Consider the following 109,577-nt stretch of genomic DNA (forward strand, 5'->3'; position numbering starts at 1 on the left):
AGCGCCACCCAGGCGGAACGGAGATGCATCAACGCGAGGCCCGGCGGCTGGACGTGGCGCTCCGCGCGGGGGCGGGGCTGGAGGCGCTGGGAACGCAGCTGCCGAGCGAGGCCGGCAGCAGGTCCTTGGAGGCGGCGTAGGGGCCGAGCTCGGCGGCGCCGGGCAGGCTCATCACCTCCTCGAAGAGGCGCGCGTTGCGGCTGCAGAAGTCGGCGCCGACACGATTGGCCTCCTGCGCCCGGGCATTGGCGAGGTTGGTGATGAAGACGTCGTTCTCACGCTGGCCGGCGCGGCGGTCGCGCGCGGTGAAATGGCCGATCACCGCCATGTCGTTGCTGCTCAGCACCGGCTTGTAGCGGGTGATGAAGGCGTTGTAGGGCGCCTCGGTGTTGCAGGTCGTGGCGATGACCATCAGCTCGGTCTTCAGCGCGGCGATCTCGAACATCGCCTGCTGCTCCGGCGTGGCGCAGCGGAAGCTGGTCGCCATGGCGCCGGTGCCGGCCAGCAGCGTGGCGGCCGTCAGGAGACCCGTCAGGCCATGGAGGGCCAGGCGCCGGAACGGGCCGCGGGCGTCGCGTCTCCGCCCGGAGGCCGCCAGGCCGGTGTCTGGGCGCAATTCTGGAAGCGGGCGGCGCTGGTCCATACCCCTCATCCTCTCCGTTCTTCGTACTGGCGCGGTGCTGCCGCGGACTGGCTGCGGGAAATCCGAGATTCCATCGGGCCCGGCGCCCTTCCCCGTCCCGTCCCGCCCGGCGCCGCGGCAGGGCGGCGGAGCGGATCCATCGGTCCATACGGAAGACAGCGAACCCATGGGTGCAATACCGTGCGGCTGGCTTGCCGTGCAAGGCGTCAAAGCACGGAGGCGTGCGATTCGTTCCGCCAGAAATCAAGTTGTTACACAGCATTGCTGCACCGCCATCTTCGCTTGTCCCGGGATGCCGGCCAAGCCTCAGCCTGCCCTGGGGCTGGGCCGGCGGCCATTCATCCCCATCTCCTGGCCCATCTCCTGGCCCATCCCCTGGCCCATCCCCTGGCGGCCACCCCCTGGCCGAAGGGCCCGGCCTGTGATTGACGCTCGCGGCGAGGCAGGGACAGCGGAGGATGCATGGGCGGAGCTCTGGTGATCGGCGCGCCGCGCTCGGGCAGCGGCAAGAGCACGCTGACCCTGGCGCTGCTGGCGGCGTTCCGGCGGCGCGGGCTCGCGGTCGCGGCCGCCAAGTCCGGCCCGGACTATATCGACCCCGCCTTCCACGCCGCGGCCTGCGGCCATCCGAGCCCCAACCTCGACAGCTGGGCCATGCCCCCCGCCCTGCTGGACGCCGTGGCGGCGGAGGCGCGGCGCGCCCGGCCCCTGCTGCTGATCGAATCCGCCATGGGGCTGTTCGACGGCGCCGGCCCCGAGCCCGGGCGCCAGGGCAGCGCCGCCGATCTCGCCGCGCGCTTCGGCCTGCCGGTGCTGCTGCTGCTCGATGTCTCCGGGCAGTCGCAGAGCGCCGCCGCCATCGCCCGCGGCTTCGCCACGCACCGCGCCGGGGTGCGCGTCGGCGGCGTGGTGCTGAACCGGGTGGCCAGCGAGCGGCACCGCCGGGGCGCGGCGGAGGCCATCGCCGAGGCTGGCCTGCCGGTGCTCGGGGCGCTGCCGCGGGAGGCGGCCGTCACCCTGCCCGAGCGGCATCTCGGCCTGGTGCAGGCGCGCGAGCTGGGTGAGCTTCCGGCGCTGCTGGAGCGGCTGGCCGATCTGGCCGAGGCGCGACTCGACCTCGGCGCCATCCTGGCCCTGGCCGCGACGGCGGCGCCCCCGCCCGCCTCCGCCGCGCCGCACCCGCCGCTGCCGCCCCCCGGGCAGCGCATCGCCCTGGCCGAGGACGATGCCTTCAGCTTCCTCTATCCGCATGTCCTGGCCGGCTGGCGGCGGGCAGGGGCGGAGATCGAGTGCTTCTCCCCCCTGGCCGACCAGCCGCCGCCCGAGGCCTGCGACGCCTGCTGGCTGCCCGGCGGCTATCCCGAACTGCATGCGGGCCGGCTGGCGGCGGCCGGGCGCTTCCTGGAGGGGCTGCGACGCTTCTCCCGGACCCGCCCGGTGCATGGCGAATGCGGCGGCTACATGGTGCTCGGGCAGGGGCTGGAGGATGCGGCGGGCCGGCGCCACGCCATGGCCGGGCTGCTCGGCCACGCCACCAGCTTCGCCGCGCGGAGGATGAACCTCGGCTACCGGGAGGCGCGCCTGCTGGCCGACGGTCCGCTGGGCGCCGCCGGCACCCGCCTGCGCGGCCATGAGTTCCATTACGCCCGGCTGACCGAGCCGGGCGGGGACGCCCCCCTGGCCGAGCTGGCCGACGCCGCCGGCGCCCCGCTCGGCCATGGCGGCGGGCGGCGCGGCCCGGTCAGTGGCAGCTTCTTCCACGCCATCGCCACGCAGGAGCCGTGATGACCGGAACCGAACGCCTCGCCGCCCTGCGCGCCCGCTGCGCCGCGCCGCCGGCGGGCGACGAGGCCGCCGCCGCCGCCGTGACCGCCCGCCAGGCGCGGCTGACCAAGCCGCCCGGCAGCCTCGGCCGGCTGGAGGCGCTGGCGGCCTGGATGGCCCGTTGGCAGGGCCGCGCCCTGCCCCGGCTGGAGCGCGTGCAGGTGCTGGTCTTCGCCGGCAACCACGGCGTGGCGGCGCGCGGCGTCTCGCCCTATCCGGCGGCGGTGACGGCGCAGATGGTGGCGAACTTCGCCGCCGGCGGCGCCGCCATCAACCAGCTCGCCGCCTGCGCCGGCGCGCGGCTGCGCGTGGTGCCGCTCGCGCTCGAGACGCCCACCGCCGACATGACGGAGGCGCCGGCCCTGGCCCCCGAGGAGTTCCTCGACGCGGTGGACAGCGGCGCGGCCGCCATGGATGAGGAGGTGGACCTGCTCTGCCTGGGCGAGATGGGCATCGGCAACACCACCGCCGGCGCCGCCCTGGCGGCCGCGCTGTTCGGTGGCGGCGGCGACTGGGCCGGGCGCGGCACCGGGCTCGACGAGGCCGGCCTGGCCCGCAAGCGCGCCGTGGTCGAGGCCGCCCTGGCCCGCCACCCGGAGGCCCGGACCGATCCGCTGGAGGCGGCGCGCCGCCTGGGCGGGCGGGAGCTGGCCGCCATCCTGGGCGCCGCGCTGGAGGCGCGCCGGCGCGGTGTCCCGGTGCTGCTGGACGGTTTCGTCTGCACCGCCGCCGCCGCCCCCCTCGCCCGGCTGGCGCCGGGCGGGCTGGACCACGCCCTGGTGGCGCATTGCTCGGCCGAGGCCGGCCACCGCCGGCTGGTGGAGGCGCTCGGCCAGAGGCCGCTGCTCGACCTCGGGATGCGGCTGGGTGAGGCCTCCGGCGCGGCGCTCGCCGTGCCGCTGCTGCGCGCCGCCCTGGCCTGCCATGCCGGGATGGCGACCTTCGCCGAGGCCGGCGTGGCCGAAGGCGCCCCATGAGGGGCTGGGCCACCGCCCGCCTGGCCGAGCTGGCTGCGGCGCTGGGGCTGCTGACCCGCCTGCCGGTGCATCGCTGGCCGATGCCGCCCGATGCCGCCGGCTTCGCCCGCGCCGTCTGGGCCTATCCGCTCGCCGGCGCCGTGGCCGGGGGGCTCGGCGGGCTGGGCTTCTGGGCCGCCGGCGCCCTCGGCCTGCCGCCGCCGCTCGCCGCCCTCTGGAGCCTCGCGCTGCTGCTGCTGCTGACCGGCGCCTTCCATGAGGACGGGCTGGCCGACACCGCCGATGGCTTCGGCGGCGGGCGCGACCGGGCGGCGCGGCTGGCCATCATGCGGGACAGCCGCATCGGCAGCTATGGCGCCGCCGCGCTGCTGCTCGCCCTCGGCCTGCGCGCCGCCGCCCTGGCGGAGATCGCCGAGCCGGCGCGGGTCCTGGTGGCGATGGCGGCGGCCGGCGCCCTGTCGCGCGGCGCCCTTCTGCTGCCATTGCGCCTGCTGCCGCCCGCCCGCGCCGATGGCCTCGCCGCCGGGCTGGGCCGGCCCGGCGCCACGCCGCTGCTGGCCGCGCTCGTCCTGGCGGCGGCGGCGGCGCTGCTCACCCCGGCGCCGGCGGCGGCGGTGCTGGCCGCCGGCCTGGCGGGCCTTGGCATGACGGCGCTGGCGCGGCGGCAGATCGGCGGCCAGACCGGCGATGTGCTGGGGGCGACGGCGGTGGTCGCGGAATGCGCCGTCCTCTCGGCGCTGGCGGCGGGATGAGGGGCGGCGGCGGCCGGGGGCCTTCCCGCCCCGCGGTCAGCCCTGCTCCCGGCCGTCCTCGAACCAGCGCAGGCTGCCCATCGGCTGCGCCGGGGCCAGCAGATCGACCGGCCGCCCGCGCAGCAGATCGGCCAGCACCTTCAGCGGCCCGCCATGCGCGACAACGAGGCAGGTCCCGGGCCGCTTCCCGCGCAGCTCCGCATGGAAGTCCGTGACCCGCGCCACCAGCGCCGCGCCGCTTTCGCCGCCGGGCGGGGCGAAGCCCCAGGGGTCGGCGGCCCACCGGTCCAGGGCCGCGCGCGGCACGCCGTCCCAGGGCCGGCCCTCCCAGGCGCCGAAATCCAGCTCCAGCAGGCGGGCGTCCACCGTGGCGGAGCCGAGGCGCCGCGCCAGCGCCAGGCACCGCCGGGCCGGGCTGCTGACCAGCACGGCCGGGCGGAACCCGCGCAGCGCCCGCAGCAGCGGCGCCGGATCGGCCGGGCCGGGCGGCACATCGAGCCGGCCGTAGCAGAGCCCCGCCGGCAGCGCCGTGGGCAGATGGCGGAGCAGTGCCACGCGCATGCATGGGCTGTAGCGGAAGCCGCCGGGCCGGGCCAGAATCAGCGCATGCAGCCTGACACCTCCGCCGACGCCTTCGACCTCGACGCCGCCCGCCTCGCGCTGGAGGAGGCGCTGCGGCCGCTCGCCGCCCGCGCCAGGCGGCACGAGACCGCCTGCGGGGCAGGCCGCATGGTGTGGCACGAATGGGGCGCGGGGCCGCCTCTGGTGCTGCTGCATGGCGGCAGCGGCTCGTGGCGGCACTGGGCGCGCACCATCCCCGCCCTGGCGGAGCGCTGGCGGGTGATCGCTGCCGACCTGCCGGGCCTCGGCGAGTCGGAGGCGCCGCCGCGGCCGGAGGCGCCGGAGGAGATCGCCGCCATCCTCTCGGGCGGGCTCGACAGCCTCCTGGGCGGGGCGTGCTACCGGCTGGCCGGCTTCTCCTTCGGCGGGCTGATGGCGGGGCTGCTGGCGCGGCGGGACGTGGCACGGCTGGACGGGCTGGTGCTGGTGGGCGCCGTCGGGCTCGGGCAGCCCTATGAGCCGCCCGCCCTGCGGGGCGTGCTGGGCCAGCCGCGCGCGCGGCAGATGGCGATCCACCGCGACAACCTGGCGACGCTGATGATCGCCGATCCGGCCCGCATCGACCCGGCGGCGCTGGCGATGCAGGACTGGCACACCTGGCGCACCCGCTTCCGCAGCGGCGCCTTCGCCGGCACCACCCTGCTGCGCGACGCCATCCTGGACCTTCCGGTGCCGCTGGGCGGCATCTGGGGCGCGCGCGACACCACGGCGAGGCCCGATGTGCCGGCGCGGCTGGCGCAGATCCGCGCCTGGCGTCCGGATGCGCGGCTGCAGACCATTCCAGGGGCCGGGCACTGGGTGATGTGGGAGGCACCGCAGGCCTTCAACGCCGCTCTGGCCGGCCTGCTGGAGCCGGGTTTCCCGTGAAACGGTTCAGCCCGGCAGGGTGGCGGCGAGGTCCATGCTGTGCTCCAGCCGCCGCGCCACCTCGATCAGCCGCGGCCGCGCCTCCTGCAACAGGTGCTCCGGGCTGACGACGAAGGAGGGGGCGCCGCAGTTGATCACCATGGGCGGCAGCCCGCCGCCGGGGTGGAAGCCCAGCGCGATGGCGTTCACATCCTCCTGCCAGTCCCCGAAGGAGCAGCAGCAGCCGTAGTCGCGCTGCTCGACCAGGGCCTGCGCGATCACGCCAGCAACGCGGTCGCGCTCGGCCGCGGGAAACTGCCGCAGCAGGGCGGCGCGCTCCGCCGGGGTGGCGACGGCCAGCCAGGCCCGGCCCATGGCGCTGTTGACCAGGGAGATGCGCGAGCCGGCCTCCAGATTGACGGAGATGGCGGCATCGCCCCGCGCCAGCTCCAGATAGACCACGCCCAGCCGGTCCCGCATGCCGAGGGCGGTGACGCTGCCGGTCTCCACCGCCAGGCGCTGCAGCAGCGGCCGGGCCAGCCGGCGGATGTCGAGCCCGCCCAGCATGGCGGCGCCGAGCGAGAGCACCGCCGAGCCCAGCCGGTAGCGGCCGAGCTCCGGGACGTGATGCAGGTAGCCCAGCTCGGTCAGGGTATGGGTCAGGCGGGAGACCGTGGATTTCGGCAGGCCACAGCGCGCCGCGATCTCCTGGTTGCCCAGCATCGCCTCGCCCCGGCGGAAGCAGCCCAGCACCTCCAGCCCGCGGGCCAGGGCGGTGACGAAGTGGCGGTCGGTCCCGTCTTCCTGCGGGGCGGTGCGGCGGCGAGCCATGTCGGACCTCCCTGGCGCAACGGCCGTGCTTGACGTGGCGGCCTACCCTCCTTCTAATGCGCCTCAATAATGGAATTCAATTCCGCATTGCAGAATTAGGGGCCGAAATGTCCGAAGTCGTCAGCTACAGCCTGCGGGATGGCGTCGCCATCGCCACCATCGACAATCCGCCGGTGAACGCCCTCTCGGCCGCCGTGCGCGCCGGGCTGCTGGCCGCGGTGCGCCGCGCGGCGGAGGATGCGGAGGTCGCCGGCCTCGTCATCACCGGTGCCGGGGCGGCCTTCATCGCCGGCGCGGACATCACCGAGTTCGGCAAGCCGCCCGCACCGCCCGCACTGGGCGATGTCATCGCCGCGATGGAAGCCAGCCCGAAGCCGGTAGTCGCCGCCATCCAGGGCGTGGCGCTGGGCGGCGGCCTGGAGGTGGCGCTGGGCTGCGACGCGCGGCTGGCGGGACCGAAGGCCAGGCTCGGCCTGCCGGAGGTGAAGCTCGGCATCCTGCCCGGCGCCGGCGGCACGCAGCGCGCCCCGCGCCTGATCGGCGCCGCCGTGGCCCTGCCGCTGATCGCCTCGGGCGAGCATCTGCCGGCGGCCCGCGCCGTCGAGCTGGGCCTCGCCGATGCGCTGGTCGAGGGCGACCTGCTCGCGGCCGCCATCGCCAAGGTCAAGGACCTGGCCGCCGCGCCGCCCCGGCCGCGCCTGAACGCGCGGAACGAGGGCCTCGGCAGCCGCGAGGCCTTCGAGGCGGCCGCCAAGGCCCTGGCGAAGCGCGCCGCCGAGGAGCCCCAGGTCGCCGCCATCATCCAGTCCGTCCGCAATGCCTACGACCTGCCCTTCGAGGCGGCGCTGCAGGCGGAGCGCGACTTCTTCATCCAGCTCCGCGACGATCCCCGCAGCAAGGCGCTGCGCCATGTCTTCTTCGCCGAGCGCGAGGCGGCGCGGATTCCCGGCCTGCCGAAGGGCACCGCGTCGCGCCCGGTGCGGCGGGTCGCCGTGCTCGGCGCCGGCACGATGGGCGGCGGCATCTCGATGGCCTTCGCCAATGCCGGCATCCCGGTGACGATGATCGAGACCGATGCCGGCGCCCTGGAGCGCGGGCTGCAGCGGATCGACGGCATCTACGCCACCTCGGTCAAGCGCGGCAGCCTGACCCCCGAGGCGCATGCGGGCCGCATGGCGCTGATCGAGGGCAAGGTCGGGCTGGAGGCCGCCGCCGGGGCCGATCTGGTGGTCGAGGCGGTGTTCGAGGATCTGGAGCTCAAGAAGGAGATCTTCGCCAAGCTCGACAGGATCACCGATCCCGGCACCGTGCTGGCCAGCAACACCTCCTATCTCGACATCGACCAGATGGCCGCCGCCACCTCGCGCCCGGGCGACGTGCTGGGAATGCACTTCTTCTCGCCCGCCAATGTCATGAAGCTGCTGGAGGTGGTGCGGGCCGCGAGGACCGCGCCCGAGGCGCTGGCCACCGCCGTCGAGGTTGGCCGCAGGCTGGCCAAGGTGCCGGTCGTGGTCGGCGTCTGCCACGGCTTCGTCGGCAACCGCATGCTCTCCCGCCGCACCCAGCAGGCCGAGCGCCTGCTGCAGGAGGGCGCCCTGCCCGAGCAGGTGGACAAGGCGCTGACCGATTTCGGCTTCCGCATGGGTCCCTTCGCCATGGGCGACCTCGCCGGGCTCGATATCGGCTGGCGCATCCGCAAGGCCACGGGCGGCAGCGCGCCGGTGGCCGATGCGCTCTGCGAGGCCGGGCGCCTCGGCCAGAAGACCGGCCGCGGCTACTACGCCTATCCCGAGGGTGCCCGCGCCGGCGTGCCGGACCCGGAGGTGGCGGCGCTGATCGAGGGTGTCTCCGCGCGGCTCGGCATCGCCCGCCGCGCCATCGGCCAGGAGGAGATCACCGAGCGTCTGATCTATCCGATGATCAACGAAGGCGCGCGCATCCTGGAGGAAGGCATCGCGGCCCGCCCCGGCGACATCGATGTGGTCTGGCTCTATGGCTACAACTGGCCGGCCTGGCGTGGCGGGCCGATGCATTACGCCGACGCGACCGGGCTGGCGCATATCGCGCAGCGCCTCTCGCACTACGCCGAGGCGACGGGCGACGAGAGCCTGCGGCCGGCCCCGCTGCTGGCGCGCCTGGCGGCGGAGGGCGGCAGCTTCTCCGGGCTGAAGGCGGCCTAGATGTCGCCCCCGCGCGAGGCGCATCCCTGGGAGGCCTCCTACCCGCCCGGCGCGCGCTGGGACGCGCCGATCGCCACCGGCACCCTGCCGGCGCTGCTCGATGCCGCGGCGGCGGAATGGGATGGCAAGGTGGCGCTGCACTACCGCGGCCGCGACATCGGCTTCGCCGGGTTGCGCGCCACGGCCGACCGCGTCGCCGCCGGGCTGATGGCCGAGGGGCTGCGGCCGGGCGACGCGGTGGCCTTCTACCTGCCCAACACCCCCTGGCATCCGGCTTGCTTCTTCGGCGTGCTGCGCGCCGGGGGGCGGGTGGTGCATCTCTCGCCGCTCGACGCGCCGCGCGAGCTGCTGCACAAGATCGCCGACAGCGGCGCGCGCTGGCTGATCACCACCGACTTCCCGACCCTGCTGCCGAACGCGCTGCGGCTGCTGCGCGAGGGCGTGGTGGAGCGCGCCTTCCTGGCGCCGGACGCGGCCTGGGGCGGCACCTCCGCCCCGGCCCAGCCGGATTTCGAGCCCCTGCCGCTGCGCGACGGCCCGCCGGCGCCCTGGCCGGCGCTCGACGAGACCGATGTCGTGCTGCTGCAGTACACCGGCGGCACCACGGGCCGGCCCAAGGGCGCGATGCTGACGCACCGCAACCTGACCGCCGCCGTCTCCATCTACCAGGCCTGGCGCGACGAGGACACGCTGCCGCGCGGCGAGCAGCGCGTGCTCGGCGTGCTGCCGCTGTTCCATATCTACGCGCTGACCGCCGTGCTGCTGCGCCACCTCGCGGACGGCAACACCATCCACCTGCATCCGCGCTTCGACCTGGAGGCGGCGGTGGAGGCGATCGAGCGGCACCGCATCAACGTCTTCCCCGGCGTGCCGACCATGTGGATCGGCCTGCTGAACATGCCCGGCATCGAGCGCCGCGACCTCTCCTCGCTGCGCATCTGCTCCTCCGGCGGCGCGCCCATGCCCTTCGAGGTGCAGGAGCGGCTGGAGGCGCTGATCGGCACCCGCATCGGCGGCGGCTGGGGCATGACCGAGACCAGCCCCGCCGGCAGCCGCCTGCCCTTCCGCGGACCGAAGCGCCCCGGGCTGATCGGCCTGCCGCTGCCGGGGATCGAGATGCGCGTGGTGGACCTGGAGGATGCCGGCCGCGCCCTGCCGCCGGGCGAGCATGGCGAGATCGCCACGCGCGGGCCGAATGTCTTCGCCGGCTACTGGAAGCAGCCGACGGCGACGGAAGCCAGCTTCCGCGACGGCTGGTTCCTCACAGGCGACATCGGCTGGATGGACGAGAAGGGCTATTTCACCCTGGTCGACCGTCGCAAGAACATGATCATCTCCTCCGGCTTCAACGTCTATCCGGCGGCGGTGGAGCAGGCGATCTACGAACACCCCGATGTCGAGGAATGCATCGTCATCGGGGTGCCGGACACGTATCGCGGCCAGGCGGCCAAGGCCTTCGTGAAGCTGCGCGACGGCGCGGCGGTGCTGACGCTCGACGCGCTGAAGGCCTTCCTGGCCGACCGTATCGGGCGGCACGAGATGCCCGCCGCGCTCGAGTTGCGCGCGGCCCTGCCGCGCAGCGCGGCGGGCAAGCTGCTGGCGGCCCGGCTGCGTGAGGAAGAGGAACTGGCGCGCGGCGCCACAACGAAGGAAACGCCCGCATGAGGGAAGCCGTCATCGTCTCCACCGCCCGCACGCCGATCGGGCGCGCGGCGCGGGGCAGCCTGAACATCACCCACGGCGCCGACATGGCGGCGCATGCCATCACCCACGCCCTGTCGCGCGCCGGCATCGGCGGCCAGGAGGTGGAGGAGGTGATCATGGGCTGCGGCTACCCCGAGGGCGCGACCGGCGGCAACATGGGCCGCGCCGGGGCGCTGCGCGCCGGCCTGCCGGTGGCCACCGCCGGCATGACCGTCAGCCGCTTCTGCGCCTCGGGGCTCGACGCCATCGCCGCCGCCGCGCGCCGCATCATGACCGACGATGCCGGCGTGCTGGTCGCGGGCGGCGTGGAGTCGATCAGCCTGACCGTGCCCAAGGTGGACCGCGCCGCGGCGCGCAACCCCTGGCTGATGGAGCACCATCCGCACCTCTACGACAGCATGATCGAGACCGCCGACCTGGTGGCGGCGCGCTATGGCATCTCCCGCGAGGCGCAGGACGCGTTCTCGCTGCTCAGCCAGCAGCGCACCGCCGCGGCGCAGCAGGCCGGGATCTTCGACGACGAGATCGCGCCGATGGAGGTGACCTACGCCGTCACGGACAAGGCGACCGGCGAGACCACGCAGCGCAGCAAGACCTTCGACCGGGACGAGGGCAACCGCCCGGAGACGACGCTGGAGGGCCTGGCCAAGCTCAAGCCGGTGCGCGAGGGGCAGTTCATCACCGCCGGCAATGCCAGCCAGCTTTCCGACGGCGCCAGCGCCTCGGTGCTGATGTCGGCCGAGGAGGCGGCGCGGCGCGGCCTGAAGCCGCTCGGCGTCTTCCGCGGCTTCGCCAGCGCCGGCTGCGAGCCGGAGGAGATGGGCATCGGCCCGGTCTTCGCCGTGCCGCGCCTGCTGCAGCGCCACGGGCTGAAGGTGGAGGACATCGACCTCTGGGAGCTGAACGAGGCCTTCGCCTCGCAGTCGATCTACTGCCGCGACCAGCTCGGCATCCCGGAGGCGCGGCTGAACGTCAATGGCGGTGCCATCTCCATCGGCCATCCCTTCGGCATGAGCGGCGCGCGCCTGGTCGGCCACGCGCTGCTGGAGGGCCGGCGGCGCGGCGCCCGGCGCGTCGTCGTCACGATGTGCGTCGCGGGCGGCCTCGGCGCCGCCGGCCTGTTCGAGATCCTCTGAGGAACGCCGCCATGGAACTCCGCTACACGCCCGAGGAAATCGCCTTCCGCGAGGAGCTGCGCCGCACCTTCCGCGAGAAGATCCCGGCCGAGATCCGCCGCAAGGTCAGCGAGGGCCGGCACCTCGACCGCGAGGACATCGCCACCGCCCACCGAATCCTGCACGCCGAGGGGCTGGCCACGCCGAACTGGCCGGTGGAATGGGGCGGCAAGGACTGGAGCCCGGTGCAGCGCTACATCTACATCGAGGAGGTGCAGGCCAACGCGGTGCCGATGCCGCTCTCCTTCAACGTCGCCATGGTCGGCCCGGTGATCGCCAACTTCGGCAGCGAGGCGCAGAAGCAGCGCTTCCTGCCCCCCACCGCCAGCCTCGACATCTGGTGGGCGCAGGGCTTCTCCGAGCCGGGCGCCGGCTCCGACCTCGCCGGGCTTAAGACCACGGCGAAGCGCGAGGGCGACCATTACATACTGAACGGCCAGAAGACCTGGACCACCCTCGGCCAGTACGCCGACTGGATCTTCGTCCTCGCCCGCACCAACCCGGCGGCGGAGAAGAAGCAGAAGGGCATCTCCTTCATCCTGGTGGACATGAAGTCCCCCGGCGTCACCGTGCGCCCGATCATCACCATCGACGGCGCGCATGAGGTGAACGAGGTCTTCTTCGACGAGGTGAAGGTTCCCGTGGAGAACCTGATCGGCGAGGAGAACAAGGGCTGGGACTACGCCAAGTTCCTGCTCTCCAACGAGCGCAACAACATCGCCCGCGTCGGCTTCTCGAAGGAGAAGCTGGCCCGCGTCAAGGAGCGCGCGAAGGAGACGCCCGCGGGCGAGGGCACGCTCTGGGACGACGCCGATTTCCGCCGCCGCGTCGCCATCGCCGAGATCGAGCTGAAGGCGCTCGAGATCACGCAGATGCGCGCCGTCGCCGCGCAGCGCCACCGCGCCGCCGACAAGCCGGACCCGACCTCCTCGATCCTGAAGATCAAGGGCTCCGAGATCCAGCAGATGGCGACCGAGCTGATGGTCACCGTCGCCGGCCCCTATGCCGTGCCGATGCCCTCCCATTCGCACAACGAGCCGCCGGTCGGCCCCGACTGGGCGGAGGCCGCGGCGCCGCTGTTCTTCAACTACCGCAAGGTCTCGATCTACGGCGGCTCGAACGAGATCCAGCGCAACATCATCGCCAAGGCCTTCCTCGGCCTCTGACCGGCCGCGACGCAGCAACAGAGGACACATCCCGATGGATTTCGACCTGACCGAGGAACAGCGCCTGCTGAAGGAGAGCGTCGACCGGCTGATGGCCGGCGCCTATGGCGATTTCGAGAAGCGCCGCGGCTACCAGGAGGAAGCCAAGGGCTACAGCCCGAAGCTCTGGGCGCAGTATGCCGAGATGGGCCTGCTGGGCCTGCCCTTCCCCGAGGCGCAGGGCGGCTTCGGCGGCGGCCCGCTGGAGACCATGATCGTCATGGAGGCGGTCGGCCGCGGCCTGGCCGTCGAGCCCTATCTCACCAGCGTGGTCATCGGCGGCGGCCTGCTCCGCCTGGCGGGGCGCGACGATCTGATCGGCGAGCTGGTCGGCGGCGAGGCGACCTTCGCCCTGGCCACCACCGAGCGGCAGTCGCGCGACGACCTCTTCGACGTCGCCACCACCGCCCGCCGCTCCGGCGAGGGCTGGGTGCTGGACGGCGCCAAGAGCGTCGTGCTGTACGGCGAATCCGCCGATCACCTCATCGTCTCCGCGCGCACCGCCGGGCAGCGGCGCGACCGGGACGGCATCTCCCTCTTCCTGGTGCCCGGCGATGCCAGGGGTGTCAGCCGGCGCGGCTATCCGACCCAGGACGGGCTGCGCGCCGCCGAGATCCAGCTCGAATCCGTGCAGCTTCCGGCCGGCGCCCTGCTCGGCGCCGAGGGCGGGGGCCTGCCGCTGCTGGAGCAGGTGGTGGACATCGCGCTGGCCGCCCTCTGCGCCGAGGCGGTGGGCGCGATGGAGGCGCTGCACGAGCTGACGCTCGACTACCTGAAGCAGCGCAAGCAGTTCGGCGTCACCATCGGCAGCTTCCAGGCGGTGCAGCACCGCGCGGCGGACATGCTGGTGGCGCTGGAGCAGGCGCGCTCCATGACGATCTACGCGGCGATGATGGCGGAGAACCCCGATCCGGCGGCGCGCCGTCCGGCCATCGCGGCGGCCAAGGCGCTGGTCAACCGCTCGGCCGAGCTGATCGGCAAGGAGGCGATCCAGCTGCATGGCGGCATCGCCATGACCATGGAGTACAAGGCGGGCCACTACTTCAAGCGGCTCTCCATGCTGATCAACCAGTTCGGCGACACCGACCGGCACCTGCGCGTGGTGGCCGAGGCGGGCGGGCTGGAGCCGGCGGCCTGACGCCTCCTCCGGGGAGGACTTCCCCCGGAGCTTTCTATGCCTTCCCGCCGGCCGGCGGGAAGGCATGGACCCGGTAGACCGTCACGCCCCGCATGTCCCGGTCCTCCAGCTCCCGCGTCACCGGCACCGCGAGCTGGGCGACCGGCTCCAGCCCCTCCCGCGGCAGATAGGCACGGCCGGGATCGGCCAGCAGCACCGCGGCGCCCTCCGCCGCCAGCCGGCGCAGCCAGGGCATGATATGCGCGGTCATCGGCGCCTCGTAGCAGACGTCGCCGGCCAGCACCGTGTCCCAGCGCCGCGCCGCGCCGACCACGTCGCCCGTCGCCGCCGCCACCGTCACGCCGTTCCGCGCCGCGTTCAGGCGCGCCGCGGCGATGGCCAGCGGGTCGATCTCCGCCACCTCCACCGCCAGCGCCCCGGCGCGCGCGGCGGCGATGGCGGCCAGCCCGCCCCCGGCCGCGAAGTCCAGCACCCGCCGGCCCCGCACCGGCACGACGCCATCCAGGATCAGCCGGGCCAGGGCCTGGCTGCCCGGCCAGGCAAAGGCCCAGAAGGGCGGCTCGATATCGCGCGCCTCCAGCCAGTCCTCGGTGGCCTGCCAGATGGGCGTGATCTCGGTGGCGAGGTGAAGCTCGATCTCCGGCACCAGCGGCGGCCGCGCCAGGGCCGTGTGGGCGGCGATGAAGGCGGCCGGATCGCCGGTCACAGGCGGCCGGCCAGGAAGGCCAGGGCGATCAGCAGCCCGACCTCCCGGTTGCGCTGGAACAGGCGCAGGCAGAGGACGGGGTCGTGGATGTCGAGGCGGCGGATCTGCCAGGCCAGCACCCCGGCCGGGGCCAGCAGGGCGACATGGAAGAAGGGCCCGAGCCCGGCCAGGATGCCGGCCAGCAGAAGCAGCGCCACGGCCCCGGCATAGCAGGCGAGCAGGAAGGGCGCGGTGCGCTCGCCGAAATGCCGGGCGGTGCTGCGGACGCCGATCAGCGCGTCATCCTCGCGGTCCTGATGGGCATAGATGGTGTCGTAGCCCAGGATCCAGAGGAAGGCGGCGGCGTAGAGGACGAGGCCCGGCCCGTCCAGCCGGCCGGTGGCCGCCGCATAGCCCATCGGCGCCCCCCAGGAGAAGGTCAGGCCGAGCACCGCCTGGGGGAAGTCGGTCACGCGCTTGGCCAGCGGGTAGAGCGCCACCGGCAGCAGCGAGACCACGCCGAGCAGGATGGCGAGGCCGTTGAGTTGCACCAGGATGGCGAGGCCGATGGCCAGCAGCGCGGCCAGGAAGAGCAGCGCCTGCCGCGGCGTCACGGCGCCGGAGGCGATGGGCCGGCCGGCGGTGCGCGTCACCTTGCGGTCCAGGTCGCGGTCCCAGAGGTCGTTCACGACGCAGCCCGCGCCGCGCATGACGACCGAGCCGAGGCCGAAGAGGAGGGCCAGCGCCAGCCCCTGCGCCCAGTCCTGCGCCGCCAGGGCGAAGGCCCAGAGCGCGGGCAGGAAGAGCAGCCAGGAGCCGATCGGCCGGTCCAGCCGCATCAGCAGCGCATAGGGCCGCCAGCCATCGGGGAGTTGCGCGACCCAGCCGCGCGCGCGGATATCGGTATGCGGAATCACCCTGCCAATAAGCGCCGCCGGAGAGCCCGATGTCCATCCCCCGCCTGTATGTCGAAGCCGATCTCGCCGAAGGGGCGGAGGTCCCGGCCCTGCCCGGCCAGGGCCACTACCTCGGCCAGGTGATGCGCCGGCGCGAGGGCGACGCGGTCGACCTGTTCAACGGGCGGGATGGCGAGTGGCGGGCCAGCATCGCCGCGCTGCGCAAGGACAGGGCGACCTTCCGGGCCGGCTCGCGGCGCCGGGCGCAGCAGGCCGGGCCGGACCTCCGCCTGCTGCTCGCGCCGGTCAGGCGCGATGCCCTGGAATGGACGGTGGAGAAGGCGACCGAGCTCGGCGTGCGGCGGATCCAGCCGGTGCTGACCGCCCGCTGCGTCGTCACCCGGGTCAATCTGGAGCGGCTGGCCGGCATCGCCCGCGAGGCGGCGGAGCAGTGCGAGCGGCTGGACCTGCCGGAGATCGCCCCGCCGCTGGACCTCCACGCCGCGCTCGATGCCTGGGACGGCGCGCCCCTGCTGCTGGGCGACGCGCGGGGCAATGCACCATCGGCCAGCGTGGTTCTGGCCGGACGAACACCGCCGATCGGCCTTCTGGTCGGGCCGGAAGGCGGTTTCACGGAGCAGGAGCTTGACGCCGCCCGGCGTCGCCCCTTTGTTCTAGCGGCTGCCTTCGGCCCCCGAATCCTGCGGGCCGAGACGGCGGCGGTCGCAGGGCTCGCGGTGCTGCAGGCACTGGCGGGCGACTGGGCCGTCCCCACCTGAGCGATCCAGCACATGCCACGCCGGGCGCCCGCCCTGGCCCGGGGCGCACGGAAGGTCACGATGTCCAATCCCGGCGAGGCCGATCTCACGCCGATCTCCTCCGTGCGGCAACTGGCCGAATGGTTCGCCGCCGGCAGCAAGCCGCCGGCCGACTGGCGCATCGGCACCGAGCACGAGAAGTTCGGTTTCCGGCGGGAGGGCCTGGCGCCGCCGCCCTATGAGCCGCAGGGCATCCGCGCCATCCTGGAAGGGCTGACGGCGCGCGGCTGGGAGCCGATCCTGGACGATGGCCGGCCGATCGGGCTGAAGCGCGGCGGCGCCTCGGTCAGCCTGGAGCCGGGTGGCCAGTTCGAGCTGTCCGGCGCGCCGCTGGCCAGCCTGCACGAGACGGCGGCGGAGCTGCGGGACCATCTGGACGAGGCGCGGGCGGTCGCCGGGGCGCTCGGCATCGGCTTCGCGCCGCTCGGCTTCCACCCGCTGGCGCGGCGCGAGGACATGCCCTGGATGCCCAAGGGCCGCTACGCGATCATGCGGCAGTACATGCCGCGGGTCGGGCGGATGGGGCTCGACATGATGCTGCGCACCTGCACCGTGCAGGTGAATCTCGATTTCGGCGATGAGGCCGACATGGTCGAGAAGCTGCGCGTCAGCCTGGCGCTGCAGCCGCTGGCCACCGCCCTCTTCGCCAATTCCCCCTTCCTGGAGGGCCGGCCCTCCGGCCTGCGGACCCTGCGCGGCCGGGTCTGGACCGAGACCGACCCGGACCGCACCGGCGTCCCCGCCGTGGCCTTCGAGCCGGGCTTCGGCTTCGAGCGCTTCGCCGAATGGGTGCTCGACGTGCCGATGTACTTCATCATGCGGGAGGGCCGGTGGATCGACGCGACGGGCCTGACCTTCCGCCAGTTCATGGCGCGCGGCCTGCCCGACCAGCCGGGCGTCGAGGCCAATATGGGCGACTGGGCCGACCACGTGACCACGGTCTTCACCGATGTCCGCCTGAAGCGCTTCCTGGAGATGCGCGGCGCCGATGCCGGCAGCCCGGAGATGATGGTGGCCCTCTCCGCCTTCTGGACGGGGCTGCTCTATGACGACGCGGCGCAGAAGGCCGCCGCCGCCCTGGTGCGGGGCTGGACGGTGCTGGAGATCCGCGCCTTTCGCCTGGCGGTGCCGGAAGGCGGCCTCACCACGCCCTTCCGAAGCGGCACGGCGCGCGAGCTGGGCCGCGCCGCCGTCGCCATCGCCGAGGACGGGCTGCGCGCCCGCGGGCTGGGCGAGGAGACGCTGCTCGCGCCGCTGCGGGCCATCCTGGACAGCGGCGAGACCCAGGCCGACCACTGGCTGCGGCGCTGCGCCGAGGCCTGGGGTGGCGATGTGCGGCGCATCTTCGCCGAGGCCGCCATCTGACCGGCCCCTCCCTCCCGCCGGGTGCGGGAGGACGGGCTGCGCCAGAGCATTTCCCGTTCGCGCCGGCTCACCGCGAATGCTCTAGCTATCTGTTTTCGCGAGCATCTTCACCTGGTCAGGTGCTTCCGCCCGATCAGGATCCGCTCTAGATGGCGGGTATGGCGTGCCGGACGCGGCGCGTGGCGGCGCGCCAGGCCATCGAGACGGCGGCCCAGACGCTGCCGGCATGGCCGAGTTCGGCGATCTCGTCGGCGACCACCAGCATGACCCGGATGCCCTCCGGGCCGGGCTGCATGACCACCCCCGCATCCTCGCCGTCCCAGAGGGCGGGGGCGAGATGCAGCGTGGCCTCTCCGTCGGTGCCAAGATGCGGGAAAACCTTCCACTGACCGGGCAGGGTCTGGATGAGGGCGGTGATCTCGGCGATCTCCGCGTCGGACAGGGTCGGCAGGGTCATCAGGCTCACATTCTGCGGCGCAGCACGAAGGCACGGGAGCGAGCAGGCTCGTGTCGCCAGAATTTCTTATAAACGGTGAAGACTTCTTAAAGAAACTCGCCAACATCACGGAAAAGTTAACGCACCGCAGCATTGCCCTGGCGGATTCGCAATGTGTTCTATTTTCGTTCCGTGGATGATTCTGCCACCGCCGCACCCCACATCCCCGCAGCGCTGCCGACTCGATACCCTCGTCCCCCGCACGGACCGTCGCATGAACCTGATCATTCCCGCCGCCACGCCGTTCCTGCCCCCGAAACGCCCCGCCCCGCCCATGACCCGGCGGCTGCAGGTGGTCTCCCCCTACGAGCCGGCGGGGGACCAGCCCGCCGCCATCGCGCAGCTGGTGGAGGGGCTGGGCCAGGAGGAGCGGGACCAGGTGCTGCTCGGCGTCACCGGCTCGGGCAAGACCTTCACCATGGCCAAGGTGATCGAGGCGGTGCAGCGCCCCACCCTGATCCTGGCGCCGAACAAGACGCTGGCGGCCCAGCTTTATGGCGAGATGAAGTCCTTCTTCCCGGAGAACGCCGTCGAGTACTTCGTCAGCTACTACGACTACTATCAACCGGAAGCCTATGTTCCGCGCTCCGACACCTATATCGAGAAGGATGCGCAGATCAACGAGCAGATCGACCGCATGCGGCACAGCGCCACCCAGGCGCTGCTGGAGCGCAACGACGTCATCATCGTCGCCTCGGTCTCCTGCATCTACGGCATCGGTTCGGTCGAGCTGTATTCGAACATGGTGGTCAAGCTGCAGCTCGGCGGCCGCATCGCCCGCGAGCAGCTGCTGAAGGCGCTGGTCGAGCAGCAATACCGCCGCAACGACGCCGCCTTCCAGCGCGGCACCTTCCGCGTGCGCGGCGAGACGGTGGATGTCTGGCCCTCGCATCTGGAGGATCGCGCCTGGCGCATCAGCCTGTTCGGCGACGAGATCGACGGCTTGCGCGAATTCGACCCGCTGACCGGAGAGATCGCCGGCGAGATGGAGAATGTCGCCATCTACGCCAACAGCCACTACGTGACGCCGCGCCCGACCCTGCTGCAGGCGATCCGCGACATCCGTGTCGAGCTGAAGCAGCGGCTGGAGGAGCTGACCGCCGAGGGCAAGCTGCTGGAGGCGCAGCGGCTGGAACAGCGCACCACCTTCGATCTCGAGATGATGGAGACCACCGGCTCCTGCAAGGGAATCGAGAACTACTCGCGCTACCTCTCCGGCCGCGGCCCCGGCAACCCGCCGCCGACGCTGTTCGAGTACCTGCCCGAGAACGCGCTGCTGATCGTCGATGAGAGCCACGTTACCGTGCCGCAGATCGGCGGCATGTACCGGGGCGACTACGCGCGCAAGACCATCCTCTCGGAGTTCGGCTTCCGCCTGCCCTCCTGCATGGACAACCGCCCGCTGAAGTTCGAGGAATGGGACAGCTTCCGCCCCGACAGCCTCTTCGTCAGCGCGACGCCCGGCTCCTGGGAGATGGAACGCACCGGGGGCAGCTTCGCCGAACAGGTCATCCGCCCCACCGGCCTGACCGATCCGCCGGTCGAGATCCGGCCGGTGGAGGGGCAGGTGGACGACCTGCTGGCGCAGTGCCACGACGTGATGGCCAAGGGCGGCCGCGTCCTGGTGACGACGCTGACCAAGCGCATGGCCGAGGACCTCACCGAATACATGACCGAGGCCGGCATCAAGGTCCGCTACCTGCATTCCGACGTGGACACGCTGGAGCGCATCGAGATCATCCGCGACCTGCGCAAGGGCGTGTTCGACGTGCTGGTCGGCATCAACCTGCTGCGCGAGGGGCTGGACATCCCGGAATGCGCCCTGGTCGCCATCCTCGATGCCGACAAGGAAGGCTTCCTGCGCTCCACCACCTCGCTGATCCAGACCATCGGCCGCGCCGCGCGCAACGCCGAGGGCCGCGTCATCCTCTATGCCGACCGCATGACCGACAGCATGCGCCGCGCCCTGGAGGAGACCGACCGTCGCCGCGCCAAGCAGCAGGCCTGGAACGCCGAGCACGGCATCACGCCGCAGACCATCCGCCGGCAGATCAGCGACGTGCTGCAATCGGTCTATGAGCAGGATTACGTCACCATCGCGCCGACGGCGGCGGAGGAGGACGGGCCGGCGGAGTTCGTCGGCAAGGACCTGCGCGCCAGCATCGCCGAGCTGGAGCGCAAGATGCGCGCCGCCGCCGCCGATCTGGAGTTCGAGACCGCCGCCCGGCTGCGCGACGAGATCAAGCGGCTGGAGAATCTCGAGCTGGGTCTAGCGGATGCGCTGCAGCCCAACCTGGCCGGCCGCTCCATGCAGGACGCGCAGCCGCGGCGGGCCGCCGAGGCGGCGCCGAAGCGGGGTGCAGGCCGGAAGGAATGGCGCCCGAAGCCCCTCGGTCCCGGCGGGGGCGGCTATGAGCCGGGCAAGCGTGGCGGGCGGACGAAGCGGGGAGGTTGAGGCATCGCAGCTCCCGGTTGCAAGAATGCCGGTTTAATGTCCAATATGGCTGCGTAACCTTTCGTCTTTCGCCGCCTCAGGAAAGCCGCCGCATGACCGCAACCCCCGAGGTGGCGCCTGCCCCCGACCTGTCGCATTACAGCGACTACGCCGATCTGGCGGCGGAGATCCACCGCCTGAAGGCCGTGCCGCTGGCCTGGGTGCGCAGCTCCCTGAAGGTGCCTTTCGCCAATTTCGGCGACGCCCTGAGTCCCGTGGTCGCCACCGCGCTCAGCCGCCTGCCGGTGGCGCATCGCGCCTTCGACGGCAGGAACCTGCGCCTCGCCGCGGTCGGCACCATCGGCCAGAACCAGCGCAACGGCACGGTGCATGTCTGGGGCACCGGCTTCGACGCGGCACATGGGCGGATGGCGGAATCCGGCCGCTACGTCGCGCCGCCGGACACACAATTCGTCATCCACGCCGTGCGCGGCCCCAACTCCCGCCGCACCCTGCTCCAGGCGGGACTGCACGCGCCGGCGGTCTATGGCGATCCGGGCTGGGTGCTGCCCCGGATCTTCCCCCGCATCCTTCCCCAGGGCGAGGCGACGCCGGGCACCGAGCTCGGCGTCATTCCGCATATCTCCGAGCTGGCCACGCCGCAGCCCGAGCCGCTGATGCGCGTCGGACTGGCCCGCTACGAGGGGGGGACGGAGGAAGGCGTCCGGATCATCCCGACCTATCACGAGCCATCGATGGCCGGCTTCCGCGGCAAGCTGGACGAGATACTCGGCTGCCGCCGCATCGCCAGCACCAGCTTCCACGGCCTGATCCTGGCCGATGCCTATGGCATTCCCTGCGCCCTGCTGAGCGGCAGCCTGCCGCCCGGCCCGCACATCATCCCCCTGCCCGAGAGCGCCGGCCTGCTCGACCACCGCGTCGCCGATTTCTACCTCGGCACCGGCCGCCGCAACCTGCTGGTCTATGGCCAGCCGACCGGCCAGCCGACCGACTGGGCGGCGCTGATCCGCGCCATCGACCGGCACTACCAGCCCTTCGCCCACGACCACACGGGGCTGCTCGAGGCCTTCCCGGTGCGGCCGGCCATCGACCCCACCGCGGCGCGCTGGCCGCTGCCGGCGGATTTCGAGCAGCTGCTGCGCTGGTAGTCCGGTGGCGGGCCGGGCTCAGGGCGCGCTGTCGTCCCCGGTCGCCATCGCCCGGCCGGTGCGGTGCCGGCGCAGCATCCAGACCCCGATCAGGGCCGAGCCCAGGAACAGGATGCCGGCCAGGACGAGCTGCGTGGTCCGCTCCACCGCCACGCCGGAGCCGGCCAGGGCGAAGACCGCCGTCTGCGGCAGGTAGCCCAGCAGGCTGCCGGCCAGGAAGGCCGGGGCCGGGATGGCGGAGAGTCCGGCCAGCAGGTTCACCGCCAGGTTGTTGCCGATGGGCAGCAGGCGCAGCGCCAGGGTAGCGCCGAAGGGGCTGGCGGTCAGGCTGTCATGCAGCGGCCGCAGTCGCCGCCCGAAGCGCCCGGCCAGCCGCCGCTCCGCCCAGCCCCCGCCGACCAGCCGCGCCCAGCCATAGGCCGCGGCGCAGCCCAGCATCTGCGCCAGCAGCCCGAGCAGCCCGCCCAGCCAGGCCCCGAAGGCATAGCCGCCCAGGAATGCCACGGCCTGACGCGGCACGCCGACCGCGCAGGCGATGCCGCCGATGGCCAGGAAGACCGCCTCCCCCCAGAGCGTCTGCTGCAGGCCGAAGCGGCGCACCCAGGCCTCGGCTTGGTCACCGCCCGGCGCCGCGCCCAGTTCGCGCAGCAGCCAGCCGGCCAGGCCCAGCCCCGCCGCCATCAGCAGCAGCCGGGCGAGCGCGGCGAAGGGATTGCGGCGTTGCGGCGGCCCGCCGCTCACCCGGGGTCCCCGGGCAGCACCCCGGGCAGCACCCCAGGCAGCACATGGGGGCGCTTCCAGCGGCGCTGCAGCCACATCACGCCGAAGATGTCGACCACGCCGACCACCAGCCGGTCGAGCGTGCCGTAGTTCGACTGGCCGCGCATGCGGGGGCGATGGTTCACCGGCCGGCTGACCACCCGCCCGCCCTGGCGCAGCACCAGCGCGGGCAGGAAGCGGTGCATGTGGTCGAAGGCCGGCAGGCTCAGGAACAGCGCGCGCGGGAAGAGCTTCAGGCCGCAGCCGGTGTCCGGCGTGGCATCGCCCAGCAGGCGCGCCCGGATGCCGTTGGCCCAGCGGCTGGACAGGCGCTTCACCTGGTTGTCCTGCCGCTTCGTGCGCCAGCCGGCCACCATCAGCGGCGGCGCCTCCGGGCGGCTCTCGGCCCTGGCGAAGTCCCAGAGCGCCGGGATATCGGCCGGGTCGTTCTGCCCGTCACCGTCCAGGGTGGCGATCCAGGCGCCGCGCGCGGCGCGCACACCGGTGACGATGGCGGCGGACTGGCCGCAGGAGGCGGCGTGGCGCAGCACCCGCAGGGCCGGCACCTCCCGCGCCACGGCGCGCAGCGTCTCGGCCGTGGCGTCGGTCGAGCCGTCATCGACATAGACGATCTCGTGCGGCACGGCGGCCAGGGCGGCGCCGATCTCGGCCACCAGCGGGGCGATGTTGGGCGCCTCGTTGCGCACCGGCACGACGACGGAGATGGCGGGCTCGGTCAGGGCATCGGGCGGCGCGCCGGGGCTTTCGGCATCGGCGGGGCGCGGGTCTTCCGGCATGGCCGGGCGGGGTAGCAGGCGGCGCGCGGTGCGACAAGCGCCCGCCATGACGGGAGGCTGCTGATGCGGCGTGGCCACGTCGCGCCCGCGAAAGCGAAAAGCAGCGGCGTGGCGTCCTCCGCCGCCGCGACGGCTGTGCTAGGAAGGGCGACCATGCCTTTCGACACCCCCCGCCCCGCCCCCGACAGCCGCGCCGACCACCGCGCCATCGCCTGGTGGCTGCTCGGCATCGCCGGCCTGATCTGGGTGATGGTCGCGCTCGGCGGCGCCACGCGGCTCACCGGCTCCGGCCTCTCCATCATGGAATGGGCGCCGCTGCGCGGCACCCTGCCGCCGATGAGCCAGGCCGAGTGGCAGCGGCTCTACGATCTCTACCGCGGCATCCCGCAATACGAGCTGATCAACCAGGGCTTCGGCATCGAGGGCTTCAAGCGGATCTTCTGGCTGGAATGGCTGCACCGGCTCTGGGGCCGGCTGATCGGACTGGCCTTCCTGCTGCCGCTGGCCTGGTTCTGGCTGCGGGGCCGCATTCCCGCCGGGCTGAAGCCGCGGCTGGTGCTGCTCTTCCTGCTCGGCGGGCTGCAGGGGGTGGTCGGCTGGTTCATGGTCACCTCCGGCTTCTTCGAGGACAGCACCACCGTCTCCCCCTACCGGCTGGTGCTGCATCTCGGCCTCGCCCTGGTGCTCTACGGCATGGTGCTCTGGACCGCGCTCGGCCTGCTGCGGCCGGAGCGCGACGGCCCGGCGCATCCGGCCGGGCTGCGGCGGCTGGTGCATCTGACGGCGGGGCTGGTGGTGCTGGCCATGCTGGCCGGCGGTTTCGTCGCCGGGCTGCGCGCCGGGCTGACCTACAACACCTTCCCGCTGATGGACGGGCAATGGCTGCCGGATGGCTATGCCATGCTCTCGCCCGCCTGGCGCAACCTCACCGAGAACATCGCCGCCGTGCAATGGAACCACCGCCTGCTGGCGACCCTGGCCGGCCTGGCCGCCCTGGCGGCCGCGGCCTGGGGCCATCATGCCCTGCGGCCGGGCTTTGCCCGCGGCGCGCTGCTCGCCCTGGGCGGGGCGGTGCTGCTGCAATACGCGCTGGGCGTGGCGACCCTGCTGATGGTGGTGCCGGTCTGGCTCGGCACCTTGCACCAGGCCATGGCGGTGGGCGTGCTGACCGCGAGCCTGGTGGCGCTGCACGCGCTGCGGCCCGCCGCGCGGCCAGGCCGGTCGTGACCGGCGCGGCGCCCACCGGACTGGAGGAGCCGGAGGCGCTGCCGCCCGCCATGCTGGTCTATGACGGGGCGTGGCAGGTCCGATTCGCCAGCCCGGAGATCAACCTGCTGTTCGGCCAGCCCGCCGGGGCGTCGCTGGTGGGGCGCAGCCTGGAGGAGATGACGCGCTGGGCCGCCTATGCCGGCATCTGCGGTCCGGGCGACCCCGAGGCGCAGCACCAGGCCCTGATGGCCCTCGATCGCAGCCGCCCCGGGCGCCGGACGTTCCGCGCCACCGACGGACGCTGGATCGAGATCAACTACGCACCGCTGCCCGAGGGCGGCTGCGTGACCATGTTCGTGGACGCGACGCCGCACCGGCTGGGCGAGGCGCGGGCCCTGGGGCGCCTCCGGCTGGCGGAGACCGCCCTGCTCGGCTGCCCCTTCGGCATCGGCCTGTTCGACCAGGACGGCCGGCTGCGCCTCGCCAGCCCCTCCTGCGAGCCGCTCCTCGGCCTGCCCCCGGGCAGCCTGCGGCCCGGCCTCGGCCAGGATGCGATCGCCGGCCTGATCGCGCGCCACCGGGTCCTGCCCGCGGACGAGGCCGCCCGGCTGGAGCGGAGCCTGAGGCTCGACGGCGGCCGCCGGCAGGACAGCATCTTCCGCTGGCAGGACGGGCAGGCGGTCCGCCTCATCAGCCAGCCGCTGCCGGATGGCGGCACCATGAGCGTGATCGACGACATCACGCCGATGCAGCAGGTCGAGGACGAGGCCAGGCGCCGGGCCGCGCTGCTGAACGGCGTGCTGGCGGCGCTGCCGCACGGCGTCTGCGTCTATGGCCCCGACCAGCGGCTGCGCCATGTCAACGCCGCCTACCAGGCCATCATGCGCGGCGCCGAGGTCACGGTCGGCGAGCATCTGTCCGAGATCATCGCCCGCCGCGCCGCGCTCGGCACCTTCCTCGACGACGCGACGCCCGAGGAGGTGTTCCGGCGCCAGACGCATTTCGGCCCGCCCCGCACCCGGCCGCGGCGCGACGGGACGGTGATCAGCGCCATCAGCGCCCCGCTGCCCGATGGCGGGCATATCTCCGTCATCAGCGACGTCACGGCGTTGCATCGCGCCCAGACCGACGCCCGGCACCGGGCCGATCTGCTGCAGGTCATGCTCGACAGCATGCCGCACGGTGTCTGCCTGTTCGACAAGGATGCCCGGCTGACCGCCGCCAACCGGCTGGCCGCGCCGATGATCGGCCTGCCGCCCGAGGCACTGCAGCCCGGCACGCCCCTGCAGGAGCTGAAGCGGCGCCAGCTCGACAGCGGCGAGTTCACCGCCGACGCGCAGTTCCACCACCGCGCCAGCCAGGCGCCCGATGAGATGCAGATCCGGCTGGGCCGCTATCAGCGCACCCGTCCCGATGGCCGGGTGATCGAGGTGAGCAGCGACCCGACCGCCGAAGGCGGCTTCATCCGGACCTACCGCGATGTCACCGAGGAGCACCGCGCCCGGGCCGAGATCGAGCGCGCCCGCATCGCCGCCGAGGAGGCCGATGCTGCCAAGAGCCGCTTCCTGGCCACCATGAGCCACGAGCTCCGCACCCCGCTGCACGCCGTGATCGGCTTCTCCGAGGCGCTGCAGGCCGATCCGAACGGGGCCAATGTCGAGGAGTTCGCCGGCACCATCCTGGAGGCAGGGCGGCATCTCCTCTCGCTGATCGACGAGATCCTGGAGGTCGCGCAGGTCGGCACCGGCCCGCTGCCGGCGCAGATCCGGCCGCTGCACCTGCCGACCGTGCTCGGCAACATGGTGCGGCTGATGGGCACCGCCGCCGAGGAAGCCAGGGTGGCGCTGATCCTCGATCCCCTGCCGGAGCTGCCCCGCGCCCTGGCGGAGGAGCGGCGCTTGCGCCAGGTGCTGCTCAACCTCATCTCCAATGCCTTGAAGTTCACGCCGCAGGGTGGCGAGGTGCATGTCTCCGCCGAGGCGCTGGAAGAGGGGGTCGTCGAGTTGCGCGTCTCCGACAGCGGCATCGGCATCGACCCGGAACAGGTGGAGCGCGCCTTCGAGCCCTTCGTCCAGCTGGAGCCCACGCATTCGCGCCGCTATGCCGGATCGGGGCTTGGCCTCTACCTGGCCCGCGCCCTCTCCCGGGCCATGGGCGCGGAGCTGCGGCTGGACAGCGCCCCCGGCCGGGGAACCGTGGCGCGGCTGCGGCTTCCCGCCCATCAGCATCAGGAGCAGACGGCATGACCGCCCTCGCGACCACCGACCGGCTGTTCTTCCGCGACCTTGACCGCGCCGCGGCCGAGCGCATCCTCTCCGGCGCCCTGTCCGGCACCGAGGATGGCGAGCTGTTCCTCGAATACGTGGAGAGCGAGGCGGTCAGCCTGGATGACGGACGCATCCGCTCGGCGAGCTTCGACGCGACGCGCGGCTTCGGGCTGCGCGCCGTGCAGGGCGAGGCGGCCGGCTACGCGCATGGCGGCGAGATCTCGGAGGCGGCGCTGAAGCGGGCGGCGGCCACGGTGCGCGCCGTGGCCCAGGGCCGGTCCGGCACCCTCGCCGCCGCGCCGCGCGCCACCAATGCGCGGCTCTACGACGGCGCCAACCCGCTCTCGGCCCTCGACTTTCCCGCCAAGACCGCGCTGCTGGCCGAGATCGACGCCTATGCCCGCGCCCGCGACAGCCGCGTGACCCAGGTCATGGCCAGCCTCACCGGGGAATGGCAGGCGGTGCAGATCCTGCGCGCCGATGGCAACCGGGTGGCCGACCTGCGGCCGCTGGTGCGGCTCAGTGTCTCCGTCGTGGTCGAGGCCGGGGGGCGGCGCGAGACCGGCAGCCACGGCATGGGCGGGCGCTTCGCCTATGAGCGCGTCATCGCCCCCGCCGCCTGGCGCGGCGCGGTGGACGAGGCCCTGCGCCAGGCGGTGCTGAACCTGGAGAGCATCCCCGCCCCGGCCGGCGAGATGGAGGTGGTGCTCGGCCCCGGCTGGCCCGGCATCCTGCTGCACGAGGCGATCGGCCACGGGCTGGAGGGCGACTTCAACCGCAAGCGGACCTCCGCCTTCGCCGGCCTGCTCGGCAGCCGCATCGCGGCGCCCGGCGTGACGGTGGTGGATGACGGCACCCTGCCCGACCGGCGCGGCTCGATCACGGTGGATGACGAGGGCACGCCCTCCGGCCGCACCGTGCTGATCGAGGACGGCATCCTGGTGGGCTTCCTGCAGGACCGGCAGAACGCCCGGCTGATGGGCGCCGCCGCCACCGGCAACGGCCGTCGCCAGAGCCACGCCCATGCGCCGATGCCGCGCATGACCAACACGGTGATGGCGGGCGGCGACAGGGAGCCGGCCGAGATCCTGGCCAGCGTGAAGCGCGGGATCTACGGCGTGAACTTCAGCGGCGGGCAGGTCGACATCACCAGCGGCAAGTTCGTTTTCGGCATGTCCGAGGCCTATCTGGTCGAGAACGGCCGGATCGGCGCCCCGGTGAAGGGCGCCATGCTGATCGGCAACGGGCCGGAGGCGTTGACCCGCGTCAGCATGATCGGCAACGACATGGCGCTCGATCCCGGCATCGGTACCTGCGGCAAGCAGGGCCAGGGCGTGCCGGTCGGCGTCGGCCAGCCCACCCTGAAGATGACGGGGCTCACCATCGGCGGCACCGCCGTCTGAGCCCCGCCGCCTGAGCCCCGCTTGGCCTCAGCGGTCGCTGGCGCCCTGGAAGTTCTTGTTCTGCTGCGAGATGCTGCCCACCTTCCGCGGATCGACGCCGGTGGTGACGGCCTCGCTCTCGACCTTGCGCATGCCGTGATGGGCGGTGCGCCCGGCGTTGGGATGATGCCGGGCCCGGTTCGCCCGCTTCATCTCGAGGGCCTGACGGGCGATCTCTCCCTGCTCCGGCCGGCGCGCATCGGCATCGTGCCGCGCGATCTCCTTGTTCACCCGCCGCAGGGCGGAGGCGAAGATCTGCTTCTTGACCGTCAGGCCGGTCTCGTCCCGCGCCGGCGTGGCGCCGCGCAGCTCGGCCTTGCCGCGCCTCTCGCGCTGGCGGCCCCGGGCGACGTCGCGGGCCTTGTCGCGGAACTCCCGCAGCCGCCGGGCGATGTCGATTAACTCCGGCTTCCGGACACCGGAAATGTCGGGGTAGTGGCTGCGCTGCACGGTCTCATATTCGTGGGTGGTCAGAACACGGCGTTCGGTCGCGATGGGGATGCTCATGCGGCGCTCCTTCTCCTCTCCGTCCATCCGGCGATCCCTCGCCGGTCAGGATGGATGACAACGCCGTCATCTTCCGCCCGTTGCACACCCCTGCCGGGAGGTTTCCGGGGCACTTGTGGGCCGTCGTACTGTTGACAGTCGCCAGATGACGGAATGACCATGGCCGTCACGGATCATGACTGGCCGAGGGCAACGCAACCCGGCCGGCGCCGGGGAGGAAGACCACATCATGCTGCAGCGCCGGACCCTGCTTGGCACCGCGCTCGCCCTGCCGGCCCTGGCCGGCGCGGGCGCGCGCGCGCAGACGCGCTATCCGGACTACCCGGTCCGCATCGTCGTCGGTTTCGCGGCGGGCGGCGCGACCGACATCACCACGCGCCTGCTGGCGCCCCGGCTGCAGGCGGCGCTCGGCGGCAGCGAGCCGGTGGTGGTCGAGAACCGGCCGGGCGGCAGCGGCAATGTCGCCACCCAGACCGTGGTCAACGCCGCGCCCGATGGCCATACCCTGCTGATGGGCACCATCTCCGCCCTGGCGATCAACCCCAGCCTGTTCGACGACCTCGCCTTCAACCCGCAGACCGACCTGACGCCGATCGGCCTCTTCGCGGATGTGCTGAACATCCTCGTCGTCCCCGCCGACCGGCCGTGGCGCGACCTGGGCGCCCTCATCGCCGCGGCGCGCGAGAATCCGGGGAAGCTGAACTACGCCTCCTCCGGCATCGGCGGCGCCGGGCATCTCGGCGGCGCCCTGCTCGACCATCTCGCCGGCATCGAGACGGTGCACGTGCCCTATCGCGGCGGCGGCCCCGCCATGAGCGACCTGATCAGCGGCAAGGTGGACTATTCCTTCGCCACCGCGCCCACCGCCCTGCCGCAGGTGCAGGCGGGCCGGCTGCGCGCCCTGGGCGTGCCGACCGCGCGGCGCAGCCGCCTGATGCCCGAGCTGCCCGCCGTCTCGGAGACGGTGCCAGGCTTCGAGGTGGCCAACTGGTATGCCCTGCTCGGGCCCAGGGGGCTGCCGCAACCGATCGTGGCACGGCTTTCCGCCGCGCTGCGGGACTGCCTGGCGCAGCCGCAGCTGGTGACGGATCTGGCACATCACGGCGCCGAGGCGCGGCCTTCCGAGCCTGCCGCCCTGGCGGCCTTCCTCAAGGCGGAGACCGAGAAGTGGCGGCCCCTGCTGAAGGCGTCCAACACCAGGCCGGAATGAGCGGCGAGACAGGGAGAGCCACGGGACCATGGATCTGCAACTGACAGGATGCGAGGCGCTGGTCATCGGCGGTTCCTCAGGCATCGGGCTCGCCACCGCGGCCCTGCTGCTGCGGGAGGGCGCGCGCGTGACCATCGCGGCGCGCGACACTGGCCGGCTCGAGGCCGCCGCCGGCCGTCTCGCGGCCGAGACCGGCACCCGGCCGGAGACCGTCGCCTGCGACCAGTCCGATCCGGCGCAGCTCGCCGCGCTCGCCGCGCGGTACGAGGGGCGGAGATTGCAGGCCCTGGTCTGCGCCGCCGGAGGCAGCCACCGCTCCGCCTTCGAGGCGCTGACCGACGCGCAATGGCTGGCGAACTACGAGTTCAACATCCTGGGCCCGGTGCGCGCCGTGCGGGCCATGCTGCCGGCGCTGCGCCGCGCCGCGGGCGCCCGCGTGGTGCTGCTCGGCGCCGTCTCGGCCCGGCAGCCCACGGCGCACCAAGTGGTCTCCAACACCCACAAGGCGGGGCTGCTCGCGCTGTCCAAGACGCTGTCGCTGGAGCTGGCCCCGGACGGCATCGGGGTGAACACCGTCTCGCCCGGCCGTGCCCTGACGCCGCTCTGGCAGGGCCGCGCCGCCGCCATGGCGCGGGACGAGGGCCTGACGGAGGAGGCGGTGCTGGCCCGCGTCGCCGCCGACATTCCCATGGGCCGCCTCGCCACGCCGGAGGAGGTGGCCGCCATGGTCGCCTTCCTGGCCGCGCCGGTCTCGGCCTATGTCACCGGGCAGGCGGTCGCGGTGGATGGCGGCCTGCAGCGCGGCGTCTGAGCCGCGCGGCCGGGGCGCCCCCTCAGCCCCGCTGCCGCGCCCGGGCGCGGCGGGAGAGCAGGTTCAGCCCTTCCACCGCCACCGAGAAGGCCATGGCGGCATAGATGTAGCCCTTCGGCACATGCGCCCCGAAGCCCTCGGCGATCAGCGTCATGCCGATCATCATCAGGAAGGCGAGGGCCAGCATCACCACGGTCGGGTTGGCCTCGATGAAGCGGGCCAGGGGATTGGCCGCCAGCAGCATGACGGTGACGGCCGCCAGCACGGCGATGACCATGATGGGCACATGCCCGGTCATGCCCACCGCGGTGATGATGCTGTCGATCGAGAAGACCAGGTCCAGCACCAGGATCTGCGCGATGGCGGCGCCGAAGGTCAGTTGCGCCTTGCCGGAGAACATGTCCCCCTCCGGCGGCGGATCGACGTTGTGGTGGATCTCCTTGGTGGCCTTCCAGACCAGGAACAGGCCGCCGGCGAGCAGGATCAGGTCGCGCCAGGAGAAGCCCTGGCCCAGCACCTCGAAGACCGGCGCGGTCAGCCGCACGATGATGGCGACGGTGCCGAGCAGCGCCAGGCGGAGCACCAGCGCGAGGCCGATGCCGATATAGCGCGCCCGCTCCCTTTGTCCCTCCGGCAGCTTGTTGGTGATGATCGAGATGAAGATCAGGTTGTCGATGCCGAGCACGACCTCCATGGCCACGAGCGCGGCGAGCGCCACCCAGGCGGCGGGATCGGACGCCAGAACGAGGAGCTGGTCCATCACGGGAGAGGTTCTCCGAGGGGAAAGGCGGGTGCGAAGACGCGCACGGCCTTCGGCCGCAGGCGGAAGCGAGCGGGGGTCTTGGCCGTCAGCTCGCCATCGGTGTTGACCTGCATCGGCCGGCGGGTGCGGACCTCGCAGGCCGTGGTCGGGAAGGCCCGCACGTCGCGCCACTGCCCATGCGTGCCGCGCCGCAGGAAGGGCAGCAGCGCCAGGAGCCGCCACCAGTGGTCCAGCTCCAGGCTGTAGACGTCGAGCTTGCCGTCGTCGGGGCGGGCGTTGCTGGCCACCGTCATGCCGCCGCCATAGTGGCGGCCGTTGCCGACGGAGACCTGGATGGTCTTCACCTTCTCCGTCACCCCGTCATGGGTGATCCAGGCGGTGAAGGGGCGGGTGCGGCGCAGCAGGCGGAAGGCGGCCAGTGCATAGCCGAGCTTGCCCCAGCGCTTCTTCTCCTCCCGCCCCAGCCCGCGCGCCAGATGTGCGCTGAAGCCGATGCTGGCGACATTGAAGAACAGGTGCCCGTTCACCTCGCCGAGATCGATCGGCCGCAGCAATCCGGCGGCGATGACCTGCGCGGCCGCCACGGGGTCCGGCTCGATGCCCAGGCTGCGCGCCAGGTCATTGGCGGTGCCGAGCGGCAGGATGCCGAAGGGCAGGCCGGTCTCGACCAGGGCGGGAGCGGCGCCATTCAGCGTGCCGTCGCCACCGCCCAGGATGACGGCGGTGAAAGCCTCCGCGGCGTGTCTGCGGATGACGTCGGCGGGCGTCTCGCCCTCCCGGCAGGTGGCCTCCTGCAGCCCCCAGCCCGCTGCGGTGAGCACCGCCAGCGCCTCGTCCAGCGCGGCGCCGCCGTTGCGGGCCTGCCGGTTGACGATCAGCAGGGCCCGGCGACGCGGATCACGCATGGCGCTGCCCGGCACGGAGCCACGCGATGATGTCAGTCCCCCTCATGCTTCCCCGGCTCTACCTTGGCACTCTCTACCCTGCACTGGGCGGCAAACGCGTGGCGGAGGGGCGGGATGCGCGGAGCAACCGAATCTTCCCGCCCGCGTCTTGGCCCTCAGTAGAGAGGAGAGTGGGGATGGCGCCTGCCTTCGGAAGGGCCGGGAGGCCCGGCGGGATGGAGCGTCCCGCCGGGCCCGCGAGATTCGGCTGGGGACAGTTCGCCACCCTGGCGGCGCTGCTGGTCTGCGCCGGCGGGATGCTCGCCTTCGCCGGCCTGATGGACAGCGCCCTCGACGGCGATACGCGCGACTTCGACGAGGGCCTCCTGCTCGCCCTGCGCCGGCCGGGCGATCCGGCCGACCCGATCGGGCCCTTCTGGCTCGAGGTCATGATGCGCGACTTCACCGCGCTGGGCAGCCACGCGGTGCTGCTGCTGATCGGGCTGGTGGCGCTGGGCTACATCCTGATGCTGCGGAAGTGGTTTTCCGCGCTGCTGCTGGTGCTCTCCTTCGGCGGCGGCATGGCGCTGAACAGCCTGCTCAAGCTCGGCTTCGACCGCCCCCGCCCCGAGTTGGTGGCACACCTGGTGGAGGTGCACACGGCGAGCTTCCCGAGCGGTCACGCCATGCTGTCCGCCACCTGCTATCTGACACTCGGTACCCTTCTCGCCGGCGTGACTGAGGCAGGGCGGCTGAAAGCCTATATCCTCGGCATCGCCATCCTGCTGGCGCTGCTGGTCGGCGCCAGCAGGATCTATCTCGGCGTCCACTGGCCGACCGACGTGCTGGCCGGCTGGTGCCTCGGCGCCGCCTGGTCCATGGCCTGCTGGCTGGTGCTGCGCGGCTGGCTGGCCTGGAGGAGACGCTAGGGCGGGCCCGGCCCGCTCACTTTCTCGTGCAACGAACAACATGTATATAAGTTAATCTTTTGGCGGCTGCGGTATGGAGGGGGACAGGGTCATTGAGTATCGGGTTGCTACTGGGCCTGGCGGTGCTGGGCGCCCTCCTGGCCGCGCCGGTTTCGCATCTGACGGGCCGCTTCTGCGGCTGGGCGCTGGGCCTCCTGCCCGCCACCCTCTTCGCCGGCTTCCTCTCCATGGCCGGCACGGTGGCGGGCGGCGAGGTGATCGGCGTGCGGCTGCCCTGGGCGCCCTCGCTCGGCATTGACCTCGACTTCCGCCTCGACGGCTTCTCCCTCCTCTTCGCCCTGCTGATCACCGGGATCGGCGCGCTGGTCGTGGTCTATTCGGGCGCCTACATGGCGGAGAAGCAGCCCACCACCCGCGCCCGCTTCCTGACCCTGATCCTGCTGTTCATGACCGCGATGCTGGGCGCGGTGCTCTCGGACAACCTGATCAGCCTCTTCGTCTTCTGGGAGCTGACCAGCCTGCTCTCCTTCCTGCTGATCGGCTTCGAGAGCCACAGCCCGACGGCGCGGCGCTCGGCCATTCAGTCGCTGCTGGTGACGGCGGGCGGCGGGCTGGCGCTGCTGGCCGGCATCCTGCTGATCGGCGCCACGCTCGGCAGCTTCTCCCTGTCCGAGGCCGCCGCCCGTTCGGACGAGATCCTGGCCAGCCCCTGGCGCACCTGGATCATCCTCTTCGTGCTGCTCGGCGCCTTCACCAAGTCGGCGCAGTATCCCTTCTACTTCTGGCTGCCCAACGCCATGCAGGCGCCGACCCCGGCCTCGGCCTACCTGCATTCGGCGACCATGGTGAAGCTCGGCATCTACCTGCTGGCCCGCTTCGAGCTGGTGCTCGGCGATGCCGCGCTGTACCGCGAGGCGCTGGTCGCGGTCGGCTCCGTCACCATGCTGGTCGCCGCCATCCAGGCCCTGCGCGCCACCGGCTTCAAGGCGGTGCTGGCCTATTCCACCGTCGCCTCGCTCGGCATCCTGGTGATGCTGACCGGCCTGGACGGCGAGGCCACGGTGGTCGCCACCGTCGGCTTCATCCTGGCGCATGCCTTCTACAAGGCGGCCCTCTTCTTCTGCGCCGGCACGGTGATCCACGCCACCGGCGAGGCGACGCTGCGCAAGCTCGGCGGCGTCGCCCGCTTCCTGCCGCTCACCGCCGCCGCCGCCGTCCTGGCCAGCCTGTCCATGGCCGGCCTGCCCCCCTTCATGGGCTTCATCTCGAAGGAGGTGCTGTTCGAGGCGCAGCTCGCCAGCTCCTGGGACGCGGCGCCGGTCGTCGTCGCCGTGCTGGTCAACGCGGTGATGGTGGGCATCGCCGGGGTGGTCTCGCTGCGGCCCTTCTTCCTCAACCGCCACCGCACCACGACGGTGAAGCATGGCGAGACGCCGGGCCTGCTCTTCGGCCCGCTGGTGCTGGCCCTGGCCGGCCTGGTCTTCAGCCTCTGGCCGGAGGGGGTGAGCCAGTATGTCATCGCCCCCGCCGCCTCGGCCATCCGCGGCGAGCCGGTCGAGGTCAGCTTCAAGCTGTGGCACGGGCTGACGCCGATGCTGGCGCTGAGCGTGCTGGTGATCGTCGTCGGCGGCCTGATCCTGATGCTGTGGCAGCCGATCCATGCCGGGCTGCGCGGGCTGAAGCGGCTCGACCGCTTCTCGGGCGACCACGGCTACGAATGGGGCATGCGCCGCCTCGACGAGCTGGCCGAGGCCACCGCCCGGAGCCTGCAGCACGGCGATCTGAGGCGCTACCTGGCCACGATCTTCGCCACCGTGCTGCTCCTGGCCGGCCTCGGCCTGGCGATGAGCGGCGGGCTGGCGCTCACCTCCCAGGACCGGCTGCGCCCGGAGGTGCTGGGCCTGCTGATCATCGGCCTGGCCGGCGGGCTGACCGCCGCGCGGGCGGATTCGCTGCTCACCGGCCTGGTCGCCGTCGGTCTGGTCGGGCTCTGCATCGCGCTGATCTTCCTGCTCAACGGCGCGCCGGACCTGGCGCTGACGCAGTTCTCGGTCGAGGCCCTGCTGGTCGTCCTGCTGACCGCCACCCTGCTGCGCCTGCCGCTGGAGCCCGGCATCGCGCGCAGCGAGGCGGAGCGGCGGCGCGACGGCCTGCTGGCCGCCGGCTTCGGGCTCCTGGTCTTCCTGGCGCTGCAATCGGTGTTGTCGCAGCCGCTGGACACGCGCCTCTCCGACTACTTCGCCCAGGCCAGCTACCCGGAAGCCTTCGGGCGCAACGTGGTGAACGTCATCCTGGTCGATTTCCGCGCCATGGACACCTTCGGCGAGACCGCCGTGCTGGGCTTCGCCGCCATCACCGTCTGGGCCCTGCTGCGGCCGCCGGCGGGGCAGAAGGAGGATGGCGGCGGCCAGGGCTCCTCCGCCCTCGTGCTGCGCGCCATGGACCGGATCTTCTTCGTCATGCTGGGGGTCGCCTCGCTGTGGATCCTGCTGCGCGGCCACAACGAGCCGGGCGGCGGCTTCATCGGCGGGCTGGTCGCGGCGCTGGGCTTCGCCATCGTCGCCCTGGCCAAGGGCGTCGGCGCGGCGCGGCGCCTGCTGCGCCTGCATCCCCTCGGGCTCGCCGGCGCCGGCCTGCTCTTCGCCCTGCTGAGCGGCCTGCCCGGCCTCGCGCTGCACGGCGCCTTCCTGCAGCACCTGTGGTTCAGCCCGGTGATCCTCGGCGTGGAGGTGAAGTTCGGCACCACCCTGTTCTTCGATATCGGCGTCTATCTCGTTGTCCTCGGCAGCGTGCTCGCCTTCCTCTTCCGCCTCTACCGGGAGCCCGCCCGATGATCCTGCTGCTGAGCGCCGCCATCGCCCTGCTCGCGGCCTGCGGGGTGTTCCTGATGCTGTCGCGCAACCTGGTGCGACTGGTGCTCGGGATTTCCCTGCTCTCGACCGCGGTCAACCTGCTGATCTTCGCCATGGGGCGGATCGGCACCACGGTGCCGCCGCTCATCCCGCCCGGGACGCAGAGCCTGGCGCCGGCCGCCGCCAACCCCCTGCCGCAGGCCCTGGTGCTGACCGCCATCGTCATCGGCTTCGCGCTGGTCGCCTTCCTGGCGGCGCTGGTGCTGCGCCTCTACGGCCGCTTCGGCACCCTCGACAGCCGCGAGATCGACGCGGCCGAGCGGCTGGGTGACCCCTTCCTCGAGCCGCCGAGGCCGGAGAGCCCGAGGCCGGCGCCCGGAAGGCCGGCGGCCGGAACGCCGCCGGCGGAGGCCGCGCGGCATGCGTGACGCCGCCCTGACCCTGGCCCCCGTCGCCCTGCCGCTCGGCGGCGCGGCGCTGGCCGCCCTGCTCGGGGCGCGCCCGGCGGCGCAGCGCGGCGTGACGGCGGTGACGCTGCTCGCACTGCTGCTCGGCGCCGCCGCCCTGCTCGCCCGCGTGCTGTCGGCGGGCCCCGTCGTCACTGCCTTCGGCGGCTGGCCCGCGCCCTTCGGCGTGGTGTTCAGCGCCGATCCGCTGGGCGCCGCGCTGGTGCTGGTCAGCGCCTTCGTCGCCTGCGCCGCCCTCCTCTTCGGCCGCGCCGCGCTGCGCCGCAGCCAGGAGAGGGCCGGCTTCCATCCCCTCTTCCTCGGCATGATAGCGGGGGTGAACGGCGCCTTCCTCACCGGCGACATCTTCAACCTCTATGTCTGGTTCGAGGTGATGCTGGTGACGGCGATGGGGCTGCTGCTGCTCGACCGCAGCCGCGCGCAACTCGACGGCACGCTGCGCTACGCGGCGATGAACATCCTCGGCACCATCCTGTTCCTGACCGCCGTGGCGCTGCTCTACGGCCTGACCGGCACGCTGAACCTGGCGGAGCTGGCGGTGCGGGTGCCACAGATGGCGCCCTCGGCCGGGCTGACCGTGACGGCCTTCCTCCTGCTCGCCGGCTTCGGCATCAAGGCGGGCTTCTTCCCGTTGTTCTTCTGGCTGCCCGCCTCCTACCACACCGCCCCGATCGTCGTGGCCGCGGCCTTCGCCGGGCTGCTGACCAAGGTCGGCGTCTATGCCTGCCTGCGGATCCTGCCGATGGTGCTGCCGGCGGTGCCGGGACTGCGCGAGGTGATGCTGGGCATGGCGGCGGCGACCATGCTGGCCGGCGTGCTCTGCGCCTTCGCGCAATGGGACATCCGCCGCATGCTGGGCTTCAGCATCGTCAGCGGCGTCGGGCAGATGCTGATGGGGCTGGCGCTGGCCACGCCCGGCGGCCTGACCGGCGCGGTGTTCTACATGCTGCACCACATCGTCGTCATGGCCGCACTGTTCCTGCTGGCCGGCGCGATCCGCCGCGCCTGCGGCAGCTACGACCTGCGGCGGTGCGGCGGGCTGATGCGGCGGCGGCCGGCGCTGGCGGCACTGTTCGCCGTCGCCGCCCTGTCGCTCGCCGGCATGCCGCCCTTCTCCGGCTTCTGGGCCAAGCTGCTGGTGATCGATGCCAGCCTGCGCGCCGGGCACCTCTGGCTGGCGGGCACGGCGCTGCTGGTCGGGCTGCTGACGCTCTACTGCATGGCGACGGTCTGGATCGAGGCCTTCTGGAAGGACGCGCCCCCGCGGCGGCCCGAGGGCCCGCCGGCGCGGCCGCGCGCCGTGCCGGCGCCGATGCTCTGGTCGATCGGCCTGCTGGCCGCCCTGACGCTGGCCATGGGGCTGCTGGTGGACCCGGTCTCCCGCTTCTCCGCGCTGGCGGCGGCGCCCCTGTTGCCGGCGGCGGGAGGCGCGCCATGAGGATCCTCGCCCTGCCCCGGCAGGTGCTGGCGGCGCTGGTCCTGCTGGGCATCTTCCTGATCGACCTGGTCGTCTCCTCGATCGCCGTGGCGCGGATCGTCCTGGCGAGGCAGCCACGCACCCATCCGGCCATCGTCATCGTGCCGGTGGAACTGCGCCACGCCTGGGCGACGGTGATCTTCGCCTGCTTCCTCTCGCTGACACCGGGCTCGACCTGCCTGCATGTCAGCGAGGATCGCCGCCGGCTCTATGTCCATCTGCTCGATGCCGAGGATCCGGCGCGGGCGGTGGCGCGCTTCAAGCGGCTCTATGAACGCTGGATCCGGAGGCTGGAACCATGACCACGCTGCTGATCCTGGTGCTGCTGGCGCCGCTGGCGCTGGCCGCCTACCGCATGCTGCACGGGCCGGGCTATGCCGACCGCTTCGTGGCGCTCGACATGCTCACGGCCGTGGCGATCGGCTTCGCGGCGCTGACGGCGACGCTGACCGGGCACTCGGCCTATCTCGACGTGGCGCTGGGCCTGTCGCTGATCAACTTCATCGCCACCTGCGCCTTTGCCGCCTTCCTGGAGCGTAAGGGAGGCGGGAGATGAGCCTGACGCAGGGCCTCGCATGGCTCGCCCAGGGGCTGGGCGTGCTGTTCCTCTGCATCGCCGCGCTGGGCGTGGTGCGGCTGGCCGACCCGTTCCAGAGGATGCACGCGGCGACCAAGGCCGGCACGCTCGGCGCAAGCCTGGTGCTGCTGGGCAGCATGCTGATCGATGGCAGCCGGGACGGCATCGTGACGGGGGCGGGCACGATCCTGCTGCTGCTGCTGACCCTGCCGGTGGCGGCGCAGCTGCTGGGCCGCGCCGCGTACATGTCGGGCGCAACGCTGCGCGGGCTGCACGGAGAGGACCCGCTGTCCGGCATCCTGTCCCGGCAGGAGGCACCCCTGGAGGAGCGCAGCAGCCGGGAGGAGTAGCGCTCCGCCCGGCCCAGCCCAGCTCGGCCCGGCACGGATCAGTCGGGGCGGCCGACGATACGCAGCAGCGGCGCCGTTTCGCCCGCCTCCCCCTCATCCTCCTCGCCGGCGGCTTCCTCGTCCGTCCCGGCCTCGCCGAAGCTCAGCAGCCGCTCGGCGGCATCGACCTCCATCAGGGCTTCCATGACGGTCCGGCGGCATTCGGCCGCGGGCTCGTTCAGGGCGTCCATGAGCAGCTCCTGGGCAACCTGGATACGGATGCGGGCGGCAGCGCGGGTGGTGGGGGGCGTGAACATGGGGAAGCGCTCTTAATTGTTCGATAAGTGAAGTAACGACGAATTCTTGCACCGCCTCCACCCACAACCCCGCCAGCTTTGTCACATATTGTCAGTTCGTCTCAATTAAAATACAGTGCCCCCGCCAAAGCCCCCGGTCCGCCTCGGCGACTGCCGGGAAAGATTCCAGACTTACCCGGGCGGGGCAGGAAAGTCGGCCGGGTATCTCCCAGCGTGCGGCAACCCGGCAGGGAGAAAGGCGGCAGCCTCATACCAAAAAATATTATTCATCTCGTAAAATGGATGTATGGTTGCCTTACCCATCGCAGATCCTCACGCCGCGAGACCAGCATGTCACAGAATTTCCCCCAGAACTTTCCGGGCCGCGCAAGACCTCGCCAGAGCCGTCGGGTCTCGGACAAGATCTTCCAGGCCTTCCATCAGGCCTGCGATCAAGGTGAGATCGAGGTCGCCAAAGTCCTCCTCTATTCCCTTGAAGTCATCGCCAGCCAGAATGTCTTGCCGTCCGACCAGAGGCGCAACAAACCCGACCTCATGGCCGCGCATCGCAAGATCTGGCAATTGGAGCAGGAGGCGCAGCTGATCCGGTCGCTGCTCAATCCATCCCCGGAGCCGGGGTGGGGCCGGACGACGAAGCCCTGAACGCGGGGCCGCCAAGGGCGCAGCCTGCGGTTGCAGCCCGCGCCGCCCGGCTCATGGCAGCAGGGGTGGCGGCCGGCCCTGCGGTGCCTCGCGCACCAAGCACCAGCGGAGCTCGTCCGGCGCCGGGCCGCAGCCCGGCCACCAGCTCTGCCGGCAGGAGAGGTTGGCCGGCGTCATCCAGCGCGGGGCAGCCTGACATTGCCGCCACCAGTCCGGGCTGGCCGAGGCGGCGTTGAAGGACAGCGTCTCCAGCCAGAGATAGCCCAGCCGCTCGAAGAGCGGCAGCGTGCCCGTGACCCAGGCCCATTTGGCGGGCAGCGCCGGCCGCGCCACGGCGATCGCGCCGCGCCCGACCGCGCGCCTGTAGCCTTTCAGGAAATGCGATTCCAGCCGCACGCCGAATCGCCCCCCGCCATAGCCGATCAGCGCCTCCGCCACGGTCAGGTCGCAGGCATCGGGCAGGATCAGCGCCGTGGGAAAGGCCAGCAGCGTGCCGGGAAAGGTGCCGGCGCGGGCGAAGAGGTCGATCTCGAAGAAGTAGCCCACCACGCGCATCCGCCGCATGGTCGCGGCGACATGACCGGGGACGGCGTCCGGCGACAGGCCGGCCCAGGCCCGGCCCAGGGTGCTCCAGACCTCGGAGACCGTCGCGTAGTCATCCTCCGTCGCGGCCCAGTGGCGCTCCAGCGCGGCGCTGAAGCCGCGCGCCTCGCCCGCCTTCGCGTCCCGCACCACACGCTCCAGCGTCTCCTGCGCCCCCACCCCGCCCCAGGAGACGACATGCACGAGATGGTGCGGCCCGCCTCCGGCATCGAGATAGGCCTGCAGCAGGAAGCCGAGCCCCTGGGCCGTCAGCCCGCCCTGGCTCTGCCCCGTCAGCACCACCTCGCCGCCGCCGCGCGCATAGTCCGCCGCGTCGCGCACCAGCCGCAGCGCCGCGTTCGACGAGAACTGCGCCCGGCCGAAGGTCAGACCCGAGGCCCAGCCGCGGAAGTCGCGATGCTCGAAGACATGCGTGCCGGCGACGGCGTAGATCCGGTGCGGTGCCAGGCCCGCCTCCGGCCGGGCCTCCAGGACGGCGGCCGCGAATCCCGTATAGGCATCGGTATGGAGGGCGGCGAGGCGGTAGTCCGGCAGGTCGCGCAGCAGGGGCGTGGTGTCGAGCGAAAGGCCGCCCGCGCCGGAGGCCTCCGGCTGGCGGATATCGTAGGCGAGGTCGGCGGCCTTCACCGTGGCCTCATCCACCTGTGACAGCGGGCTGAGGCGCGAGCGCGGATCTCGCAGGGCGCGTTCGGCGGTCTGGCCGGGCAGGTAGAGGGTGGCGGGATTTCCCTCCGGCGCCCGCAGGTCCCGCACCTGCCCCAGATGCAGCTCCAGCCGCAATTGCCGGTCGGCGCGGTCGATCCTGGCGCGGATGTCGTGCCGCGCGAGGATCTCGCTCGCGAAGGGCACCAGGTCGGTGAAGGACAGGCGCAGATCCCGCGCCGCGCCGGGGGGCGGGGCGACGGTCGGGCCGCAGCGGGCCAGTTGCTCGGTGGTCGATGCCGGAGGCTCCACCGGCTCCGCCCGGCCGCCCGCCGGTGCCAGCAGGGCCAGCAGCGGCAGGAGGGCCCATGCCGGGAGGCGGCACCACGGCCAGCAGCGCCGGCGTGGCCCCGGCGGCTTCCGCCCTCGATCCAACCCGCCGCTCAGCACGCCGCCATCCACCGCTCCGGCCCCTGGTGGCGGGGCAATGCCACCGCCATCGCGGCCGGTCCAGGCCGCCCTGGCGGGACGGCGGCGCGGCGCGGGGGGCTGCCTCAGCCGGCCAGTTCGCCCGGCCCGACCGTCTCGGCCCCCTCGCCGTCAGGCCGGGCGAGCCGCCGCCGCCGGGCCTCCAGCGCCGGCCGGCGCGGATCGGCCGGCGGCAGCGTGGCGAGCAGGCTCTCCAGCGCGCGCCGCTCCAGCACCGGCGCGCCCTGCTCCGCCGCCAGCGCGACCGCCGCCCGCAGGCTGTCCAGTGCCGCCTCCACCCCGGCCCCCAAGGCCAGCAGGGCGAGCCCATGCAGGCGGTGCAGCTCGGCCGCCAGGAAGCGCACACCGTTCCGCTCCACCTCGGCCAGCCCCGCGGCGGCGGTAGCGGCGGCGTCCTCGGCCTGGCCGAGCCGCAGCTGCGCATCCGCCAGCAGCATCAGGCCATAGGAGCGGACCATGTCGCCGCCGATCGCCGCGAAGTCGCGCAGCCCCTGCCGCAGCCGCCGCAGGCCGGCCTTGCCCGCCTCCGGTGCCGCCGCGTCGGTGGCGCGGGCCACCTGCGCCCAGCCGGCCAGGGTCTCGCCCCAGGCCGCCCAGTAGGGAAAGCCCTGGCCATGGGCCAGGGCGATGACCGTCTCGGCCTGCCGCAGGGTCTCCGCCGGCTGCCCCAGGCTCTGCCGCAGGGAGGCGGAGAAGCTCAGCGCGAAGGCACGGCTGTGGGGATGGCGCAGCCGCCCGCCAAGCTCGAGCGCCTGGGCATCCAGCGCCAGCGCCTCGGCGGCACGGCCGCGGAACCACCGGGTCCAGCCCAGGGCGCAGAGCGTGAGGGTGCCCGGATCGGAGCCGAATTCGAAGCGCTGCGCCGCGTCGCGCTGCGGCCGGTACAGCGCCCAGGCCGCCTCCAGCTCGGCCTCGGCCACGGCGAAGTCGCCCTGGTAGAGCGCTACCAGCCCCGCCAGCCGCCGCGCCTGCACCACCAGCCCGGGCTCGTCGAGCCGGTTCGCCAGCTCCAGCATGCGCCGGCCCAGCGGCTGCGCCACGGCGAGCTGGCCGCGCACGATATAGAAGGTCTGCAGGCCATAGAGCGCGCGATAGGCGGCGGGCGTGCCGGCGATGTCCTGGCTCAGCGCCAGGGCGGCGTCGAAGGCCTGCTGCACCTCGGGCGCGCCGTTGCCCCGCGTGATCAGATACTGGGTGCCCAGGGCGATGTGCAGCCGCAGCGCCGTCTCGGCGGCGGGGCCGCGCGGCGGCTCGCCCAGCAGATCCAGCGCATGGCGGAAATGCGCCACCGCCTCGGTGCTGGCCGAGCGCTCGGCGGCGGCGCGGCCGGCGCGCTCCCAGGCCGCCACCGCCTCGGCCCGGAGCCCCGCCAGGCCCAGATGGTTGGCCAGGATCTCCGGCCGCCCGGCCACCTCGGCCGCGAACTCGCCGCGCAGCGCATCGGCGATGCGCCGGTGGATGACGCGCCGGTGGCCGTGCAGCAGCGATTCATAGGCGGCCTCCTGGATCAGCGCGTGGCGGAAGCTGTAGACGGCACCGTTCGGGCCGTGGCCGAGATGATCCAGGAAGCGCTCCTCGGCCAGCCGCCGCAGCGCCGCCGCGATCTCCGCCGCCGGGCGCTGCGCCACCGCCTGCGCCAGGCCCAGGCTGAAGCTGCGGCCGAGCGCGGCGCAGAGCTGGGCCACCGGCTTGTCCGCCGCCATGCGGTCGAGCCGCGCCATCAGCGAGCCCTGCAGGGTCTTGGGCATGCTCAGCGGCTGCAACGGGCCCGCCAGCTCGTAATGCCCCGCCCGCTCGCGCAGCTGGCCGGATTCCAGCACCGTGCTGGTCAGTTCCTCGACGAAGAGGGGAATGCCCTCGGTGCGTCGCACGATCTCCCACTGCACCGCCGCCGGCAGGCGCTTGCCGCCCGCCACCGCCGTGACCAGCGCCTCGGTCTCGGCCGCCGGCAGGGGATGCAGCTCGACCCTGGCGATGCCGGGATGGTCCAGCAGGGGATCGGCGAATTCGGGCCGGGTCGTCATCGCCACCAGCACCGGGGCATCCTGCGGCGCCGCCTCCAGCCGCGACAGCACGCCCTCCAGCAGGCTCAGCGTCGAATCATCCGCCCAGTGCAGGTCCTCGACCAGCAGCAGCAGGCCGCGCGGCGCGGCGCGGGCCAGCAGGCATTCCGCCACCGCCGCCAGGCCCCGCTCGCGCCACAACCGGGGGGAGGCCGCCTCTCCGGCCGCCACCGGCAGGGCCTGCGGCGCCAGGATGCCGGTCAGCCCGTCCAGCAGCGCCTGCCGGCCGGCGTCATCGAGCCCCTCGGGCACGGCGGCGGCGATCCCGTCATGGACCATCTCCGGCGTGGCGCCCTCCGGCAGGCCGAGCAGGACGGCCAGCGGGCGGGCCAGGGGTTGCAGGGCGCTGGTGCGATGCTCCGGCAGGCACTGGCAGGTGAGCACCAGGGGCGCGTCGTCGGACAGGCCGTCGCGGAACTCGCGCAGGAGCCGGGACTTACCGACGCCGGCCTCGCCATGCAGCAGCACGGCCCCGCCCCGCCCCTGCCGCGCCGCCCTCCAGAGGCGGCCCATCATTTCCAGCTCGCGCCGGCGGCCGCAGAAGGGGGCCAGCACGGGCCGCGCCTCCAGGCGGCTGGAGGCGCCGCTCCGCCCGAGCACCGCATAGGCCTCGACCGGCAGCGGCAGGCCGCGCAGGGGGAAGGCGCCGAGCGGCTCGCCGATGAAGAAGCCGCTCGCCGCGTGCCAGGTGGCGCCGCTCGCCACCAGCTGGCCCGGCGCGGCCGCCTGATGCAGCCGGCCGGCCACGTTGGTGGCCGCCCCGATCACCGCCATGGCCTCGCGCGCCGGCCCGTCGCCGAGGTCGCCGGCCATCACCTGATCGGTATGGGCGGCGAGGCGGACGGCCAGGGCGGGCGCGCCATCCCGGCTCAGCCGCTCGCTCAGCACCCGCACCGCCCGCAGCACGCCAAGCCCCGCCTCCAGCGCGCAGACCGCGTCATCCTCATGCGCGAGCGGAAAGCCGAAGCAGGCCAGCACGCCGTCGCCGGCGTATTGAAGGATGCGGCCGCCGCGGCTGCCGACCTCGCTGGCGCAGGCCTGGCGATAGGCGAGGATGACCGCGCCATAGGCCTCCGCGTCGAGGCGGCTCGACAGGCCCACCGAATCGACGATGTCGCAGAACAGCAGCGTGACCAGACGCAGCTCGGCCTGCGGCGCGGCGGCCGCGGCGTCGGGCGCCTGGGCCAGGGGCTGGCCGCACTGGCCGCAGAAGCGCGCGCCGGGACCGGCCGGGCTGCCGCAGGCCAGGCAATGGAGCGAGAGCGGCCGGCCGCAGCGGGAGCAGGCTCGCCCCTCGGCAGGGTTCCACCCACCGCAGGCCGCGCATGCGACGTTCTGTGGCATCCGCAGTTCCATTCCGGCGCAGCTGTCTGTGCGCCCCGTCACAGTACCGGCGGCCCGGTCGGCTGACAATGTCGTTGCGGAGGCGTCCGGGACAACGCAAGATTCGGTCACCGGGCCGCCTTTCGCCACCCTGAGGCCGTGAGGGAGACCGTCCTTGTCACCGCAGATGCCCAGCCAGGAGATGCCCAGCCAGGAGCGGCAGACCGAATGTCACTGCCAGCGGGTCGAGACCGGCCTGCTGGATACCGATGGCTGCGAGAGGCTGGACCCGCGCCTGGGCAATCTGGCGCTCCGCGTTCAGTGCGAGATGCGCACGAGCCCGGTGGCGCGGGTCTTCATCCGCGCTTCCCGCCTGCCCTTCCACACCGGCCCCGAAGGCCTCTCCCCCGCCATCCCGGGGCTGGAACCCGGTTTCGTCACCGATGCGGAGGGCCGCATCCTCGCCGCCGGGATGCGGCCCGAGGCGCCACCCGGGCCGGGCCCCTACCTGTTCACCGCCCGCATCTGGATCGATCCGCGCCGGCCGCCCCCGCCCGGCGGGCCGATCGCCCTGCCGGCACTGCTGCGGCAGGAGGGCATCCTCTGGGTCGGCGCCGCGCCGCGGCTGCGGCCGCAGCTCGACTGGTCGATGCCGGAGATCGGCGCCACGCCACGCCCCGCCGGCGCGGCCACGGCCGCGGCCGCGCCACCACGCGGCGGCCGCGGCGTGGTGATCGGCGTCGCCGATTACGGCTGCGATATCGCCCACGCCAATTTCCGCCACGCCGATGGCCGCACCCGGCTGCTGGCCCTGTGGGACCAGAACCCGGCCGGGGCGCCGGCCGGAGGCCTGCCGCAGGGCCGCGAGCACGCGGCCGCCGCGATCGACGCCGCCCTCGACCACGCCGCCTCCGGGGGCGGCTGTCCCTATGACCGGCTCGGCTACGACCCGCACGCCAACTACTACACCGAGGCCGCCACGGTGGCCCCGGGCCAGGGCGCGCACGGGACGCATGTGCTGGACGTGGCGGCGGGGAACGGGCGCGGCACCGGCCTGCCGGGCCTGGCGCCGGAGGCGGAGCTGGTCTTCGTCCAGTTGCCGCGCTTCGATTGGGACAATGCCGCCGACCTGGCGCAGGGCGCCTGGGTCTACGAGGCCGCCGCCTATATCTTCCACAAGGCCGGCGACCGCCCGGCGGTGGTCAATCTCAGCCTCACCACCAACACCGGCCCGCATGACGGCAGCAATCTCGTCGAGCAGGCGCTGGAGGCGCTGCTGCGCCGCCCGGGCCGCGCCATCGTGGTCTGCGCCGGCAATGCCCGGACCAGCGGCATCCATGCCGGCGGCACGGTGCCGCCCGGGGAGGCCCGGCCGCTGCGCTGGCTGCTGCCGCCGGGCGACCATCTGGCCAACCGCCTGCTGCTCTGCCACGCGGCGGATGCGCCGCTCTCCGTCTCCCTGCTCGATCCGGCCGGCCGCGAGATTCCCCTGCCGCCGCCCGGCCAGGGCCGGCACGGCGCCTTCGCCCTGCGGCGCGGCGACGGCGCGCTGCTCGGCACGGTGGGGCTCGGGCAGGATGACGGCGGCGCCGCGGGCGGGCGGCCGCCGCTCCGCCAGATCCGCATCACCCTGCCCCCCTCCGGTGCGCCGGAGACCCAGGGCTGGACGCTGCTGCTGCGGGCGGGGGAACGGCCAGAGGAACGGCCAGAGGAACGGCCGGTGCGCTTCGATGCCTGGATCGAGCGCGACGACCCCTCGCAGTCCCGTTTCGACCCGGCCGACGCCGACCGCGCCATGACGCTGGGCTCGCTGGCCTGCGGCGAGAGCGCCATCGTCGTCGGCGCCTACAACGCCCTGGCGCAGCGCCGGCGCCCGGCGGCGCAGTTCAGCGCCGAGGGCCCGACCCGCGACGGGCGCCAGAAGCCGGACCTGATCGCCCCCGGCGTCGGCATCTACGCCGCGCGCTCCAAGGGCCGCTGCACCCCCGGCTGGGGCGGCGGCCTCTCGCCCGAGGCCGGCATGGTGCTGAGCGGCACCAGTCAGGCGGCGCCGCATGTCGCGGGCGCCGTCGCGCTGATGCTGGAGCGGGCGCGCGAGGCCGGCGGACCGCTGCCCGACGCGGCGCGGCTGCGCGACACCCTTCGCCGCACCGGCCGGCGCGACAGCCTGACCCCGGTCGAGGCCTGGGACGCGCATGCCGGCTGCGGCCGGCTCGACCTGCGCGCCGCGCTGGCGGCTCTCGGGGAGGCGTCATGAGCACGCCGCCCACCCTTCCGCTCCGCAACCCGGTGCTGGAGCGCCCGCTGAAGGTGACGCTGAGCTTCACCGCCAGCTGCAACCTCGACTGCCGCCATTGCTACGCCGATTGCAGCCGCGTCCCGCGCGCGGAGGAGATGCCGGCCGCCGACTGGATGCGGCTGATCGACCGGCTGGAGGAGGATGGCGTCATCGGCCTCTACATCGAGGGCGGCGAGCCGCTGCATCGCGCCGATTTCCTCGACGTGCTGCGCCACGCCGCCGGACGCTTCCATGTCCAGCTCCGCAGCAACGCCACGCTGGTCACGCCGGAGATGGCGCGAATCCTGCACGAGGACTGCCGGATCGCCACCCTGCTGGTCGATCTGCACGGCCCGGACGCCGCGGTGCACGACCACGCCACGCGCGCGCCCGGCAGCTTCGAGCGCACCCTCGGCGGCATCCGGGCCGCCCGCGCGGCGGGCATCGAGACGCAGATGCTGGTCATCATGACGCGGCTCAACGTCGATCACCTGCAGGGCTGCGTCGATCTCGCGGCGCGGCTCGGGCTCGAGACCATCGGCATCCTGCGGCCCTATCCGATCGGCCGCATGCGCCGCGCCTGGGACGAGGCCTCGCTGCCGCTCGAGGTGATGATGCGCGCGCTCGACGCGCTGCGCCTGCCGCCGGGGATGCGGCTGATGCAGTCCTGGCACCCGCGCGACGGCAATTGCTGCTGGCAGACGGCGGCGGTCGATCCGCGCGGCCACTCCATCGGCTGCGCCTATCTGCGCGAGTATGTCGATCTGGGCGATCTGCGCGAGGTCGCCTTCCTCGACACGTGGAACGCGCCGCTGCACCGGCTGCTGCGCTCGGGCGAGGTGGAGGCCAGTTGCGGCGACTGCGCGGCGAGCCAGGGCTCGCATGGCGGGTGCCGCGCCACCGCCTATGCCTTCCATGGCCGCTGGACGGCGCCCGACCCTTTCGACCTGCCGCTCAACCAGGGAGTGGACCTGCGGGTCCTGCCTGAGCATGCGCTACATCCTCGCCCCCAATCTGCGCCTCCGTCCGGTTCCTGAGCTGGACAGCTGCGTGGTGCTCGCGCCCGGAGAGGGTGGCGGGCCCCGCCTGCTGCGGCTGAACGCCCATGCCTGGCTGCTGCTGGAGCTCTGCCGGGCGGGGATGATGGCGACGGCGCTGCGGGAGGCCTATCGCGAGGCGGTGGTGCCGCCGCTCGACGCGGCGGCGGCGGCGGAGTCGCTGGACCAGGGGCTGGCGCTGCTGCTGCGCCAGGGCCTGCTGCTGGAGAAGAACCCGGAGGAGGCGATGCCATGAAGGCCGAGAACGATCTGGAGCGCCTGAAGGCGCGGATGCGGGCGGGCGCCGCGCTGGCGGCGCCGGAGGTGCGCGAGATCCGGCCCGAGATCCGGTCCGCCGGTCTCTGGCACATCACCGACACGGCGGCCGCCGGCGGGCCGGCCGGGCCGGCCGGACAGGATATCGCGAAGGGGATCGAGGAGGGCTTCCTCCTCGGCATGATGGTCCGCGAGGTGCGGTTCCGCGTGGCGCCCGAGAAGGCCGACGCCTTCCATGCCTGGCTGCGCCGCCACGAGCCGGACCTGCGGACGCTCGCGGCGCGCGAGGGCGTGCTCTACCGCGGCACCTATGGCGCCTTCGGCCGGCTGGGCAGCTATGTCACGCTCTGGGGCTATTCCTCCTTCGAGGCCATCCAGAAGTTCTCCATCGCCGTGGCGCGCCTCGACACGCCGCTCGGCGAGCGGCTGCGGGAGATGCAGGACTACGTCGATCTGCGCGATCCGGCCCATTACGAGGAGCAGCTGCTCCTGCCCGCCGCCGCCGGCCGCAGCCTCTCCCCCGCCGGCGATCCCGCGCCGGCGCCAGGGAAGCGCGCGCCGCGCCGCACCGGGCGCGGCTGAGCCGGGGCCGTGCCCGGCGCGGCCGGTCCTCCCGGCCTTCCGCCCGGCCCCACCGGTGGCCCCAGCGGCCCGGCGGCGCTGGCGGCGCTGCGGCGCATCCCCTTCCTGGAGGGCGCGCCGGAGGAGGCCCTGGCGCGGATGGTGCCCAGCACGCGCTGGCACCAGCTCCAGGCCGGCGCGGTCGTGGTCGATTCCGGGGATGCCAGCGACGACGTCTATTTCGTGCTGGAGGGCTCGGTGCGCGTGGTGGTGCGCACCGCCTTCGGGCATGAGGCCATCCTGAACGACCTCGGCCCCGGCGATTTCTTCGGCGAGCTGGCGGCGATCGATGGCGTCCGCCGCTCGGCCAATGTCACCGCCCTGCTGCGCACCCGGCTCTGCGCCGTGCGCGGCGCCGCGCTGATGGAGCTGGTGCTGCAATGCCCGGCCGTCGGGCGGCGGCTGCTGCGGCTGCTGACGGCGCGGCTGCGCGACAAGGACGAGCGGCTGCTGGAGGCTACCGCCCTGCCGGTGCGGCAGCGGCTGTCGGCGGAGCTGCTCCGCCTCTCCCGCCCCCGCGGCGGCGGCGAGAAGGTGCTGAGCCCGCCGCCACCGCAGCATGTCCTGGCCGCCCGCATCGGGCTGCGCCGCGAGACGGTCTCGCGCGAGCTGGCGCGGATGTCGCGCGCCGGGCTGCTGACGGTCGGGCGGCAGGCCATCGTGCTGCACCACCCCGAGGCCCTGCGGCGCGAGATCGAGGCCCTGCTGCGCGGCGCCGAGGCCCCCGATCCGCGCCGGGAGAAGCCCTGAGCGGGTCCGTCCCGCCCTCCGGGCACGCGGAAGGGGGTGGCGCCCGGCCTCAGCCGGTGGAGCGACCGCCCCGCATGTAGCGGCGCTCCGGCCGGTAGAACCACCAATGGTGCAGGAGCCGCGCCATCCTCGGCGCCGTGGCGAGCAGGGCGGAGAGCAGCGGGCGGGATCGCGGCATGACGGGCTGGCAGGACATCCTCGCCTCCGGGTCCGGGCGTGAGGGCCGTCACGGGATGCGGCGGCCGGCGCTCAGAATGCCCTTGAGGCGCGGAATGCGGCTGTGCGCGCGCTCACAGAAGGCGCGGCGTCGATGAGGCCGGGATCGAGGGTGGCCGCCGGCGGTGCCATACGGGCGGGAGCCCTGCTGGGGACAGGATTCGAACCTGCGACGTGGTTACCCAACCGGATTACAAATCCGGTGCATTCAACCGCTCTGCCACCCCAGCGAAGGGGCCGGGTTCTTAACAGCAAGAGGGAAGCCGGCACAATGGCGGCCCTCCCGGCTTCCCCGGGAGGCACCCTTCAGCCCGGCGGGCGCCCGATGCTCTGGATCGCCTCGAAGCCCTCGAACTGCGGCGGGCCGAGATAGAGCGGCTTGCTGCCGCCCGCCCCCGCATGCGCGCGGCGGAAGGCATCCGAGCGCGTCCAGGCCTCGAACGCGGCCTTGTCGTGCCAGATGGTGTGCGAGGCATAGAGCACGTGGTCCTCGCGCACCGGACCGCGCAGCAGGTGGAAGGAGACGAAGCCCGGCACCTCGTGCAGGTGCGATTCCCGCTGCGTCCACATCGTCTCGAAATCGGCCTCCGCTCCCGGCGCGACCTTGAAGCGGTTCATGGCGATGAACATCGACGTTGTCCTTCCTGCTGCCCTGGCGCTGTCCTTCCGGCGAAGATGGGGTGCCGCCGGCCGATCAGAAGAGCGCCGCGAAGGGCAGCACCGCCAGCCGCTCGCCCGGGGCGACCTCGGTGGCCGCCTCGGGGATCTCGGCGAAGGCGTGGCTGCGGGTCAGCGAGGTCAGCAGGCCGGAGCCCTCGCGCGGGAAGGCATGGGCCAGGGGAGGCAGCAGGCCCTCGCGCCGCTCCAGCGCGACGCGCAGATACTCCCGCCGCCCAGCCTTCTTGCGGTGGTGGAAGCCGGCCTCGGCCAGGAAGCGCGGCGGCGGCTCCTGCGCGGCGCCGCAGAGCCGCAGGGCCAGCGGCCGCGCCAGGTTCAGGAAGGCGACGAAGGCGGCCACCGGATTGCCCGGCAGTCCCAGCACCGGCACGCCCGCGACCACCCCCATGGCCGCCGGCCGGCCCGGCTTCACCGCCAGGCGCCAGAACACCAGCCGCCCCTCGGCGGCGATGGCGGCGCGGACATGATCCTCCTCGCCGGCGCTGACGCCGCCGGAGGTCAGCAGCATGTCATGCCCCTCCGCCGCCGCCCGCAGGGCCCGCCGTGTCGCCGCCCGGTCGTCGGGCAGGATGCCGAGATCGACCGGCTCGACCGGCAGCCCGGCGAGCAGGGCCAGCAGGGCGAAGCGGTTGCTGTCATAGGTCTGCGCCGGCCCGAGCGGCGCGCCGGGCGGCACCAGCTCGTCGCCGGTGCTGAAGACGCCGATGCGCGGCCGCGGCCGGACGGGAAGCTCCGGCAGGCCCAGCGCCGCCGCCAGGGCGATGGCCGCGGGCCCGAGCCGGGTGCCGTCCGCAAGCGCCAGCGCGCCACCCGCCACATCCTCCCCCGCCGCGCGGCAATGGGCGCCGGCGGCGAGGCCGCGGGACGCGCCGGGCGGCAGCAGCAGGGCATCGCCCTCCAGCCGCGCATCCTCCTGCATCAGCACCGTGTCGGCGCCGGCCGGCATCGGCGCGCCGGTCAGGATGCGCCGCGCCCCGCCGGGCGGCAGCGGCGCCCCCGCCGGCTGGCCGGCGGCGGTGCGCCCGTCCAGCGCCAGGCGGGTGCCACCGATGGCGGCCAGGTCGGCATGGCGGAAGGCGTAGCCGTCCACGGCGCTGTTGCGGAACGGCGGCAGCGGGCGCGGGGCGTGGAGATCGCCGGCCAGCACCCGCCCCTGTGCCGCCAGGAGCGGCACCCGCTCCGAGCCGCCCGGTGCCGGCACCCGGGCGAGGATCATCGCCGCCGCGGCCTCCGGGGCCAGGAGCCTGTCGTCGGCGGCGAAGCAGTCGTCCGTCAGCCCGGCCATGGCGCCGCGTAGCGCAGGACCAGGGCGGCGGCGCCCGCGATATCGTCGAGCGCGGCATGCGGCAGGCCGCCCGGCGGCGGCGCATCGGCGGCCACGGCACGGATGGCCGGGTCCTCGGGATGCAGCCAGGGCTTGCCGTTGGCGGCCCGGAACACCTCGATCTTGGGATGCCGCTCGCGCTTGAAGCCCTCGATCAGCACCAGATCGACCGGGTCGAGCCGGGCGAGGAGCGCGGCCAGGGGCGGCTCGGGGGCGCCGCGCAGCTCGGTCAGCAGCGCCCAGCGCCGCGCCGAGGCGACCAGCACCTGATGCGCCCCGGCCTGGCGGTGGCTGTGGCTGTCCTTGCCCGGCTGGTCCAGGTCGAACTCGTGATGCGCGTGCTTGAGGGTGGAGACGCGGAGCCCCTGCCCGGTCAGGTGCGGGATCAGGCGGGTCAGCAGGGTGGTCTTGCCGGCGCCGCTCCAGCCGGCCAGTCCGATCAGGCGCATACCGCCGGCTTATCGCAGGATGCGCGCCGCGCAAAGCGGCGGCTCGGCGGCGGCGGGGCGCCTCATGCCGGACGTCGCGCCTCGTCCCCGAGTTCCACCGGCTCCGGCTGCGCGGGGGCGGGCTGCGGCTCGGGCGGCGGCTGCCGCGCGGCGGAGATCCGCTCCAGGCGTGCCGCCAGCTCCGGCGCCTCCATCAGCAGGCGATGGAAGCTCCCAGCATCCAGCTCCAGCAGGTGGCAGAAGCTGGTGGCCCGGGCGCGGCCGCGCCGGCGCGAGGGGCGCAGCAGCTCCGCCTCGCCCAGCACGTCGCCATGGCTGAGCGCAAGGGAGAGGCCCTCCATCTGCAGCTCGACCTCGCCGCGGCTGATGAAGAAGACCGAGCCGGCGCGCTGGCGGCGGCGGTAGATCCATTCCCCCGGCACGGCGAAGCGGATGGTCACGCTCATCGCCAGGTCGTGCAGCAGCGCGTCCTGCAGCCCGGCGAAGAGGGGGAATTCCTCGATCCGCTTGTCGAGCCCGGCCTGGATGTTGAACTGCAGCGGCCGCGCCACCTGCCGCCGCAGCAGCTCGAGCCCGCGCACCAGCTCGTCGTACAGTTCCTCGCCGACCAGCGATTCGTGGCGGAGCTGGCTGTATTCCTCCGCCTCCAGCCGCAGCCCGACCTGGCGCAGGATGCGGGTCTCCAGCGCCTCGGCATAGCCGGGATACTGGATGCGCAGCGTCTCCATCGCATCCTCCAGCAGATCCTCGCGCCGGCCGACGATGTCGGAGACCACCTCGGTGACGCGGTGGCCCAGCACCGGCTCCATGCGGCGGCGCATGAAGCGGGTCATGGAGCGGGAGACGAGATGCGTCAGCAGCAGCATCTCGAAACGCTCGGCCATGCAGTGCATCAGCGGCGTGTCGATGCGGAAGCGCCGGTGCAGCGCCTGCGCCAGATGGAAGCGCAGGCTCGGCTGCAGCCGCTTGCGCGCCGCCTGGAGGTAGCCGAAGCGGCCCTCGCTGCGGGCGCCGTCGATCATGCTCTCGGCGTTCCAGAGCAGGTTCTCCATGACGCGGCGCGACAGGCCCTGATCCTGGAACATCTCCGCCAGCAGCGAGCGCTCCTGGCTGGCGAAGGTGATCAGGCCGAGGATGACGCGGTCGCGGTCGCCGATCGCGGTGTCGAAGGTGTTGGCGGCGGTCTCGACCTTCACGCGGCGGTCGTAGAGATCGACCACATGCGCCGTCGCCGGGGCCGAGAAGCCGAGCTCCACGGCGGTGCCGCGCAGCTTGTCGCGCACCTCGCCAAGCCCGATGGCGACGACCTGGTTGCGCAGCGCCTGGTCGGCCGGGGAGAGGCGGTCCAGCTTCAGCGCATGCACCAGGAAGCGCAGCGTGGTGCCGTTCACCAGCAGGGTGGACAGCACGTAGCCGGTGGCCAGGATGGCGACGAACTGCTGCACCTCGCGCGGGACGGCGCGGTTCTCGGTGACGGAGAGGGCGAGCGCCAGGGTGATGGCGCCGCGCAGCCCGCCCCAGAGCATGGTGACCTTGAAGGGGTTGGGCACGCGTTGCGCCAGCCGGCCCCATTCCAGCAGGGGCAGGGCGCCGAACAGCACGGCGGCGCGCGCCGCCATGGCCGAGGCGATGACCACGCCGATCAGCACCAGGTCCCATTGCTGCATGCCGAGCATCAGGCGCGGCACCAGCATCGAGGCCATCACGAAGACCAGCGAGCTGGCCCAGAAGGCGAGCTGGCCCCAGACATCCTGCAGGTACTGCCAGCTCTGCGGCCGCACCGTGGAAGGGCCGACGGCGCTGACCGTGAGGCCCGCCGCCGCCGCCGCGACCACGCCGGAGAAGTCGAGGTACTCGTCGCAGAGCAGGTAGGCGATGTAGGGCAGCGCCAGGGTGAGCGTGACCTCGGCGGTGCGGTTGTTGCCGAGGAAAGGCAGCGCCGCGAGCATGGCCCGCGCCAGCACGAAGCCCACCGCCAGCCCGCCGGCGAAGGAGGAGACGAAGGTCAGCGTCGCCGCCGCGAAGGACATCGGGTGCTGGCCGGTGAGCTGCGACAGCAGGATGGTGAAGATCGAGATGGCGGCGGCGTCGTTCAGCAGGCTCTCGCCCTCGACCAGCCGCGTCAGCCGGCTGTTGGCGCCGATCTCGTGAAAGATGCCGACCACGGCCGAGGGGTCGGTGGTGGCGACAATGGCGCCGAGCATCAGGCAGGCGGTGAGCGGGACGCCGGCCAGCGGCGCCAGGGCGTAGCCGATGGCCGCCGTGGTCACCACCACCGCCACCACCGCCATCACCAGCACCGGCGCCCAGTCCCGCGCCAGGCGGCGGACGTCGATCGACAGGGCGCCATGGAACACCAGGAGCGGCAGGAAGATGTAGAGGAAGACCTCGGCGCTCACCGGGAAGCGGGCCACGGCCAGCGCCGCCTCGTCGAGCGGAGCGGTGACGGTCGGGCTGTTCAGCACCAGCGTCGCCCCGCCCCCCAGCAGCACGCCCACCACCGCCAGCAGCACCGTGCTGGACAGCATCAGCCGGTTCGCCAGCGGCTGGATGGCGCTGACCACGATCAGCAGCATGGCGATGGCCAGCAGGGTATGGGGCAGGTCGTTCAGCATCGGTCCACTCGTCTTGCCCGCCGCGCGCCCCCGAAGGGTCGGCGCCACGTCCGGCGGACCGGCATGGCGGCGGGTTGTGGCGGGTATAAGGCGCCGCGGTGCCGCCGTCCGGCACGTTTTGTGTCGCGATGCAATATGACATCCTGCCGCGCCGGGGCGGATGACCGCGCCGGCCGGACCCAGGGCCGGACCCAGGGAGCGGGTCAAGGAGCGGATCATGGGAACACAGGCGCTGCGCGGCGCGGCGATCAGCTTCGAGGCCGATCCGTTCCTGGCCGCCCCCGGTACCGCCCCCGGTACCGCCCCTGGGACCGCGCTGCGGCACTGGACGGATGCGCTCATCGTCCTCGAAGCGGGCCGCATCCGCTCGGTGGGCGACTGGTCGGCCGCGGCGGCGGCGGCGCTGGCGGCGGAGGGCGTGCCCGTCACCCACCACCGCGACGCGCTGATCTGCCCGGGCTTCATCGACGCCCATGTGCATTACCCGCAACTGCCGATGATCGGCGCGCATGGCGAGCAGCTGCTCGGCTGGCTGGAGCGCCACACCTTCCCGACCGAGGCCGCCTTCGCCGATCCGGCGCATGCCGCGCGGGTGGCGGAAGCCTTCCTCGACGCGCTGCTGGCCGCCGGAACCACCACGGCGGCGGTCTACTGCACGGTGCATCCGCAATCGGTCGAGGCCTTCTTCGCCGCCTCGGAGCGGCGCGGCACCCGCATGATCGCCGGCAAGGTGCTGATGGACCGCAACGCGCCGGAGGCGCTGCGCGACACGGCGGAGGGCGGCGTGGCGGATTCGGCGGCGCTGCTCGCCCGCTGGCACGGGCGGGGGCGCCAGCTCTATGCCGTGACGCCGCGCTTCGCGCCGACCTCGAGCCCGGCGCAGCTCGCCGCGGCCGGGCGGCTCTGGCAGGCGCATCCGGGCACCTACATGCAGACGCATATCGCCGAAAGCCCGGCCGAGGTCGCCTGGGTGCGCGAGCTCTTCCCCGAGGCCGCCGACTATCTCGACGTCTATCGCCAGGCCGGGCTGACCGGCCCGCGCGCTATCCTCGGCCACGGAATCCATCTCTCCGAGGCCGAGTTCTGCCATTGCCACCGCAGCGGCACGGCCCTGGCCCATTGCCCGACCTCCAACACCTTCCTCGGCAGCGGGCTGTTCCGGGCCTTCGAGGCTAGGCGTCCGGCGCGGCCGGTGCGGCTCGGCCTCGGCACCGACATCGGCGCCGGCACCAGCCCGTGCCAGCTGCGCAGCATGGGCGAGGCCTACAAGGTCGCCCGCCTCGGCGGCCATGACCTCACCGCCCTGCAGGCCTTCTACCTGGCGACGCGCGGCGGCGCCGAGGCACTGTACCTGGAGGACCGGATCGGCAGCCTGGCGCCGGGGATGGAGGCCGATCTCGTCGTGCTCGACCTCAAGGCCACGCCGCTGCTGGACTTCCGCCTCGGCTTCTGCGACGGGATCGAGGAGGTGCTCTTCGTGCTGATGACGCTGGGCGACGAGCGGCTGGTGCGCGCCACCTACGTGTCCGGGACCCTCGTATCCGGGACCCTGGCCGCCGGCGGGGCCGGCTGAGCCGCGACATTTTCCACGCCGCCGCCGCAACCGTCACGCGGCCCGGATGTTGTTCCGCCGTCGGCTGGGCCTTGGCCGCGCCAGCCCCACCCCAACGGCGGAGACCCGGCACATGGGCATCATCTGGACCATCATCATCGGCTTCCTGGCCGGTATCGTCGCGAAATTCCTGATGCCGGGCCGCGATCCCGGCGGCTTCATCATCACCACCCTGCTCGGCATCATCGGCGCCGTGGTCGCCACCTATCTGGGGCAGGCGGTCGGCTGGTACCGGGCGGGGGAAGGGGCAGGATTCATCGGCGCGGTGGTCGGCGCCGTCATCCTGCTGGCGATCTACCGGGCCGTGGCGGGCCGTCGCGCCGTCTGACGGCGCTCGCCGCCCGCTGGCGGATTGCGGAAGGCTCCGGGAGGACTGTCCCGGAGCCTTTTTCCTGTCCGCCCCGCGGCGGCGCAGTGCGTTTCGAGGGGAGAGGCGCTCGCAGCCACGTGATGGAACCTTTCCGCGCCGGCCCTTTTGGACAAGGCGCGGGCCGCCGGAACGGCCGGCCATGCCAGGACCCGCGCAGGACCGAACAGCCGGCAAGGAGCTCCGCCCATGCCCCGACCGCATCACCGGACCGCTGCCCTCCTGGTGGGACTCCTGTTGCTGATGCCGGCCCTGGCCACGGCGCAGCAGGCCGGCGGGGTGGGCCGCACCTACGATCCGGAGCAGGAGGCCCAGGCCGCGCCGGTGCCGACCACCTGGTGGGACATCCTGCCGCGCGAGGCGGCCGCGGCCGCGATCGCCGCCGACCGCGACTACGTCGAGGGCATGCGGCCGCATCACGCCGGCGCCCTGACCCTGGCGCGGGACTATCTCGCCGATCCCGACGCCGCCAGCCCGGTGCTGAAGCACCTGGCGCAGGCCATCATCACCAACCAGGGCTTCGAGATCCTGCTGCTCGACACGGTGGCAGAGCAGCTGCGGCATCCGCCCACCGACCTCTTCGCCGGGCTCGTGATCCGTCCCGTCGGCGTCGAGGGGCTGGGCCCCTACAACCACCATATGCACGCGCCCGCGCCCGGCCCCCTGGCGGCGCTGAACGGCGGGGCGCCGATCTCGGCCCGGGACGTGCGCTTCGCCAAGGAGATGTCCGTCCATCACCAGGCCGCCGTGCGGATGGCCCGGGCGTACAATGACCAGCCCGAGGCGCGGAACGACTTCCTGCGCCTGCTGAACGTCAACATCCTGCGCGACCAGAAGCAGGAGATCGCCGTGATGCGGGGTGTCATCGACGCCTATCCGGGCGATGCCTCGGCCATCACGATCGACCCCGACCGGATCCCCGGAATGCAACACATGCAGCGGCATGCCAGCCATGGCTGAGGCCGCGGGCGTCTTGTCAGAAAACCGCCATTCTCCCTGTTGACGAGATGCGACGCCCCCCATAAAAGCCCGTCCACGCCGTTCGGCGTTTCGCCTCCTTGCCCAGGTGGTGGAATTGGTAGACGCGCTGGCTTCAGGTGCCAGTGACCGCAAGGTCGTGAAGGTTCGAGTCCTTTCCTGGGCATATCTCCTCTCCGGCTCCTGGCCGGTTCCGGAAAGGCCGGTGACGGAATGGCGAAGGGAAGCACCCTGTTCGCGCCGAACGCCATGATCAAGCTGCACAGGCATGACCTGCCGCCCGATCTTCGCCTGGGCCCGGTCGTCGCGATCGACACTGAGACCATGGGCCTCGACCCCCGGCGTGACCGCCTCTGCCTCGTACAGCTCTCGGCCGGCGACGGCACGGCGCACTGCGTGCAGATCATCCCCCCCGCCCTGGGCGGCCGCGGCGCGGACTGCCCCCATCTCAAGGCCCTGCTGAGCGATCCCGGCACGGTCAAGCTGTTCCACTTCGCCCGCTTCGACGTCGCCATCCTGCGCGCCGCGCTCGGCGTGGAATGCGCTCCGGTGCGCTGCACCAAGATCGCCGCCAAGCTGGTCCGCACCTTCACCGACCGGCATGGGCTGAAGGATCTCTGCCGCGAGCTGCTCGGCGTCGAGATCTCCAAGCAGCAGCAATCCTCCGATTGGGGCGCGCCGGAGCTGACGCCCGAGCAGCTCTCCTATGCCGCCTCGGACGTGCTGCACCTGCACGCGCTCTGGGCCAAGCTGGAGGGGCTGCTGCGGCGGGAGGGCCGGCTGGATCTTGCCGAGGCCTGCTTCCGCTTCCTGCCGGCTCGCGGCGCGCTGGACCTGCTCGGTTATGACGAGCCTGATATCTTCGCCCACTGAGTTCACCCGCTCAGCAGGCACGGCGCGCGCTGCGCAATCGCGGCAAAAGTTTGGCATGGTTTTTGTTTGGGGGAGGCCGCCTGACGCGTTGACCCGACCCGGAGCCAGCCCCATACAGGCGGGGTGACGTCGTCCCTGCCCTTGTCCACCGCGTTCCTGGCCCTCCCGGCCGCCTTTGGCGGCAGGGCTATGCGTGGCTGGCAGACAGGCGAAGCCGGCCCGTGACCCCGTCGAATTCCCCGCGCGACAGCCTCGCGGGCCCGCGCCGCGAGCCTGGCGCGAGCCGCAGCCGGGCGCTCGAGCCCTCGCGCGCGCGGGTGGCGATGACCGCCCGCAGCCTGGCGCGGCGGCGGATCCTGGTCCGGCTGGCCCGCTGGCTGCTGCCGCTCGCCGCCCTGGCCCTGCTGGCGGCGGTGGCGCTCTGGCCGGAATTCGAGGGCGCCGAGGATCGGGGCCGCCTCGCCTTCCGCCGCGCGGCGCAGACCAGCGCCGAGGCGATGCGCATCTCCAATGCCCGCTATCAGGGGCTGGACGAGCAGAACCGCCCCTACAACGTGACCGCCGACACGGCGGTGCAGCAGGAGCAGACCGAGCTGATCGACCTGACCCGGCCGCGCGCCGACCTGCTCATGAACGATGGCGCCTGGGTGTTGCTGGAATCCCGTGAGGGCCGCTACGACAAGGCACGCAACATGCTGGACCTGAACGGTGACGTCACTCTCTGGCACGACGACGGCAGCACCTTGAGAACCGCGGCGGCGACGATCGACATCGGCGCCGGCAGCGCCGCGGGCGACCGCCCGGTGGCCGCCCAGGGGCCCTTCGGCACGCTGGTCAGCGAAGGCTTCCGCCTGCGCGACCGGGGGCAGGTGGTGCTCTTCACCGGCCAGGCCAGGGCGGTGCTGGAGGGCGGCCGGTGATGCGCCCCCTCCCCCGCTTCGCCGCCGCCCTGGTGCTGGGGGCGATGCTGGCCGGGGCCGCCGCGCCGGGGGCCGCGCGGGCCCAGTCGCTCGACCTGACCCAGGGCGGGCCGGTCGAGGTGACCGCCAGCAATGGCATCGAGTGGCGGCAGCAGGAGCAGGTGGTGATCGCGCGGGGCAATGCCCGCGCGGTGCGCGCCGGCGTGACCGTCACCGCCGATCGGCTGATCGCCCGCTACAGGCCCCGCGCCGGCCAGGCGGGAGCGACCGGCCCGGCCGCCGCGCCCGCCGCGCCGCCGGCGGCCGGCGAGACGCCGATGTCCGGCGGCGAGATCTGGCGCCTGGAGGCGGAGGGCAATGTCCGCATCGACAGCGCCACCGACCATGCCGAGGGCGACCGCGCCATCTATGACCTGGACCAGGCCGTGCTGGTCATGACCGGGCGGGCGCTGAAGCTGACCACGCCGAACGAGGTGCTGACCTCGCGCGACAGCATGGAGTACTGGCCGCAGCGCCGCATGGCCGTGGCCCGCGGCGCCGCCGTGGTGGTGACGCAGGACCAGCGGCGCATCGCCGCCGACACGCTGGTCGGCTACTTCCAGGAGCAGGGCGCGGCCGCGCAGCCGGCACGGCCGGCGGCCCAGCCCGGTCAGCCGGGCCAGGGCAGCCAGCTCGAGCGTGTCGAGGCCTTCGGCAATGTCGAGATCCGCACGCCCCAGGAGGTGGTCCGGGGGGATCGCGGCGTCTATTCGGAGCTGACCGGCATGGCCCGCCTGCTCGGCAGCGTGCGGATCACCCGGGGCGACAACCAGCTGAACGGCCAGGAGGCCATCGTGAACATGCGCACCGGCGTCGCGCGACTGGTCTCGACGCCGGGCCAGCGGGTCAGGGGCCTGATCATCCCGCAGCAGGGCCAGGAGGCGCTGCAGCCCCAGGGGCAGCCCCAGGGGCAATCCCAAGGGCAGTCTCAGGGCCAGGGGGGGCGCGGCCGGTGAGCGCCTCGCTCAAGGTGATCCCCGGCCAGGGCGGGCTGGTCGCGAAGGATCTCGGCAAGCGCTACAAGAAGCGCCCCGTGGTGCGCGGCGTCTCGCTCGGCGTGCGGCGTGGCGAGGCGGTCGGGCTGCTCGGCCCGAACGGCGCCGGCAAGACCACCACCTTCTACATGATCACCGGCCTGGTTCGCCCCGACCAGGGCCAGGTCTTCATGGACGGGCACGACGTCACCCTGATGCCGATGTACCGCCGCGCGCGGATGGGCCTGGGCTACCTGCCCCAGGAAGCGTCGATCTTCCGGGGCCTGTCGCTCGAGGACAATATCCGCGCCGCGCTGGAGGTGGTCGAGCCGCAGCGCGACCGGCGCGAGCAGATGCTCGACGCCCTGCTGGCGGAGTTCGGCATCGCGCACCTGCGCCGCTCCCCGGCGCTGGCGCTCTCGGGCGGCGAGCGGCGGCGTTGCGAGATCGCGCGCGCCCTGGCCACCCACCCCGCCTATATCCTGCTCGACGAGCCGCTGGCCGGCATCGACCCGATCGCGGTGGGCGAGATCCGGGACCTGGTGAAGCACCTGAAGGACCGCGGCATCGGTGTGCTGATCACCGATCACAACGTGCGCGAGACGCTCGAGATCATCGACCGGGCCTACATCCTGCACGATGGGCAGGTCCTGATGGAAGGCACGCCGCAGGACATCGTCGCCAACGAGGACGTGCGGCGCGTCTATCTCGGCGACCGGTTCAGCCTCTGACCATGCCGCCCCGCCGGCCGCGCCCGCCCGCCGCCCCGCCTCCGGCCCGGCCGATTCCGGGCTGAGCCATGGCCATCGGCCCGCGGCTGGACCTCCGCCACACCCAGTCCCTGGTGATGACGCCGCAGTTGCGGCAGGCCATCAAGCTTCTGCAATCCTCCAACATGGAGGTCATCGCCTTCGTCGAGGAGGAGCTGGAGCGCAACCCGCTGCTGGAGCGCGACGAGCGCCCCACGCCAGAGGATGCGCAGACCGCGCGCGAACCCGCCGCCGCGCCGCCGCCGGCGGACAGTTTCGAGACCGTGGCGGCCGCCACCCTGCCCGGCGAGGCCGAGGCGCCGCTCGACATCCGCGACTGGTCGAACGTCTATGACAGCGATCCGCCGGCGCGCGGCGGCCGCGCCGATTTCGACGAGGATCCGCGCGGCATCGACGAACTGGCGGTGGAGCGGCGCCGCAGCCTGCGCGAGGAGCTGGGCGAGCAGGCGCGCCTCGCCTTCGATGACCCGCAGGACCGCAGGATCGCGGCGCAGCTCATCGCCCTGCTGCATCCCTCCGGCCGGCTGCTGGCGGAGGATGCCGCCATCGCCGCCGCGCTGGGCGCCGAGCCGGCGCGCGTCGCGGCCATCCGCGCCCGCATGCAGCGCTTCGAGCCAACCGGCATGTTCTGCCGCTCGCTCGGCGAATGCCTGGGCGTGCAGCTCGCCGAGCGCAACCGCCTCGATCCCGCCATGGCCGCCCTGCTCGAGCATCTCGACCTGCTGGCGCAGCGTGACATGCGCGGCCTGATGCGGCTCTGCGGCGTCGATGCCGAGGATCTCGCGGAGATGGTCGCGGAGATCCGGCAGCTCGACCCGAAGCCCGGCGCCGGCTTCGACGACGACCCGCCGCCGGTGGTGGTGCCCGACGTGCTGATGCGCCCGGCACAGGGCGCGCCCGGCGCGGCGGCGGACGCCGAATGGGTGCTCGAGCTGAACCCGGAGACGCTGCCGCGCCTGCTGGTCAACCGCGGCTTCCACGCGCGTGCCCAGGTGGGCGCGACGCGCGAGGAGCGCGCCTTCCTATCGGAGAAGTTCCAGGCGGCCAACTGGCTGGTGAAGAGCCTGGAGCAGCGCGCCAACACCATCCTGAAGGTGGCGGCGGAGATCGTGCGCCGGCAGGACGCCTTCTTCCGCCTGGGCGTCGCCCATCTGCGCCCCCTGATCCTGCGCGACGTGGCCGAGGCGGTGGAGATGCACGAATCCACTGTCAGCCGCGTCACGGCCAACAAATACATCGCAACCCCGCGCGGCAATTTCGAGTTGAAGTACTTCTTCACCACCGCGATCGGCGGCATGGCGGGCGAAACTTTCAGCGCCGAGGCCATCCGTTATCGCATCCGGGCCATGGTATCGGCCGAGACGGCTGACAATATCCTCAGTGACGACGCGATCGTCGCCACGCTGCGCGGAGAAGGAGTGGACATCGCCCGCCGGACGGTGGCCAAATATCGCGAAGCGTTGCGCATTCCGTCGTCTGTGCAGCGCAAAAGGGAGAAGGCCGGCATGGTCTTCTCTCAAAACGGGAGAGGGCCGGCCCGGTCCGCCCCGGAGCGGGCGTGACCCGCCCGCGCCGCCGCCCTCCGGGACGGCCCCTTCCCATGCAAGAAGGAGGGGTTAGCCCACCATGCATATCGTAGTGGCAGGGAAGCAGGTCGAAACCGGGGATGCCCTGAAGGTCCATGTGGCCGAGGGGCTCCAGACCGTTACCAGAAAATACTTCGACCATGCTCTGGAAGCGCATGTGACCTTTGGCAAGAATCGCGCTTTCTTCACCTGTGCGATCGATATCCACGCCGGGCGCGGGCTGTCCCTGCGCGGCGAGGGTGAGGGCGCCGATGCCCACCGTGCCTTCGATGAAGCGGCGGCGCATATCGCCAAGCGGCTGCGCCGCTACCGCCGCCGGATGAACGAGCATTCCCGCCATCTCGCGGATGAACGCCTGCCGGTCACGGCCGAGACGGCCCGCCAGGTCGTGCTGGCGCAGCCGGTGGAGGAGCCGGAGGAGCCGATCGACGCCGCCGTGCTGCTGGACGGGCTCGATGGGGAGGCCGAGGGCGAGCCGGAGGCCCTGCGCGCCGCCAGCCCCCAGGCCAATGGTCATGACGGGCAGGACCACGGCGCGATCATCGCCGAGACGCCCACCGAGATCGCGCGGCTGACCGTCAGCGAGGCGGTGATGCGCCTCGATCTCGGCCAGATGCCGGTGATGATGTTCCGCAACCGCGCCAGCGGCCAGTTGAACGTCGTCTATCGCCGGCAGGACGGCCATGTCGGCTGGATCGACCCCACCTCGACCGCCTGAACGGACGAAGCGGCGGTCCGGGTCGCGCCCCGGATCGCCGCGCCGCCGCTCAGCGGCACATCAGGACGGGGATGTCCGCGTTCTCCAGCACATGCCGCGTCACCCCGCCCAGGATCAGCTGGCGCAGGCGGGAGTGGCTGTAGGCCCCCATGCAGAGCAGGTCGGCATTGAAGTCGCGCGCCGCGCCCAGCAGGCCGGCGCCGACCTCGCGCGTCTGCGGCTTGAAGGGCTCGGCCTCGGCGGTGATGTTGTGCCATCGCAGATAGGCCTGGAGGCCTTCCGCCGTCGGGCCGCGCCGCTGGTAGTCATCGCTGTAGAGGATGCGCACCGCCTCGGCATGGTGCAGCCAGGGCAGCGCCGCCGCCACCGCGGCCGCGCTCTCCGCCGTGCCGTTCCAGGCGCAGCAGACGCGGGTGCCGATGCTGGTGGGCGCCTGGCGCGGCGCGATCAGCACCGGCCGGCCGGAATCGAAGAGCACCGCATGCAGCGCGTCGGAGGAGGAGACATCCTCATCCGCCTCAGGATGCGGGACCACCGCCATGTCGTAGAGGCGCGACTGCTGGGCGACGATGTCCTCCTCGCGGCCGGCGATGGATTCGAAGGAGAGCGTCGGGCCATCGGCCTTCAGCGCGCTCTCGGCCGAGAGCGCGATGGTGACGTCGCGGCCCTGCACGAACTTCTCGAACAGCGCGCGGACCCGGCCGGCGCGCTCGCCGCTCTCACGCTCGGTCGCGGCCATCATCTCCTCGATCATGGCGCCCGAGAGCCCCTCACCCGCCAGGGGCGCGACGTCGCGGGCATCGACGCGGACATGCAGGCAATGCACATGCGCGTTCCACATGCGCGCCACCATCAGGGCGGTGCTCAGCGCCGCCTCACCGGCGGCGGTTCCCGTCAGCGGCAGCAGCAGCCGGCGATAGGCCATGGAAGGATCTCCTTCAGTCCAGGCCCCCGGAGGCCGGGGGACGTGCAGAATAGCACGGACGCCGCGCCAAGTCCCCGCTCGCGCGCGGCGGGCGCCGGAGGCCGATCCGGCCCGGATGGCTCAGAACAGCGGCGGCAGCACCACCTCGCCGTCACCGGCCGCGACCCTGGTCCAGTCGAGCGGCCCGGGGTCCCGGCGCGCGGCGCGCTCCAGCACCGCCAGGTCGGCATCCGAGGCATCGCCGCGCCGCGCCGCCACGCGCGCCCGCAGCACCGGCAGCGGGGCCTCGAGCCAGATCCCGCGGAAGGGCACCCCGGCCCGCGCCGCCGCCGCCGCGATGCCGGCCCGCAGCGCCGGGTCGAGGAAGGCGGCATCGGCGATCACCGCGTGCCCGGCGCGCGCCGCCGTCTCGGCCGCGGCGAAAAGCTCGTCATGGACGGCGGCGCTGACCTCCGGCGCATAGGCCCCGGGCGGCAGCCGGACCTCGGGCGCGACACCATGGCGCCGCTTGCGGATCTCGTCGCTGCGCAGCATCAGCGCGCCGGGCATGGCGCCGAGGTCCGGCGCCACGCGCCGCGCCAGATGCGACTTGCCGCTGCCCGGCAGGCCGCCGATCGCCAGGATCCCGCCGGGCGCCGGGCGCAGCGCCGCCTGGGCCAGGTCCAACAGGCCGAGACCCTCGCCGAGCCGCCCGCCCCCGGCCGCCGCCTGGACATGGGCGCGGATCATCGCCCGCATCGAGATCCAGAAGGGAAGCCCCGCCACCAGGCCGGCATCGCCGCGGCGCGCGACGTAGCGGTTGAGCACGCGGTTGGCGGCGCCCGCCCCCAGCCGGAAGCCCAGGTCCATCAGCAGGAAGGCCAGGTCGTAGCCGGTGTCGATGGTGGCCAGGACCTCGTCGAACTCCAGAGCGTCGAAGGCCGCCGGCCGCCCCCGCCAGAGCAGCAGGTTGCCGAGATGCAGGTCGCCATGGCAGCGCCGCACCGCGCCGGCGGCGGCGCGGGCCGCCAGCGCCGGGGCGCGCCGTGCCAGCTCGGTCCGCGCGGCGGCCTCCCAGGCGGCGACGCGCTCCGGCGGCAGTCCGGCCGCCCGGGCCGCCGCCACGTTGCCGTCGAGCACCGCCGCCATCCGCCCCGGCGAATCCCATCCCGCGACCGGCGGCAGGGCGGCGTGCAGCGCGGCCACCGCATCGCCCAGCGCGTCCTGCAGGGCGTCATCGAGCCCGCCCCGCCGCGCCACGGCGTCGAGGAAATCCCCTGACGGCACCGGCGCCATCTCCACCACCCAGTCCACCACCTCCCCCTCGTCCGGGGCGCCGCCCAGGACGAGGCCGCCGGCCCGCCGCACCACCGGCAGCACGGCACGGTAGAGGCCGGGCGCCGCGGCGGCGTTCAGCTCCAGCTCGCGGCGGCAGAAGCGCTCGCGCGCGGCCAGCAGCGTGAAGTCGAGGAAGCCGAGCGAGACCGCCTTCTTGAGCTTCAGCACCCGGTCGCGGCCGATGAAGACGGCGGAGATATGCGTCTCCAGCGGCGCGGCGCCGGTCAGGCGGCAGAGCTGCGCCACCACCTCGCGCTGCGGGAAGGGGATGCTCATCGGCTAGGTCTCACGGGGCGCGCGCGGCGGTCGGACGCCGGCTCAGGGCGCCAGGATCTCGACCCGCCAGCCGCCCTCCGGCCGGGCCTGGAAGACGCGGCGGTCGTGCAGGCGGAAGGGCTGGTCGTGCCAGAATTCGATGCGCGTGGGGATGACCCGGAAGCCGCCCCAGTAGGGCGGGCGGGGGATCTCCTCCCCGGGGTAACGGGCCTCGGCCTCGCGCAACCCGGCCTCCAGCTCCTCGCGGCCGGAGAGCGGGCGCGACTGCCGCGAGGCCCAGGCGCCGAGGCGGGAGATGCGGGCGCGGGAGGCGTAGTACTCGTCCGATTCCGCCTCGCCGGTGTGCTCCACCCGCCCCTCCACCCGCACCTGCCGGCGCAGCGACTTCCAGTGGAACAGCAGTGCGGCGTGGGGATTGGCCGCCAGCTCGACACCCTTGCGGCTCTCGCGGTTGGTGAAGAAAACGAAGCCGCGGGCATCGAGGCCCTTCAGCAGCACCATGCGGGCGGAGGGCAGGCCATCCGGCGTGGCGGTGGCCAGCGTCATGGCATTGGGATCGTTCGGCTCGGCCGCCCTCGCCTCGTCCAGCCAGGCGGCGAAAACCGCGAAGGGATCGGCCGCGGGATCGGTGAACGAAACGGATACGGACATGCGGCTCCCCCTTGCCCAGGCCTCGGGGGTGTGCCACCAGGGCCAGACCCTTGCAACGGGGGATGCCCCCACTCCCACAGCCCTGCCCTGCAACCCCGATCGAAGCGGTCCTGCCCCAGATGGAATCTGCCGCCCCTCAAGCGACTCCTGCCAACGGCCCTCCCCAGGGCCAGCTGATGTCCGGCAAGCGCGGCCTGATCATGGGCGTGGCGAACGACAAGTCCATCGCCTGGGGCATCGCCCGCGCCGTGGCGGCACAGGGCGCCGAGCTGGCCTTCACCTATCAGGGCGAGGCGCTGGAGAAGCGCGTCCGCCCCCTGGCCGCCAGTGTCGGCAGCGACCTCGTCCTGCCCTGCGACGTGGCGGATGATGCGAATATCGACGCCGCCTTCGCCGCGATCGAGGCGCGCTGGGGCCGGCTCGACTTCCTGGTCCACGCCATCGGCTTCGCCGACAAGCAGTTCCTGCGCGGCCGCTACATGGACACGCCGCGCGACGCCTTCCTGCAGGCGCTGGACATCTCCTGCTATTCCTTCGTCTCGGTCAGCCGCCGTGCCGCGGCGCTGATGGCGGAAGGCGGCAGCCTGCTCACCCTCACCTATCTCGGTGCCGAGCGGGTGACGCCGCATTACAACGTCATGGGCGTGGCCAAGGCGGCGCTGGAGGCCAGCGTGCGCTACATGGCGGTCGATGTCGGGGGCCGGGGCATCCGGGTGAACGCCATCTCCGCCGGGCCGATCAAGACCCTGGCGGCGAGCGGGATCGGCGATTTCCGCTACATCCTGAAATGGAACCAGTACAACGCGCCGCTGAAGCGCAACACGACGATCGAGGATGTCGGCGGCGCCGGCGTCTACCTGCTGTCCGATCTCGGCGCCGGCGTCACCGGCGAGGTGCTGCATGTCGACAGCGGCTATCACGTGGTCGGCATGAAGGCCGAGGACGCGCCCGACATCACCGTCGCCTGAGGGAACGCGGCACGCCAACCCTTCGCGGCCCGAACCGTTGACCCTCCGGAGGGCGGCCAGCCGGCCGCCGCAGCATCAGGAGAAGCCGATGGACCGGAAGAAGCCCGATCCCGCGCCGCCCGAGCCCGCCAGCGGCAGCGTCGAGAACCCGATCCCGCCGGGCGAGGCGCAACCCGGCGACGCCAATGAGCTGGGCTCCAACCTGGGCGGTCCCGTGGACGTCTTTCCCGGCAAGCCGCGCAAGCCTCGGCAATCGGGCGAGTAGGGCCGCGCGGGGCGGACCCTCCGCCACCGTCTGAGCGGCGGCATCTTCTCGGCCGGGTCCCGATCCCGCATAACCGGCGGCTTCCCGCCAACTGCCGGTGTCCCTACCCATGTCGCACAACAGCTTCGGCCATCTCTTCCGCGTCACGAGCTGGGGCGAGAGCCATGGTCCGGCGATCGGCGGCGTGGTGGATGGCTGCCCGCCCGGCCTGCCGCTGAGCGAGGCCGATATCCAGCCCTTCCTCGACCGCCGCCGCCCCGGCCAGTCGAAGTTCGTCACCCAGCGGCAGGAGGCGGATCAGGTCCGCATTCTCTCCGGCGTCTTCGAGGGGCTGACCACCGGCACGCCGATCAGCCTGCTGATCGAGAACACCGATCAGCGCAGCAAGGATTACGGCGAGATCCGCGACCGCTTCCGGCCGGGCCATGCCGACCTCGCCTACCACCTCAAATACGGCGTGCGGGACTATCGCGGCGGCGGCCGCGCCTCGGCGCGGGAGACGGCGGTGCGCGTCGCCGCCGGGGCCATCGCCCGCAAGGTGCTGGGGTCCGGAGTGAGCATCCGGGGCGCGTTGGTGGGCCTGGGGCCGCTCGGCATCGACCGCGCCCGCTTCGACTGGGCCGAGGTCGGGCGCAACCCCTTCTTCTGCCCCGATCCGGCCGCCGTGCCGCTGTGGGAGGAGAAGCTCTCCGCCGTCCGCAAGGCCGGCAGCAGCCTGGGCGCGATGATCGAGGTGGTGGCCGAGGGGCTGCCGCCGGGCCTCGGCGCGCCGCTCTACGGCAAGCTCGATGCCGAGATCGCGGCGGCGCTGATGAGCATCAACGCGGTGAAGGGCGTCGAGATCGGCGAGGGTTTCGCCAGCGCCGCGCTGGATGGCGAGGCGAATGCGGACGAGATGCGCATGGGCGCGGACGGCGAGGTGGCGTTTCTCTCCAACCATGCCGGCGGCATCCTGGGCGGCATTTCCACCGGCCAGCCCGTCGTTGCCCGCTTCGCCGTCAAGCCGACCTCGTCGATCCTGACGCCGCGCCGCTCGGTGGACCGGTTCGGGGAGGAGGTGGAGGTGCTGACGAAGGGCCGGCACGATCCCTGCGTCGGCATCCGCGCCGTGCCGGTGGGCGAGGCCATGCTGGCCTGCGTCCTGGCCGACCACCTGCTGCGCCACCGCGCGCAGAATCCCGACGCGCCCGGCCGCCCCCGCCTGCCGCGCAACTAGGGCGGGCTCCTCCCGGCGCCACCCGGGCCCGCCGCTCACAATCGCGTGCGCGGGGCGGCCGGCGGTCTGCTCCCTGTCCTCCGGGTGCCATCCGGGACGTTACCATCCGGCCAGATCAACAGACCGGAATCCCATTGATGCCGCTTGCCGCCGCCCTGACCGACGCGGTGATCGCCGAGGCGGGCCAGCATCCGGAGGCGACCGCCGCCGAACTCTGCCGGGATCTGCGGGACCTGGCTGGCGCCGAACACTGGTCCCGACGCATGGCGGATCTGGCCGGGCTGGCCCGCCCGCGCTCCTGGACGGCCCGCGCGGCGCAGCGACGGCACGCGCTGGAACTGCTCCTGGACCGTCTCTCCGGCCCCGGTGAGGCCCCCGCTCCGAACCAGGCGGAGCAGGCGGTCCTCGCCCTGGCGCGCGAGGCGGTGCGGCTGGCCGACAGCCTGCCCAGGGCCGCGCGGGGCCGCCTGCGCGACCGGCTGCTGGCCGGCCTGGCCGGCGAGGCCACGCTGATCCCCCTGTTCCACCTGCTGCGCGAGGCGGGGCGGCAGCGCGCGCGCGGCTTCGAGGTGCGCTTCTCCGGCCTGATCGACGGGACGCCGCACGACCTGCTGCTGCGGCGCGACGGCGCCGAGGCGGAACTCGCCTGCCTCACTCTCTCGGCCGAGGCCGGGCAGCCGGTGCAGCATGGCCATTGGTGCGCCCTGATGGACGGCATCAACCCGGACCTGCAGACCTGGCTGGCGGCGCATCCCGGCCGCTACCTGCTGAAGATGACCCTGCCCTCGGGGCTGCGCGGGCCGGAGGACGTGGCCGGCCTGCAGCGGCAGGTCAGCGCCCTGCTGGCGGCGCAGAAACGGCAGGACCATTCCGAGGCGGCGGTGCTGAAGCTCGACCCGCTGGTCCTGGCCGGCGCCCGGGCCAGCGCGCAGGGGCTGCCGGAGCGGCTGCGCAGCCTCTTCGGCCCGGAGGCGCATCTGGCCGTCACCGCCGATCCCGGCGGCGGCAGCGTCTTCGTCATGGCCGCCCGGGCGGGGCAGGAGGACGGCGTGGCCGCCGCCGCCGCCGCCGCCCTGGAGCGTGCCGTGGCCGAGCGGCTGGAAGGCCGCCGCCCGGGCATCCTGGCGCTCTTCCTGGACGATATCGAGCGGCATCGCTGGCTGGAGCTGCGGCAGAGCCTGGCGCTGGAGAGCGCGGTCCGGCGGATCTTCACCCGGCCCGATGTCAGCGCCCGCCTGGTCGCCGCCAGTTGCGCCACCCGGATGGAGCTGTTCGGGCCGTCGCGGCCGGATGAGGAGGATGAGGGGGAACTCCGCTTCCGCAACCCGGCGCATCTCGCCGCCCGCTGCGAGGCGCTGCTGCCGGCCATCCGCTCCACCGTCTAGAATTCCGTCGATTCCTCACCCAGATGACAGCATCGTGAGCGCCGCCGCGGGCCGCGCGGAAAAGTTTTGTCGCAGTGCTGACACTTTTGGAGGCATGCTGCGTTGCAGAAGTCCCGTAACAGCCGCGCCCCAGGATCAAGGCCCGATGTCGGAACGTGACATGGATGCCAAGCTGGCGGAGCTTGACCGCCTGCTGAACGACCCCGAGGTCCAGATGGACCCGCATCGGGTATGGTCGCTGTTGCAGGAGATTTCCGGCGCGCAGAAGGGCAAGACCGCCCGGGCCGCGGCCTAGAGCAGATCCCGATCCGGTGGAATCACCGGAGCGGGCGAAGATGCTCGCAGAGACAAATGGCCGAATCGTTTGCCGTGAGCCGGTGCGAACGGCAGACGCTCGAGAAGGGCAGCGCAGGACGCGGCCTCACGCGTCCCGGCGCGCCGCGATCAGGAACTCGCGGTTTCCCTCCGGGCCCAGGATGGGACTCGGCTCCACGCCCAGTACCCGCCAGCCCGGCAGGCCCTCCCACCAGCCCCGTACCCGGTCGCAGACCTCCTGGTGCACCGCCGGGTCCCGCACCACGCCGCCTTTGCCGACCTTCTCCGGCCCGGCCTCGAACTGCGGCTTGATCAGCGCCACCGCCCAGGCCTCCGGCGCCGCCAGGCCGAGCGCCGCCGGCAGCACGGTGGACAGGCCGATGAAGCTGGCGTCGCAGACCACGATTCCCGGCGCCTCCGGCACCAGCCCGGCGTCGAGTCGCCGGGCATTGGTCTTCTCCAGCACCACGACGCGCGGGTCGCTGCGCAGCTTCCAGGCCAGCTGGCCGTGCCCGACATCGACCGCGTAGACCCGTGCCGCGCCGCCCTGCAGCAGCACGTCCGTGAAGCCGCCGGTCGAGGCGCCGACATCGACCGCGACGCGCCCGGCGGGGTCGAGCGCGAAATGGGACAGGGCATGGGCCAGCTTCATGCCGCCGCGGCTGACCCAGGGGTGCTCCTGCCCCTTCACCTCCAGCGGCGTGTCCTCCGCCACCGGCTGGCCCGGCTTGTCGATCCGCCGCGTCTGCGAGAACACCTTGCCCGCCATGATCAGCGCCTGCGCCCGGGCACGCGATTCGACCAGCCCGCGCTCGACCAGGGCGACGTCGGCTCGCTGCTTCGGCATGATGGCTTCCTCTCCTGGCCGGCGCGCGCCCGGCCGCGGCGCGCTTCCGGGAATCTCCGGCGGAGGGGGTTTCCGACGGGACGGCGCGTCAGGCAAGCTTCACCTCGCGAAACTGCCATTGGGCGATCCGGCGGATGCTCCATAGTGTCCGCGGGCGTCGCTGCCCGTCAGGACCGCCCACCGGAACGCCCATTGGGACGCCTACTGGGAACGCCTACTGGGAACGCCCACTGGGGACGCCTACTGGGGACGAAGGATACCGCATGCGTGTCTTGCTGGCCCAACCGAGAGGATTCTGCGCGGGGGTCGTCCGCGCCATCGACATTGTCGAGCGCGCGCTGGAGCGCTTCGGGGCGCCGGTCTATGTGCGGCATGAGATCGTGCACAACCGGCACGTGGTCGAGGACCTGCGGCGCAAGGGCGCGGTCTTCGTGGACAGCCTCGACGCGGTGCCGGACGGCGCCGTCACCATCTTCAGCGCCCATGGCGTCGCCCGTTCGGTCACCGCGGCGGCGGCGGCGCGCGGCCTGCCGGTGCTGGACGCGACCTGCCCGCTGGTCGCCAAGGTGCATGTCCAGGCGCGGCGCTACCTGGCCCTGGGGCGGGTGGTCGTGCTGATCGGCCATGCCGGCCATGCCGAGGTGGAGGGCACGCTCGGGCAGGCCGGGGCGGGGGAGCGCATCCACCTGGTGCAGGACGCCGGCGAGGCGGCGCGGCTCGATCTGCCGCGCGACACGCCGCTCGCCTATGTCACCCAGACCACGCTGAGCGTCGATGACACGCGCGGCATCATCGAGGTGCTCGCCGCCCGCTTCCCGCGGCTGGAAGGCCCGGACGTGAGCGACATCTGCTATGCCACGCAGCATCGGCAGAGCGCGGTCCGGGATCTCTGCCGCGAGATCGACCTGCTGCTGGTCGTCGGCAGCCCGAGCAGTTCCAATTCCAACCGGCTGCGCGAGATCGGCCTGGAGCTGGGCCTGCCCAGCCACCTCCTGCCCGACGGCGCGGCGCTCGACCCGGCCTGGCTGGAGGGCGTGGCGACGGTGGGGCTGACCGCCGGCGCCTCGGCGCCGGAGGCGCAGGTGCTGGATGTGCTGGACGCGTTGCGCCGCCATGTCGAGGTTGAAGTCGTGCCGATGTCTGGTATCCGTGAGGATGTCGAGTTCCGTCTGCCCTCCGCGTTGCGGAAGCCGGCCGGGGCGGCGCCGGGACGGTCGGCCCCGCCCGTGACCGGTCCGCCCGTGACCGGCCCGCGGGTCCGGCCGGACGTCCGGTGAGCCGGACGGGCCGGCAGGACACTGAAATCAGCCCCTGGCGTCCCGGCCTGCCAATCGCCGGTTCGCGCCGAAGGAGAGAGTCTTTGGGAATTCCATTGCGTCAGGCCGCCCGGATCGGCACCTACCTGATGCGCCAGCACCTCTCGGGCCGCAGGCGCTACCCGCTGGTGCTGATGCTGGAGCCGCTGTTCCGCTGCAACCTCGCCTGTGCCGGCTGCGGCAAGATCGACTATCCGGCCGAGATCCTGAACCAGCGCCTCTCCTACGAGGACTGCATGCAGGCGATCGACGAATGCGGCGCGCCCGTCGTCTCCATCGCCGGCGGCGAGCCGCTGCTGCACAAGGAGATGCCGCAGATCGTGCGCGGCTTCCTGGAGCGGAAGAAGTTCGTCATCCTGTGCACCAACGCACTGCTGCTGGCCAAGAAGATCGACGACTACGAGCCCAGCGAGGCCTTCACCTGGTCCATCCACCTGGATGGCAACGAGGCGATGCACGACAAGTCGGTCTGCCAGGCGGGCGTCTACGACAAGGCCGTGGAGGCGATCCGGCTGGCGAAGTCGAAGGGCTTCCAGGTCAGCATCAACTGCACGCTCTTCAACGACGCCGACCCGGCCGAGACGGCTGCCTTCTTCGACGAGATGACGGCGCTGGGGCTGAACGGCATCACCGTCTCGCCCGGCTACGCCTATGAGCGCGCGCCGGACCAGCAGCACTTCCTGAACCGGCAGAAGACCAAGGAGCTGTTCCGCGGCATCCTGGCGCGCGGCCGCGGCGGCAAGGCCTGGCCCTTCACCCAGTCGCGCATGTTCCTGAACTTCCTGGCCGGCAACGAGAGCTACCACTGCACGCCCTGGGGCAACCCGACGCGCACCGTCTTCGGCTGGCAGAAGCCCTGCTACCTGCTGGGCGAGGGCTATGCCGCGACCTTCCGGGAGCTGATGGAGGACACGGCCTGGGACAGGTACGGCGTCGGCAACTACGAGAAATGCGCCGACTGCATGGTCCATTCCGGCTTCGAGGCCTCGGCGGTCAAGCACATGGTGACCAATCCGGTGAAGGCGCTGGCGGTGACGCTGGGCGGCATCCGCACCGAGGGGCCGATGGCCGCCGACATCCCGATCGACCACCAGCGCCCGGCCGAATACGTCTTCTCCGGCCATGTCGAGCGCAAGCTGGCCGAGATCCGCACCACGCGGCCGGCGGCGGGCGGCAACCGCCCGCGCGTCACGCGCCGCGCCGCCTCAGGGGATGCCTCAGGGGCTGGGGAAGCGGGCGGCGAGGCCGGCGCCGGCCCGGCGGTGGCCGCGCAGTAGCGCGCGGAAGGCGCGCTCCGCCTCCCAGCCGGTGCGGATCAGCGCCGGCAGCTGCCACGGCGCGGCGGCGAGGGCGCGCAGCACGGCTGGCAGGTCGGTCCCGCCATCCGGCCGCATCCCGACCCGCGCCGCCGGCGGCAGGCTCCGCCCGGCCGCGTCCGACACCACCCGCGCCACCGCCAGCGGCAGGCCATGTCGCGCCGCGACCCGCGCCGCGACATGCGATTCCATGTCCACCGCCAGCGCGCCTGTCGCCGCATGCAGCGCGGCCTTCTCCGCCGCCTCGGCCACCATGGTGTCCCGCCCCAGCACCGTCCCCACCACCGCCCCGGGCAGCCGGCCCAGCAGCCGGTCGGCCCAGGCGGAGTCGGTCCCCGTCTCCCGCGCCGCCTCGCGCACCGCCCGGCCCACCACCCAGTCGCCCGGCGCCAGACCCGGCGCCAGCGCGCCGGCGATGCCGATGCTGATGACGCCGCGCGCCGCCGCCGCCCCGCGTTCCGCCGCCGCCTCCAGTGCCACCGCGTCGCCGCCGCCGGTCAGGACGAGGTGGCCGGGCGCCGCCAGGATGCGCGCCTCACGCCGCAGGCCGGTGAGGATGAGCAGGGTCATGGCGGTCAGGGATGCGCGGGCGCGCCCCTACATGCCCTGTGCCACGCGCCGCGTGTTGCTGCCGCGCAGGTTGCGGTAGCGCGCCAGGGCCCAGAGGGGGAAGAACTTCGGGTAGCCGTGGTAGCGCAGGTAGAAGACCCGCGGAAAGCCGCCGCCGGTGTAGCTCTCCTCCGGCCAGAGCCCGCCGGCGTCGCGGTTCCGCTGCAGCCAGCCGATGCCGCGCGCCACCGCCGGATCGTCCACCCGCCCCGCCGCCATCAGGCCCAGCAGGGCCCAGGCCGTCTGCGAGGCCGCCGAGGGCGCCGGCTCGTAGCCCCGATAGTCCAGCCTGTAGCTGCGGCAATCCTCGCCCCAGCCGCCATCCGGATTCTGGATGGCGGCCAGCCAGTCCGCCGCGCGCCGCACGGGCGCGGCCTCCGGCGCCAGGCCGGCGGCGTTCAGGGCGCAGAGCGCCGACCAGGTGCCGTAGATGTAGTTCACGCCCCAGCGCCCGAACCAGCTGCCATCCGCCTCCTGCTCGCCCTCCAGGCAGGCCAGGGCGGCGCGCATCCGCGGGCTGTCGGCCGGCTCGCCGAGCTGCGCCAGCATGCTGACGCAGCGGGCGGTGACATCGGCCGTGGGCGGGTCGAGCAGGGCGCCGTGGTCGGCGAAGGGGATGTTGTTCAGGTGGTGGTGCGTGTTGTCGGCATCGAAGGCGCCCCAGCCGCCATTGCGGCTCTGCAGCCCCGCCGTCCACTCGACGGCGCGCTCGATCGCCGTGTCATGCGCCGCCGTGCCGTCCCGCCGGCGGGCCCGGTCGAGCGCCATGACGACCACGGCGGTGTCGTCGAGGTCGGGATAATGGGCGTTGCGGTACTGGAAGGCCCAGCCGCCGGGCCGGACCCCCGGCCTCCGCTCGGCCCAGTCCCCCCTCACCTCCAGCTCCTGCAGCGGCTTCAGCCAGGCGAGGCCCCGCGTGGCGGCGGCCTCGGCGGCCGGGCCGCCGACCTCCATCAGCGCGTGGCTGGCCAGGGCGGTGTCCCAGACCGGCGAGACGCAGGGCTGGCAATAGGCCTCCTCCCCGCGGATCACGAGCAGCTTCTCGATGGCGCGGCGGGCGGTGGCGCGCTCGGGGTGCTCCGGCGGATAGCCCAGCGCGTCGTACATCATCACCGCGTTGGCCATGGCGGGGTAGATGGCGCCCAGCCCGTCCTCGCCGTTCAGCCGCTCGCGCACGAAGTCCAGGCAGCGGGCGATGGCCCGGCGGCGCAGCACCCGGGGCCAGAGCGGCTCGGCCGAGCGCAGCGCGCGGTCGAGCCCGTTGAAGAACAGCGCCCAGCCCCGGTGCTGGTGCTCCGCCACCCAGCGCCGCGCCGCCCGCCCCTCGGCGAAGAGCTCCGGCACATGCACGCCGCGGGGATTGCGCGCCTTCCGGCGCAGCGCCGCCAGTACCAGCAGCGGCGCGACGACGGTGCGCGCCCAGTAGGACATGCGCGAGAGGTGAACCGGGAACCAGCGTGGCGCCAGGATCAGCTCGACCGGCATGACCGGCACGCGCGACCACGGGATCTCGCCGTACTGCGCCAGCAGGATATGGGTGAAGACATTGCTGGCCCCGGCGCCCCCGGCGGCGAGGATCGCCGCGCGCGCGCGCGCCATGTGCGGCGCCTCCGGGCTGTCGCCGATCATCTTCAGGCAGAAATAGGCCTTCACCGAGGCGCTGACATCGAACGCCCCGCCATGGAACAGCGGCCAGCCGCCATCCTCGCCCTGGATGCGGCGAAGGTAGTTGCCGATGCGGCGCTCAAGATCACGATCCTCCGCCTCGCCGAGGTAGTGGCGCAGCAGGACGTACTCCGAGGGGATGGTGGCATCGGCCTCCAGCTCGAAGATCCAGTGGCCATCGGCGCGCTGCTGCCGCAGCAGGGCCTCCGCCGCGTCCTGGATCTCCGCCTCCAGCGCATCCGGCTCCCGGGCGGCGGCACATGCAAAGACGGCGTCGTTCATGGTGCCGCCATTCTCCGCCCCTGTGCGCCGCCGGGCAAGCGGCGAAGCCCACGCCTGGCGATCAAGCCCGGGTCATTCCGCACGCGTCACCGCATCAGCCAGCAGCGCGCCACCAGCGCGAGCAGGCGCGGCTTGCCGATGCGGACGCGGCGGCGCGGCGGCGCCCAGCCGGCGGCGCGCATGTCCCGCAGCAGGGCGCTGTAGACCGCCTGCATCAGCCGCGGCGCCAGCAGCCGGCCGCGCGGGCGGCCGCGCAGCAGCCGGTCGGCGGTGGCGAAATACGCTTCGGCGCGCCCGGCGAGGACGCGGCAGGCGGCCTCCACCCGGGCATCGGCGAGCACCGTGGCGGGGTCGTCCGACTCGATACCCGCCTGCCGCAGAAGCTCGGCCGGCAGGTAGAGGCGGCCGATGGCGGCGTCCTCGTCGAGGTCGCGCAGGATGTTGGTGAGCTGCAGCGCCCGGCCGAGATCCCGCGCCAGGGCCAGGCCCGGAGCCTCCTCCATGCCGAAGACGCGGGTGGAGAGGCGGCCGACGGCGCTGGCCACGCGGTCGCAGTAGAGGTCGAGCGTGGCCTCGTCCGGGGCGCGGAGATCGGCCTCGACATCCATCGCCATGCCGTCGATCACCGCCAGGAAGTCGGCCTGCCGCAGCCCGAAGTCGCGCACCGCCGGGGCCAGGAAGGCGGCACGCCCCGCCGGCGCCCCTGCGTAGAGCGCCGCCAGATCGGCGCGCCAGCGGTCGAGCTCCCTGGCGCGGAGGGCGCGCGGGCGGGTGCCGTCATCGGCGATGTCGTCCACCTGCCGGCAGAAGGCGTAGATGGCGAACATCGCCTCGCGCTCGCGCCGGGGCATCAGCCGCATGGCGGCGTAGAAGGAGCTGCCGCTGACCTGGGCGCGCAACGCCTCGGCCTCCGGCACCGCCTGCAGCGGCAGGGCACCGCCCCCGGCGCTCATTCGGGCCGCGCCCGCGGGCCGGGGAGGGCGGGGCCCAGCCGCCGCGCCAGGCGCCCCGCCAGCACGCCGAGCGCGCCACGGGCGGCGAGGGCCGCGGCCTCGGCCTTGCGGTGATGCACCTGCTCGCCCAGCGGATCGCGCCGCCGCAGCCGCGCGGCCAGATCCTCCGCCAGGGTCTGGATGACACCCACCTCCAGCGCCAGCCGCCGGTCGGCGATGCCGGCGGCGAAGCCGCGCGCGCCGGCCAGCAGGCCCTGCGCGCGCTCCGCCAGCCCGGCGAGGGCTAGGCGCAGCGCCGGGCTGGCCTGGGCCAGGGCGAGATCCCCGACCGGCGCGCCCGCCGCCGCCAGGGCATCGGCCGGCAGGTAGACGCGGTCCAGCATCCGGTAGTCCTTGCCGCAATCCTGCAGGTGGTTGATGACCTGGAGCGCGGCGCAGAGCGCGTCGTTGGCCGGCCAGAGGTGGCGCGACTCGCCGTGCAGATCGAGCACGAAGCGCCCGACGGGCGCGGCGGACCAGCGGCAGTAGTCCATCAGCTCCGCCCAGTCCGCGTAGCGCCGCTGCGTCACGTCGCGGCGGAAGGCCACCAGCAGGTCCAGCGCGTGCTGCGGGGAGAGGCCGCGCGGCGCCAGCGCCCGCCGCAGCGCCGCGCCCTCGGGGCTCGCGGCCTCCTCGCCCCTCAGCCCGGCCTCCATCCGCGCCAGCGCGGCGAGCTTCTCCGCCTCCCCCGCCTCCGGGTGGTCGGCGATGTCGTCGGCGGCGCGGGCGAAGCGGTAGAAGGCCAGGATCGCCGGGCGCAGCTCCGGCCGCACCAGCCGGGAGGCGACGGGGAAGTTCTCGTCCCCGCTGCCCTTGCCCGAGGCGAAGTCGCCGCCGCCGCTCATGCCCGCCCCGCCATGGCCTGCGCCCGCCCCTTCCACAGGCCGCCCCGGCCGCGCCAGACGTCGATCGCCGATCGCAGGGTGAAGAGCGCGTAGGCGGCGCCGATCGCCGGCAGGGCCAGGCCCCAGAGCGGCGAGACGCGGTAGAAGCGCAGCATCGGCTGGAAGGCGAGGGCCATGAGCAGCCAGGCGGCCAGGCCCAGCAGGCGGGGCAGCCCCGCCCCGGCCAGCGCCAGCAGCGGCGGCGCCAGATAGGTGAGCACCATGCCGAGCAGCGTAGCCGCCAGCAGCCAGGGCGAATAGCCGAGTTGGGCATAGGCCGAGCGCGATACCATCCGCCCGATCTCGCCGATGCCGCCATAGGGGCGGAGGCTGCGCGCGCGGTCGGTCAGGCCGAGCCAGATGGGCCCCTGCCGCTTCAGCGCCCGGCCGAGCGCGCAGTCGTCGATGATCTCGCCCCGGATGGCGGCGATGCCGCCCGCGCGCTCCAGCGCCTCGCGCCGCACCAGCATGCAGCCGCCCGCCGCCGCCGCCACCCGGCCGGGCCGCGAGACCCATTCGAAGGGGTAGAGCATCTGGAAGAAGAAGACGAAGGCCGGGATCAGGAAGCGCTCGGCCGGGGTGACGCAGGACAGCCGCGCCATCAGCGACACCAGGCTCAACCCGTCCCGCTCCGCCCGCGCCACCAGGGCACGCAGCGTGTCGGGCGCATGGCCGATATCGGCATCGGTCAGCCAGAGATAGCGCGGCGCCTCCCCGGTCTCCGCGATGCCCCTCATGACGGCCTGGGCGATTCCCTGGTGCTGGGCCCAGATCTTGCCGGTCCAGCCCGGCGGCGGCGGCGCGCCCCCGATCAGGACGAGCCGCTCCGGCCGGGGCGTGGCCGCCGCCGCCTGCCGCGCCACCGCCGCCGTGCCGTCGCTGCTGCCGTCATCGACCAGTACCACCCGGAACGGTCCCGGGTAGTCCTGCCGCAGCAGGCCCGCCACCGCGCGCGCGATGACATCCGCCTCGTCCCGCGCCGGCACCACGGCGACAACCCCGGGCCAGGAGGCGGGCGGCGGCGCGGCGGCGCCACGGTCGTCGCGCTGACGCGCCCGCCAGAAGCCGCCGCGCGCCAGCAGCAGCCCGATCCAGATCGCCAGGCTCAGCAGGCCGAGGAGGAGGGCGGGGCTCATGCGAGGTAGCCGGCGACGCGGAACCAGGCCAGGGCATCGGCCACGCCCTGCCGCCACGGGCGGTGGCGGTAGCCCAGCTCCCGCTCCGCCCGGGCCGAGGTGAAGAACATGCGGTGGCGCGACATGCGCAGCCCGTCCAGGGTCAGCAGCGGCTCCCGGCCGGTCAGCCGCGCCATGGCCTCGGCGCCGAGGGCCAGCGGGTAGAGCGGCGCGCGCGGCAGGCCGATGCGCGGCGCCCGCCGCCCGGTGAGGCCGGCGACGCCCGCCAGGAACTCGCGCAGCGACAGGTTCTCGCCGCCCAGGATGTAGCGCTCGCCGATCCGCCCCCGCTCCAGCGCCAGCACGTGCCCCTCGGCGATATCGTCGACATGGGCGAAGTTCAGCCCGGTGTCCACGAAGGCGGGAATGCGCCCGCGCGCGGCGTCGAGGATGATGCGGCCGGTCGGCGTCGGCCGGATGTCGCGCGGCCCGATCGGCGTGGAGGGATTGACGATGACCGCCGGCAGGCCGTCCCGCGCCACCATGGTCTCGACCAGCCGCTCGGCCAGGGTCTTGCTGCGCTTGTAGGCGCCGATCGCCTCCTCCGGCCGGAGCGGCGCCGTCTCGTCCACCGGCGCGGCCGCGCCCGCCACCTTCAGCGCCGCCACGCTGCTGGTATGGACGATCCGCTCCACGCCCGCCGCCAGCGCCATCCGCATCAGGTGGCCGGTGCCCTCGACATTGGCGCGCAGGATCTCCGCCGGGTCGCGTGCCCAGAGGCGGTAGTCGGCGGCGACATGGAACAGGTGGCGCACGCCGCGCAGCGCCGCGGCGAGGGAGGCCGGATCGCCCAGGTCGCCCAGCACCACCTCGCAATCGACCTGATCGAGATTGGACCGCGGGCTGCCGGGGCGGGCCAGGACGCGGGGCCGGACGCCCCGCGCGGCCACCGCGCGCAGCACCGCCGAGCCGAGGAAGCCGGTCGCCCCGGTGACCAGCACCGTGTCGCCGGGCGCGAGAAGAATGGGGTTGGCAGGGTTGGGCGCGGGGGGGGCATGCATCGTGTCGGACCTCCGGCGCCTTCAGGGCCTTCGCCGCCGCGGGCGGGTCGCCCCCCGGTCGCCCCTTGGCGGCGCGAGGCGCGACAGGACCTCTAAACGGCATGCCACCGCTTTCGTCAATCGAGCCGCCCGGCTTGCGGCCGCCGGCCGGCCGCGCCACCTGGGCGGGAACCCACCCGACCGCCGGAAGGATCGCCCATGCCGCGCCGCGCCCCGCCGATGTCTCCCAGCCCCGCCCCTGGCCGCCGGGGGCTGCTGGCCGCCGCGCCGGGCCTGGCCCTGGCCCTGGCCCTGGCCCCGCCCCTGGCCCGGCCGGCCCTGGCGCAGGGAGGATCGCCGGCGGCGGTGGTCGAGCGCTATCACGCCGCCCTGCTGGAGGTGATGCGGCAGGCCGACCGGCTGGGCCCGCGGGGCCGCCAGGCCCGGCTGAAGCCGGCGATGGAGGCGGCCTTCGACCTGCCGGCGATGACCCGCATCGCCATCGGGCCGGGCTGGAGCCGCATGACCCCGGCGCAGCAGGCGGCGCTGACCGAGGCCTTCTCGGACTGGTCGGTGGCGACCTATGCCAGCCGCTTCAACGGCTGGTCGGGCGAAAGCTTCTCGGTCCTGGGCGAGAGCGCGCTGCGCAATGGCGACCGCATGCTGCGCACCCGCATCGACCGCCCGCGCGAGGCGCCGGTGGAGCTGGGCTACCTGATGCGCGAATCCGGCGGCGGCTGGCGCATCGTCGATGTCTATCTTACCGGCAGCATCAGCGAGCTGGCCTCCCGCCGCTCGGAATTCGGCGCCCTGCTGGCCGAGGGCGGGCCCGACCGGCTGGCGGCGGAGCTGCGCGCCCGCACGGCGCGGATGCTGGGCGGGTAGAACGGATCCGTCTCCCCGGCGGCGCCGTCAGGGCGCGGCGCCGGGATCGTCCAGCCCGGGATCGTCCAGCACCGCCGGCATCGCCCCCTCGCCTGCGCCATCCCCGCCGAGTTCGGCGGCGCGGTTCTGCTGCCACAGGCTGCGCAGCCGGGCATAGGGGTCGAGCGAGCCTTCGCGCACCTCCCGCAGCGCCTCGATGTTGCGCTCGCGCTGATCGAGCCCCTCGGCGCCACCGCGCGCCAGGGTCCATTCCAGCGGCACCAGCCAGTTCAGCGGATTGGTCAGCACATCGCCCGCCTGCCCCACCGCGTCACGCGCGTTCGAGGGGCCGAGCAGCGGCAGCATCAGATAGGGTCCGTCGCCTATCCCCCAGCTGTGCAGGGTCTGCCCGAAATCGCCCTGGCGCCGCGGCAGGCCGAGCGGCGCCGCGACCTCGAACAGCCCCACCAGGCCCAGCGTGGAATTGAGGACGAAGCGCATCGCCGTGTGGCCGGCATCGGCGAGGCGCGCCTGCAGCAGCGTGTTCACGAAGACACGCGGCTCCTGCAGGTTTCCGAGCGCGTTGTGCACCGCCTGCCGGACCGGCGCCGGCGTGACGGCGCGGTAGCCCTTGGCCAGGGGCAGGATCGCCGCGCGGTCCACCGCCTCGTTGACCGCAAAGACCCGGCGGTTCGTCGCCTCCAGCGGATCGCCCCCGGTGCCGCCGGCGGCGCAGGCACCGAGGCCGAGCAGCAGCAGCGCGGCGCCGGCCCTCATGCGGCGGGCGGCCGGGCCAGCAGCGCCGGGCGGACGAAGAGGGTGACGAGCAGCTCCCAGCCGAGCGAGATCATCAGCAGCCGCCCCATGCTGGCGGTGCCGGGATGGCTCGACAGCCAGAGCGCGCCGAAGGCGACCGCCGTGGTGAGGGCGCTGAACACCACCGCCCGGGTCAGGCTCGATTGCAGCAGGTCGGTCTCGCCGGCGCGCCAGGCCATGACGAAATAGATGTTGAAGGCCACGCCCACGCCGAAGAGCAGCGGCAGGGCGATGATGTTGGCGAAGTTCAGCGGCAGGCCGAGCGCCGCGCAGGTGGCGAAGGTCAGCAGCCCGCTCAGCAGCACCGGCAGCATGGTCAGCGTCACGTCGCGCGCGCGCCGCAGCGCCAGCGCCAGCAGCGCCACCACCGCCAGGGCGGAGAAGAGCCCGGCCTGGAGGAAGGCCGTGACGATGCTGGCCCCCGCCTCGCGGATCGAGATTGGTACCCCCGTCGCATCCGCCGCGACGCGCTGGACCGCGTCGGAGAAGGCGATCAGCGCGGCATTGTCCTCCACGCCGGGCCGGGGGTGGGCCTCCACGCGGTAGCGCCCGTCGCGGGCGATCCAGTCGGCGGCCAGGGCAGGCGGCAGGCTTTCCACCGTCACCGGCCCCGCCTGCAGCAGGCCGCGGATCTGATCCAGCAGGAGGGGCAGCGGTCCGGCCACCGCCGCCTCCGCCCGCCCGCGCATCTCGGGCGTGGCCGCCGCCAGGCGCTCCAGCGCGGCGGCGAGGCGGCGCGCGGCCTCGCCCGCCTCGCCACTGGCCTCTCCCCGCCGCAAGGCCGCCGCGGCCGATTCCAGGCGCGCCCGCAGGGCCGCATCCGTCGCCGGCGGCACCGGCGGGGCCTCCAGCGCCGGCCCCAGGAACATCGCCGCATCCGCGATCAACGCCAGCTTCTCGTCCTGCCGCGCCGGCACGAAGTCGGCCAGCGTCAGGGTGCGGGACACCTCGGGCAGCCGCGCCAGCCGCTCGCCCAGCGCCCGGGCCTCGGCCAGCGAGGGGCGCAGGACGCTGATCGTGTTCGGCGTGCGGTCCGGATCGGCTTCCAGGTCGCGCAGGGTCGCCATGGATTCCACCCGCTCGCTGCGCAGGTGCAGCGGGTTGAAATCGAAGCGCAGCAGGGGCAGCAGGGCGAGGGACAGCGCGGCGAGGGCCAGGGCCGCGCCCAGCACGCCACGGCGCCGGCGGCGCAGGAAGGCCTCGACCGGCGCCAGGCTGGCGAAGCCCGCCTCCGCCCGCCCGGCACGGCGCGGCCGCAGCAGCACCAGCAGGGCCGGCAGCAGGGTGATGCTGAGCGCGAAGGCGATCATCATGCCGAGACCGGCGATGAGGCCCAGCTCGGCCAGGCCGATGTAGCTGGTCGGCAGGAAGGCGAAGAAGCCGGCACCGATGGCGGCCGCCGAGAGCAGCAGCGCGCGGCCCACGCCGCGCCCCGCCGCCGCCAGCGCCGCCTCGTCCCGCGCATGGCCGAGCCGCTCGGCGCGGTAGCGGACGCTGAACTGGATGCTGAAATCGATCCCCAGCCCGACGAAGAGGGGGATGAAGGCGACCGAGATCAGGTTGAAGCGCCCCGCCGCCAGCAGGCCGAGCCCGGCGGTGATCACCAGCCCGAGCAGGGTGGTTCCCAGGATGGCGGCGGCGATGCGAATGGAGCGCACCGCCAGCCAGAGGATGCCGACCAGCGCCGCCAGCATGGTGCCGGTGAGCAGCCAGGCATCCTCGGCGAGGGTCGCGAACTCCTCGTCGGCCATCGGGACCGGGCCGGTCAGGCGCAGGCTCAGCCCGTGCGCGGCGTCGATGCCGAGGTCGCGCGCCGTGTCGCGGATCGCCGCCGTCGCCGCGGCGCCGGGCTGCAGCGCCGCATAGTCCAGCACCGGCTGCACCAGCAGCACCCGCCGCGTCTGGCGCGGGCCGGGCGGCGCCTGGTCGAGCAGGGCGCGCCAGGAGAAGAAGGCCGGCCGCCCCGCCAGCACCGACTCGAAGGCGGCGGCGAGGCGCCGGAGGAGCGGAAGCGCCGCCCCTTGCGGCATCCCGCCCTGCTGCAGGCCCTGGGCCAGCGTGGCGACCAGGCCGGCCACGCCGTGCAGCGTGGGGTCCGCCGCCAGCGGCCCGAGGAAGGGCTGGGCCCGGATCAGCCCCTGCATCGCCGCCTCGACCTCCGGCAGGGGCAGCAGCAGCACGCCGTTGCGGACGAAGAAGTCATCGCCCTCCGGATCGCGGACGCTGGCCAGCAGCGCGTTCCGCCGCAGAGCAGGCTCCAGCCGGCGCGCCGCCGCCTCCGCCAGCTCCGGCGTGGCGCCGTCGATCACCACGACGACGAGGTTCTGCAGCTGCGGGAAGGCGGCGGCGTAGTCCAGCTCGCGCTGGCGCCAGTCGAGGTCGGTCGAGATCAGCTCGGCCGTGTCGGCGGTCAGCGCGAAATGCCGCGCGGCATAGGCGGCGGCCGCCAGGGCCAGCAGGACGGCGGCCAGGAGCACGAGCCACGGGTGCCGCGCGCTGGCGGCGACGACGCGGCCGATGCGCGAGGCCCGGGCGGGGCGGGAGTGCCTCAAGGCGGGAAAGCCTCAGCTGCGGATGCGGTGCGCGGCGGGGCGCTCAGGCCCGCGCCGCCGCCTGATCCTCGCCCAGCGCCCGGAGCGCGGTCTCGACGATGTCGCGCGCGGCGAGGCCGACGCCCTCATACTGCTTCTTCGGGCTGTCATGGTCGATGAAGGCATCCGGCAGGGCCATCGGCCGGATGCGCAGCCCGCCATCGAGCAGGCCGCGCCAGGCCAGGTGCTGCATCACCAGCGCCCCGAAGCCGCAGATGGAGCCTTCCTCGATGGTGATCAGCACCTCGTGCTCGCGCGCCAGGCGCTCGACCAGCGCGGTGTCCAGCGGCTTGGCGAAGCGGGCATCGGCGACGGTGCAGGGCAGCCCGCGCGCGGCCAGATCCTCCGCCGCCCTCAGGCATTCCTGCAGCCGCGCGCCATAGCTCAGGATGGCCAGCTTGCCGCCCTCGCGCAGCACGCGGCCACGGCCGATCTCCATCGGCGTGCCGCGCGCCGGCACCGGCTCCAGCCCGAAGCCCTCGCCGCGCGGGAAGCGCAGGGCGATCGGCCCCTCGTCGAAGGCGGCGGCGGTGGCGACCATGTGCGCCAGCTCCACCTCGTCGGCCGAGGCCATCAGCACCATCTGCGGGATGCAGCCGAGATAGGCGATGTCATAGGCCCCGGCATGGGTCGCGCCATCGGCGCCGACCAGCCCGGCGCGGTCGAGCGCGAAGCGCACCGGCAGGTTCTGCAGCGCCACGTCGTGCACCACCTGGTCGTAGGCGCGCTGCAGGAAGGTCGAGTAGATGGCGCAGAAGGGCTTCATGCCCTCCGTCGCCAGGCCGGCGGCGAAGGTGACGGCGTGCTGCTCGGCGATGCCGACATCGAAGGTGCGGCGCGGGAAGCGCTTCTCGAACAGGTCGAGCCCGGTGCCGGAGGGCATGGCGGCGGTGATCGCCAGGATGCGCTCGTCCGCCTCGGCCTCGGCGATCAGCGACTGCGCGAAGACCTTGGTATAGGTCGGCGGGCCGGGCGGCGCCTTGGCCTGGGTGCCGGTGACGACGTTGAACTTGGAGACGGCGTGGTACTTGTCGCTGGCCGCCTCGGCCGGGGCATAGCCCTTGCCCTTCTGCGTCACGACATGCAGCAGCACCGGCGCGCCCTCCTCCGCGTCGCGCAGGTTGCGCAGCAGCGGCAGCAGGTGGTCCATGTTGTGCCCGTCGATGGGGCCCACGTAATAGAACCCCAGCTCCTCGAAGAGGGTGCCGCCGGTCAGCATGCCGCGGGCGAACTCGTCGGCGCGGCGGGCGGCGCGCTCGAGCGGCGCGGGGAAGCGGCGGGCCAGCTTGGCCATCACCTCGCGCAGGCTGAGGAAGGGGCGCGACGAGATCAGCCGCGACAGATAGGCGGACATGGCGCCGACCGGCGGCGCGATCGACATGTCGTTGTCGTTCAGCACCACGATCAGGCGGGACTTGATCGCCCCGGCATTGTTCATCGCCTCGTAGGCCATGCCGGCGCTCATGGCGCCGTCACCGATCACCGCGATGACGTGGCGGTCGTCGCGCTGGCCGCCCTTGCGCTTGAGGTCGCGCGCCACCGCCATGCCGAGGCCGGCGGAGATCGACGTCGAGGAATGCGCCGCGCCGAAGGGATCGTATTCGCTCTCGCTGCGGCGGGTGAAGCCGGAGAGGCCGCCGCCCTGGCGCAGGGTGCGGATGCGGTCGCGCCGCCCGGTCAGGATCTTGTGCGGATAGGCCTGGTGGCCGACATCCCAGAGCAGCCGGTCGCGCGGCGTGTCGAAGATGGCATGGATGGCGACCGTCAGCTCGACCACGCCGAGGCTGGCACCGAGATGGCCGCCCGTTTGGCTGACCGCGTGGATGGTCTCGGCGCGCAGCTCGTCGGCGACCTGGCGGAGCTGATCGGCCGAGAAGTTCTTCAGGTCCGCGGGCACCCGCACGCGGTCCAGCAGCGGCGTCTTCGGCGGCTGGTTCGCTGCGGGAGCGGCGGGGGAAGCCGGGGCTTTCGTCATCACGACCTCCGGGCGATGGTGTAGCTGGCCAGCGAGCGCAGGGGATCGGCGCGCTCGCCGAAGCTGTCGAGATGCGCCCGCGCCTGGTCGGCCAGGCGCTCGGCCTGGGCGCGGGCGCGGTCGAGGCCGAGCAGGCCGACCAGCGTCGCCTTGCCCGCCGCCGCGTCCTTGCCGGTGGCCTTGCCGGCCTCCTCGGCGCTGGCCGTCGCGTCCAGGATGTCGTCGGCGATCTGGAAGGCGGCGCCGAGCTCCCGCCCATAGGCGCAGAGGGCGTGCCGCTGCTGCGACGGCGCCTTGCCGAGGATGGCCCCGGCCTCGGCCGAGACCTCGATCAGCTTGCCGGTCTTCAGCAGCTGCAGCCGGCCGATCGCGGCCTCGCTCGGTGGCTCCTGGCTCTCCTCGGCCAGCATGTCCAGCATCTGGCCGCCACACATGCCGCGCGGGCCGGCGGCCTGGGCCAGGCGCAGGCAGAGCTCGGCGCGCACGGCGGGGTCGGAATGCGTGTCCTCATGCGCCAGCACGGCGAAGGCCTGCGCCTGCAGCGCGTCGCCGGCCAGGATGGCGGTGGCCTCGTCGAAGGCCCGGTGGGTGGTGGGCTTGCCGCGGCGCAGGTCGTCGTCGTCCATCGCCGGCAGGTCGTCATGCACCAGGGAATAGGCGTGCAGCATCTCGATGGCGGCGGCGACGCGCAGCGCCGAGGTGCGCGAGACACCGAACTGCGCCGCCCCCTCCAGCACCAGGAAGCCGCGCATCCGTTTGCCGCCGCCGAGCGCGGCATAGCGCATGGCGGCATAGAGGCGGGCCTCCGCCCCCTCCTCGGCCGGTAGCAGCGTGTCCAGCGCGTGCTCGATCTCGGTGGCGGCGGCCTTCAGGAGCGTGGGCAGGCCGGCGGCGGCGACATTGGGTGCGGAGAGACCGGAGGACATGGGCTCAGGCCATGTCGCGCAGGCTGGCGGCGCCGTTCGGCCCGGCGACGATGGCCTGCACCTTCTGCTCCGCCTCGGCCAGCCGGGCCTCGCAATGGCGGCGCAGGGCGGCGCCGCGCTCGTAATCGGCGATGGCTTCCTCCAGCCTCGCCTGACCGCCCTCCAACCGCTTCACGATGGCATCCAGCTCGGCCAGGGCGGCCTCGAAGGACAGGGAGGCGACCTCCGGCGGCTCAGACGACGTATCGGACATGGGGCAGGAACCTCGGGGTACTGGTGTCAGTCGTGCATCAACGCACGCAGGTGGCCGGCGGTGCAGGAGGCCAGCGCCGGCAGATCATAGCCGCCTTCGAGCGTCGAGACGACCCGCCCACCGGCATGGCGGTCGGCGAGGCGGCAGATTTCCCCGGTCAGCCAGGCGAAATCGGCCTCGCGGACGCGGAGTTGCGCCAGCGGATCGCGGGCATGGGCGTCGAAGCCGGCGGAGATCACGATCAGCCCGGGCCGGAAGGCGTCCACCGCCGGCAGCAGCCGTTCCGCCCAGGCGGCGCGGAAGGCGGCACCGTCCGAACCCGGCGCCAGCTCGGCGTTGAAGACGTTCCCCACGCCGCGTTCCCCCTCCGCGCCGCTGCCGGGATAGCAGGGGAACTGGTGGCTGGAGGCGAAGAGAATGCTGGGGTCCTCCGCCACCGCCAATTGCGTTCCATTGCCGTGATGCACGTCGAAATCCAGGATGGCGACGCGCTCCACGCCATGCGCGGCCTGGGCGTGGCGGGCGGCGATGGCGGCATTGGCGAAGAGGCAGAAGCCCATCGGCCGGCGCGGCTCGGCATGGTGTCCGGGCGGCCGCACGGCGCAGAAGGCGCGCTTCACCTCGCCGCGGCAGACCGCGTCCACCGCCGCGATCCCGGCCCCGGCGGCGCGCAGCGCGGCCTCGGCGCTGCCGGCGCTCATGCCGGTGTCGCCGTCGAGGGGGACGATCTCCTCCCCGGCCGGCCGGATGGCCAGGATGGCGCGGATGTAGTCCTGCGGGTGAACCAGGCCGAGCTGGGCGGCGGTCGCGGGGGGCGCCTCCTCGCGGATCAGCCCGGCGAACTCCTCGGCCTCCAGCGCGGTCAGCACGGCGCGCAGCCGGTCCGCGCATTCCGGATGGTCGGGACCGTTGGAATGGTCCAGGCAGGCCCGATGGGTGACGAGCAGGAGGCTCATCCGGATGCCTTATCCTCCCGCTTGCGCAGCGTGAAGCGGTAGAGCCCGGCCGCCTCGCTGAAGGAGACCAGGGCATGGCCCGTCTCGCGGCTATAGGCCTGGAAATCCTTCACGCTGGCGGGGTCGGAGGCGAGCACCGTCAGCCGCGCCCCGGGCGGCAGGCCGCGCAGCACCTTGTTGGCCTTCAGCACCGGCAGGGGGCAGGTCAGGCCCTGCACGTCGAGGGTGGTTTCACTCATGCCGGGACTGGACCACCGGAGCCGGGCGGAAGCAAGCGCCGCCGCGTGAAGTCCCGACGCCTCCGCCGGCCTTCAAATCCCTGTCAACGCCGCCCTTCCTCCGGACACGGGATTCCTCCCCAGGCCGCCCGACCGGTGATAAGGCCGAAGGGATAGGCCGGCGGGGCAGTCCCGTGGCCGCAACGCGCCACGGAGGCCCTCAATGCTCCGCACCGTCAACCGCATCGGCAAGGATACCACGCTCTGCATGTCCCTGGCGGCGCGGCCGGGCAATTTCGGCACCCGCTTCCACAACCACCTCTACGCGGCGCTGGGACTCGACTACCTCTACAAGGCCTTCACCACCCGCGACCTGCCGGGGGCCATCGGCGGCATCCGGGCGCTCGGCATCCGCGGCTGCGCCGTGTCGATGCCCTTCAAGGAGGCCTGCATCCCCCTGCTGGACGCGCTGGCGCCCTCGGCGGCGGCGATCATGTCGGTCAACACCATCGTCAACACCGATGGCCACCTGGTCGGGCACAACACCGACTACGCGGCGGTGGCCGAGCTGCTGCAGCGGCACGGCGTGGCGCCGGAGACCCGCTTCGCGGCGCGCGGCAGCGGCGGCATGGCCAAGGCGGTGGTCTCGGCGCTGCGCGACAGCGGCTTCCGCCAGGGCACCGTCATCGCGCGGAACGCCGAGGCGGGGCGCGCCCTGGCGGAGGGCTGCGGCTATGGCTGGCGGGCCGGGCCGGAGGGGGCGTCGGGGGAACCGGCGGAGATGCTGGTCAACATCACCCCCATCGGCATGCAGGGCGGCCCGGAGGCCGAAGGCCTGGCCTTCCCCGGGGAGGCCATCGCCGCCGCCCGCATCGTCTTCGACGTGGTGGCCCTGCCGCCCGAGACGCCGCTGATCCGCGCCGCCCGCGCGGCGGGCAAGGCGGTGATCACCGGCGCCGAGGTGATCGTGCTGCAGGCCCTGCGGCAGTTCGTGCTCTACACCGGCGTCACGCCGGAGGCGGAGCAGGTGGCGGCGGCGGCGGCCTATGCCCGGGCCGGCTGATCCGGTGGCGGGCGGGCCGCGCGCGGGCCACCGGCTCGGCATCGACCTCGGCGGCACCAAGACGGAGATCGTGGCGCTGGACCCGGGTGGCGCCGTCCGGCTGCGCCACCGCATCGTCACGCCGCCGGATTATGACGGCATCCTCGCCGCCATCGCCGGGCTGGTGCGGGCGGCGGAGGCGGAGCTGGGCCAGGGCGGCGCCAGCCTCGGCCTCGGCATCCCCGGCAGCCTCAGCCCGGCCACCGGCCTGGTGCGCAACGCCAACACGCAGTGTCTGAACGGCCGCGCCCTGGATCGCGACCTGGAGGCGCGGCTCGGCCGCCCGGTGCGGCTGTCGAACGACGCCAACTGCCTGGCGCTGAGCGAGGCTGCCGATGGCGCCGGGGCCGGGCACGCGGTGGTCTTCGCCGTCATCCTCGGCACCGGTGTCGGCGGCGGGGTGGTGGTGGGCGGGCGCCTGCTGGAAGGGCTCAACAGGGTCGGCGGTGAATGGGGCCACACCCCCCTGCCCTGGATGACGCCCGGCGAGTTCCCCGGACCGCGCTGCTGGTGCGGCCAGCAGGGCTGCCTGGAGACGCTGCTCTGCGGCCCCGCCCTCGCCGCCGACTGGAAGGGTGCCGGCGCGCGCGATGCCACCGGCATCGAGGCCGCCGCCGCCGCGGGCGATGCCGCCGCCGCGGCCGCGCTGGAGCGCTACGTGGGCCGGCTGGCGCGGAGCCTGGCCGCCGTGGTCAACCTGCTGGACCCCGAGGTCATCGTGCTGGGCGGCGGCCTGTCCGGCCTGTCGCGGCTCTATGCCGAGGTGCCGGCGCGGGCCGCCGCGCATGTCTTCGGCGATGTCGCGCGGATGCGGCTGGTCCCGGCGCGGCATGGCGATTCCTCCGGCGTCCTCGGCGCGGCGCGGCTCTGGGACGGGGCCGGCTGAGGCCGGCGGCCCGCCGGGCCGGGCGACGGCGGATTTCCTCTCGACAATTAAATGTACGATGACATGATGAGAGGAGCGCATTTTGAAGGAATCCTCCATGTCCATGAGCCCCCAGGAGATGGCGCAGCGGATCGGCAGCGGCCTGCTGTCCTTCCCGGTCACCCACTTCACGCCCGAGCTCGCCTTCGACGAGGCGCCCTACCGCGCGCATGTCGGCTGGATGCTCGGCCATGGCCCGGCCGGGCTCTTCGCCGCCGGGGGCACGGGCGAGTTCTTCAACCTCTCCCCGGGCGAGATCGCCACGGTGGTGAAGGCCGCCGTGAGCGAGGTGGGCGGCAAGGTTCCCGTCATCGCGCCGGCCGGCATGGGCACCGCCATCGCGCAGGAACTCGCCGCCTCGGCCGAGGCGGCCGGCGCGGACGGCCTGCTGCTGCTGCCGAACTATCTGGTGAATTCCGAGCAGGATGGTCTCGCCGCGCATGTCGAGGCGGTGTGCCGGAGCACCCGGCTCGGCGTCATCGTCTACAACCGCGACAATGCCATCCTGAACGAGGACACGCTGGCGCGGCTTTGCGAGCGCTGCCCGAACCTGGTCGGTTTCAAGGATGGTGTCGGCGACATCGAGTTGATGACGCGCATCTACGCCAGGATGGGCGAGCGGCTGACCTATGTCGGCGGCCTGCCCACCGCCGAGACCTTCGCCCTGCCCTATCTGGAGATGGGCGTGACCACCTATTCCTCGGCGATCTTCAACTTCGTACCGGACTTCGCCAACGACTTCTACGCGGCGGTGCGGCGCAAGGACGCGGCGGCGGTGTATCAGGGCCTGCGCGACTTCGTGCTGCCCTACATCGCCCTGCGCAACCGGCGGAAGGGCTATGCCGTCTCCATCGTCAAGGCCGGCTGCGCCGCCGTGGGCCGCCCCGCCGGTCCCGTGCGCCCGCCGCTCACCGATCTCGACGCGGCGGAGATGGAGAAGCTGGAGGCGCTGATCGCCCGGCTGCCGAAGAGCCTGGCCCGCGCCGCCTGAGGTGGCTCCGGGGATGGCCCAAGGGGAAAGGCGCGGCCCTTCCCCTCGCGGCCGCCTTCGCCGACAGGGTGGCCGGGGAGAAGCCCCGGCCCCCGCTCAGCCCTTCGCCGTCGCCACCGCCGCCTTCGCCGCCGTCAGCAGGATGCCGCTGTCGTTGGAGATGGTGACGAGCTTGAAGCCCATGCCGATCATCTTCCGGGCATAGGCCGCGGTGCCGTTGTGCAGGCCGACGGCGATGTTGCGCTTGCCGCATTCCTCCAGCACGCGCTCGTAGATCTTGAGGATCTCCGGCTCCTCGCGGTCCAGCCGCGGCGCCAGCCCGTAGGACAGGCCGAGGTCCGAGGGGCCGATATAGACGCCGTCGACACCCGGCACGTCGAGGATCGCCGGGAGGTTGTCGATCGCCTCCTTGGTCTCGATCATCGGGATCACCGCGATGTCCTTGTTCGCGGTGTCGAAATAGGCGCCCGCCTCGCCATAGATCCCGGCGCGGATCGGGCCGAAGGAGCGCGTGCCCTCCGGCGGGTAGCGGCAGGAGGAGACCAGCTGGCGCGCCTGCTCCGGCGTGTTGACCATCGGGCAAATTACGCCCATGGCGCCGGCATCGAGGATCTTGCCGACGATGCCGGGCTCGTTCCATGGCACGCGGGCCATGGGCGTCACGCCGTGCGGCTGCATGCCCTGGAAGCAGCTCACGGCGGAGAGATAGTCCTGCACGCCGTGCTGCATGTCGACGGTGAGGCTGTCGAAGCCGGCCTGGGCCATGACCTCGGCGCTGTAGCCGTTGGGGATGGCCAGCCATCCGTTGACAAAGGCGCGGCCCTGCGCCCAGGCGTCCTTCAACTTGTTCGCCATGTTGGGATTCGTTTCCTTTCCGTTGTCTCACGCCGAGCGGAGAGGATCGACGCTAGGCCCCTCACCGGGAAGCGTCAACGCGGCGCCGGGCCGGCGGGCGCGAGACCGGTCAGGCCGGGGTTTCGCCGCTTTCCACCGCCCGCGCCGCCGCGTCCAGCAACGCCACCAGCCGCGCCACCTCGGTCTCCGGCAGCGCCCCCGACAACTCCCCCTGGGCCATGCGCAGGCGCAGCGCCAGGCGCAGGTTCTCCATGGCGCGCAGCAGCGGCGCCGGAGGTCCGCCGGCCCGGCGCGCGGCCAGCCGCTGGCGCAGCGCCGCCAGGGCCGCCGCCTCCGAGGACAGTTCGGCCCGGCCGGCCTCGGTCAGGGCGTAGGTCTTGCGGCCCTCGGCCTCGGTCACGCTGGCCAGGCCCATCTCCTCCAGCAGGGTCAGCGTCGGATAGATCACGCCGGGGCTCGGGCTGTACTCGCCGCCGAACTGCGCCTCGATGGCGCGGATCACGTCGTAGCCATGCCGGGGCTGCTCGGCGATCAGCGACAGCACCAGGAGGCGCAGCTCGCCCTGGTCGAAGCGCCGCCGCCGGCCGCCGCCGCCGCGATGCGGGCCGTGCATTCCCCTCGTCTCGCCGAAGGGGTGGTCGGGGCGCTGCCGGCGCGGACGGTCGCCCGCGTCGTGTGACCGGCCATGGCCACGGCAGGGATGGAAGGAATGATGATGATGGTGGGGCCTGTGGCGCCCCGGGATATGATCGCTCATGATGCATCTAAGATATATCTAGATAGGATCTTCGCAAGAGGTCCCGCACGAAGCTCCACGCCCCCTGGCCGACCGCCCCGGCGGAGCGTAACCTGCCCCGCCATGTCCCCCACCACCGCGCCGCGCTGGCGCCTCGCTTCCGAGACCGGGCTTCTGAGGGAGGTACTGGTCTGCCCGCCCGACCACTATCGCTGGGTGCCGACCAACAGCATCGTGCGCCGCACCCTGGCCGATGCGCGCCAAGCCCCGGCCCGCGCGCACCTCGCCGCCCAGCATGCCGAGCTGGTCGCGGCGCTGGAGCAGGGCGGCGCCACCGTGCACCGCCTGACGCCGGAACCGCACCTGCCCTACATGGTCTTCACGCGGGACAGCGTGGTGGTGACCCATCACGGGCCGGTGCTCTGCCAGCTTGAACGGCCGCAGCGGCGCGGCGAATATGCCGGGCTGATCGACTTCCATGCCGCCCATGGCAGCGAGTTCTGGCGCAAGTCCAGCGCCGGCACGCTGGAGGGGGGCGACATCCACATCCTCCGCCCCGGCCTCGCCGTGATCGGCCATTCCGGGGGCCGCACCGACGAGGCGGGCGCGGAGCAGCTCGCCGGCTGGCTGCGCGCCGAGGGCTGGGAGGTGCGGCTCGAGCCCTTCGACGAGCACTTCCTGCACCTCGACGTGCTGTTCTGCATGGCCGCCCCCGGCCTCGCCGTCGCCTGCACCGAGGTGCTGGACGAGGACTTCCTCGCCTGGCTGCGCCGGCACGGCATCCGCTGCCTGCCCGTCTCCTATCGCGAGGCCATGCGGCTCGGCTGCAACATCGTCGCCCTCGGCGGCGGCCGCGTCGTCTCCTCCCGCGACAGCACGGCGCTGAACGCCGCCCTGCGCGCCGAGGGGCTGACGGTGCTGGACCCCGAACTCTCGCTCTTCACCCTGGGCGGCGGCGGCCCCCATTGCCTGACCTGCCCGCTCTCGCGGGAGGAGGACACCCCATGACCATCGACACCCACCCCCTCGACACCGTCCTGGCCGCCGCGCGCGCCTTCCTCGGCGACCGCCTCTCGACCAATGCCTCGATCCGCGAGCAGCACAGCAAGGGCGAGGACGCCAACCCGCCGGTGCTGCCCGACGCGGTCGCCTTCGTGGAGACGACGGAGGAGGTCTCGCGCCTGCTGGCGCTGTGCAACGCGCATGGCGTGCCGGTCACGCCCTTCGGCGCCGGCACCAGCCTGGAGGGGCATGTCGTGCCCGTCCGCCGCGGCATCAGCCTCGATCTCTCGCGCATGACCGCCATCCTGGAGGTCAATCCGGAGGACATGGACTGCCTGGTGGAGCCCGGCGTCACCCGCCACCAGCTGAACGACCACCTGCGCGACCAGGGCCTGTTCTTCCCGGTCGATCCCGGCAGCCACTGCACGCTGGGCGGCATGGCCGCCACCCGCGCCTCGGGCACCAATGCCGTGCGCTACGGCACCATGCGCGAGGCGGTGATGGGCCTCGAGGTCGTGCTGGCCGATGGCCGCGTCATCCAGACCGGCGGGCGCACCCGCAAGGCCGCCAATGGCTACGACCTGACGCGGCTGTTCGTCGGCTCCGAGGGCACGCTCGGCGTGGTGACCAAGATCCGGCTGCGGCTGCAGGGCATTCCGGAGGCGACCACCGCCGCCGTCTGCCAGTTCGACAGCCTGGCCGCCGCGGTCGAGACCGTCATCATGACCATGCAGGCCGGCATCCCCGTCGCCCGCATCGAGCTGGCGGATGCCGACCAGATGCGGGCCTCCATCGCCTATTCCAGGCTGCCCTACGAGCCGCTGCCGACCCTGTTCCTGGAGTTCCACGGCAGCCCGGGCAGCGTGCGCGAGCAGGCCGGAGCGGTCGAGGCGCTGGCCAGCGAGATGGGCGGCAAGGGCTTCGCCTGGGCCGAGGATGCCGAGACGCGCAACCGGCTGTGGAAGGCGCGGCACGACGCCTGGTGGGCGGCCAACGCGCTCTGGCCCGGCTGCCGCGGCATCACCACCGATGTCTGCGTGCCGATCTCGAAGCTGGCCGAGGCCATCGTCAGCGCCAAGGAGGCGGCGGTGGCGGCGGAGCAGAACACCTGCATCGTCGGCCATGTCGGCGACGGCAACTTCCATTGCGTCATCCTCTTCCCCGCCGACGACCCGGAGGGGCTGGAGAAGGCCTGGGCGCTGGACCGGCGGATCGTCGCCCAGGGCCTGGCGCTGGGCGGCACCTGCTCGGGCGAGCATGGCATCGGCCTCGGCAAGCGCGAGTTCCTGGAGCAGGAGCACGGGCCGGAGGTGCTGGCGGTGATGCGGGGCCTGAAGGCCTCGCTCGACCCCCGCGGCATTCTCAATCCGGGCAAGCTGTTCCTGAACTGAGCCGGCAGCGGGCCGGCACCCGCCGCCGGCCCGCGCGAGATTAAATTCCGTACATCATATTATGCCGTTGGCGTGACCAACGGTGGATGACAGACGCGACCCTCTGCCGCCAGAATGCGGCTCGCCCGGCACCCCAGAACCGCCGGCTCTGTCCAAGGGAGCAGCCGTCCACCGATGATCCGTCGTCAATTGCTGGCAGGAGGCAGTCTCCTCGGCGCCTCCGCTCTCGCCGCCCCGGCCATCGCCCAGCCGGCTCCGGAGATCCGCTGGCGGCTCGCCAGCAGTTTCCCCCGCTCGCTCGACACCATCTACGGCGCGGGCGAGCATGTGGCGAAGCGGGTCGCGGCCCTGACCGACAACAAGTTCCAGATCCGCGTCTTCCCGGCCGGCGAGCTGGTGCCCGGCCTGCAGGTCGCCGATGCGGTGCAGGGCGGGACGGTCGAGGCGGCGCACACCGCCTCCTACTACTTCGTCGGCAAGGACCCGACCTTCGCCTTCGACGCCACGGTGCCCTTCGGCCTCAACACCCGGCAGATGAACGCCTGGATGCATCAGGGCGGCGGACGCGAGGTGCTGAAGCCCTTCTTCGAGGGCTACAACATCGTCTCCATCCCGGCCGGCAACACCGGCGCACAGATGGGCGGCTGGTTCCGCAAGGAGATCAAGACCGTCCAGGACCTGAACGGGCTGAAGATGCGCATCGCCGGCATCGCCGGCAATGTCATGCAGAAGCTCGGCGTGGTGCCGCAGCAGATCGCCGGCGGCGACATCTACCCGGCGCTGGAGAAGGGCACGGTCGACGCCGCCGAATGGATCGGCCCCTATGACGACGAGAAGCTCGGCTTCAACCGCGTCGCCCCCTTCTACTACTATCCGGGCTGGTGGGAGGGCTGCCTGAACCTTTCCCTCTATGTCAGCAAGGCGAAGTACGAGGAGCTGCCGCCCCTCTACAGGGAGGCGCTGGAGAGCGCCTGCCGCGACGCGACGATCGAATCCATGACCAAGTACGACGTGCAGAACCCGGTGGCGCTGCGCCGCCTGATCGCCGCCGGCACCCAGCTCCGGCCCTTCCCGCGCGACGTCATGCAGGCCGCCTACAAGGCGGCCTTCGAGCTCTATGACGAGATCGCGCAGAAGAACGCCGACTTCAAGAAGGTCTATGACCACTGGAAAGCCTTCCGCGAGACCGAGTATGGCTGGTTCCGCGTGGCCGAGAACAGCTTCGACCAGTTCGTCTACGCCATGTACGGCCAGGAGGCGCAGCAGCGCCGATGACCCGAACCTCCGGCCCGGCGGCATGGCGCGCCGGGCCTTCCACCGGTAACCCGAGATAAGGAATCTTCCCCGCATGGCTGCCCTGCTTGGCTTCAGCCGGGCGATGGACCGGGTCAGCGCCACCTTCGGCGTGATCGCCTCCTGGATGGTGCTGCTCTCCTGCGTGATCAGCGCCGGCAACGCGACCATTCGCTACGGCCTCAATTATTCCTCCAACGCCTGGCTGGAGGTGCAGTGGTATCTCTTCGCCGGTATCGTCATGCTCGGAGCCTCGGTCACGCTGCTGAAGAACGAGCATGTGCGGGTCGATCTGGTGTTCGGCAATCTCGGGACGCGCGCGCGGCTCTGGGTGGATGTGCTCGGCCTGATCTTCTTCCTGCTGCCGGCGATGAGCCTGCTGGCCTGGATGACCTGGCCGTTCTTCCTCGACAGCTGGCAGCGCATGGAGGAATCGTCTAACGCCGGCGGGCTGATCCGCTGGCCGGTGAAGCTGCTGTTGCCGGTCGGCTTTCTGCTTCTCAGCCTGCAGGGCGTCTCCGAGCTGATCAAGCGCATCGCCCTGCTGCGCGGCCTCCGCCCCGAGGGGGAGGTGGTGGTCGAGTACCATCGCCCCGAGCAGTGACCTTTCCCCGAGACGCGGACCCGCACCTGCCATGCTGACCCTCGAGATGATGCCGCCGCTGATGTTCGGCGGCCTCGTCGTATTCCTGCTGATCGGCTTCCCCGTGGCCTTCTCCCTGGCCGCCGTCGGGTTGTTCTTCGGCTTCCTCTCCATCGAGCTGGGCTTCTTCACCCCGGCCTATCTGGGCAACCTGCCCTTCCGGGTCTTCGGCATCATGTCGAACGACCTGTTGCTGGCGATCCCCTTCTTCACCCTGATGGGCGCCATTCTGGAACGCTGCGGCCTCGCCGAGGATCTGCTGGAGGGCACCGGCCAGCTCTTCGGCAAGATCCCGGGCGGCCTGGCCTATGCCGTCATCCTGGTGGGCGCGGTGCTCGGCGCCATCACCGGCACGGTCGCCGCCTCGGTCATCGCCATGGGCATGATCAGCCTGCCGATCATGATGCGCTATGGCTACGACATGCGCATCGCCACCGGCGTGATCGCGGCCTCCGGCACCATCACCCAGGTCATCCCGCCCTCGCTGGTGTTGATCATCCTGGGCGACCAGCTCGGCAAGAGCGTGGGCGACATGTATGCCGGCGCCATCGGCCCCTCGATCCTGCAGGTGCTGCTCTTCGTCGCCTTCATCTTCGCCACCGCGATCTTCCAGCCCCACAAGGTGCCGCCGCTGCCGCCCGAGGCGCTGGCGCCGCGCGGCTGGCCGCTCTACTGGCGCGTCCTCAAGGGCATGGTGCCCTCCGTCGTGCTGATCTTCCTGGTGCTGGGGACGATCTTCATGGGCCTGGCGACGCCGACCGAGGCCGGCGCCATGGGCGCGGTCGGCGCCGTCGCGCTCGCCGCCATCAACGGGCGCCTCACCTGGGCGCTGGTGCGCCAGGCGATGGACAACACCATGCGCATCACCTGCATGGTCATCTTCATCCTGGTCGGCTCCACCGTCTTCTCGCTGGTCTTCCAGGGCGTCGATGGCAGCCTGTGGATCGAGCACCTGCTCTCGCACCTGCCCGGCGGCCAGACCGGCTTCCTGATCTTCGTCAACATCTTCATCTTCTTCCTGGCCTTCTTCCTCGACTTCTTCGAGATCGCCTTCATCGTCGTGCCGCTGCTGGCGCCGGTGGCCGCCAAGCTCGACATCAACCTGGTCTGGTTCGGCGTGCTGCTCTGCGTGAACATGCAGACCAGCTTCATGCACCCACCCTTCGGCTTCGCGCTCTTCTACCTGCGCGGCATCGCGCCGAAGACGGTGAAGTCGAGCGACATCTACTGGGGTGCCATCCCCTGGGTGGGGCTGCAGCTCATCCTGGTCGCCATCGTCATCTTCTGGCCGGAGAGCGTGACCTACTGGCTGGACACCGGAACCGGCGTCGACCCCGCCTCGGTGCGCATCGAGGTGCCGATGCCGGACCTTCCGGCGGAGGACGCGCCGATCATCTTCAAGTAGCCGGCGGGCGGGAAGGCGCGTCCTCCCCTCCCGCCCCTCTCATCCCGGCAGCGGGCCGCCCTCGCCGGCGGCCCAGGCCGCCAGCCCGCTCCGGTCCTCGCGCGCCACGGCCAGGCCGAGCAGCGGCGCGAACTTGAAGCCGTGCCCCGAGAAGCCACTCATCACCATCGCATGCGGCCCCAGCGGCGCGACGATGAAGCGCTCATCCCCCGTCACGTCGTAGTAGCAGGCGCGCGCGCCGAGCACGCGATAGGCCGCGGCCCCGGCCAGGCGCGGCCGGGCCAGGGCCAGGATGGCCTCGGCCTCCGCGGCGCCGGCCTCGCGCGCGTCCTCGGCATCGCCCTGGCGGGAGAAGCGATGGTCGCCGATCTTCAGCGGCGTGCCGACCACCGGCGGCACCGCGTAGAAGCCGCCGGCCTCGGAGAGATCGAGCAGCATCGGCGCCGCGGCCCAGGCCGCCCGCCAGGCCGGCGGCGGCTCCAGATAGACCACGATCTGACGCGAGGGCACGACACGCCCGGCCAGGCCCGGCACGAGGCGCGGCGCCCAGGGGCCGGCGGCCAGCACCAGCAGGTCGGCCTGCCGCGTCGCGCCATCGGCGAGGCGGAGCGAGGCCCGGGCGGGATCCACCGCCATGGCGCGGCCCGGCTCGATCGCGACGCCGCGCCGCCGCAGGTGCCGCGCCAGCGCCGCGACGATGCGCCGGGCCAGCAGCACGCCGCCTGCCGCCATGTGGAAGGCCTCGCCGCCCCCGGCCGGCCGCAGCATCGGGTAGCGGGCGGCGAGCTCGCCCGGCGCGAGATCCTCGAAGGCATGGCCGGCGGCGGCGAGGCCGGCGCGGCTCTCGGCCAGCCAGCCCTCCCCGGACTCGCCCAGCGCCAGCACGCCCGTCGGCACGTGGAGCACCTCGCCCAGATCGGCCCAGAGCAGGTCCCAGGCGGCATAGGCCTCGTCCACCATCCGCATGTAGCCGGCGGCGGCGCCATAGGCGTGGCGGATCAGGCGATGGTCGTCCACGCTGGCGCCGCGCGGATTGGGCACCGGGTCCTGCTCCACGAGCGTGACGGACCAGCCGGCCCGGGACAGGCCCCAGGCGGCGGAGAGGCCCATGATCCCGGCCCCGAGGACAAGCGCGCTTGGCATGGCGCGAGGATGGCGCGCCCGCGCCGGCGGAGCCAGCCTTTCCGCCAGGCCCCTGGAGCATCTTCCGATCGGGATCCGCCCTAGCCCGCCACGGCCAGGACGAGGCGGCCGGACAGCGCCTCGCCGGGCGCCAGCACCCGCATGGCGCCGAGCGGTGCCAGGGCCGAGCGGTTGACGACATCCGGCAGGTGGCTGACCGGCTCCAGGCAGAGCACGGGCGTCTCCGGCGGGGCGAAGAGCTGCAGGTTGCCCGCCCAGTCGCCGCTCGCCACGAGGCTCAGGGTCAGGTCGGGCCGCCGCAGCACCGCCGCGCCGCTCCAGCCGGCATAGTGGTCATCCTGGCCGAGCCAGGCCTCGGCGTCGCCCTCGAGGCCCGGGCAGGGCACGGCGCCGACCGGCAGCTTGCGGGGGCCCCGGAGCAGGCGATGCGTGGCGGCGAAGCGCAGGCGGCAGCCCTCCGGCCGCAGGAACCAGGGATGCCAGCCGAAGCCCGCCGGGCAGGGCGCGGCGCCGAGATGGCGCAGCGTCAGGCGGAGATCGAGCCCGGCGGCGCCGAGGGCGATCTCCAGCCGGGCCGCGTAGTCGAAGGGCGGATGCACCAGTCGCTGGGCCAGCACGGCACGTTCCGGCGCCGCCGCCTCGACCTGCCAGGGCGCCGCGCGGCCGAGGCCGTGCAGCGCGTTGCCCTCCCGCGGGTGCGTGAGGGGAAAGCGGTGGACCACGCCCCGCCAGCGGAGGCACCCGCCATCCAGCCGGTTGGTCCAGGGCAGCATCCAGAAGGCGCCGGCCCTGTCGCGGTTCGGATCGCCGCCGTCGAGCGGCCGCAGCACCGCTCGCCCCTCATGGGCGAGGCTGGCGAAGGCGGCACCCCGATCGGGCAGAATCTCCGCCTCCCAGCCGCCGCCCCGCAGCGCCAGCACGGCGTCAGTCGAGCGCGAAGGGATCGCGCGGGCTCGGGCTCTCGCGGCTGTAGGCGCTGGCGCAATAGGCGCCGCCCTGGTAGCGCTCGGTGACCGGATCGCCCGAGACCTTGCCCTCCATCTGGCCGCGGAAATCCTCGGCCGTGTCCTGCGGCGCCCAGCCGATGCGCTCGCGCTGGTCCTGGCCCCAGAAGGTGGCGGGATTGTCGCTCGCGCCCCAGACCACGGCGTGGCCGATCCTCGGCGCCTCGATGAAGGCGGCGCACAGCTGGGCGAGGTCGGCATAGGACAGCCAGGTGGACAGCATGCGGGCATCGACCGGCTCGGGGAAGGAGCTGCCGATGCGGACGTTGAGGTTCTCCACCCCGTGCTTGTCCCAGTAGAGACGCCCCATCAGCTCGGCATAGGCCTTGGACAGGCCGTAGAAGCTGTCGGGGCGGAAGGCGCAGTCGGCATCGAGCTTCGGCTCGCCCGGGCCCGGCCGCTCATGGAAGCCGATCGCATGGTTCGAGGAGGCGAAGAGCACGCGCGCGCCCTCGCGCCGCGCCGCCTCGTAGATGTGGTAGATGCCGCGGATGTTCGGGTCCAGCACCTCCTCGAAGGGCCGGTCCACCGAGATGCCGCCGAAATGCAGGATGGCGCCGCAGCCATCCGCCAGGTGCTGCATGGCGACGGCATCGCCCAGGTCGGCGGTGGTGAACTCGGCGCCTTCCGGCAGGTCGCCGGGGAAGGGCTTGATGTCGGTCAGCCGCAGCCGGTAGCCGCGCGCGGTCAGTTCCCGCGCCAGCATGCTGCCGAGGTTGCCGGAGGCTCCGGTGACGAGGACGGGCTTGGCTGCGGGCATGATGCACTCCTGGACGGCGATTCGTGGCACGAGTATCCGGCGGAACCGGCCTCAGTGGAACAGGCGCGGCAGCCAGAGCGAGACGGCGGGGACATAGGTCACCACCAGCAGCACGGCGAAGGCGGCGCCGTAGAAGGGCAGGCTGGTCCTGGTCGCGTCCCACATCGAGACCTTGCCGACGGCGCAGGCGACGAAGAGCACCGGCCCCACGGGCGGCGTGATCAGCCCGATGCCGAGGTTGAGGATCAGCACCACGCCGAACTGCACCGGGTCCATGCCGAGCTTCATCACCACCGGCAGGAAGATCGGCGTGCCGATCATGATCAGCGGCGCCATGTCCATGAAGGTGCCGAGCAGGAGAAGGATGATGTTGATCAGCAGCAGCAGCAGCAGCGGATTGTCGGTGATGCCCTCCATCAGCGTGACGGTCATCGCCGGCACCTGAAGCAGCGCCATCAGCCAGCCGAAGGCGCCGGCGCAGCCGATGATCAGCAGCACCATGCCGGTGGTGCGCGCGCCACCCAGCACGGCATGGATGAAGCCCATCCAGCCCAGGCTGCGATAGACCAGGAGCGTCACCAGCAGCGCGTAGATCACGGCGACGACGGCGCTCTCGGTCGCGGTGAAGATGCCGCTGCGCACGCCCATGAAGATGATGACGATCAGCATCAGGCCCGGCAGCGCCGCCGCCAGCAGCCGCGCCAGCACCCACCAGCCGGGGAAGCGCTCGCGCGGATAGCCGCGCTTCACGGCCACCGCCCAGGCGGTGAACATCAGCGCCACCATCAGCAGCATGCCGGGGATGATGCCGGCGGTGAACAGGTCCGCCACGCTGATCGCGCCGCCGGCGGCGATGACATAGAGGATCATGTTGTGGCTGGGCGGGATCAGCAGGTCGATCAGCGCCGCGTTGGCGGTGACGTTCACCGCATAGTCCGGCGCGTAGCCGCGCGCGCGCATCTGCGGGATCATCACGCCGCCGACGGCCGAGGCATCCGCGACCGCCGAGCCGGAGACGCCGCCGAAGAGCGTCGCCGCCACCACGTTGACCTGCCCGAGCCCGCCCCGCATGTGGCCGACCATGGCGGCGGCCAGCGCCACCAGCCGGTCGGCGATCTGGCCGCGCAGCATCAGGTCGCCGGCGAAGACGAAGAAGGGAATGGCCAGCATCGAGAAGACGTTCATGCCCGAATAGAGCTGCTGGAACACCACGACGGCGGGCAGATCCATATAGAGCACGGTGACGAAGGCACTGGCGCCCAGGGCGAAGGCGACCGGCGTGCCGATCAGCAGCAACAGCGCGAAGCTGCCGAGCAGGACGGTGATTTCCATAATTCCGCGCTCCTCAGGCGTCGCTGACCAGGGGCGCAACCATCGCTTCCGAGGGCGCCTCCCCGCCGGCCAGATGCGCCGCCAGCCGTTCCATCCCGAAGAGGCCGATCAGCACGCCGCCGAAGACTAGCGGCAGGTACTCGACCGAGCCCGGCAGGTCGAGGCCGGGCAGCACCGCGTCCCAGACGCCGAGCGCGAGATCGCCGCCGAACCAGGCCATGCCCAGTCCGAACAGGGTCACCACCATGTCCGACAGCACGTCGCAGACCTTGGCGAGGGGCCTGGGCAGCAGCGCCTTCAGGGTATCGAAGCCCATGTGGAAGCCTTCCCGCACGCCGGCCGCGGCGGCGCCCAGGATGACCCAGCCCATCAGCAGCAGGGCCAGCGGCTCGGCCCAGGAGGGCGTGTCGTTCAGCACGAAGCGGCCGAAGACGCCCCAGGCGACGACGACGGTCATCAGCACCAGGCAGAGGCCGGCGATGCCGAGGCAGGCCGTGCAGAGCCGCTCGAGCAGCAGGTTCAGGCCGCGCGCCACGGCCATTCAGGCGGTTTCCCGGATGCGCTGCACCAGCGACTTCATCTGCGCGTCCCGCACGAACTGGTCGTAGACCGGCTGCATGGCCTTCTCGAACAGCGCCTTGTCGACCTCGTTGATCCGCGAGCCGCCCTCGACCACCGCCTGCCGCGCCGTCTCGGTCCTGGCCTGCCAGAGCCGGCGCATCTCGGGAACGCTGTCCTTCGCCGCCTCGCGCAGGATGGTCTGCAGGTCCTTCGGCAACTTGTCGTAGCTGCGCTTGGAGACGACGAGGATCTCGGGCGACATGGAATGCTCGGTGGCGGAGTAGTACTTCGCCACCTCGTAGTGCCGGTGCGAGTGATAGGTGGGATAGTTGTTCTCGGCCGCGTCCACCACGCCGGTCTGCAGCGCCGAATAGACCTCGCCGGTCGGCAGCGGCGTGGGATTGCCGCCGAGGGCGCGGATCATCGCCAGCCACATGTCGGAAGGCTGCACGCGGACCTTGAGGCCCTTCATGTCGGCCGGCGTGTTCACCGGGCGGCTGCGGATGTACATGCTGCGCGCGCCGCTGTCGTAGCAGCAGAGGGTGATCATGCCGTGCCGCTCCGTGCCGGCCGAGATCTCCTGGCCGAGCGGGCCGTCCACCACCTGATGCATGTGCGCCTCGTCCCGGAACAGGAAGGGCAGGCCCGGGATGACGGTGGCGGGCACCAGGTTGGTCAGCGTGGCGAAGTTGGTGCGGTTCATGTCGATCACGCCGAAGCGCGTCTGCTCCAGCGTGTCCTTCTCCTCGCCGAGCTGGCGGGAATGGAAGACCTGGACCCGCAGGCGGCCGCCGGAACGCTCCTCCGCCAGGCGCGACAGGGCCTTCACGCCCTCCACCGTCGGGTAGCCGTCCGGATGGACGTCGGCCGAGCGGAGGGTGATGGTCTGGGCGCTGGCCTGGAAGCCGATCAGGGCGGGGGCCGAAAGGGCGGCGGCACCCAGCAGCGCCCGGCGGGGCAGCATGAGCTTGCTCATCGTGAACGTTCCCTGTTAGCCTGAATTTTTGTATGACGTTCGGTCATCATATGACTGATGACAGGCATTGCAGGCGCAGGGTGAAACCACGCGACGCGGCCTGTCAATAGTTTCCGCAGCCCTTGCCGCCGCCCGCCTGACGCCGCAGCATCCCCGCCGCCTTGCCTTCAGGAGACCGCCCGTCATGCCCGAGCCCGCCACCCTCTGCGCCGCCGCCGAAGAGCTGGCCCGGGGCCGCCTTTCCGCCGTGACGATGGCCGAGGCGGCGCTGGCCCGCATCGCCGATCCCGCCGGGGAGGGCGCCCGGGCTTTCGTCGCCGTGCAGGCGGAGCAGGCCCTGGTCACCGCCCGCGCCATGGATGCCATGCGCGCCGCCGGCCGGGCCCCCTCACCCTGGGCCGGCATCCCGATCTCCATCAAGGATCTGTTCGACCAGGCGGGCGTGCCGAACCGCGCCGGCTCGACGGCGCTGGCCGACGCCCCGCCGGCGCGTCGCACCGCCCCCGCCGTGGCACGGCTCGAACGCGCCGGCTTCGTCGTGCTTGGCCGCACCAACATGGTCGAATTCGCCTTCAGTGGCCTGGGCGTGAACCCGCATCACGGCACCCCGCTCTCGCCCTTCGACCGCGCCACGGGGCGCCTCCCCGGCGGCTCCTCCTCCGGTGCCGCCGTGGCGGTCGCGGATGGCATGGGGCTGGCCGGCCTCGGCTCGGACACGGGCGGTTCCTGCCGCCTTCCGGCCGCGCTGTGCGGCGTCGTCGGCTACAAGCCGACCGCCCACCGCGTGCCGCGCGAGGGGGCCTTCCCGCTCTCCCCCACCCTCGACAGCATCGGCCCGCTGGCCCGCAGCGCCGCCTGCTGCGCCGTGCTGCATGCCCTGATGGCCGGAGAGGAGGCAGAGGCCCCGCCCGTGCCGCGGCCCGTGGCCAGCCTGAGCCTGGCCATCCCCGACGACACCTATCTCTTCGAGTCGCTGGAACCCGCCGTGGCCGCTGCCTTCGACCGCGCCGTGGCGCGGCTGGAAGCGGCGGGCGCGCGGATCACACGGATCGCCCTGCCGGAACTCGCCGAGATTCCCCAGGCCAACGCGACCGGCGGCTTCGTCGCCACCGAGGCCTATGCCGTGCACCGGTCGCTGATGCGGCAGGCAGGCGGGCGATACGATCCGCGCATCCTGGCCCGCATCCAGCGCGGCGGGGGCATGAGCGCGGCCGACTACCTGGCCCTCCGGGATGACCGCGCCCGCATCATGGCTGCCACCGCCGCCCGCACCGCCGCCTATGACGCGCTGCTCTGCCCCACCACGGCGCTGACGCCGCCGCCGGTCTCCGCCGTGGCCGACGAGATGGAGTACCACCGCATCAACATGCTCCTGCTGCGCAACACCTCGGCCTTCAACTTCCTGGACCGCTGCAGCATCAGCCTGCCCTGCCACGCGCCGGGCGAGGCGCCGGTCGGGCTGATGCTGACCGGCGCGCGGGACGGCGACCGGGCGCTGTTCGAGACCGCCATGGCCGCCGAGGAGGCGCTTCGCGCGGTGACGGCCGCCTGACTTTGTGGATTGAGGGCTTCCCCTGAGCGGCGGCTGTCGCTAAACAGGGGCCCTGGCGAGGACCCGTAGCTCAGCTGGATAGAGCGTTGCCCTCCGAAGGCAAAGGTCGTACGTTCGAATCGTATCGGGTCCGCCAATTTTTCAATAACTTAGCCGCTTAGACAGTCTTCTCGGTAAGGCTGGTGTCACCACAGAGTCACCAGCGACGGGACTGTCACACGAACAGCAGCCCCTCGGGCCTGGCGCCTTCCACCTGATAGATCATCGGCCCGGACTGGTTGGCCATGGCCCGGCCGATGGCCATGGCGACCGCGGCGGCACCGTCGATCTTCCCCATGGCCTTGGCCTTGCTGAACTTGATGTTGCCGGCCGCGTCCTGCTCCACCCGGATGTTCGCGAAGTTCCAGCGCAGCACCGGGTCGCGCCCGGCCTGGAACTGCCGCCCCAGGATGGCCCGCTCGATCTCCTTGCAAGGCGCCGACATCGAGGCAAAGCCCTGGCCGAACTGCGCCACGGGCAGCTGGCGCTCTTGCAGGCGCTGGAGGAAGTTCAGCGCGCCCCAGCGGTCCACCGCGATTTCCTGCACTGACAGCTCGGCGCACAGCTCCACCAGGTCGCGCAGGATCTGGTCCTGATCGATGCTGTTGCCCTCGGTCACCACCAGCCGGCCGGATTCCTGGAAGGCGGCATAGGGCTGGTTGTCGGCCACCCGGCGGCGGAACTGCTCGGCCGGGCAGTACTGCTTGCCCCAGACCAGCCAGCCCCCTGCCCCGTCCGCCGCCACGGCATAGACGGCCGCCAGGTCGGACACGCTGGCCAGATCCACGCCGACAAAGACCGGCTTCCCGGCCAGGTCGGATAGCTCTACCGGCCGGCAGTCGCCCTGGTCATAGACGGCCATGTCCACCCAGGTGACGGCCGCGCTGTCGCCCCAGATGTTCAGGTAGAGCCGCTTGAACATCTCCCGCTGGCTCGGGATCTCGGCCGCCCGGCGGGCCGTCATGCGCATCTCGTCCAGGCTGCGGAAGCCCGCCGCCAGGGCTGGGTTCACCGCCTGCCACACCGCCTCGTCCTGCCAGTCGCAGTCGTGCGGGGCCTGGTAAAGCACCGGCAGGAAGGTCTCGTCCTCCACCTCGCCGCGCTCGACCTTCAGGGCATATTCGTACAGCTCCCAGGCCAGATCACCGCGGCCATGGCCGGCCGTGGTGGTGACAATGGAGAGCGGGCAGAGGCGTTTCCCCATGGAGGAAACCAGCACCTCCCACAGCTCCCGCGTCGGCCAGGCATGCACCTCATCGGCCAGCAGCATCGACACGCTGAGGCCGTGTTTGCTGTAGGCCTCGTGGCTGATCGCCCGATAGGTGCTGTCCGAACGCGGGTGGCTGATCAGCTTGCGGCTGTCCACGATCCGCGTGGCGGCCATCAGATGCGGATCGGCGCGGATCATCCGGGAGGCGCCATTGTAGGCGATGCTCGCCTGCTCGCGATCGGCGGCGGCGCTGATCACCTGGCCGGCGGCGTCCCGCTCCGGGCCCAGCAGCCCCAGCAGGGCCAGGGCGCTGGTCAGGGTGGTCTTTCCCGAGCCACGAGGCAGCAGCAGGAAGACGGTGCGGATCTTCCGCAGGCCGGTTCCAGGATGCACGTCGCCAAAGACCTTGCGGACGATGCGCGCCTGCCAGGGGTGCAGAACAAAGGGCTGCCCGGCCAGCGGGCCCTCGGTGTGG

Annotated in this window: 103 protein-coding genes and 3 tRNA genes (2 of these 106 running past the window's edge); 59 read left to right on the forward strand and 47 right to left on the reverse strand. The window is 72.9% G+C overall.

Annotated elements, in window-relative coordinates; all coding sequences use genetic code 11:
- Together D9598_RS15975 and D9598_RS15980 are read right to left on the reverse strand one after the other, a co-directional pair.
- Positions 1-29 carry the 5' end (the start) of a hypothetical protein gene (locus D9598_RS15975; RefSeq protein ID WP_198367540.1) on the reverse strand. 514 nt of this gene lie to the left of the window's left edge, so only the first 29 of its 543 coding nucleotides appear in the window; it begins with the start codon at positions 27-29; its stop codon lies beyond the left edge, outside the window.
- Positions 29-643, reverse strand: a complete 615-nt coding sequence (locus tag D9598_RS15980) for a hypothetical protein (RefSeq protein ID WP_198367541.1) — start codon at positions 641-643, stop codon at positions 29-31. The genes D9598_RS15975 and D9598_RS15980 overlap by 1 nt, the downstream gene beginning before the upstream one ends.
- A gap of 462 nt (positions 644-1,105) precedes the next feature.
- On the opposite strand from D9598_RS15980, the gene D9598_RS15985 reads away from it, so the two are divergent.
- From D9598_RS15985 to cobS, 3 genes are read left to right on the forward strand one after another with little or no spacing between them, the layout of a single operon-like run.
- Positions 1,106-2,428: a cobyrinate a,c-diamide synthase gene (locus tag D9598_RS15985; protein ID WP_198367542.1), complete on the forward strand. Its 1,323-nt coding sequence runs from the start codon at positions 1,106-1,108 to the stop codon at positions 2,426-2,428.
- The gene (gene cobT / locus D9598_RS15990) at positions 2,428-3,444 is read left to right on the forward strand and encodes a nicotinate-nucleotide--dimethylbenzimidazole phosphoribosyltransferase (RefSeq protein ID WP_198367543.1); all 1,017 of its coding nucleotides are present in this window, start codon (positions 2,428-2,430) and stop codon (positions 3,442-3,444) included. The genes D9598_RS15985 and cobT overlap by 1 nt, the downstream gene beginning before the upstream one ends.
- Positions 3,441-4,196 carry an adenosylcobinamide-GDP ribazoletransferase gene (gene cobS, locus D9598_RS15995; protein ID WP_198367544.1) on the forward strand — a complete coding sequence of 252 codons (756 nt, stop codon included), beginning with the start codon at positions 3,441-3,443 and terminating at the stop codon, positions 4,194-4,196. Before cobT ends, cobS begins: the two co-directional genes overlap by 4 nt.
- Positions 4,197-4,232: 36 nt before the next feature.
- Here the strand turns inward: cobS and D9598_RS16000 are convergent, their stop codons facing one another.
- Positions 4,233-4,751, reverse strand: a complete 519-nt coding sequence (locus tag D9598_RS16000; protein ID WP_370592057.1) for a histidine phosphatase family protein — start codon at positions 4,749-4,751, stop codon at positions 4,233-4,235.
- A gap of 51 nt (positions 4,752-4,802) precedes the next feature.
- Here D9598_RS16000 and D9598_RS16005 point away from each other — a divergent pair, with 51 nt between their 5' ends.
- Positions 4,803-5,684, forward strand: coding sequence for an alpha/beta fold hydrolase (locus tag D9598_RS16005; protein ID WP_198367546.1), 882 nt, complete (start codon positions 4,803-4,805; stop codon positions 5,682-5,684).
- Positions 5,685-5,690: 6 nt separating this feature from the next.
- Here D9598_RS16005 and D9598_RS16010 read toward each other — a convergent pair whose 3' ends face one another.
- Complete coding sequence (locus D9598_RS16010) at positions 5,691-6,494, reverse strand: IclR family transcriptional regulator (RefSeq protein WP_198367547.1); 804 nt, start codon at positions 6,492-6,494, stop codon at positions 5,691-5,693.
- 107 nt (positions 6,495-6,601) lie between these two features.
- Here D9598_RS16010 and D9598_RS16015 point away from each other — a divergent pair, with 107 nt between their 5' ends.
- The 5 genes from D9598_RS16015 to D9598_RS16035 are packed head-to-tail and all read left to right on the forward strand — an operon-like array spanning position 6,602 to position 13,896.
- Positions 6,602-8,674 carry a 3-hydroxyacyl-CoA dehydrogenase NAD-binding domain-containing protein gene (locus D9598_RS16015; protein ID WP_198367548.1) on the forward strand — a complete coding sequence of 691 codons (2,073 nt, stop codon included), beginning with the start codon at positions 6,602-6,604 and terminating at the stop codon, positions 8,672-8,674.
- Positions 8,675-10,339, forward strand: a complete 1,665-nt coding sequence (locus D9598_RS16020) for an AMP-binding protein (RefSeq protein ID WP_198367549.1) — start codon at positions 8,675-8,677, stop codon at positions 10,337-10,339.
- A complete protein-coding gene (locus D9598_RS16025) occupies positions 10,336-11,514 on the forward strand; it encodes an acetyl-CoA C-acyltransferase (RefSeq protein ID WP_198367550.1) in 1,179 nt (392 codons plus the stop codon). Before D9598_RS16020 ends, D9598_RS16025 begins: the two co-directional genes overlap by 4 nt.
- 11 nt (positions 11,515-11,525) lie before the next feature.
- Positions 11,526-12,719: an acyl-CoA dehydrogenase family protein gene (locus tag D9598_RS16030; RefSeq protein WP_198367551.1), complete on the forward strand. Its 1,194-nt coding sequence runs from the start codon at positions 11,526-11,528 to the stop codon at positions 12,717-12,719.
- A gap of 34 nt (positions 12,720-12,753) precedes the next feature.
- Complete coding sequence (locus D9598_RS16035) at positions 12,754-13,896, forward strand: acyl-CoA dehydrogenase family protein (protein WP_198367552.1); 1,143 nt, start codon at positions 12,754-12,756, stop codon at positions 13,894-13,896.
- Between the two features lie 34 nt (positions 13,897-13,930).
- On the opposite strand, the gene D9598_RS16040 is transcribed toward D9598_RS16035, so the two are convergent.
- Together D9598_RS16040 and ubiA are read right to left on the reverse strand one after the other, a co-directional pair.
- Positions 13,931-14,602: a 50S ribosomal protein L11 methyltransferase gene (locus tag D9598_RS16040; RefSeq protein WP_198367553.1), complete on the reverse strand. Its 672-nt coding sequence runs from the start codon at positions 14,600-14,602 to the stop codon at positions 13,931-13,933.
- Positions 14,599-15,507 carry a 4-hydroxybenzoate octaprenyltransferase gene (gene ubiA, locus D9598_RS16045; RefSeq protein WP_198367710.1) on the reverse strand — a complete coding sequence of 303 codons (909 nt, stop codon included), beginning with the start codon at positions 15,505-15,507 and terminating at the stop codon, positions 14,599-14,601. Before ubiA ends, D9598_RS16040 begins: the two co-directional genes overlap by 4 nt.
- A gap of 20 nt (positions 15,508-15,527) precedes the next feature.
- Here ubiA and D9598_RS16050 point away from each other — a divergent pair, with 20 nt between their 5' ends.
- Positions 15,528-16,256: a 16S rRNA (uracil(1498)-N(3))-methyltransferase gene (locus D9598_RS16050; protein ID WP_198367554.1), complete on the forward strand. Its 729-nt coding sequence runs from the start codon at positions 15,528-15,530 to the stop codon at positions 16,254-16,256.
- Positions 16,257-16,316: 60 nt separating this feature from the next.
- Positions 16,317-17,660: a glutamate--cysteine ligase gene (locus D9598_RS16055; protein WP_198367555.1), complete on the forward strand. Its 1,344-nt coding sequence runs from the start codon at positions 16,317-16,319 to the stop codon at positions 17,658-17,660.
- A 145-nt stretch (positions 17,661-17,805) separates the two neighbouring features.
- Here the strand turns inward: D9598_RS16055 and D9598_RS16060 are convergent, their stop codons facing one another.
- Entirely contained in the window at positions 17,806-18,117 is a 312-nt protein-coding gene (locus tag D9598_RS16060) for a hypothetical protein (protein ID WP_198367556.1), read from the reverse strand.
- A 253-nt stretch (positions 18,118-18,370) separates the two neighbouring features.
- Between D9598_RS16060 and uvrB the strand changes: the two genes are divergently transcribed.
- Entirely contained in the window at positions 18,371-20,611 is a 2,241-nt protein-coding gene (gene uvrB, locus D9598_RS16065) for an excinuclease ABC subunit UvrB (RefSeq protein ID WP_198367557.1), read from the forward strand.
- 92 nt (positions 20,612-20,703) lie between these two features.
- Positions 20,704-21,759, forward strand: coding sequence for a polysaccharide pyruvyl transferase family protein (locus D9598_RS16070; RefSeq protein ID WP_198367558.1), 1,056 nt, complete (start codon positions 20,704-20,706; stop codon positions 21,757-21,759).
- Between the two features lie 18 nt (positions 21,760-21,777).
- Here D9598_RS16070 and D9598_RS16075 read toward each other — a convergent pair whose 3' ends face one another.
- Both D9598_RS16075 and D9598_RS16080 read right to left on the reverse strand, forming a co-directional pair.
- On the reverse strand, positions 21,778-22,500 hold the full coding sequence (locus tag D9598_RS16075) for a TVP38/TMEM64 family protein (protein WP_370592058.1): 723 nt from the start codon (positions 22,498-22,500) through the stop codon (positions 21,778-21,780).
- On the reverse strand, positions 22,497-23,363 hold the full coding sequence (locus tag D9598_RS16080; protein WP_232477318.1) for a glycosyltransferase family 2 protein: 867 nt from the start codon (positions 23,361-23,363) through the stop codon (positions 22,497-22,499). The genes D9598_RS16075 and D9598_RS16080 overlap by 4 nt, the downstream gene beginning before the upstream one ends.
- A gap of 105 nt (positions 23,364-23,468) precedes the next feature.
- Between D9598_RS16080 and D9598_RS16085 the strand changes: the two genes are divergently transcribed.
- From D9598_RS16085 to tldD, 3 genes are read left to right on the forward strand one after another with little or no spacing between them, the layout of a single operon-like run.
- Complete coding sequence (locus D9598_RS16085; protein WP_198367559.1) at positions 23,469-24,542, forward strand: COX15/CtaA family protein; 1,074 nt, start codon at positions 23,469-23,471, stop codon at positions 24,540-24,542.
- Complete coding sequence (locus D9598_RS16090; protein WP_198367560.1) at positions 24,539-26,770, forward strand: PAS-domain containing protein; 2,232 nt, start codon at positions 24,539-24,541, stop codon at positions 26,768-26,770. The genes D9598_RS16085 and D9598_RS16090 overlap by 4 nt, the downstream gene beginning before the upstream one ends.
- The gene (gene tldD, locus D9598_RS16095; protein ID WP_198367561.1) at positions 26,767-28,194 is read left to right on the forward strand and encodes a metalloprotease TldD; all 1,428 of its coding nucleotides are present in this window, start codon (positions 26,767-26,769) and stop codon (positions 28,192-28,194) included. Before D9598_RS16090 ends, tldD begins: the two co-directional genes overlap by 4 nt.
- A 27-nt stretch (positions 28,195-28,221) precedes the next feature.
- On the opposite strand, the gene D9598_RS16100 is transcribed toward tldD, so the two are convergent.
- Positions 28,222-28,740, reverse strand: a complete 519-nt coding sequence (locus tag D9598_RS16100) for a hypothetical protein (protein WP_198367562.1) — start codon at positions 28,738-28,740, stop codon at positions 28,222-28,224.
- A 229-nt stretch (positions 28,741-28,969) separates the two neighbouring features.
- Between D9598_RS16100 and D9598_RS16105 the strand changes: the two genes are divergently transcribed.
- Together D9598_RS16105 and D9598_RS16110 are read left to right on the forward strand one after the other, a co-directional pair.
- On the forward strand, positions 28,970-29,950 hold the full coding sequence (locus D9598_RS16105; RefSeq protein ID WP_198367563.1) for a tripartite tricarboxylate transporter substrate binding protein: 981 nt from the start codon (positions 28,970-28,972) through the stop codon (positions 29,948-29,950).
- 28 nt (positions 29,951-29,978) lie between these two features.
- Positions 29,979-30,761 carry an SDR family oxidoreductase gene (locus D9598_RS16110; RefSeq protein ID WP_198367564.1) on the forward strand — a complete coding sequence of 261 codons (783 nt, stop codon included), beginning with the start codon at positions 29,979-29,981 and terminating at the stop codon, positions 30,759-30,761.
- A 22-nt stretch (positions 30,762-30,783) separates the two neighbouring features.
- Here D9598_RS16110 and D9598_RS16115 read toward each other — a convergent pair whose 3' ends face one another.
- The gene (locus D9598_RS16115; protein WP_198367565.1) at positions 30,784-31,521 is read right to left on the reverse strand and encodes a TerC family protein; all 738 of its coding nucleotides are present in this window, start codon (positions 31,519-31,521) and stop codon (positions 30,784-30,786) included.
- Positions 31,521-32,429, reverse strand: coding sequence for a lipid kinase (locus D9598_RS16120; RefSeq protein WP_198367566.1), 909 nt, complete (start codon positions 32,427-32,429; stop codon positions 31,521-31,523). Before D9598_RS16120 ends, D9598_RS16115 begins: the two co-directional genes overlap by 1 nt.
- Before the next feature lie 215 nt (positions 32,430-32,644).
- Here D9598_RS16120 and D9598_RS16125 point away from each other — a divergent pair, with 215 nt between their 5' ends.
- The 7 genes from D9598_RS16125 to mnhG all read left to right on the forward strand — a co-directional run bounded on the left by D9598_RS16125 (position 32,645) and on the right by mnhG (position 39,060).
- Complete coding sequence (locus D9598_RS16125) at positions 32,645-33,337, forward strand: phosphatase PAP2 family protein (protein ID WP_198367567.1); 693 nt, start codon at positions 32,645-32,647, stop codon at positions 33,335-33,337.
- A 92-nt stretch (positions 33,338-33,429) separates the two neighbouring features.
- The gene (gene mbhE, locus D9598_RS16130; RefSeq protein WP_232477319.1) at positions 33,430-36,171 is read left to right on the forward strand and encodes a hydrogen gas-evolving membrane-bound hydrogenase subunit E; all 2,742 of its coding nucleotides are present in this window, start codon (positions 33,430-33,432) and stop codon (positions 36,169-36,171) included.
- Positions 36,168-36,617 (forward strand): sodium:proton antiporter, encoded by a 450-nt coding sequence (locus D9598_RS16135; RefSeq protein ID WP_198367568.1) that lies wholly within the window; start codon positions 36,168-36,170, stop codon positions 36,615-36,617. Before mbhE ends, D9598_RS16135 begins: the two co-directional genes overlap by 4 nt.
- Positions 36,610-38,094, forward strand: coding sequence for a proton-conducting transporter membrane subunit (locus tag D9598_RS16140; RefSeq protein WP_198367569.1), 1,485 nt, complete (start codon positions 36,610-36,612; stop codon positions 38,092-38,094). Before D9598_RS16135 ends, D9598_RS16140 begins: the two co-directional genes overlap by 8 nt.
- Positions 38,091-38,435: a Na+/H+ antiporter subunit E gene (locus tag D9598_RS16145; protein WP_198367570.1), complete on the forward strand. Its 345-nt coding sequence runs from the start codon at positions 38,091-38,093 to the stop codon at positions 38,433-38,435. Before D9598_RS16140 ends, D9598_RS16145 begins: the two co-directional genes overlap by 4 nt.
- Entirely contained in the window at positions 38,432-38,689 is a 258-nt protein-coding gene (locus D9598_RS16150; protein WP_198367571.1) for a monovalent cation/H+ antiporter complex subunit F, read from the forward strand. Before D9598_RS16145 ends, D9598_RS16150 begins: the two co-directional genes overlap by 4 nt.
- Complete coding sequence (mnhG, locus tag D9598_RS16155; protein WP_198367572.1) at positions 38,686-39,060, forward strand: monovalent cation/H(+) antiporter subunit G; 375 nt, start codon at positions 38,686-38,688, stop codon at positions 39,058-39,060. The genes D9598_RS16150 and mnhG overlap by 4 nt, the downstream gene beginning before the upstream one ends.
- 38 nt (positions 39,061-39,098) lie before the next feature.
- Here the strand turns inward: mnhG and D9598_RS16160 are convergent, their stop codons facing one another.
- Positions 39,099-39,356: a hypothetical protein gene (locus tag D9598_RS16160; RefSeq protein WP_198367573.1), complete on the reverse strand. Its 258-nt coding sequence runs from the start codon at positions 39,354-39,356 to the stop codon at positions 39,099-39,101.
- 330 nt (positions 39,357-39,686) lie between these two features.
- Here D9598_RS16160 and D9598_RS16165 point away from each other — a divergent pair, with 330 nt between their 5' ends.
- Positions 39,687-39,998 carry a hypothetical protein gene (locus D9598_RS16165; RefSeq protein WP_198367574.1) on the forward strand — a complete coding sequence of 104 codons (312 nt, stop codon included), beginning with the start codon at positions 39,687-39,689 and terminating at the stop codon, positions 39,996-39,998.
- A 51-nt stretch (positions 39,999-40,049) separates the two neighbouring features.
- Here the strand turns inward: D9598_RS16165 and D9598_RS16170 are convergent, their stop codons facing one another.
- Together D9598_RS16170 and D9598_RS16175 are read right to left on the reverse strand one after the other, a co-directional pair.
- On the reverse strand, positions 40,050-41,555 hold the full coding sequence (locus tag D9598_RS16170) for a hypothetical protein (RefSeq protein ID WP_198367575.1): 1,506 nt from the start codon (positions 41,553-41,555) through the stop codon (positions 40,050-40,052).
- Positions 41,556-41,797: 242 nt separating this feature from the next.
- Positions 41,798-45,139 (reverse strand): AAA family ATPase, encoded by a 3,342-nt coding sequence (locus tag D9598_RS16175; protein WP_198367576.1) that lies wholly within the window; start codon positions 45,137-45,139, stop codon positions 41,798-41,800.
- A gap of 154 nt (positions 45,140-45,293) precedes the next feature.
- Here D9598_RS16175 and D9598_RS16180 point away from each other — a divergent pair, with 154 nt between their 5' ends.
- From D9598_RS16180 to D9598_RS16200, 5 genes are read left to right on the forward strand one after another with little or no spacing between them, the layout of a single operon-like run.
- The gene (locus D9598_RS16180) at positions 45,294-47,375 is read left to right on the forward strand and encodes a S8 family serine peptidase (protein WP_198367577.1); all 2,082 of its coding nucleotides are present in this window, start codon (positions 45,294-45,296) and stop codon (positions 47,373-47,375) included.
- The gene (locus D9598_RS16185) at positions 47,372-48,433 is read left to right on the forward strand and encodes a radical SAM protein (protein ID WP_198367578.1); all 1,062 of its coding nucleotides are present in this window, start codon (positions 47,372-47,374) and stop codon (positions 48,431-48,433) included. The genes D9598_RS16180 and D9598_RS16185 overlap by 4 nt, the downstream gene beginning before the upstream one ends.
- A 16-nt stretch (positions 48,434-48,449) precedes the next feature.
- The gene (locus D9598_RS16190; RefSeq protein WP_198367579.1) at positions 48,450-48,689 is read left to right on the forward strand and encodes a hypothetical protein; all 240 of its coding nucleotides are present in this window, start codon (positions 48,450-48,452) and stop codon (positions 48,687-48,689) included.
- Positions 48,686-49,291 carry a hypothetical protein gene (locus tag D9598_RS16195; RefSeq protein ID WP_198367580.1) on the forward strand — a complete coding sequence of 202 codons (606 nt, stop codon included), beginning with the start codon at positions 48,686-48,688 and terminating at the stop codon, positions 49,289-49,291. Before D9598_RS16190 ends, D9598_RS16195 begins: the two co-directional genes overlap by 4 nt.
- A 9-nt stretch (positions 49,292-49,300) precedes the next feature.
- The gene (locus D9598_RS16200; RefSeq protein ID WP_370592059.1) at positions 49,301-50,080 is read left to right on the forward strand and encodes a Crp/Fnr family transcriptional regulator; all 780 of its coding nucleotides are present in this window, start codon (positions 49,301-49,303) and stop codon (positions 50,078-50,080) included.
- Between the two features lie 49 nt (positions 50,081-50,129).
- On the opposite strand, the gene D9598_RS16205 is transcribed toward D9598_RS16200, so the two are convergent.
- From D9598_RS16205 to D9598_RS16230, 6 genes are all read right to left on the reverse strand, one after another.
- Positions 50,130-50,276, reverse strand: a complete 147-nt coding sequence (locus D9598_RS16205) for a hypothetical protein (RefSeq protein ID WP_198367581.1) — start codon at positions 50,274-50,276, stop codon at positions 50,130-50,132.
- A 166-nt stretch (positions 50,277-50,442) separates the two neighbouring features.
- Positions 50,443-50,526 (reverse strand) — tRNA-Thr (locus D9598_RS16210).
- A 76-nt stretch (positions 50,527-50,602) separates the two neighbouring features.
- Entirely contained in the window at positions 50,603-50,926 is a 324-nt protein-coding gene (locus tag D9598_RS16215) for an antibiotic biosynthesis monooxygenase (protein ID WP_198367582.1), read from the reverse strand.
- A 64-nt stretch (positions 50,927-50,990) separates the two neighbouring features.
- Positions 50,991-52,259: a gephyrin-like molybdotransferase Glp gene (glp, locus tag D9598_RS16220; RefSeq protein WP_198367583.1), complete on the reverse strand. Its 1,269-nt coding sequence runs from the start codon at positions 52,257-52,259 to the stop codon at positions 50,991-50,993.
- Entirely contained in the window at positions 52,247-52,747 is a 501-nt protein-coding gene (gene mobB / locus D9598_RS16225) for a molybdopterin-guanine dinucleotide biosynthesis protein B (protein WP_198367584.1), read from the reverse strand. Before mobB ends, glp begins: the two co-directional genes overlap by 13 nt.
- A 62-nt stretch (positions 52,748-52,809) precedes the next feature.
- Positions 52,810-55,362 carry a cation:proton antiporter gene (locus tag D9598_RS16230; protein WP_198367585.1) on the reverse strand — a complete coding sequence of 851 codons (2,553 nt, stop codon included), beginning with the start codon at positions 55,360-55,362 and terminating at the stop codon, positions 52,810-52,812.
- Between the two features lie 217 nt (positions 55,363-55,579).
- Between D9598_RS16230 and guaD the strand changes: the two genes are divergently transcribed.
- From guaD to hpf, 10 genes are all read left to right on the forward strand, one after another.
- Entirely contained in the window at positions 55,580-56,935 is a 1,356-nt protein-coding gene (gene guaD / locus D9598_RS16235) for a guanine deaminase (protein ID WP_232477320.1), read from the forward strand.
- Positions 56,936-57,047: 112 nt separating this feature from the next.
- On the forward strand, positions 57,048-57,302 hold the full coding sequence (locus D9598_RS16240) for a GlsB/YeaQ/YmgE family stress response membrane protein (RefSeq protein ID WP_198367587.1): 255 nt from the start codon (positions 57,048-57,050) through the stop codon (positions 57,300-57,302).
- A gap of 228 nt (positions 57,303-57,530) precedes the next feature.
- The gene (locus D9598_RS16245) at positions 57,531-58,301 is read left to right on the forward strand and encodes a DUF305 domain-containing protein (RefSeq protein ID WP_198367588.1); all 771 of its coding nucleotides are present in this window, start codon (positions 57,531-57,533) and stop codon (positions 58,299-58,301) included.
- A gap of 100 nt (positions 58,302-58,401) precedes the next feature.
- Positions 58,402-58,485 (forward strand) — tRNA-Leu (locus tag D9598_RS16250).
- Between the two features lie 47 nt (positions 58,486-58,532).
- Entirely contained in the window at positions 58,533-59,192 is a 660-nt protein-coding gene (locus D9598_RS16255; protein WP_198367589.1) for a ribonuclease D, read from the forward strand.
- A 221-nt stretch (positions 59,193-59,413) separates the two neighbouring features.
- Positions 59,414-60,112, forward strand: coding sequence for an LPS export ABC transporter periplasmic protein LptC (lptC, locus tag D9598_RS16260; RefSeq protein ID WP_370592061.1), 699 nt, complete (start codon positions 59,414-59,416; stop codon positions 60,110-60,112).
- Positions 60,112-61,107 (forward strand): LptA/OstA family protein, encoded by a 996-nt coding sequence (locus D9598_RS16265; RefSeq protein ID WP_198367590.1) that lies wholly within the window; start codon positions 60,112-60,114, stop codon positions 61,105-61,107. The genes lptC and D9598_RS16265 overlap by 1 nt, the downstream gene beginning before the upstream one ends.
- Complete coding sequence (gene lptB, locus D9598_RS16270; RefSeq protein WP_198367591.1) at positions 61,104-61,856, forward strand: LPS export ABC transporter ATP-binding protein; 753 nt, start codon at positions 61,104-61,106, stop codon at positions 61,854-61,856. Before D9598_RS16265 ends, lptB begins: the two co-directional genes overlap by 4 nt.
- A 68-nt stretch (positions 61,857-61,924) precedes the next feature.
- A complete protein-coding gene (gene rpoN / locus D9598_RS16275; RefSeq protein ID WP_198367592.1) occupies positions 61,925-63,457 on the forward strand; it encodes an RNA polymerase factor sigma-54 in 1,533 nt (510 codons plus the stop codon).
- A 64-nt stretch (positions 63,458-63,521) separates the two neighbouring features.
- Positions 63,522-64,199 (forward strand): ribosome hibernation-promoting factor, HPF/YfiA family, encoded by a 678-nt coding sequence (gene hpf, locus D9598_RS16280; protein ID WP_198367593.1) that lies wholly within the window; start codon positions 63,522-63,524, stop codon positions 64,197-64,199.
- A gap of 49 nt (positions 64,200-64,248) precedes the next feature.
- Here the strand turns inward: hpf and D9598_RS16285 are convergent, their stop codons facing one another.
- From D9598_RS16285 to pdxH, 3 genes are all read right to left on the reverse strand, one after another.
- Positions 64,249-65,124, reverse strand: a complete 876-nt coding sequence (locus tag D9598_RS16285; RefSeq protein WP_198367594.1) for a universal stress protein — start codon at positions 65,122-65,124, stop codon at positions 64,249-64,251.
- Positions 65,125-65,244: 120 nt separating this feature from the next.
- Positions 65,245-66,717: a bifunctional aminoglycoside phosphotransferase/ATP-binding protein gene (locus D9598_RS16290; protein WP_198367595.1), complete on the reverse strand. Its 1,473-nt coding sequence runs from the start codon at positions 66,715-66,717 to the stop codon at positions 65,245-65,247.
- 42 nt (positions 66,718-66,759) lie between these two features.
- Positions 66,760-67,368 (reverse strand): pyridoxamine 5'-phosphate oxidase, encoded by a 609-nt coding sequence (pdxH, locus tag D9598_RS16295; protein WP_198367596.1) that lies wholly within the window; start codon positions 67,366-67,368, stop codon positions 66,760-66,762.
- A 119-nt stretch (positions 67,369-67,487) separates the two neighbouring features.
- On the opposite strand from pdxH, the gene fabI reads away from it, so the two are divergent.
- From fabI to D9598_RS16320, 5 genes are all read left to right on the forward strand, one after another.
- Entirely contained in the window at positions 67,488-68,336 is an 849-nt protein-coding gene (gene fabI / locus D9598_RS16300; protein WP_198367597.1) for an enoyl-ACP reductase FabI, read from the forward strand.
- 88 nt (positions 68,337-68,424) lie between these two features.
- On the forward strand, positions 68,425-68,601 hold the full coding sequence (locus D9598_RS16305) for a hypothetical protein (RefSeq protein ID WP_198367598.1): 177 nt from the start codon (positions 68,425-68,427) through the stop codon (positions 68,599-68,601).
- Between the two features lie 109 nt (positions 68,602-68,710).
- Positions 68,711-69,817 (forward strand): chorismate synthase, encoded by a 1,107-nt coding sequence (gene aroC / locus D9598_RS16310; RefSeq protein ID WP_198367599.1) that lies wholly within the window; start codon positions 68,711-68,713, stop codon positions 69,815-69,817.
- Positions 69,818-69,954: 137 nt separating this feature from the next.
- A complete protein-coding gene (locus tag D9598_RS16315; RefSeq protein WP_198367600.1) occupies positions 69,955-71,202 on the forward strand; it encodes a hypothetical protein in 1,248 nt (415 codons plus the stop codon).
- Positions 71,203-71,347: 145 nt separating this feature from the next.
- Positions 71,348-71,497, forward strand: a complete 150-nt coding sequence (locus D9598_RS16320) for a peptide chain release factor 1 (protein ID WP_198367601.1) — start codon at positions 71,348-71,350, stop codon at positions 71,495-71,497.
- 126 nt (positions 71,498-71,623) lie between these two features.
- Here the strand turns inward: D9598_RS16320 and D9598_RS16325 are convergent, their stop codons facing one another.
- The gene (locus tag D9598_RS16325; RefSeq protein WP_198367602.1) at positions 71,624-72,364 is read right to left on the reverse strand and encodes a TlyA family RNA methyltransferase; all 741 of its coding nucleotides are present in this window, start codon (positions 72,362-72,364) and stop codon (positions 71,624-71,626) included.
- A gap of 263 nt (positions 72,365-72,627) precedes the next feature.
- Here D9598_RS16325 and ispH point away from each other — a divergent pair, with 263 nt between their 5' ends.
- Together ispH and hpnH are read left to right on the forward strand one after the other, a co-directional pair.
- Positions 72,628-73,641 carry a 4-hydroxy-3-methylbut-2-enyl diphosphate reductase gene (gene ispH / locus D9598_RS16330; protein ID WP_198367603.1) on the forward strand — a complete coding sequence of 338 codons (1,014 nt, stop codon included), beginning with the start codon at positions 72,628-72,630 and terminating at the stop codon, positions 73,639-73,641.
- An 83-nt stretch (positions 73,642-73,724) separates the two neighbouring features.
- Complete coding sequence (gene hpnH, locus D9598_RS16335; protein WP_198367604.1) at positions 73,725-74,957, forward strand: adenosyl-hopene transferase HpnH; 1,233 nt, start codon at positions 73,725-73,727, stop codon at positions 74,955-74,957.
- Here the strand turns inward: hpnH and D9598_RS16340 are convergent.
- The 6 genes from D9598_RS16340 to hpnA form a co-directional block, all read right to left on the reverse strand.
- Positions 74,898-75,566, reverse strand: coding sequence for a hopanoid-associated phosphorylase (locus D9598_RS16340; protein WP_198367605.1), 669 nt, complete (start codon positions 75,564-75,566; stop codon positions 74,898-74,900). The two genes, hpnH and D9598_RS16340, sit on opposite strands and share 60 nt — an antisense overlap.
- 27 nt (positions 75,567-75,593) lie before the next feature.
- On the reverse strand, positions 75,594-77,552 hold the full coding sequence (shc, locus tag D9598_RS16345) for a squalene--hopene cyclase (RefSeq protein WP_198367606.1): 1,959 nt from the start codon (positions 77,550-77,552) through the stop codon (positions 75,594-75,596).
- 86 nt (positions 77,553-77,638) lie between these two features.
- Positions 77,639-78,505, reverse strand: coding sequence for a presqualene diphosphate synthase HpnD (gene hpnD, locus D9598_RS16350; RefSeq protein WP_198367607.1), 867 nt, complete (start codon positions 78,503-78,505; stop codon positions 77,639-77,641).
- The gene (gene hpnC, locus D9598_RS16355; protein WP_198367608.1) at positions 78,502-79,389 is read right to left on the reverse strand and encodes a squalene synthase HpnC; all 888 of its coding nucleotides are present in this window, start codon (positions 79,387-79,389) and stop codon (positions 78,502-78,504) included. The genes hpnD and hpnC overlap by 4 nt, the downstream gene beginning before the upstream one ends.
- A complete protein-coding gene (locus D9598_RS16360; RefSeq protein WP_198367609.1) occupies positions 79,386-80,564 on the reverse strand; it encodes a glycosyltransferase in 1,179 nt (392 codons plus the stop codon). The genes hpnC and D9598_RS16360 overlap by 4 nt, the downstream gene beginning before the upstream one ends.
- A complete protein-coding gene (hpnA, locus tag D9598_RS16365) occupies positions 80,561-81,604 on the reverse strand; it encodes a hopanoid-associated sugar epimerase (RefSeq protein ID WP_198367610.1) in 1,044 nt (347 codons plus the stop codon). The genes D9598_RS16360 and hpnA overlap by 4 nt, the downstream gene beginning before the upstream one ends.
- A gap of 198 nt (positions 81,605-81,802) precedes the next feature.
- Between hpnA and D9598_RS16370 the strand changes: the two genes are divergently transcribed.
- A complete protein-coding gene (locus D9598_RS16370; RefSeq protein ID WP_198367611.1) occupies positions 81,803-82,468 on the forward strand; it encodes an ABC transporter substrate-binding protein in 666 nt (221 codons plus the stop codon).
- A 27-nt stretch (positions 82,469-82,495) separates the two neighbouring features.
- Here D9598_RS16370 and D9598_RS16375 read toward each other — a convergent pair whose 3' ends face one another.
- Genes D9598_RS16375 through D9598_RS16405 form a run of 7 tightly spaced genes read right to left on the reverse strand, consistent with a single transcriptional unit; the run spans position 82,496 to position 90,203 of the window.
- Positions 82,496-83,224 (reverse strand): VacJ family lipoprotein, encoded by a 729-nt coding sequence (locus tag D9598_RS16375; protein WP_198367612.1) that lies wholly within the window; start codon positions 83,222-83,224, stop codon positions 82,496-82,498.
- Positions 83,221-85,815 (reverse strand): MMPL family transporter, encoded by a 2,595-nt coding sequence (locus D9598_RS16380; RefSeq protein ID WP_198367613.1) that lies wholly within the window; start codon positions 85,813-85,815, stop codon positions 83,221-83,223. The genes D9598_RS16375 and D9598_RS16380 overlap by 4 nt, the downstream gene beginning before the upstream one ends.
- Positions 85,816-85,858: 43 nt before the next feature.
- Positions 85,859-87,829, reverse strand: coding sequence for a 1-deoxy-D-xylulose-5-phosphate synthase (dxs, locus tag D9598_RS16385; RefSeq protein ID WP_198367614.1), 1,971 nt, complete (start codon positions 87,827-87,829; stop codon positions 85,859-85,861).
- On the reverse strand, positions 87,829-88,755 hold the full coding sequence (locus tag D9598_RS16390) for a polyprenyl synthetase family protein (protein ID WP_198367615.1): 927 nt from the start codon (positions 88,753-88,755) through the stop codon (positions 87,829-87,831). The genes dxs and D9598_RS16390 overlap by 1 nt, the downstream gene beginning before the upstream one ends.
- Positions 88,756-88,759: 4 nt before the next feature.
- Positions 88,760-89,008, reverse strand: coding sequence for an exodeoxyribonuclease VII small subunit (locus tag D9598_RS16395; protein ID WP_198367616.1), 249 nt, complete (start codon positions 89,006-89,008; stop codon positions 88,760-88,762).
- A 26-nt stretch (positions 89,009-89,034) separates the two neighbouring features.
- Positions 89,035-89,964, reverse strand: coding sequence for a histone deacetylase family protein (locus D9598_RS16400; RefSeq protein WP_198367617.1), 930 nt, complete (start codon positions 89,962-89,964; stop codon positions 89,035-89,037).
- Entirely contained in the window at positions 89,961-90,203 is a 243-nt protein-coding gene (locus tag D9598_RS16405) for a sulfurtransferase TusA family protein (RefSeq protein WP_198367618.1), read from the reverse strand. The genes D9598_RS16400 and D9598_RS16405 overlap by 4 nt, the downstream gene beginning before the upstream one ends.
- A gap of 202 nt (positions 90,204-90,405) precedes the next feature.
- On the opposite strand from D9598_RS16405, the gene D9598_RS16410 reads away from it, so the two are divergent.
- The 3 genes from D9598_RS16410 to kdgD all read left to right on the forward strand — a co-directional run bounded on the left by D9598_RS16410 (position 90,406) and on the right by kdgD (position 93,200).
- Positions 90,406-91,245 (forward strand): shikimate 5-dehydrogenase, encoded by an 840-nt coding sequence (locus D9598_RS16410; RefSeq protein ID WP_198367619.1) that lies wholly within the window; start codon positions 90,406-90,408, stop codon positions 91,243-91,245.
- Positions 91,229-92,170 (forward strand): ROK family protein, encoded by a 942-nt coding sequence (locus D9598_RS16415; RefSeq protein WP_198367620.1) that lies wholly within the window; start codon positions 91,229-91,231, stop codon positions 92,168-92,170. The genes D9598_RS16410 and D9598_RS16415 overlap by 17 nt, the downstream gene beginning before the upstream one ends.
- Positions 92,171-92,267: 97 nt before the next feature.
- Positions 92,268-93,200 (forward strand): 5-dehydro-4-deoxyglucarate dehydratase, encoded by a 933-nt coding sequence (kdgD, locus tag D9598_RS16420; protein WP_198367621.1) that lies wholly within the window; start codon positions 92,268-92,270, stop codon positions 93,198-93,200.
- Positions 93,201-93,296: 96 nt separating this feature from the next.
- Here the strand turns inward: kdgD and D9598_RS16425 are convergent, their stop codons facing one another.
- On the reverse strand, positions 93,297-94,055 hold the full coding sequence (locus tag D9598_RS16425; RefSeq protein ID WP_198367622.1) for an HpcH/HpaI aldolase/citrate lyase family protein: 759 nt from the start codon (positions 94,053-94,055) through the stop codon (positions 93,297-93,299).
- Positions 94,056-94,164: 109 nt separating this feature from the next.
- On the reverse strand, positions 94,165-94,668 hold the full coding sequence (locus D9598_RS16430; RefSeq protein ID WP_232477323.1) for a PadR family transcriptional regulator: 504 nt from the start codon (positions 94,666-94,668) through the stop codon (positions 94,165-94,167).
- A 246-nt stretch (positions 94,669-94,914) separates the two neighbouring features.
- On the opposite strand from D9598_RS16430, the gene D9598_RS16435 reads away from it, so the two are divergent.
- The 5 genes from D9598_RS16435 (at position 94,915) to D9598_RS16455 (ending at position 100,525) form a co-directional block, all read left to right on the forward strand.
- A complete protein-coding gene (locus D9598_RS16435; RefSeq protein ID WP_198367623.1) occupies positions 94,915-95,799 on the forward strand; it encodes a dimethylarginine dimethylaminohydrolase family protein in 885 nt (294 codons plus the stop codon).
- The gene (locus tag D9598_RS16440) at positions 95,796-97,184 is read left to right on the forward strand and encodes an FAD-binding oxidoreductase (RefSeq protein ID WP_198367624.1); all 1,389 of its coding nucleotides are present in this window, start codon (positions 95,796-95,798) and stop codon (positions 97,182-97,184) included. Before D9598_RS16435 ends, D9598_RS16440 begins: the two co-directional genes overlap by 4 nt.
- 174 nt (positions 97,185-97,358) lie before the next feature.
- Positions 97,359-98,459 carry a TRAP transporter substrate-binding protein gene (locus D9598_RS16445; protein ID WP_198367625.1) on the forward strand — a complete coding sequence of 367 codons (1,101 nt, stop codon included), beginning with the start codon at positions 97,359-97,361 and terminating at the stop codon, positions 98,457-98,459.
- Between the two features lie 73 nt (positions 98,460-98,532).
- On the forward strand, positions 98,533-99,081 hold the full coding sequence (locus tag D9598_RS16450; RefSeq protein WP_198367626.1) for a TRAP transporter small permease subunit: 549 nt from the start codon (positions 98,533-98,535) through the stop codon (positions 99,079-99,081).
- 31 nt (positions 99,082-99,112) lie between these two features.
- Positions 99,113-100,525, forward strand: a complete 1,413-nt coding sequence (locus tag D9598_RS16455; protein ID WP_198367627.1) for a TRAP transporter large permease subunit — start codon at positions 99,113-99,115, stop codon at positions 100,523-100,525.
- A 39-nt stretch (positions 100,526-100,564) separates the two neighbouring features.
- On the opposite strand, the gene D9598_RS16460 is transcribed toward D9598_RS16455, so the two are convergent.
- From D9598_RS16460 to D9598_RS16485, 6 genes are all read right to left on the reverse strand, one after another.
- Complete coding sequence (locus D9598_RS16460) at positions 100,565-101,668, reverse strand: FAD-dependent oxidoreductase (protein WP_232477324.1); 1,104 nt, start codon at positions 101,666-101,668, stop codon at positions 100,565-100,567.
- 80 nt (positions 101,669-101,748) lie between these two features.
- Entirely contained in the window at positions 101,749-102,588 is an 840-nt protein-coding gene (locus D9598_RS16465; RefSeq protein WP_198367629.1) for an aldose epimerase, read from the reverse strand.
- Positions 102,589-102,592: 4 nt separating this feature from the next.
- Positions 102,593-103,432 carry an NAD(P)-dependent oxidoreductase gene (locus D9598_RS16470; protein ID WP_198367630.1) on the reverse strand — a complete coding sequence of 280 codons (840 nt, stop codon included), beginning with the start codon at positions 103,430-103,432 and terminating at the stop codon, positions 102,593-102,595.
- A 51-nt stretch (positions 103,433-103,483) separates the two neighbouring features.
- Positions 103,484-104,764 (reverse strand): TRAP transporter large permease, encoded by a 1,281-nt coding sequence (locus tag D9598_RS16475; protein ID WP_198367631.1) that lies wholly within the window; start codon positions 104,762-104,764, stop codon positions 103,484-103,486.
- Positions 104,765-104,777: 13 nt separating this feature from the next.
- Positions 104,778-105,305, reverse strand: a complete 528-nt coding sequence (locus tag D9598_RS16480; protein ID WP_198367632.1) for a TRAP transporter small permease — start codon at positions 105,303-105,305, stop codon at positions 104,778-104,780.
- Positions 105,306-106,301 carry a TRAP transporter substrate-binding protein gene (locus D9598_RS16485; protein WP_232477326.1) on the reverse strand — a complete coding sequence of 332 codons (996 nt, stop codon included), beginning with the start codon at positions 106,299-106,301 and terminating at the stop codon, positions 105,306-105,308. It abuts the gene before it with no gap.
- Between the two features lie 184 nt (positions 106,302-106,485).
- Here D9598_RS16485 and D9598_RS16490 point away from each other — a divergent pair, with 184 nt between their 5' ends.
- Both D9598_RS16490 and D9598_RS16495 read left to right on the forward strand, forming a co-directional pair.
- Positions 106,486-107,853, forward strand: coding sequence for an amidase (locus D9598_RS16490; protein WP_198367633.1), 1,368 nt, complete (start codon positions 106,486-106,488; stop codon positions 107,851-107,853).
- A gap of 59 nt (positions 107,854-107,912) precedes the next feature.
- Positions 107,913-107,989 (forward strand) — tRNA-Arg (locus D9598_RS16495).
- Between the two features lie 78 nt (positions 107,990-108,067).
- Here D9598_RS16495 and D9598_RS16500 read toward each other — a convergent pair.
- Positions 108,068-109,577, reverse strand: the 3' portion of a protein-coding gene (locus D9598_RS16500) for a terminase TerL endonuclease subunit (protein WP_198367634.1). The gene runs 104 nt beyond the window's last position; 1,510 of the gene's 1,614 nt are visible here — the last part of the coding sequence; the start codon falls outside the window, past its right edge; it ends in the stop codon at positions 108,068-108,070.

This window comes from Roseomonas sp. KE0001 (genome assembly GCF_016107285.1).
Taxonomy (GTDB): domain Bacteria; phylum Pseudomonadota; class Alphaproteobacteria; order Acetobacterales; family Acetobacteraceae; genus Pseudoroseomonas.

What these genes read in the sequence shown, in the direction of transcription:
- D9598_RS15980 (WP_198367541.1), bottom strand. Translation starts at nt 643, where the DNA reads ATGGACCAGCGCCGCCCGCTTCCAGAATTGCGCCCAGACACCGGCCTG.
- D9598_RS15985 (WP_198367542.1), top strand. Translation starts at nt 1,106, where the DNA reads ATGGGCGGAGCTCTGGTGATCGGCGCGCCGCGCTCGGGCAGCGGCAAG.
- cobT (WP_198367543.1), top strand. Translation starts at nt 2,428, where the DNA reads ATGACCGGAACCGAACGCCTCGCCGCCCTGCGCGCCCGCTGCGCCGCG.
- cobS (WP_198367544.1), top strand. Translation starts at nt 3,441, where the DNA reads ATGAGGGGCTGGGCCACCGCCCGCCTGGCCGAGCTGGCTGCGGCGCTG.
- D9598_RS16005 (WP_198367546.1), top strand. Translation starts at nt 4,803, where the DNA reads ATGCAGCCTGACACCTCCGCCGACGCCTTCGACCTCGACGCCGCCCGC.
- D9598_RS16010 (WP_198367547.1), bottom strand. Translation starts at nt 6,494, where the DNA reads ATGGCTCGCCGCCGCACCGCCCCGCAGGAAGACGGGACCGACCGCCAC.
- D9598_RS16015 (WP_198367548.1), top strand. Translation starts at nt 6,602, where the DNA reads ATGTCCGAAGTCGTCAGCTACAGCCTGCGGGATGGCGTCGCCATCGCC.
- D9598_RS16020 (WP_198367549.1), top strand. Translation starts at nt 8,675, where the DNA reads ATGTCGCCCCCGCGCGAGGCGCATCCCTGGGAGGCCTCCTACCCGCCC.
- D9598_RS16025 (WP_198367550.1), top strand. Translation starts at nt 10,336, where the DNA reads ATGAGGGAAGCCGTCATCGTCTCCACCGCCCGCACGCCGATCGGGCGC.
- D9598_RS16030 (WP_198367551.1), top strand. Translation starts at nt 11,526, where the DNA reads ATGGAACTCCGCTACACGCCCGAGGAAATCGCCTTCCGCGAGGAGCTG.
- D9598_RS16035 (WP_198367552.1), top strand. Translation starts at nt 12,754, where the DNA reads ATGGATTTCGACCTGACCGAGGAACAGCGCCTGCTGAAGGAGAGCGTC.
- D9598_RS16050 (WP_198367554.1), top strand. Translation starts at nt 15,528, where the DNA reads ATGTCCATCCCCCGCCTGTATGTCGAAGCCGATCTCGCCGAAGGGGCG.
- D9598_RS16055 (WP_198367555.1), top strand. Translation starts at nt 16,317, where the DNA reads ATGTCCAATCCCGGCGAGGCCGATCTCACGCCGATCTCCTCCGTGCGG.
- D9598_RS16060 (WP_198367556.1), bottom strand. Translation starts at nt 18,117, where the DNA reads ATGACCCTGCCGACCCTGTCCGACGCGGAGATCGCCGAGATCACCGCC.
- uvrB (WP_198367557.1), top strand. Translation starts at nt 18,371, where the DNA reads ATGAACCTGATCATTCCCGCCGCCACGCCGTTCCTGCCCCCGAAACGC.
- D9598_RS16070 (WP_198367558.1), top strand. Translation starts at nt 20,704, where the DNA reads ATGACCGCAACCCCCGAGGTGGCGCCTGCCCCCGACCTGTCGCATTAC.
- D9598_RS16080 (WP_232477318.1), bottom strand. Translation starts at nt 23,363, where the DNA reads ATGGCGGGCGCTTGTCGCACCGCGCGCCGCCTGCTACCCCGCCCGGCC.
- D9598_RS16085 (WP_198367559.1), top strand. Translation starts at nt 23,469, where the DNA reads ATGCCTTTCGACACCCCCCGCCCCGCCCCCGACAGCCGCGCCGACCAC.
- tldD (WP_198367561.1), top strand. Translation starts at nt 26,767, where the DNA reads ATGACCGCCCTCGCGACCACCGACCGGCTGTTCTTCCGCGACCTTGAC.
- D9598_RS16100 (WP_198367562.1), bottom strand. Translation starts at nt 28,740, where the DNA reads ATGAGCATCCCCATCGCGACCGAACGCCGTGTTCTGACCACCCACGAA.
- D9598_RS16105 (WP_198367563.1), top strand. Translation starts at nt 28,970, where the DNA reads ATGCTGCAGCGCCGGACCCTGCTTGGCACCGCGCTCGCCCTGCCGGCC.
- D9598_RS16110 (WP_198367564.1), top strand. Translation starts at nt 29,979, where the DNA reads ATGGATCTGCAACTGACAGGATGCGAGGCGCTGGTCATCGGCGGTTCC.
- D9598_RS16115 (WP_198367565.1), bottom strand. Translation starts at nt 31,521, where the DNA reads ATGGACCAGCTCCTCGTTCTGGCGTCCGATCCCGCCGCCTGGGTGGCG.
- D9598_RS16120 (WP_198367566.1), bottom strand. Translation starts at nt 32,429, where the DNA reads ATGCGTGATCCGCGTCGCCGGGCCCTGCTGATCGTCAACCGGCAGGCC.
- D9598_RS16125 (WP_198367567.1), top strand. Translation starts at nt 32,645, where the DNA reads ATGGAGCGTCCCGCCGGGCCCGCGAGATTCGGCTGGGGACAGTTCGCC.
- D9598_RS16135 (WP_198367568.1), top strand. Translation starts at nt 36,168, where the DNA reads ATGATCCTGCTGCTGAGCGCCGCCATCGCCCTGCTCGCGGCCTGCGGG.
- D9598_RS16140 (WP_198367569.1), top strand. Translation starts at nt 36,610, where the DNA reads ATGCGTGACGCCGCCCTGACCCTGGCCCCCGTCGCCCTGCCGCTCGGC.
- D9598_RS16145 (WP_198367570.1), top strand. Translation starts at nt 38,091, where the DNA reads ATGAGGATCCTCGCCCTGCCCCGGCAGGTGCTGGCGGCGCTGGTCCTG.
- D9598_RS16150 (WP_198367571.1), top strand. Translation starts at nt 38,432, where the DNA reads ATGACCACGCTGCTGATCCTGGTGCTGCTGGCGCCGCTGGCGCTGGCC.
- mnhG (WP_198367572.1), top strand. Translation starts at nt 38,686, where the DNA reads ATGAGCCTGACGCAGGGCCTCGCATGGCTCGCCCAGGGGCTGGGCGTG.
- D9598_RS16160 (WP_198367573.1), bottom strand. Translation starts at nt 39,356, where the DNA reads ATGTTCACGCCCCCCACCACCCGCGCTGCCGCCCGCATCCGTATCCAG.
- D9598_RS16165 (WP_198367574.1), top strand. Translation starts at nt 39,687, where the DNA reads ATGTCACAGAATTTCCCCCAGAACTTTCCGGGCCGCGCAAGACCTCGC.
- D9598_RS16175 (WP_198367576.1), bottom strand. Translation starts at nt 45,139, where the DNA reads ATGCCACAGAACGTCGCATGCGCGGCCTGCGGTGGGTGGAACCCTGCC.
- D9598_RS16185 (WP_198367578.1), top strand. Translation starts at nt 47,372, where the DNA reads ATGAGCACGCCGCCCACCCTTCCGCTCCGCAACCCGGTGCTGGAGCGC.
- D9598_RS16195 (WP_198367580.1), top strand. Translation starts at nt 48,686, where the DNA reads ATGAAGGCCGAGAACGATCTGGAGCGCCTGAAGGCGCGGATGCGGGCG.
- D9598_RS16205 (WP_198367581.1), bottom strand. Translation starts at nt 50,276, where the DNA reads ATGTCCTGCCAGCCCGTCATGCCGCGATCCCGCCCGCTGCTCTCCGCC.
- D9598_RS16215 (WP_198367582.1), bottom strand. Translation starts at nt 50,926, where the DNA reads ATGTTCATCGCCATGAACCGCTTCAAGGTCGCGCCGGGAGCGGAGGCC.
- glp (WP_198367583.1), bottom strand. Translation starts at nt 52,259, where the DNA reads ATGGCCGGGCTGACGGACGACTGCTTCGCCGCCGACGACAGGCTCCTG.
- mobB (WP_198367584.1), bottom strand. Translation starts at nt 52,747, where the DNA reads ATGCGCCTGATCGGACTGGCCGGCTGGAGCGGCGCCGGCAAGACCACC.
- D9598_RS16230 (WP_198367585.1), bottom strand. Translation starts at nt 55,362, where the DNA reads ATGCTGAACGACCTGCCCCATACCCTGCTGGCCATCGCCATGCTGCTG.
- guaD (WP_232477320.1), top strand. Translation starts at nt 55,580, where the DNA reads ATGGGAACACAGGCGCTGCGCGGCGCGGCGATCAGCTTCGAGGCCGAT.
- D9598_RS16240 (WP_198367587.1), top strand. Translation starts at nt 57,048, where the DNA reads ATGGGCATCATCTGGACCATCATCATCGGCTTCCTGGCCGGTATCGTC.
- D9598_RS16245 (WP_198367588.1), top strand. Translation starts at nt 57,531, where the DNA reads ATGCCCCGACCGCATCACCGGACCGCTGCCCTCCTGGTGGGACTCCTG.
- D9598_RS16255 (WP_198367589.1), top strand. Translation starts at nt 58,533, where the DNA reads ATGGCGAAGGGAAGCACCCTGTTCGCGCCGAACGCCATGATCAAGCTG.
- D9598_RS16265 (WP_198367590.1), top strand. Translation starts at nt 60,112, where the DNA reads ATGCGCCCCCTCCCCCGCTTCGCCGCCGCCCTGGTGCTGGGGGCGATG.
- rpoN (WP_198367592.1), top strand. Translation starts at nt 61,925, where the DNA reads ATGGCCATCGGCCCGCGGCTGGACCTCCGCCACACCCAGTCCCTGGTG.
- hpf (WP_198367593.1), top strand. Translation starts at nt 63,522, where the DNA reads ATGCATATCGTAGTGGCAGGGAAGCAGGTCGAAACCGGGGATGCCCTG.
- D9598_RS16285 (WP_198367594.1), bottom strand. Translation starts at nt 65,124, where the DNA reads ATGGCCTATCGCCGGCTGCTGCTGCCGCTGACGGGAACCGCCGCCGGT.
- D9598_RS16290 (WP_198367595.1), bottom strand. Translation starts at nt 66,717, where the DNA reads ATGAGCATCCCCTTCCCGCAGCGCGAGGTGGTGGCGCAGCTCTGCCGC.
- pdxH (WP_198367596.1), bottom strand. Translation starts at nt 67,368, where the DNA reads ATGTCCGTATCCGTTTCGTTCACCGATCCCGCGGCCGATCCCTTCGCG.
- fabI (WP_198367597.1), top strand. Translation starts at nt 67,488, where the DNA reads ATGGAATCTGCCGCCCCTCAAGCGACTCCTGCCAACGGCCCTCCCCAG.
- D9598_RS16305 (WP_198367598.1), top strand. Translation starts at nt 68,425, where the DNA reads ATGGACCGGAAGAAGCCCGATCCCGCGCCGCCCGAGCCCGCCAGCGGC.
- aroC (WP_198367599.1), top strand. Translation starts at nt 68,711, where the DNA reads ATGTCGCACAACAGCTTCGGCCATCTCTTCCGCGTCACGAGCTGGGGC.
- D9598_RS16315 (WP_198367600.1), top strand. Translation starts at nt 69,955, where the DNA reads ATGCCGCTTGCCGCCGCCCTGACCGACGCGGTGATCGCCGAGGCGGGC.
- D9598_RS16320 (WP_198367601.1), top strand. Translation starts at nt 71,348, where the DNA reads ATGTCGGAACGTGACATGGATGCCAAGCTGGCGGAGCTTGACCGCCTG.
- D9598_RS16325 (WP_198367602.1), bottom strand. Translation starts at nt 72,364, where the DNA reads ATGCCGAAGCAGCGAGCCGACGTCGCCCTGGTCGAGCGCGGGCTGGTC.
- ispH (WP_198367603.1), top strand. Translation starts at nt 72,628, where the DNA reads ATGCGTGTCTTGCTGGCCCAACCGAGAGGATTCTGCGCGGGGGTCGTC.
- D9598_RS16340 (WP_198367605.1), bottom strand. Translation starts at nt 75,566, where the DNA reads ATGACCCTGCTCATCCTCACCGGCCTGCGGCGTGAGGCGCGCATCCTG.
- shc (WP_198367606.1), bottom strand. Translation starts at nt 77,552, where the DNA reads ATGAACGACGCCGTCTTTGCATGTGCCGCCGCCCGGGAGCCGGATGCG.
- hpnD (WP_198367607.1), bottom strand. Translation starts at nt 78,505, where the DNA reads ATGAGCGCCGGGGGCGGTGCCCTGCCGCTGCAGGCGGTGCCGGAGGCC.
- hpnC (WP_198367608.1), bottom strand. Translation starts at nt 79,389, where the DNA reads ATGAGCGGCGGCGGCGACTTCGCCTCGGGCAAGGGCAGCGGGGACGAG.
- D9598_RS16360 (WP_198367609.1), bottom strand. Translation starts at nt 80,564, where the DNA reads ATGAGCCCCGCCCTCCTCCTCGGCCTGCTGAGCCTGGCGATCTGGATC.
- hpnA (WP_198367610.1), bottom strand. Translation starts at nt 81,604, where the DNA reads ATGCATGCCCCCCCCGCGCCCAACCCTGCCAACCCCATTCTTCTCGCG.
- D9598_RS16370 (WP_198367611.1), top strand. Translation starts at nt 81,803, where the DNA reads ATGCCGCGCCGCGCCCCGCCGATGTCTCCCAGCCCCGCCCCTGGCCGC.
- D9598_RS16375 (WP_198367612.1), bottom strand. Translation starts at nt 83,224, where the DNA reads ATGAGGGCCGGCGCCGCGCTGCTGCTGCTCGGCCTCGGTGCCTGCGCC.
- dxs (WP_198367614.1), bottom strand. Translation starts at nt 87,829, where the DNA reads ATGACGAAAGCCCCGGCTTCCCCCGCCGCTCCCGCAGCGAACCAGCCG.
- D9598_RS16390 (WP_198367615.1), bottom strand. Translation starts at nt 88,755, where the DNA reads ATGTCCTCCGGTCTCTCCGCACCCAATGTCGCCGCCGCCGGCCTGCCC.
- D9598_RS16395 (WP_198367616.1), bottom strand. Translation starts at nt 89,008, where the DNA reads ATGTCCGATACGTCGTCTGAGCCGCCGGAGGTCGCCTCCCTGTCCTTC.
- D9598_RS16400 (WP_198367617.1), bottom strand. Translation starts at nt 89,964, where the DNA reads ATGAGCCTCCTGCTCGTCACCCATCGGGCCTGCCTGGACCATTCCAAC.
- D9598_RS16405 (WP_198367618.1), bottom strand. Translation starts at nt 90,203, where the DNA reads ATGAGTGAAACCACCCTCGACGTGCAGGGCCTGACCTGCCCCCTGCCG.
- D9598_RS16410 (WP_198367619.1), top strand. Translation starts at nt 90,406, where the DNA reads ATGCTCCGCACCGTCAACCGCATCGGCAAGGATACCACGCTCTGCATG.
- D9598_RS16415 (WP_198367620.1), top strand. Translation starts at nt 91,229, where the DNA reads ATGCCCGGGCCGGCTGATCCGGTGGCGGGCGGGCCGCGCGCGGGCCAC.
- kdgD (WP_198367621.1), top strand. Translation starts at nt 92,268, where the DNA reads ATGTCCATGAGCCCCCAGGAGATGGCGCAGCGGATCGGCAGCGGCCTG.
- D9598_RS16425 (WP_198367622.1), bottom strand. Translation starts at nt 94,055, where the DNA reads ATGGCGAACAAGTTGAAGGACGCCTGGGCGCAGGGCCGCGCCTTTGTC.
- D9598_RS16430 (WP_232477323.1), bottom strand. Translation starts at nt 94,668, where the DNA reads ATGCACGGCCCGCATCGCGGCGGCGGCGGCCGGCGGCGGCGCTTCGAC.
- D9598_RS16435 (WP_198367623.1), top strand. Translation starts at nt 94,915, where the DNA reads ATGTCCCCCACCACCGCGCCGCGCTGGCGCCTCGCTTCCGAGACCGGG.
- D9598_RS16440 (WP_198367624.1), top strand. Translation starts at nt 95,796, where the DNA reads ATGACCATCGACACCCACCCCCTCGACACCGTCCTGGCCGCCGCGCGC.
- D9598_RS16445 (WP_198367625.1), top strand. Translation starts at nt 97,359, where the DNA reads ATGATCCGTCGTCAATTGCTGGCAGGAGGCAGTCTCCTCGGCGCCTCC.
- D9598_RS16450 (WP_198367626.1), top strand. Translation starts at nt 98,533, where the DNA reads ATGGCTGCCCTGCTTGGCTTCAGCCGGGCGATGGACCGGGTCAGCGCC.
- D9598_RS16455 (WP_198367627.1), top strand. Translation starts at nt 99,113, where the DNA reads ATGCTGACCCTCGAGATGATGCCGCCGCTGATGTTCGGCGGCCTCGTC.
- D9598_RS16460 (WP_232477324.1), bottom strand. Translation starts at nt 101,668, where the DNA reads ATGCCAAGCGCGCTTGTCCTCGGGGCCGGGATCATGGGCCTCTCCGCC.
- D9598_RS16470 (WP_198367630.1), bottom strand. Translation starts at nt 103,432, where the DNA reads ATGCCCGCAGCCAAGCCCGTCCTCGTCACCGGAGCCTCCGGCAACCTC.
- D9598_RS16475 (WP_198367631.1), bottom strand. Translation starts at nt 104,764, where the DNA reads ATGGAAATCACCGTCCTGCTCGGCAGCTTCGCGCTGTTGCTGCTGATC.
- D9598_RS16480 (WP_198367632.1), bottom strand. Translation starts at nt 105,305, where the DNA reads ATGGCCGTGGCGCGCGGCCTGAACCTGCTGCTCGAGCGGCTCTGCACG.
- D9598_RS16485 (WP_232477326.1), bottom strand. Translation starts at nt 106,301, where the DNA reads ATGAGCAAGCTCATGCTGCCCCGCCGGGCGCTGCTGGGTGCCGCCGCC.
- D9598_RS16490 (WP_198367633.1), top strand. Translation starts at nt 106,486, where the DNA reads ATGCCCGAGCCCGCCACCCTCTGCGCCGCCGCCGAAGAGCTGGCCCGG.